This is a genomic window from Pseudomonas sp. NPDC079086 (assembly GCF_044542155.1).
Classification (GTDB): domain Bacteria; phylum Pseudomonadota; class Gammaproteobacteria; order Pseudomonadales; family Pseudomonadaceae; genus Aquipseudomonas.
This window is the reverse complement of record NZ_JBITTY010000002.1, coordinates 1-115,343: the sequence shown is the minus strand read 5'-3', so window position 1 is coordinate 115,343 and position 115,343 is coordinate 1. Positions and strand designations below refer to the sequence as shown.

General features: G+C 57.7%; 93 protein-coding genes, 1 other RNA gene and 4 pseudogenes (1 of these 98 running past the window's edge). 52 read left to right on the top strand and 46 right to left on the bottom strand.

Annotation, left to right across the window (positions count from 1 at the left end):
- The 5 genes from prpF to ACIGEK_RS10025 all read right to left on the bottom strand — a co-directional run.
- Nucleotides 1-949: the 5' portion of a 2-methylaconitate cis-trans isomerase PrpF gene (gene prpF / locus ACIGEK_RS10045; RefSeq protein ID WP_397493201.1), read on the bottom strand. 239 nt of this gene lie to the left of the window's left edge; the window shows 949 of its 1,188 coding nt (coding positions 1-949); it begins with the start codon at nt 947-949; the stop codon falls past the left edge of the window.
- 46 nt (nt 950-995) lie between these two features.
- Nucleotides 996-3,605, bottom strand: a complete 2,610-nt coding sequence (acnD, locus tag ACIGEK_RS10040) for a Fe/S-dependent 2-methylisocitrate dehydratase AcnD (RefSeq protein WP_397493987.1) — start codon at nt 3,603-3,605, stop codon at nt 996-998.
- Nucleotides 3,606-3,616: 11 nt separating this feature from the next.
- Complete coding sequence (gene prpC, locus ACIGEK_RS10035) at nt 3,617-4,780, bottom strand: 2-methylcitrate synthase (RefSeq protein WP_397493200.1); 1,164 nt, start codon at nt 4,778-4,780, stop codon at nt 3,617-3,619.
- 69 nt (nt 4,781-4,849) lie between these two features.
- Nucleotides 4,850-5,734, bottom strand: a complete 885-nt coding sequence (gene prpB, locus ACIGEK_RS10030) for a methylisocitrate lyase (protein ID WP_397493199.1) — start codon at nt 5,732-5,734, stop codon at nt 4,850-4,852.
- Nucleotides 5,731-6,468 carry a GntR family transcriptional regulator gene (locus ACIGEK_RS10025; protein WP_397493198.1) on the bottom strand — a complete coding sequence of 246 codons (738 nt, stop codon included), beginning with the start codon at nt 6,466-6,468 and terminating at the stop codon, nt 5,731-5,733. Before ACIGEK_RS10025 ends, prpB begins: the two co-directional genes overlap by 4 nt.
- A gap of 302 nt (nt 6,469-6,770) precedes the next feature.
- On the opposite strand from ACIGEK_RS10025, the gene ACIGEK_RS10020 reads away from it, so the two are divergent.
- From ACIGEK_RS10020 to ACIGEK_RS10010, 3 genes are read left to right on the top strand one after another with little or no spacing between them, the layout of a single operon-like run.
- Nucleotides 6,771-7,307 (top strand): ATP-dependent zinc protease, encoded by a 537-nt coding sequence (locus ACIGEK_RS10020; RefSeq protein ID WP_397493197.1) that lies wholly within the window; start codon nt 6,771-6,773, stop codon nt 7,305-7,307.
- 5 nt (nt 7,308-7,312) lie between these two features.
- Entirely contained in the window at nt 7,313-8,839 is a 1,527-nt protein-coding gene (locus ACIGEK_RS10015) for an inactive transglutaminase family protein (protein ID WP_397493196.1), read from the top strand.
- 4 nt (nt 8,840-8,843) lie between these two features.
- Nucleotides 8,844-9,824 (top strand): alpha-L-glutamate ligase-like protein, encoded by a 981-nt coding sequence (locus tag ACIGEK_RS10010; protein WP_397493195.1) that lies wholly within the window; start codon nt 8,844-8,846, stop codon nt 9,822-9,824.
- A 69-nt stretch (nt 9,825-9,893) separates the two neighbouring features.
- Here the strand turns inward: ACIGEK_RS10010 and ACIGEK_RS10005 are convergent, their stop codons facing one another.
- From ACIGEK_RS10005 to ACIGEK_RS09975, 7 genes are all read right to left on the bottom strand, one after another.
- Nucleotides 9,894-11,042: a MalM family protein gene (locus ACIGEK_RS10005; protein ID WP_397493194.1), complete on the bottom strand. Its 1,149-nt coding sequence runs from the start codon at nt 11,040-11,042 to the stop codon at nt 9,894-9,896.
- A 9-nt stretch (nt 11,043-11,051) separates the two neighbouring features.
- A complete protein-coding gene (locus ACIGEK_RS10000) occupies nt 11,052-12,644 on the bottom strand; it encodes an outer membrane protein transport protein (protein WP_397493193.1) in 1,593 nt (530 codons plus the stop codon).
- 18 nt (nt 12,645-12,662) lie between these two features.
- Nucleotides 12,663-13,670, bottom strand: coding sequence for a transporter (locus tag ACIGEK_RS09995; RefSeq protein ID WP_397493192.1), 1,008 nt, complete (start codon nt 13,668-13,670; stop codon nt 12,663-12,665).
- A gap of 38 nt (nt 13,671-13,708) precedes the next feature.
- A complete protein-coding gene (locus ACIGEK_RS09990; RefSeq protein WP_397493191.1) occupies nt 13,709-14,470 on the bottom strand; it encodes a C39 family peptidase in 762 nt (253 codons plus the stop codon).
- An 88-nt stretch (nt 14,471-14,558) separates the two neighbouring features.
- Nucleotides 14,559-14,993, bottom strand: a complete 435-nt coding sequence (locus ACIGEK_RS09985; protein WP_397493190.1) for a DUF6160 family protein — start codon at nt 14,991-14,993, stop codon at nt 14,559-14,561.
- Nucleotides 14,994-15,237: 244 nt separating this feature from the next.
- The gene (locus tag ACIGEK_RS09980; protein WP_397493189.1) at nt 15,238-17,961 is read right to left on the bottom strand and encodes a LuxR C-terminal-related transcriptional regulator; all 2,724 of its coding nucleotides are present in this window, start codon (nt 17,959-17,961) and stop codon (nt 15,238-15,240) included.
- On the bottom strand, nt 17,958-20,672 hold the full coding sequence (locus ACIGEK_RS09975; protein ID WP_397493188.1) for a LuxR C-terminal-related transcriptional regulator: 2,715 nt from the start codon (nt 20,670-20,672) through the stop codon (nt 17,958-17,960). The genes ACIGEK_RS09980 and ACIGEK_RS09975 overlap by 4 nt, the downstream gene beginning before the upstream one ends.
- Before the next feature lie 163 nt (nt 20,673-20,835).
- Here ACIGEK_RS09975 and pabB point away from each other — a divergent pair, with 163 nt between their 5' ends.
- Nucleotides 20,836-22,185, top strand: a complete 1,350-nt coding sequence (gene pabB, locus ACIGEK_RS09970) for an aminodeoxychorismate synthase component I (RefSeq protein ID WP_397493187.1) — start codon at nt 20,836-20,838, stop codon at nt 22,183-22,185.
- 54 nt (nt 22,186-22,239) lie between these two features.
- Here pabB and thrH read toward each other — a convergent pair whose 3' ends face one another.
- A complete protein-coding gene (gene thrH / locus ACIGEK_RS09965) occupies nt 22,240-22,857 on the bottom strand; it encodes a bifunctional phosphoserine phosphatase/homoserine phosphotransferase ThrH (protein WP_397493186.1) in 618 nt (205 codons plus the stop codon).
- A 189-nt stretch (nt 22,858-23,046) separates the two neighbouring features.
- Between thrH and ACIGEK_RS09960 the strand changes: the two genes are divergently transcribed.
- Nucleotides 23,047-23,781: a phosphoadenylyl-sulfate reductase gene (locus tag ACIGEK_RS09960; protein WP_397493185.1), complete on the top strand. Its 735-nt coding sequence runs from the start codon at nt 23,047-23,049 to the stop codon at nt 23,779-23,781.
- A gap of 68 nt (nt 23,782-23,849) precedes the next feature.
- Here ACIGEK_RS09960 and ACIGEK_RS09955 read toward each other — a convergent pair whose 3' ends face one another.
- Nucleotides 23,850-24,131: a GNAT family N-acetyltransferase gene (locus ACIGEK_RS09955; protein WP_397493184.1), complete on the bottom strand. Its 282-nt coding sequence runs from the start codon at nt 24,129-24,131 to the stop codon at nt 23,850-23,852.
- 514 nt (nt 24,132-24,645) lie between these two features.
- Between ACIGEK_RS09955 and oprI the strand changes: the two genes are divergently transcribed.
- Nucleotides 24,646-24,897, top strand: a complete 252-nt coding sequence (gene oprI, locus ACIGEK_RS09950; RefSeq protein ID WP_090242095.1) for an outer membrane lipoprotei OprI — start codon at nt 24,646-24,648, stop codon at nt 24,895-24,897.
- 138 nt (nt 24,898-25,035) lie between these two features.
- Here oprI and ACIGEK_RS09945 read toward each other — a convergent pair whose 3' ends face one another.
- From ACIGEK_RS09945 to ACIGEK_RS09935, 3 genes and pseudogenes are all read right to left on the bottom strand, one after another.
- Complete coding sequence (locus tag ACIGEK_RS09945; RefSeq protein WP_397493183.1) at nt 25,036-25,989, bottom strand: L,D-transpeptidase family protein; 954 nt, start codon at nt 25,987-25,989, stop codon at nt 25,036-25,038.
- A 75-nt stretch (nt 25,990-26,064) separates the two neighbouring features.
- The gene (locus ACIGEK_RS09940) at nt 26,065-26,346 is read right to left on the bottom strand and encodes a hypothetical protein (RefSeq protein ID WP_397493182.1); all 282 of its coding nucleotides are present in this window, start codon (nt 26,344-26,346) and stop codon (nt 26,065-26,067) included.
- 58 nt (nt 26,347-26,404) lie between these two features.
- Nucleotides 26,405-26,692: pseudogene (locus tag ACIGEK_RS09935) on the bottom strand (arylesterase); the annotation flags it as partial.
- 46 nt (nt 26,693-26,738) lie between these two features.
- On the opposite strand from ACIGEK_RS09935, the gene ACIGEK_RS09930 reads away from it, so the two are divergent.
- Nucleotides 26,739-28,220: a site-specific integrase gene (locus ACIGEK_RS09930; protein WP_397493181.1), complete on the top strand. Its 1,482-nt coding sequence runs from the start codon at nt 26,739-26,741 to the stop codon at nt 28,218-28,220.
- Nucleotides 28,217-28,504 carry a hypothetical protein gene (locus tag ACIGEK_RS09925; RefSeq protein ID WP_397493180.1) on the top strand — a complete coding sequence of 96 codons (288 nt, stop codon included), beginning with the start codon at nt 28,217-28,219 and terminating at the stop codon, nt 28,502-28,504. Before ACIGEK_RS09930 ends, ACIGEK_RS09925 begins: the two co-directional genes overlap by 4 nt.
- Before the next feature lie 114 nt (nt 28,505-28,618).
- On the opposite strand, the gene ACIGEK_RS09920 is transcribed toward ACIGEK_RS09925, so the two are convergent.
- A complete protein-coding gene (locus tag ACIGEK_RS09920; protein ID WP_397493179.1) occupies nt 28,619-28,888 on the bottom strand; it encodes a hypothetical protein in 270 nt (89 codons plus the stop codon).
- Between the two features lie 576 nt (nt 28,889-29,464).
- On the opposite strand from ACIGEK_RS09920, the gene ACIGEK_RS09915 reads away from it, so the two are divergent.
- The 5 genes from ACIGEK_RS09915 (at nt 29,465) to ACIGEK_RS09895 (ending at nt 37,060) form a co-directional block, all read left to right on the top strand.
- Nucleotides 29,465-29,944: a hypothetical protein gene (locus ACIGEK_RS09915; protein WP_397493178.1), complete on the top strand. Its 480-nt coding sequence runs from the start codon at nt 29,465-29,467 to the stop codon at nt 29,942-29,944.
- 31 nt (nt 29,945-29,975) lie between these two features.
- Nucleotides 29,976-30,716: a hypothetical protein gene (locus ACIGEK_RS09910; protein WP_397493177.1), complete on the top strand. Its 741-nt coding sequence runs from the start codon at nt 29,976-29,978 to the stop codon at nt 30,714-30,716.
- 55 nt (nt 30,717-30,771) lie between these two features.
- Nucleotides 30,772-34,827, top strand: coding sequence for a transglycosylase SLT domain-containing protein (locus ACIGEK_RS09905; RefSeq protein ID WP_397493176.1), 4,056 nt, complete (start codon nt 30,772-30,774; stop codon nt 34,825-34,827).
- 296 nt (nt 34,828-35,123) lie between these two features.
- Nucleotides 35,124-36,239, top strand: coding sequence for a HEPN-associated N-terminal domain-containing protein (locus ACIGEK_RS09900; RefSeq protein ID WP_397493175.1), 1,116 nt, complete (start codon nt 35,124-35,126; stop codon nt 36,237-36,239).
- A gap of 299 nt (nt 36,240-36,538) precedes the next feature.
- Nucleotides 36,539-37,060, top strand: coding sequence for a Rha family transcriptional regulator (locus tag ACIGEK_RS09895; protein WP_397493174.1), 522 nt, complete (start codon nt 36,539-36,541; stop codon nt 37,058-37,060).
- Between the two features lie 58 nt (nt 37,061-37,118).
- Here ACIGEK_RS09895 and ACIGEK_RS09890 read toward each other — a convergent pair whose 3' ends face one another.
- Both ACIGEK_RS09890 and ACIGEK_RS09885 read right to left on the bottom strand, forming a co-directional pair.
- A complete protein-coding gene (locus ACIGEK_RS09890; RefSeq protein ID WP_397493173.1) occupies nt 37,119-39,356 on the bottom strand; it encodes an AAA family ATPase in 2,238 nt (745 codons plus the stop codon).
- Between the two features lie 506 nt (nt 39,357-39,862).
- On the bottom strand, nt 39,863-40,468 hold the full coding sequence (locus ACIGEK_RS09885) for an arylesterase (protein ID WP_397493172.1): 606 nt from the start codon (nt 40,466-40,468) through the stop codon (nt 39,863-39,865).
- Between the two features lie 10 nt (nt 40,469-40,478).
- Between ACIGEK_RS09885 and ACIGEK_RS09880 the strand changes: the two genes are divergently transcribed.
- The 4 genes from ACIGEK_RS09880 (at nt 40,479) to mnmC (ending at nt 46,237) form a co-directional block, all read left to right on the top strand.
- Nucleotides 40,479-41,162 (top strand): ABC transporter ATP-binding protein, encoded by a 684-nt coding sequence (locus ACIGEK_RS09880; protein WP_397493171.1) that lies wholly within the window; start codon nt 40,479-40,481, stop codon nt 41,160-41,162.
- Nucleotides 41,162-43,660, top strand: a complete 2,499-nt coding sequence (locus tag ACIGEK_RS09875; protein ID WP_397493170.1) for an ABC transporter permease — start codon at nt 41,162-41,164, stop codon at nt 43,658-43,660. Before ACIGEK_RS09880 ends, ACIGEK_RS09875 begins: the two co-directional genes overlap by 1 nt.
- Before the next feature lie 88 nt (nt 43,661-43,748).
- A complete protein-coding gene (gene greB, locus ACIGEK_RS09870) occupies nt 43,749-44,246 on the top strand; it encodes a transcription elongation factor GreB (RefSeq protein ID WP_397493169.1) in 498 nt (165 codons plus the stop codon).
- A gap of 11 nt (nt 44,247-44,257) precedes the next feature.
- A complete protein-coding gene (mnmC, locus tag ACIGEK_RS09865; protein WP_397493168.1) occupies nt 44,258-46,237 on the top strand; it encodes a bifunctional tRNA (5-methylaminomethyl-2-thiouridine)(34)-methyltransferase MnmD/FAD-dependent 5-carboxymethylaminomethyl-2-thiouridine(34) oxidoreductase MnmC in 1,980 nt (659 codons plus the stop codon).
- 24 nt (nt 46,238-46,261) lie between these two features.
- Here mnmC and rlmKL read toward each other — a convergent pair whose 3' ends face one another.
- Complete coding sequence (gene rlmKL / locus ACIGEK_RS09860) at nt 46,262-48,535, bottom strand: bifunctional 23S rRNA (guanine(2069)-N(7))-methyltransferase RlmK/23S rRNA (guanine(2445)-N(2))-methyltransferase RlmL (protein WP_397493167.1); 2,274 nt, start codon at nt 48,533-48,535, stop codon at nt 46,262-46,264.
- 426 nt (nt 48,536-48,961) lie between these two features.
- Here rlmKL and rmf point away from each other — a divergent pair, with 426 nt between their 5' ends.
- The gene (gene rmf / locus ACIGEK_RS09855) at nt 48,962-49,177 is read left to right on the top strand and encodes a ribosome modulation factor (protein ID WP_090255928.1); all 216 of its coding nucleotides are present in this window, start codon (nt 48,962-48,964) and stop codon (nt 49,175-49,177) included.
- 161 nt (nt 49,178-49,338) lie between these two features.
- On the opposite strand, the gene ACIGEK_RS09850 is transcribed toward rmf, so the two are convergent.
- Together ACIGEK_RS09850 and ACIGEK_RS09845 are read right to left on the bottom strand one after the other, a co-directional pair.
- Nucleotides 49,339-50,367 (bottom strand): quinone-dependent dihydroorotate dehydrogenase, encoded by a 1,029-nt coding sequence (locus tag ACIGEK_RS09850; protein WP_397493166.1) that lies wholly within the window; start codon nt 50,365-50,367, stop codon nt 49,339-49,341.
- Nucleotides 50,368-50,447: 80 nt separating this feature from the next.
- Nucleotides 50,448-50,669, bottom strand: a complete 222-nt coding sequence (locus tag ACIGEK_RS09845) for a DUF2835 domain-containing protein (RefSeq protein ID WP_397493165.1) — start codon at nt 50,667-50,669, stop codon at nt 50,448-50,450.
- A gap of 225 nt (nt 50,670-50,894) precedes the next feature.
- On the opposite strand from ACIGEK_RS09845, the gene ACIGEK_RS09840 reads away from it, so the two are divergent.
- Complete coding sequence (locus ACIGEK_RS09840; protein WP_397493164.1) at nt 50,895-51,767, top strand: DUF6685 family protein; 873 nt, start codon at nt 50,895-50,897, stop codon at nt 51,765-51,767.
- Between the two features lie 103 nt (nt 51,768-51,870).
- On the opposite strand, the gene ACIGEK_RS09835 is transcribed toward ACIGEK_RS09840, so the two are convergent.
- A complete protein-coding gene (locus ACIGEK_RS09835) occupies nt 51,871-62,388 on the bottom strand; it encodes a retention module-containing protein (RefSeq protein WP_397493163.1) in 10,518 nt (3,505 codons plus the stop codon).
- Between the two features lie 437 nt (nt 62,389-62,825).
- Between ACIGEK_RS09835 and ACIGEK_RS09830 the strand changes: the two genes are divergently transcribed.
- Genes ACIGEK_RS09830 through ACIGEK_RS09820 form a run of 3 tightly spaced genes read left to right on the top strand, consistent with a single transcriptional unit; the run spans nt 62,826 to nt 67,731 of the window.
- The gene (locus ACIGEK_RS09830; RefSeq protein WP_397493162.1) at nt 62,826-64,181 is read left to right on the top strand and encodes a TolC family outer membrane protein; all 1,356 of its coding nucleotides are present in this window, start codon (nt 62,826-62,828) and stop codon (nt 64,179-64,181) included.
- Between the two features lie 32 nt (nt 64,182-64,213).
- Nucleotides 64,214-66,364, top strand: a complete 2,151-nt coding sequence (locus ACIGEK_RS09825; RefSeq protein ID WP_397493986.1) for a type I secretion system permease/ATPase — start codon at nt 64,214-64,216, stop codon at nt 66,362-66,364.
- Nucleotides 66,365-66,372: 8 nt separating this feature from the next.
- The gene (locus ACIGEK_RS09820) at nt 66,373-67,731 is read left to right on the top strand and encodes an HlyD family type I secretion periplasmic adaptor subunit (RefSeq protein WP_397493161.1); all 1,359 of its coding nucleotides are present in this window, start codon (nt 66,373-66,375) and stop codon (nt 67,729-67,731) included.
- A 26-nt stretch (nt 67,732-67,757) separates the two neighbouring features.
- Here ACIGEK_RS09820 and ACIGEK_RS09815 read toward each other — a convergent pair whose 3' ends face one another.
- From ACIGEK_RS09815 to aceK, 6 genes and pseudogenes are all read right to left on the bottom strand, one after another.
- Nucleotides 67,758-68,372: a tRNA-uridine aminocarboxypropyltransferase gene (locus ACIGEK_RS09815; RefSeq protein WP_397493160.1), complete on the bottom strand. Its 615-nt coding sequence runs from the start codon at nt 68,370-68,372 to the stop codon at nt 67,758-67,760.
- Between the two features lie 95 nt (nt 68,373-68,467).
- Nucleotides 68,468-69,442: pseudogene (locus ACIGEK_RS09810) on the bottom strand (methyl-accepting chemotaxis protein); the annotation flags it as partial.
- 309 nt (nt 69,443-69,751) lie between these two features.
- Nucleotides 69,752-70,033: pseudogene (locus ACIGEK_RS09805) on the bottom strand (PAS domain-containing protein); the annotation flags it as partial.
- A 184-nt stretch (nt 70,034-70,217) separates the two neighbouring features.
- Nucleotides 70,218-70,349, bottom strand: a complete 132-nt coding sequence (locus ACIGEK_RS09800; protein WP_397493159.1) for a PA1414 family protein — start codon at nt 70,347-70,349, stop codon at nt 70,218-70,220.
- A gap of 99 nt (nt 70,350-70,448) precedes the next feature.
- Complete coding sequence (locus ACIGEK_RS09795; protein ID WP_397493158.1) at nt 70,449-72,488, bottom strand: TonB-dependent receptor family protein; 2,040 nt, start codon at nt 72,486-72,488, stop codon at nt 70,449-70,451.
- A gap of 5 nt (nt 72,489-72,493) precedes the next feature.
- Nucleotides 72,494-74,224: a bifunctional isocitrate dehydrogenase kinase/phosphatase gene (aceK, locus tag ACIGEK_RS09790; protein ID WP_397493157.1), complete on the bottom strand. Its 1,731-nt coding sequence runs from the start codon at nt 74,222-74,224 to the stop codon at nt 72,494-72,496.
- Nucleotides 74,225-74,425: 201 nt separating this feature from the next.
- On the opposite strand from aceK, the gene ACIGEK_RS09785 reads away from it, so the two are divergent.
- Nucleotides 74,426-75,322: a DMT family transporter gene (locus tag ACIGEK_RS09785; protein WP_397493156.1), complete on the top strand. Its 897-nt coding sequence runs from the start codon at nt 74,426-74,428 to the stop codon at nt 75,320-75,322.
- A 65-nt stretch (nt 75,323-75,387) separates the two neighbouring features.
- Here ACIGEK_RS09785 and ACIGEK_RS09780 read toward each other — a convergent pair whose 3' ends face one another.
- The gene (locus tag ACIGEK_RS09780; protein WP_090256153.1) at nt 75,388-75,690 is read right to left on the bottom strand and encodes a DUF1883 domain-containing protein; all 303 of its coding nucleotides are present in this window, start codon (nt 75,688-75,690) and stop codon (nt 75,388-75,390) included.
- 155 nt (nt 75,691-75,845) lie between these two features.
- On the opposite strand from ACIGEK_RS09780, the gene ACIGEK_RS09775 reads away from it, so the two are divergent.
- Nucleotides 75,846-76,877 (top strand): RNA methyltransferase, encoded by a 1,032-nt coding sequence (locus ACIGEK_RS09775; RefSeq protein WP_397493155.1) that lies wholly within the window; start codon nt 75,846-75,848, stop codon nt 76,875-76,877.
- Between the two features lie 102 nt (nt 76,878-76,979).
- Here ACIGEK_RS09775 and nfuA read toward each other — a convergent pair whose 3' ends face one another.
- A complete protein-coding gene (gene nfuA, locus ACIGEK_RS09770; RefSeq protein ID WP_090256151.1) occupies nt 76,980-77,564 on the bottom strand; it encodes a Fe-S biogenesis protein NfuA in 585 nt (194 codons plus the stop codon).
- A gap of 109 nt (nt 77,565-77,673) precedes the next feature.
- Nucleotides 77,674-78,354, bottom strand: a complete 681-nt coding sequence (locus tag ACIGEK_RS09765; RefSeq protein ID WP_397493154.1) for an alpha/beta family hydrolase — start codon at nt 78,352-78,354, stop codon at nt 77,674-77,676.
- Between the two features lie 105 nt (nt 78,355-78,459).
- Between ACIGEK_RS09765 and ccoN (ACIGEK_RS09760) the strand changes: the two genes are divergently transcribed.
- The 14 genes from ccoN (ACIGEK_RS09760) (at nt 78,460) to hemN (ending at nt 92,293) form a co-directional block, all read left to right on the top strand.
- Nucleotides 78,460-79,899, top strand: a complete 1,440-nt coding sequence (gene ccoN / locus ACIGEK_RS09760; protein ID WP_397493153.1) for a cytochrome-c oxidase, cbb3-type subunit I — start codon at nt 78,460-78,462, stop codon at nt 79,897-79,899.
- The gene (gene ccoO / locus ACIGEK_RS09755; RefSeq protein WP_397493152.1) at nt 79,899-80,507 is read left to right on the top strand and encodes a cytochrome-c oxidase, cbb3-type subunit II; all 609 of its coding nucleotides are present in this window, start codon (nt 79,899-79,901) and stop codon (nt 80,505-80,507) included. Before ccoN (ACIGEK_RS09760) ends, ccoO (ACIGEK_RS09755) begins: the two co-directional genes overlap by 1 nt.
- A 4-nt stretch (nt 80,508-80,511) precedes the next feature.
- Complete coding sequence (locus tag ACIGEK_RS09750; protein ID WP_397493151.1) at nt 80,512-80,697, top strand: cbb3-type cytochrome oxidase subunit 3; 186 nt, start codon at nt 80,512-80,514, stop codon at nt 80,695-80,697.
- Nucleotides 80,694-81,632: a cytochrome-c oxidase, cbb3-type subunit III gene (ccoP, locus tag ACIGEK_RS09745; RefSeq protein ID WP_397493150.1), complete on the top strand. Its 939-nt coding sequence runs from the start codon at nt 80,694-80,696 to the stop codon at nt 81,630-81,632. The genes ACIGEK_RS09750 and ccoP (ACIGEK_RS09745) overlap by 4 nt, the downstream gene beginning before the upstream one ends.
- A 379-nt stretch (nt 81,633-82,011) precedes the next feature.
- Nucleotides 82,012-83,454 (top strand): cytochrome-c oxidase, cbb3-type subunit I, encoded by a 1,443-nt coding sequence (gene ccoN / locus ACIGEK_RS09740; protein ID WP_397493149.1) that lies wholly within the window; start codon nt 82,012-82,014, stop codon nt 83,452-83,454.
- Nucleotides 83,454-84,062 carry a cytochrome-c oxidase, cbb3-type subunit II gene (gene ccoO / locus ACIGEK_RS09735; protein ID WP_397493148.1) on the top strand — a complete coding sequence of 203 codons (609 nt, stop codon included), beginning with the start codon at nt 83,454-83,456 and terminating at the stop codon, nt 84,060-84,062. The genes ccoN (ACIGEK_RS09740) and ccoO (ACIGEK_RS09735) overlap by 1 nt, the downstream gene beginning before the upstream one ends.
- Nucleotides 84,063-84,068: 6 nt before the next feature.
- On the top strand, nt 84,069-84,254 hold the full coding sequence (locus tag ACIGEK_RS09730; RefSeq protein ID WP_339414380.1) for a cbb3-type cytochrome c oxidase subunit 3: 186 nt from the start codon (nt 84,069-84,071) through the stop codon (nt 84,252-84,254).
- The gene (ccoP, locus tag ACIGEK_RS09725) at nt 84,251-85,240 is read left to right on the top strand and encodes a cytochrome-c oxidase, cbb3-type subunit III (protein ID WP_397493147.1); all 990 of its coding nucleotides are present in this window, start codon (nt 84,251-84,253) and stop codon (nt 85,238-85,240) included. The genes ACIGEK_RS09730 and ccoP (ACIGEK_RS09725) overlap by 4 nt, the downstream gene beginning before the upstream one ends.
- Before the next feature lie 136 nt (nt 85,241-85,376).
- Complete coding sequence (ccoG, locus tag ACIGEK_RS09720) at nt 85,377-86,789, top strand: cytochrome c oxidase accessory protein CcoG (protein ID WP_397493146.1); 1,413 nt, start codon at nt 85,377-85,379, stop codon at nt 86,787-86,789.
- A gap of 12 nt (nt 86,790-86,801) precedes the next feature.
- Complete coding sequence (locus ACIGEK_RS09715; protein WP_397493145.1) at nt 86,802-87,326, top strand: FixH family protein; 525 nt, start codon at nt 86,802-86,804, stop codon at nt 87,324-87,326.
- Between the two features lie 8 nt (nt 87,327-87,334).
- A complete protein-coding gene (locus tag ACIGEK_RS09710; RefSeq protein WP_397493144.1) occupies nt 87,335-89,743 on the top strand; it encodes a heavy metal translocating P-type ATPase in 2,409 nt (802 codons plus the stop codon).
- 38 nt (nt 89,744-89,781) lie between these two features.
- On the top strand, nt 89,782-90,000 hold the full coding sequence (ccoS, locus tag ACIGEK_RS09705; protein WP_397493143.1) for a cbb3-type cytochrome oxidase assembly protein CcoS: 219 nt from the start codon (nt 89,782-89,784) through the stop codon (nt 89,998-90,000).
- Nucleotides 89,993-90,676, top strand: coding sequence for a sulfite exporter TauE/SafE family protein (locus ACIGEK_RS09700; RefSeq protein ID WP_397493142.1), 684 nt, complete (start codon nt 89,993-89,995; stop codon nt 90,674-90,676). Before ccoS ends, ACIGEK_RS09700 begins: the two co-directional genes overlap by 8 nt.
- A gap of 234 nt (nt 90,677-90,910) precedes the next feature.
- On the top strand, nt 90,911-92,293 hold the full coding sequence (gene hemN, locus ACIGEK_RS09695; protein ID WP_397493141.1) for an oxygen-independent coproporphyrinogen III oxidase: 1,383 nt from the start codon (nt 90,911-90,913) through the stop codon (nt 92,291-92,293).
- 27 nt (nt 92,294-92,320) lie between these two features.
- Here hemN and ACIGEK_RS09690 read toward each other — a convergent pair whose 3' ends face one another.
- Nucleotides 92,321-92,785, bottom strand: coding sequence for a DUF1931 family protein (locus ACIGEK_RS09690; protein WP_397493140.1), 465 nt, complete (start codon nt 92,783-92,785; stop codon nt 92,321-92,323).
- Nucleotides 92,786-92,938: 153 nt separating this feature from the next.
- Here ACIGEK_RS09690 and fnr point away from each other — a divergent pair, with 153 nt between their 5' ends.
- The 4 genes from fnr (at nt 92,939) to ACIGEK_RS09670 (ending at nt 96,292) form a co-directional block, all read left to right on the top strand.
- Nucleotides 92,939-93,673, top strand: coding sequence for a fumarate/nitrate reduction transcriptional regulator Fnr (fnr, locus tag ACIGEK_RS09685; protein ID WP_090256133.1), 735 nt, complete (start codon nt 92,939-92,941; stop codon nt 93,671-93,673).
- A gap of 28 nt (nt 93,674-93,701) precedes the next feature.
- Nucleotides 93,702-94,250, top strand: coding sequence for an adenine phosphoribosyltransferase (locus ACIGEK_RS09680; protein WP_339527052.1), 549 nt, complete (start codon nt 93,702-93,704; stop codon nt 94,248-94,250).
- 97 nt (nt 94,251-94,347) lie between these two features.
- Nucleotides 94,348-95,163 (top strand): ion transporter, encoded by an 816-nt coding sequence (locus ACIGEK_RS09675; protein ID WP_397493139.1) that lies wholly within the window; start codon nt 94,348-94,350, stop codon nt 95,161-95,163.
- Between the two features lie 301 nt (nt 95,164-95,464).
- Nucleotides 95,465-96,292, top strand: coding sequence for a metal-dependent hydrolase (locus ACIGEK_RS09670; protein WP_397493138.1), 828 nt, complete (start codon nt 95,465-95,467; stop codon nt 96,290-96,292).
- A gap of 28 nt (nt 96,293-96,320) precedes the next feature.
- Here ACIGEK_RS09670 and ACIGEK_RS09665 read toward each other — a convergent pair whose 3' ends face one another.
- The gene (locus ACIGEK_RS09665) at nt 96,321-97,886 is read right to left on the bottom strand and encodes a cation:proton antiporter (protein WP_397493137.1); all 1,566 of its coding nucleotides are present in this window, start codon (nt 97,884-97,886) and stop codon (nt 96,321-96,323) included.
- Nucleotides 97,887-97,985: 99 nt separating this feature from the next.
- Complete coding sequence (locus ACIGEK_RS09660) at nt 97,986-98,708, bottom strand: TetR family transcriptional regulator (protein ID WP_397493136.1); 723 nt, start codon at nt 98,706-98,708, stop codon at nt 97,986-97,988.
- Nucleotides 98,709-98,823: 115 nt separating this feature from the next.
- On the opposite strand from ACIGEK_RS09660, the gene ACIGEK_RS09655 reads away from it, so the two are divergent.
- The 5 genes from ACIGEK_RS09655 to ACIGEK_RS09635 all read left to right on the top strand — a co-directional run bounded on the left by ACIGEK_RS09655 (nt 98,824) and on the right by ACIGEK_RS09635 (nt 103,948).
- A complete protein-coding gene (locus ACIGEK_RS09655; RefSeq protein ID WP_397493135.1) occupies nt 98,824-100,377 on the top strand; it encodes a flavin-containing monooxygenase in 1,554 nt (517 codons plus the stop codon).
- A complete protein-coding gene (locus tag ACIGEK_RS09650) occupies nt 100,374-101,258 on the top strand; it encodes an SDR family NAD(P)-dependent oxidoreductase (protein ID WP_397493134.1) in 885 nt (294 codons plus the stop codon). Before ACIGEK_RS09655 ends, ACIGEK_RS09650 begins: the two co-directional genes overlap by 4 nt.
- 229 nt (nt 101,259-101,487) lie before the next feature.
- Nucleotides 101,488-101,937 carry a MarR family transcriptional regulator gene (locus tag ACIGEK_RS09645; protein WP_339412950.1) on the top strand — a complete coding sequence of 150 codons (450 nt, stop codon included), beginning with the start codon at nt 101,488-101,490 and terminating at the stop codon, nt 101,935-101,937.
- A gap of 513 nt (nt 101,938-102,450) precedes the next feature.
- Nucleotides 102,451-102,879, top strand: coding sequence for an organic hydroperoxide resistance protein (locus tag ACIGEK_RS09640; protein ID WP_397493133.1), 429 nt, complete (start codon nt 102,451-102,453; stop codon nt 102,877-102,879).
- 52 nt (nt 102,880-102,931) lie between these two features.
- Complete coding sequence (locus ACIGEK_RS09635; RefSeq protein WP_397493132.1) at nt 102,932-103,948, top strand: alpha/beta hydrolase; 1,017 nt, start codon at nt 102,932-102,934, stop codon at nt 103,946-103,948.
- A gap of 55 nt (nt 103,949-104,003) precedes the next feature.
- Here the strand turns inward: ACIGEK_RS09635 and ACIGEK_RS09630 are convergent, their stop codons facing one another.
- Both ACIGEK_RS09630 and ACIGEK_RS09625 read right to left on the bottom strand, forming a co-directional pair.
- Complete coding sequence (locus ACIGEK_RS09630) at nt 104,004-104,282, bottom strand: antibiotic biosynthesis monooxygenase family protein (protein ID WP_397493131.1); 279 nt, start codon at nt 104,280-104,282, stop codon at nt 104,004-104,006.
- A 28-nt stretch (nt 104,283-104,310) separates the two neighbouring features.
- Complete coding sequence (locus ACIGEK_RS09625) at nt 104,311-105,045, bottom strand: SDR family oxidoreductase (protein WP_397493130.1); 735 nt, start codon at nt 105,043-105,045, stop codon at nt 104,311-104,313.
- Nucleotides 105,046-105,342: 297 nt separating this feature from the next.
- On the opposite strand from ACIGEK_RS09625, the gene ACIGEK_RS09620 reads away from it, so the two are divergent.
- Nucleotides 105,343-106,269, top strand: a complete 927-nt coding sequence (locus ACIGEK_RS09620) for an AraC family transcriptional regulator N-terminal domain-containing protein (protein WP_397493129.1) — start codon at nt 105,343-105,345, stop codon at nt 106,267-106,269.
- A 327-nt stretch (nt 106,270-106,596) separates the two neighbouring features.
- Nucleotides 106,597-106,809, top strand: coding sequence for a cold-shock protein (locus ACIGEK_RS09615; protein ID WP_069516724.1), 213 nt, complete (start codon nt 106,597-106,599; stop codon nt 106,807-106,809).
- Between the two features lie 74 nt (nt 106,810-106,883).
- Here the strand turns inward: ACIGEK_RS09615 and ACIGEK_RS09610 are convergent, their stop codons facing one another.
- The 4 genes from ACIGEK_RS09610 to dnaX all read right to left on the bottom strand — a co-directional run bounded on the left by ACIGEK_RS09610 (nt 106,884) and on the right by dnaX (nt 111,322).
- Nucleotides 106,884-108,032 carry an acyl-CoA dehydrogenase family protein gene (locus tag ACIGEK_RS09610; protein WP_397493128.1) on the bottom strand — a complete coding sequence of 383 codons (1,149 nt, stop codon included), beginning with the start codon at nt 108,030-108,032 and terminating at the stop codon, nt 106,884-106,886.
- A 107-nt stretch (nt 108,033-108,139) separates the two neighbouring features.
- On the bottom strand, nt 108,140-108,739 hold the full coding sequence (gene recR / locus ACIGEK_RS09605; RefSeq protein WP_289238368.1) for a recombination mediator RecR: 600 nt from the start codon (nt 108,737-108,739) through the stop codon (nt 108,140-108,142).
- 144 nt (nt 108,740-108,883) lie between these two features.
- Complete coding sequence (locus ACIGEK_RS09600; protein WP_090385942.1) at nt 108,884-109,210, bottom strand: YbaB/EbfC family nucleoid-associated protein; 327 nt, start codon at nt 109,208-109,210, stop codon at nt 108,884-108,886.
- Between the two features lie 18 nt (nt 109,211-109,228).
- Nucleotides 109,229-111,322, bottom strand: coding sequence for a DNA polymerase III subunit gamma/tau (gene dnaX / locus ACIGEK_RS09595; protein ID WP_397493127.1), 2,094 nt, complete (start codon nt 111,320-111,322; stop codon nt 109,229-109,231).
- A gap of 461 nt (nt 111,323-111,783) precedes the next feature.
- On the opposite strand from dnaX, the gene ACIGEK_RS09590 reads away from it, so the two are divergent.
- Nucleotides 111,784-112,005 carry a hypothetical protein gene (locus ACIGEK_RS09590; protein ID WP_090256116.1) on the top strand — a complete coding sequence of 74 codons (222 nt, stop codon included), beginning with the start codon at nt 111,784-111,786 and terminating at the stop codon, nt 112,003-112,005.
- Between the two features lie 70 nt (nt 112,006-112,075).
- On the top strand, nt 112,076-112,363 hold the full coding sequence (locus ACIGEK_RS09585) for a DUF3509 domain-containing protein (protein WP_397493126.1): 288 nt from the start codon (nt 112,076-112,078) through the stop codon (nt 112,361-112,363).
- A gap of 167 nt (nt 112,364-112,530) precedes the next feature.
- On the opposite strand, the gene ACIGEK_RS09580 is transcribed toward ACIGEK_RS09585, so the two are convergent.
- The 4 genes and pseudogenes from ACIGEK_RS09580 to ACIGEK_RS09565 all read right to left on the bottom strand — a co-directional run.
- Entirely contained in the window at nt 112,531-112,785 is a 255-nt protein-coding gene (locus ACIGEK_RS09580; RefSeq protein WP_397493125.1) for a DUF6538 domain-containing protein, read from the bottom strand.
- 80 nt (nt 112,786-112,865) lie between these two features.
- An RNA gene (gene ffs / locus ACIGEK_RS09575) (signal recognition particle sRNA small type) lies at nt 112,866-112,962 on the bottom strand.
- Between the two features lie 100 nt (nt 112,963-113,062).
- Nucleotides 113,063-113,842, bottom strand: a complete 780-nt coding sequence (locus ACIGEK_RS09570; RefSeq protein ID WP_397493985.1) for a methyl-accepting chemotaxis protein — start codon at nt 113,840-113,842, stop codon at nt 113,063-113,065.
- 78 nt (nt 113,843-113,920) lie between these two features.
- Nucleotides 113,921-114,697, bottom strand: a pseudogene (locus ACIGEK_RS09565) (MCP four helix bundle domain-containing protein); the annotation flags it as partial.
- 167 nt (nt 114,698-114,864) lie between these two features.
- Here ACIGEK_RS09565 and ACIGEK_RS09560 point away from each other — a divergent pair.
- Nucleotides 114,865-115,143: an HU family DNA-binding protein gene (locus ACIGEK_RS09560; protein WP_397493124.1), complete on the top strand. Its 279-nt coding sequence runs from the start codon at nt 114,865-114,867 to the stop codon at nt 115,141-115,143.
- The last annotated feature ends 200 nt before the right edge of the window (nt 115,144-115,343 follow it).

The following is a 115,343-nucleotide window of genomic DNA, read 5'->3' as shown; positions in this document are numbered from 1 at the left end:
TCATGGCGTGGTGCAGCTTGCCCATGGACAGCGCGCGCACCAGCAGATCGACTTCATCCGCCTGCACCGTCTTGCCGCTGGACGAGACGTAGTCCTTGGGCTTGGCCACAAAGGCGATTTTCGGCGTGTGCTGCCGGGTAGCCGCCTCATCCGCCGTTTTAATCAGCCCCATGCGCAAGGCGCCGGCCACACGAATCTTCTCGAACCGCGCCAGCTGCTCAGGGTCGCCGTTGATCTGCTCGCGCAGCTCGGTACCGCTATAACCGATGTCTTCGGCATTAACGAACACCGTCGGAATACCAGCAGTGATCATGGTCGCCTTGAAAGTACCGACACCCGGCACTTCCAAATCATCAACCAGATTACCGGTGGGAAACATCGAACCACCCTCCTCGCCGTCATCGGACGGATCGAGAAACTCCAGCACGATCTCGGCGGCTGGAAAGGTCACCCCATCGAGTTCGAAGTCGCCAGTTTCCTGCACCTGACCATTGCTAACGGGCACATGGGCGATGATGGTTTTCTGGATATTCGCCTGCCAGATACGCACCACGCACACGCCGTTTTCCGGAATGCGCGCAGGGTCGAGCAAACCTGCATGAATAGCAAAAGCCCCAGCACCGGTAGATAGGTTGCCGCAGTTACCGCTCCAATCGACGAAAGCCTTGTCGATCGACACCTGGCCATAGAGGTAGTCGACATCGTGATCCGGCTGGCTGCTTTTCGACAGAATCACGCATTTGGAAGTCGAGGATGTGGCGCCGCCCATGCCATCGATCTGCGCGGCATAAGGGTCGGGGCTGCCGATTACCCGCATAAATAGCTTGTCGCGCGCCGCGCCCGGCACCTGGCAGCTTGGCGGCAGGTCCTGCAGGCGGAAGAACACGCCCTTGCTGGTGCCGCCACGCATATAGGTGGCGGCAATCTTGATCTGGGCTGGATAAGCCATAACGCGCTCCTGAAAAAGACCGGGGCGTTATCGCCCCGGTGGTGGATCAGCCCTGGGTCGACTCGAGGAAGTCCTGGGCAAAGCGCTGCAATACGCCGCCCGCGTTGTAGACGTTGACTTCGGCAGCGGTATCCAGACGGCAGATCACCGGCACTTTGACCATGTCGCCGTTGCGACGATTGACCACCAAGGTCAGCTCGCAGCGCGGCGACAAATCACCCTGGATATCATAGGTTTCAGTGCCGTCGAGGCCGAGGGTCAGGCGGGTCGTGTCCGGCTTGAACTCGACCGGCAGCACGCCCATGCCCACCAGGTTGGTCCGGTGGATGCGCTCGAAGCCTTCAGCAACGATCACTTCCACACCCGCCAAGCGCACGCCCTTGGCCGCCCAGTCCCGCGAGCTGCCCTGACCGTAGTCAGCACCAGCAACGATTATCAGGTTCTGCTTACGGTTCATGTAGGTTTCGATCGCTTCCCACATGCGCATAACCTTGCCTTCCGGCTCGACGCGCGCCAGCGAACCTTTTTTCACTACGCCATCAACCACGGCCATTTCATTGACCAGTTCTTTGTTGGCGAACGTAGCGCGCTGCGCAGTCAGGTGGTCGCCGCGGTGGGTGGCGTAGGAGTTAAAGTCCTCCTCCGGCAGGCCCATCTTGTGCAGGTACTCACCGGCGGCCGAGTTCATCTGAATCGCGTTGGACGGCGACAGATGGTCGGTGGTGATGTTGTCCGGCAGGATGGCCAGCGGCAGCATGCCCTTGAGCGTGCGCTCACCGGCCAGGGCGCCTTCCCAGTAAGGCGGACGACGGATGTAGGTAGACATCGGGCGCCAGTCGTAAAGCGGGCTTTCCGCTTCCTCGATAGTGCCCAGATCGAACATCGGGATGTATATCTGCTTGAACTGCTCCGGCTTCACCGAGGCAGCAACGATAGCGTCAATTTCCTCGTCGCTCGGCCACAGGTCCTTCAGGGTGATCGGGTTGCCCGCTTTATCGGTACCCAGCACGTCCTGCTCGATGTCAAAACGCACGGTGCCGGCGATGGCGTAGGCCACGACCAGAGGCGGAGAAGCGAGGAAGGCTTGCTTGGCGTAGGGATGGATACGACCGTCAAAGTTGCGATTACCGGACAATACGGCAGTGGCGTACAGGTCGCGGTCGATGATTTCCTGCTGGATTACCGGGTCCAGAGCGCCGGACATGCCATTACAGGTGGTGCAGGCATAGCCGACGATGCCGAAGCCGAGCTTTTCCAGTTCGTTCAGCAGACCGGCGTCTTCCAGGTACAGCTTGGCGACCTTGGAGCCCGGGGCGAAGGACGTCTTGACCCACGGTTTGCGCAGCAGACCCAGTTGATTGGCCTTCTTCGCCAACAGACCGGCAGCCACCACGTTGCGTGGGTTGGACGTATTGGTGCAGCTGGTGATGGCGGCGATGATCACGGCGCCGTCAGGCATCAGACCTTCGCTTTCTTCAACTTTTCCAGCCGCCAGCTTGGCTTCATCGGCAATCCCACGCTCGTGCAGTGCCGAGGTCGGCAAGCGGCGATGCGGGTTGCTCGGGCCCGCCATGTTGCGCACAACGGTGGACAGATCGAAACTCAGCACCCGCTCGTACTCGGCGCTGACCAGGGCATCGGCCCACAGACCGGTGGTCTTGGCGTAGTTCTCGACCAGCTCAATCTGCTCGGGTTCGCGACCGGTGAGCTTGAGGTAGTCGATGGTTTGCTGGTCGATGTAGAACATCGAAGCGGTGGCGCCGTATTCCGGGCACATGTTGGAAATGGTCGCACGGTCGCCGATGGTCAGGCTATCCGCACCCGCGCCGAAGAACTCGACCCAAGCACCGACCACGCGCTCCTTGCGCAAGAACTCGGTAATGGCCAGGACGATGTCGGTGGCGGTAATGCCAGGCTGGCGCTTACCCGTAAGCTCGACACCGACAATGTCTGGCAGGCGCATCATCGACGGCAGGCCGAGCATCACGGTTTCAGCTTCCAGACCACCGACGCCGATGGCGATTACGCCCAGGGCATCGACGTGCGGGGTGTGCGAGTCGGTACCCACGCAGGTATCCGGGAAGGCCACGCCGCCACGGGCCTGGATCACCGGGCTCATTTTCTCCAGGTTGATCTGGTGCATGATGCCGTTGCCGGCCGGGATCACGTCGACGTTCTTGAACGCGGTCTTGGTCCACTCGATAAAGTGGAAGCGGTCCTCGTTACGACGGTCTTCGATGGCGCGGTTCTTGGCGAAGGCATCCGGGTCAAAGCCCGCAGCCTCCACTGCCAGGGAGTGGTCGACGATAAGCTGGGTCGGCACTACCGGGTTGACCTTGGACGGATCACCACCCTTCTCGGCGATGGCATCACGCAAGCCGGCCAGATCGACCAGGGCGGTCTGACCGAGGATGTCGTGGCAGACCACGCGCGCCGGATACCAGGGAAAATCGAGGTCCTGCTTGCGCTCGATCAGCTGCTTGAGCGAATCGGTAAGCGCGACCGGCTCACAGCGGCGCACCAGCTGCTCAGCCAGCACGCGGGAGGTATAGGGCAGCTTGGCGTAGGCACCCGGCGCGATGGCATCGACTGCCTCACGGGTGTCGAAGTAGTCCAGCGCGCTGCCGGGCAGTGACTTACGGTACTGGCTATTCATGCTGTTCATGGTCATGGACGATCCTTGAGCGGCACAAATTTCAGGTCTTCAGGGCCTGTGTAGTTCGCGCTCGGGCGGATGATCTTTCCGTCGATGCGCTGCTCGATGACATGACTGGACCAGCCGGATGTGCGAGCAATGACGAACAACGGAGTGAACATGGCGGTCGGCACCCCCATCACGTGGTAGCTGACGGCGCTGAACCAATCGAGGTTGGGGAACATCTTCTTGATTTCCCACATGGTTGATTCCAGGCGCTCGGCAATGTCGTACATTTTCATATTGCCCTGCTCCGCCGACAGCTCGCGGGCCACGTCCTTGATCACCTTGTTGCGCGGATCACTCACGGTGTAGACCGGATGACCAAAGCCAATCACCACTTCCTTCTTTTCTACACGAGCACGGATATCGGCTTCGGCCTCATCAGGGCTGTCATAGCGCTTTTGAATTTCAAACGCCACTTCGTTAGCCCCGCCATGCTTGGGCCCGCGCAACGCGCCAATGCCGCCAGCGATACAGGAATACATATCCGAGCCGGTACCGGCGATCACCCGCGAGGTGAAGGTGGAGGCATTGAATTCATGCTCGGCATACAGATTGAGCGAGGTGTGCATGGCGCGCACCCAAGACTCACGTGGCGTCTTACCGTGCAGCAGGTGGAGGAAGTGCCCACCGATGGAGTCATCGTCGGTTTCCACCTCGATGCGCTTGCCGTTATGACTGAAGTGATACCAGTACAACAACGCCGAACCCAGCGAGGCCATTAGCTTGTCAGCGATATCGCGGGCGCCAGGATGGTTGTGATCGTCCTTCTCCGGCGACACACAACCGAGCACCGACACCGCGGTGCGCATCACGTCCATCGGGTGCGCCGACGGCGGCAGTTGTTCGAGCGAGACCTTGAGCGCTGCCGGAATACCACGTAGCGCTTTAAGCTTAACCTTGTAGGCAGCCAGCTCGGCAACATTGGGCAGCTTGCCATGCACCAGCAGGTGGGCGATTTCTTCGAAATCGCAGCGGTTGGCAAAATCGAGCACGTCATAACCGCGGTAGTGCAGGTCGTTGCCAGTACGGCCGACCGTGCACAACGCGGTGTTGCCGGCGGCAGTGCCGCTCAGGGCCACGGATTTTTTCGGCTTGAAGCCTGGGGTGGTGGTTTCTGGGGTCGCACTCATCGCTTATCTCTCCTCATCCGATCCGGTCGGTTGTTCTTTTTAAGCAGGTGGCTACTGCCTGCGCTCCGCTTATTTTTTGGCGGCAAACAGCGCGTCGAGGCTCTGCTCGAAGGCGTGGTAATTGATGCGCTCATACAGCTCCATGCGGGTTTGCATGGTGTCGACCACATTCTTCTGTGTGCCGTCGCGGCGCACGGCCATATAGACGTTCTCGGCCGCCTTATTCATAGCGCGGAAGGCCGACAGCGGGTACAACACCAGGCCGACATCCACCGAGGCCAGCTCTTCGGTTGTATACAGCGGCGTGGCACCGAATTCGGTGATATTGGCCAGTATTGGCGCTTTCACCCGATCGGCGAAGGTCTTGTACATCGCCAGCTCGGTGATGGCTTCCGGGAAGATCATGTCAGCGCCGGCCTCAACACAGGCTGCAGCGCGGTCCAGAGCCGAGTTCAGCCCCTCAACGGCCAGGGCATCGGTACGCGCCATGATCACAAAGCTGTCATCGGTGCGCGCATCGACGGCCGCTTTGATGCGGTCGACCATCTCCTGCTGGGTCACGATTTCTTTATTAGGGCGATGGCCGCAGCGCTTGGCGCCAACCTGATCTTCGATATGAATCGCCGCCGCGCCGAACTTGATCATCGACTTGACCGTACGGGCGACGTTGAATGCCGAAGCCCCGAAACCGGTGTCGACATCCACCAGCAACGGCAGGTCGCACACGTCGGTGATGCGGCGAACATCAGTGAGAACATCATCCAAGCCGGTGATGCCCAGATCAGGCAAGCCGAGCGAACCCGCCGCTACACCGCCACCAGACAGGTAGATCGCCTTGAAACCAGCGCGCTTGGCCAGCAATGCATGGTTGGCGTTGATCGCACCAATGACTTGCAGCGGGTGCTCTTCGGCCACCGCATCACGGAAACGCTGGCCTGGACTCTTCAAGCTCATGACTCACCTCGGGTTTTGGCTGTCTTGGGATGTGCGCCCTGCCCCATGCTTATGGCGTAGTGGCGCTCGATATTGCGTTTGGAGGCACCGATATGACGGCGCATCAACAGCTCGGCCAGCTCACCGTCACGGTCGGCAATGGCATCGAGAATGCGGTGGTGTTCAGCGAACGCCTGGTGCGGACGGTTCGGCGTGGCGGAGAACTGCAGGCGATACATGCGCACCAGCTGATACAGCTCGCCGCAGAGCATCTGGGTCAAGGTCTTGTTGCCGCTGCCCTGGATGATCCGGTAATGAAAGTCGAAATCACCTTCCTGCTGGTAGTAGCCGACACCGGCCTTGAAGGCGGCGTCCTGCTCATGCAAATCGAGCACCGCACGCAGCTCATCAATTTCCGCCTGGGTCATGCGTTCGGCAGCTAGGCGGCAAGCCATACCTTCCAGGGACTCACGAATCTCATAGAGTTCGATCAATTCGGCATGACTGAGCGACACCACCCGCGCGCCGATATGTGGCACGCGTACCAGCAAGCGCTGGCCTTCCAGGCGGTGAATCGCCTCACGCAGCGGGCCACGGCTGATGCCGTAGGTGCGCGCCAGTTCAGGCTCTGAAATCTTGCTACCGGGGGCGATTTCACCCTTGACGATAGCCGCCTGAATGCGCCGAAAAACCTGTTCGGAAAGGGTTTCAGAGTCTTCCTGAGCGGACTCGAGCGGCTCAATTACATCAAGCATATTGTCAACACTAAACAAAAATGATGCCTGAAAATTACGCCTAGAGCAGGTTAGTGTCAAACAAACACAGCAAATTGTTGACAGTGCGCAAACCTACTTTAGTCACCTGCAGCCGCGACCTTACTTGCATAAACGCCTATAAGCGCCTGTCCTGACTGAAAAAGCCCATGGTAGAATGCCGCCCGCTTCACGCTTGCAGAGGAATTTCTGACTGCCTGCTAGACTCCAAGCCCAGGTGCACCAACTGCGACACGCGCTAACGGCTTTTGCTCGACCCATCATCAACACCATACCCAGGACTTATGACACTAAAGCCCTCCATCCTTTTGCTATGCCTGCTACTTGCTCCCGGCCTGAGTTTCGCCGCGGAGAAGACAGTCTATGGGCTTAATGAATACGTCCGACTATTCGACCTCGACCTGAAACTTGCCGCCAAGCTCGACACCGGCGCCAAAACCGCTTCACTCAGCGCTCGCGACATCAAACGATTCAAGCGCGACGGTGATACCTGGGTGCGTTTCTACCTGGCCATCGACGAAGCACACAGCAGCCCGATCGAACGCCCACTGGCACGCATCAGCAAGATCAAACGGCGCGCGGGCGACTATGATCCAGAGGAAGAAAAAACCTATACAGCACGCCCGGTAATCGAAATGGATATCTGCATGGGCAGCGCCCTACGCACAATTGAAGTGAACTTGACCGACCGCAGTGCTTTCCAATACCCGTTGTTGATAGGCTCCGAAGCACTCAAACGCTTTTCGGCGCTGGTCGATCCGAGTCTTAAATACGCAGCAGGCAAACCTGCTTGTGCCCCTGTCGCAAACCTTGGCGAGTAACTCCCATGCGCTCTCTTACCCTCCATCTGAAAGTCCTAGTCATACTCCTGGTGAGTCTGGGCATTCTGATCACGGCTTATCAGATCTTCATCCTCGGCATTCCGATGACCGAAGACGAAACTGATGACCTGTGGAATATCGACGCCAAAGTCGAGTTCCAGGCCAGCCCGCGTGAGCCGGTCAAGCTGCAGATGTTCGTGCCACCGCTGGCACAGGATTACGTCAGCCTGAACGAGAGCTTTATCTCGAATAACTACGGCGTGAGCATCAACCGTGCTGACGGCAACCGTAAAGTCACTTGGTCCGCACGTCGCGCCAGTGGCAAGCAGACCCTCTACTATCGCCTGGTACTGACCAAGCGCTACAGCGGCGAGCAAACCAAGGCCAAAGGCCCGATCTTCCGTGACAGCATCCCGGTTGAGGGCGCCGAAAAGATTGCAGCCGAAGCGCTGCTCGCACCGATTCGCCAGCATTCTGCGGACGTCGAAACGTTCATCAGCGAGACCATCAAACGCGTTAACAACGTCAATGACGACAACGTCAAGCTGCTGCTGGGTGGCGACGCCTCCACCCCGAACAAAGCCAAAGTTATCGAGCTGCTGCTGTCCATTGCCCACGTACCAATGGAGCGTGTGCACACCATTCGCCTTGCTGCAGATATCCAGCAGAACCCGGAGCTCTGGCTGCGCAGCTTCAACGGCGAAAGTTGGTTGTATTTCAACCCGGAAAGCGGCGAACAAGGTTTGCCGGTTGATCGCCTGGTCTGGTGGACCGGTGATGACAGCCTGGTCACCCTTGAAGGTGGCAAGCAGGCGCAAGTCAGCTTCAGCCTGAATAACAGCGAAATGAACGCTATTCGCCTGGCTAAACTGACCGACGAGAACACCGACGCCGACTTCCTCGAATACACCTTGTATGGCCTGCCACTGCAAACCCAGCAGACCTTTATGATCATGGTCATGATCCCAATCGGCGTATTGGTGATCCTGATCCTGCGTAACCTCGGCGGCCTGCAAACACTCGGCACATTCACCCCGGTACTGATCGCCCTGGCGTTCCGCGAGATGCAGCTGGGCTACGGCATTATGTTCTTCACGATCATCACTGCACTGGGCCTTTCGCTACGCTCCTACCTTGAACACCTGAAACTGCAGATGCTGCCGCGCCTATCAGTCGTACTGACCTTCGTTGTCGTGCTGATCGCCGCAATCAGCCTGTTTAGCCACAAACTTGGGCTTGAACGCGGCCTATCGGTAGCACTGTTCCCAATGGTGATTCTGACCATGACCATCGAGCGCCTGTCCATCACCTGGGAAGAGCGCGGTGGTGGCCATGCCTTCAAGGTTGCTCTTGGCACGCTGTTCGCCGCCACCCTGGCGCACTTGCTGATGAGCGTGAAGGAGCTCAACTACTTCATCTTCACTTTCCCTGCAGTGCTGATGATCATGGTCGGCTTTATGTTGGCGATGGGTCGCTACCGTGGCTACCGCCTGACCGAACTGTTCCGCTTCAAAGCCTTCCTCAAGGACTAATGCCATGTTCGGTCTGATCAAGACGTGGAAATCCCTTGAAGCCAAAGGCATCATGGGCATCAACCGACGCAACGCGGACTACGTGCTGAAGTACAACAAACGACACCTGTACCCGATCGTCGATGACAAGATCATCACCAAGCTACGCGCCATCGAAGCGGGTATCGATGTACCTGAGATGTATGGCGTTATCGATACCGAGAAAGGCATCGACAAGCTGCGTGAGATTATCGGTGATCGTCCAGACTTCGTAGTCAAGCCAGCGCAAGGTGCTGGCGGTGACGGCATTCTGGTGATCGCTGATCGCTTCGAAGATAAGTACAAGACCGTCTCGGGCAAGATCATTAGTCACGAGGAGATCGAGCATCAAATCTCCAGCATCCTTACAGGCCTCTACTCCCTCGGCGGCCACCGTGACCGCGCACTGATTGAATACCGCGTCACTCCTGACCAGATTTTCAAAAGCATCAGCTACGAAGGCGTGCCCGACATCCGCATCATCGTGCTGATGGGCTACCCAGTTATGGCCATGCTGCGTTTGCCAACCCGCCAGTCCGGCGGTAAGGCCAACCTGCACCAAGGCGCTATCGGCGTGGGGGTTGACCTGGCAACCGGGCTAACCCTGCGCGGCACCTGGCTGAACAACAAAATCAGCAAACACCCGGACACCACCAATGCGGTGGACGGCGTGCAACTACCAAACTGGGACGGCTTTATGAAGCTGGCAGCAGGCTGCTACGAGCTGTGCGGTCTGGGTTATATCGGCGTAGACATGGTCTTGGACCAGGACAAGGGCCCACTGATTCTCGAACTCAACGCCCGCCCCGGCCTGAATATCCAGATCGCCAACGACTGTGGCCTCACCCACCGCGCTCATGCAGTGGAAGCCCGCATAGCCGAACTGGCAAAGAAAGGCATCGTCGAAACCGCCGAAGAACGCACGCGTTTCTCGCAAGAGCTGTTTGGTCACGTCTCGACTGCGTAGAGCAGATTGTTCCAACGACTAAAAATCCCGGTTACGTCCGGGATTTTTTATGGCTGTCTGATTAAGTTGCTAACGCACAATCGCCAGTTCAAATGCACCTTCGTCGCTGTGGACATGGCTCTGCATGCCTGCTTCATCGACTGCCAGCGCCTGCAAGGGGCGCTTGAACGGTTTGTTATCGAGGGTTTGCAGGCTGCGATCTTCATCCGTGGTTAACAACAGCACGTAGTGCTCACCGGCGGCGGCTCGCACGGGGACAGTGCCTTCGATAAAGGCATAGCGGTACCAGGTTTCCGCGTGTAGCTGGTACACCGCATCACTGACCAGGCGCGTTGGCTGCTTGGCCTGATCAAGGAACAGCAAGGAGGGATAAGCCACCTGTTTGTTGGCGAAGCTGCGAATTCGCAAACCGAAGTCATACTGCGAGCGTGGCAGCTTCAAGGCAGCGTAATAGCTCTTGCCCATGGGGAAATCCAGGCTGGGGGAAAAGCGGTTTAACTCTTCATAACGCGGCTCATCAGCGCTAAGGGGAGTGAAGTCTTCTTCAGTCAACTGCCCGCAGCAACGCTCAACCAACGCCTGATAGCGCCCTTCGCTCTTTACCTCGGTTCCAGCCAGCAACGCTTGCATTGCGGCAGTCGGTTGTCCGTCCAAACCAGGAAGGCTCTGAGGCTTGGCCTCGAAGGTCACTTCCCTACCCTGAGTCAGCGGCACATTGTGCAAGGTGGGTGTCGGTGCTTTGGCCCCCTTGGGCGGCACCTTGGAGTTGCGCATGCGCCCCTGCTCATCGACCCAGGTGAAGTAGCGACCATCCTGCTCGTCACGGGCAAAATCGCGACCTTCCAGCACATCCGAACTGATGTACGCACTGGAGCGCTCACCCGTCCCCAGAAGAACCTCATTGCCGCCCGTTTGCACCTGCTGGCCGGCATAGAAGCTGTTTTGCAGATTACCGCTGGCATCTACCCAGGTGAAATAGCGCCGCTTGCTCTCACCGCTGCTCTTGCTACCAGGCCAGACGGCCTCCTCCCCATCATTCAAACGCGCCTGATCGCTGCGCTGGATATTGTCAGCCGCCGCATGCTGATGGGCTATATAGCGCTTGTCGACAAAGCTGTTATGCACCCGCCCTTGGTCGTCTACCCAGGTCAGGTAGCGGCCACTTGCGCTGGCCTGCGTAGCAGCCAAACAACCTATCAGTATCAGCACAATGCGCATGACAGAACCTTAGAACGTGGTGCGGTAGGTTAACGCCAGCACATAGGCTTTAACGCTGGTTTTAACATCCAGGTCGGCATAGGGGTTGTACACCATGCTGTCGATGGATGAGCAGTTGATGTTGCAACTGGAACGCGCGGGGATGTCCTGCTTGCTGACCAAGTAGTTGAAGCCTAGGTCAATCACGGTGTCCTTATCCCACTGGTAACCCAGCCCAAGACCATAGAGTTTGGCATCGCCCAAAGGCGCCAGCACATCGGCCTTGTTGCCGGGAATGGCTGACGGCCGTGGTTCATAGCCCATACGCAGGCTAAGGCGATCATTGACCTGGTACTCGACACCTATGGCCCAACTCCAGACAGACTCATAACCACGATCAAGAATAATGCTGGTCGACGTGGCGTTCTCCGGGGAGAACAGGCTGGCAATAGTCAGAATATCCAACTGGCGGTCGAACTCCAGTTCGAACTTGTCCCAGGCGGCATAGTCGGTCCACTTCACATCTAGGTTGATCTGCCAGCGGTCATGCGGTTTGAACTTGATACCAGTGGCAAAGTGCGCCGGATAGGTCATGTTCAAGGAGACGTTACCCTGCTCCTTATCGAACAACCCATCGGGTGTAAGGGTGTTGAATACGGCCCCGATAAATGAGCTGTCGAGCCCCTGCCAGAAGCCCTGCCAGTTCTCCGAGTAGTCCACCACATAGCGCCCTTTCAAGCGCATTTTGGCCTCGCTCTGATACACCGCGCCCAGGGCAAACCAATCATTCGGCTCCCAGAGGAAACCAACGTTCCAGGTGGGCGAAAGGGTCTGCTGCATATCGATATCGATATTGGCGATGTCGGTGAAAGGCCCCAGTTCACCGCCACAGATATTCAGGAATATTTCGAACGGGTTGCCATCCACAAGACATAAGGCGTCCTGAGCCACCCCGACAAAGCCAGTGAGGATACCTGGCGCACGGAAATCCTGATTCAGTGCCATGGCCTGATGGGAAAAGCCGATGGACAACCCCACCGATAACTCATCGTTGACTTGATACGCCACTGAGGGCGAGAAGTAAGTCAGACGCTGGATTACCAACTCCTTCCCCTGGTAGCGCCCAGGGTCATCATCGCCACGGGCAAAGCCCAGCGCCTGCGGCGTATACATATTGGTGGCGAAAGTCAGCTTGGAGCCAGGCGGCGTAATTGAAAGCCCAGCCAGCGGCGCAAACAGCATCGGCAACTCGGTGGCGCCCCCCACACCGGGCAGATACATCATGGCCGCCCCGGCGCGGCTGGAGGAGTTGGCGACCGGGTCGTTGTTGAGACCAAGAAAGTTGCTTCCATAACCTTCAGGCGCATCAAAGTCGGCACGAATATCCATCATCCCGGTGATGAATTTGACCGTCGTTTGCCGCCCTTTGAGCTTGGTCAAGGCTGCGGGGTTGTAATGCACTGAGTCGATACCGACAAAGTCAGCCGTAACCGCGTTGCCAAGCGCCATAGCCTTAGGGCTACCAATTGTCAGGTTCTGTGCCAGCTGTGCCTGGGCAAGCCCACAACAGAGCGAAGTTGCCCAAAAAATCGTCTGCGCAAGCAGCGAAATTCGCATATTCATAAGAAGATTCGCTCGCGTCTATTGGGCCTTCAGGCCTTTGATATCCAAAGGCATGGAGATGCCCAACAGCACATCCGGCGAATCCTCGGTCATACCAAAACCGGCATTTACGTTAACGATTCGATCAGGCGATGTACGCAAACCCAGCGAGAAGTTCATCACCGCACTGGTCTGCCCGCGACCCTCGGCTTCGCCGTCAGCAAAGGTGAAGGTGGGCTTTAGCGAATGCGACATCTGATAAGAGGTCGCCAGCGACACGTCATAGGACAGTGCATAGGCAAAGCCCATGCTTAGGGAAAATGACGAACCGGGATCGACCTCTTCGAGTAAGCGACCGCCGCGTACCTGGCCAATGCCGGTGATTGGCATGTTGTAGGTGTAACCAACAGAGCCAAACAGCACGACCGGGTCGATCACATAGGACATATTCGCGCCAACGCCCAGGCTGTAGGTACCGCTGCCTGTAGACAGGTCGCTCTGGGAATTGATGTCGTAGGGGCTATTGCCCGTAGGCAAACCTAGGGTCGCGTAAAGAGTGGTTACCGGCTTACCGCGCAAAGATGTCCACGGCTGCCAACGCAGACTGGCGGAGATATCACCAAGACTGTAGGCATTCAAATCACGTTCGGTGTCGTACTTGGCGATCATGGGCAGACGAACGCTGAAGGTCAGGTTGTCCCATACGCCATAGTCAAAGGTGAACGAGTTGGTGAAGGTATGCTGCGCCTCGCTCTGGCCAATCACACTGAAAACATTGTTGCCGGTACGTACGGTTTCAATAACCGTATCGCGCAGCAGCGAGTAATCGAAACCATAGGTCAGGGTTCGCTCGCCTTTTTTCAATAAGGTGTAGCTTTTTTCCGCAGCCTGAAACACTTCTTCCAACGCCTTGGCGCTATCGGCGTCGTCTTCCTGCTTGCTCAAGGCTTCACGTGCCTGATCGACCGAGCTCGGCTCGTCGGCAAACACCGCTGAACTGGCAGCCCCTGCCAGTATGGCCAGCCATACATAATGCAAAACTCTCATGGCGCAGCCCCCAAATATTTATTGTTATGCCGGGCGTTTTACTTGCGTCGGATATAGCGAATATCGCCGCCGGAACCCAGCTCTGTGGCTTGGTTTTCGGTAAATTTGGTCATTTCTGGGAACTCACGAAATGCCAGCAAGCTGATGGTGCGATCATCAATGATGCGCAAATCTTGCTCGTTCAAGGCCATGGCATTCGGCGGTTCAGTGCCGTTTGGGAAAATCACGAATAGCACGTTCTGATCCCAGATCTCCTCAAAGCGCGTACGGGTAAAACTGATATTGCCGAGTGCCGGATCCGCCACAAACACGTGGTCGTTGTAGACATCGCGCACCACCACAAAGTGTTTGAAGCCGGCATATTCGATCGGCACGATGGCCGGATGCTCAAGCGCGTCGAGATCGGGGAAAGTCGCGCGAAAGCCACCACTTTTGTAACCCAGCGCCGTGACAAACCGCTTCATGTCGAGCAGGGAAAAACCGCGCCGTTCGACGATCTTGTCGGCCTCGCCAAACTGCAGCAATCCCTCCATTACCTGGCGTTCTTGCAGGTTGCGACCGAGAAAATAATCCAGCAGTGAGGTCAAAGCAGCCGAGCCACAGCTGTAGTCATAAGCCTGACGAATCACATTGCGAAACTGCAACTGGCTCATCGGCTCAAGCGTCACCGTCTCTCGCAAAGGCCCGTTTGGCAGCAAGTACTGATTGATATGCACAGTGCCCGGTGCTGGCGGCTTGGTATCCACCGCCTCTGTAAAGCCCCACACGCCGATCAGGCTGCCCAGCAGAATCTCGATCATCAGCCAACCGCACTCCTATCCGGCAAGAGAAAAGTCCTACCGGCCGAAGCCGGTAAGACTTTTCATCACACGGAACAACTAAGCGAACTTAGTGGCCCCAGACTTTAACAGTGGTGCCGGCCATGTTCATGTCGTTAACAGCCAGGGAACCGATGCTTGCAGCGCTTGTGTCACCAATCTTGATTGCACCAACGCTCAGTTGACCAGTGATGGTCGGCAGGCTGATTTGCAGTTGCTGGGTGCCGCTGCCGTTAGTGACCACGTCAACCATGACCGGAGCGTTATCGTCGATGTTGAAGCCAGTGAAGGAAACGGTTTCCATGCGCAGCGAACCGCCGTTAGCGTCGCCGTCGGTGTAGACCAGGCTACCGATAGTGCCGTTGAAGCTACCGGAGATGCTGATGCCATCCTGACCGGTTACGGTTGCCAGAGCAGTGTCATCCATGGCTTTGAGCTCAGCCTGAGCCATGAAAGGAACAGCCAGAACAGCGGTGGCCAGGGCCAGTTGCTTGAGGGTTTTCATTGTTATTGTCTCCACAGTTCACTAATGGGTTGTCCCCGGCAGGCTGCTCTGGACTCCTGTCCGTCTCAGCTAAAGCGGCGTGCGCCGCTCACCAGGTCTGGCACTGCTTCCCTATTCGCGCCAGGCTTGGAATCGTGAAGCACCATGCTTCTCGTCCTGACGTTAAAACTACTGGTGCATGACCTGGCTGCCAGCCCATCCAAGGGATGGAGCGCCCATCTGGCGCAAATCAGGCAACCACATCTCAAGCCTCGCTCAACACCCCCAGGCTCTTGCCCTTCAATACCGCTTGTGTACGGCTGCGCACGCCCAGCTTGGCGAACAGGTTGTGCAGGTGCCATTTGATCGTGGCCTCAGACAAATGCACCGCCTGGGCGATGTCGCGGTTCGACAAACCAGCCGCGACAAAGCGCAGTATTTCTCGCTCACGATGACTAACATCTTGATTTTCATCGAAAGTTTCTAAATCGATAGACAGCCGGCGGCATTGTTCACGCAGTTGCTCGGCCAGCCCTTGCCAGGCGCTGGCGCGCTTGGGTTCGGCGCTGTGCCAGGCGTCCCAGAGCGGCAGCAGCCAAAGTGCGTCATCCAGAAACATGCGCCGGTAACCGCTTGCCCAGGCGTCTTCGACCGTGGTCTTGAGCAAGGCAAAGGCCTTGTCGCTGTTACCTTTGCGCCAGTACGCCACGGAAAGTAACAAGGAAAGACGCAGGCGCCGATCACGCTGATGCTCAGCCGTTTGTTTGGCCAGGCAGGATTCAAGCACCGCTTGCGCCTTGTCGGCGCGGCGTTCGGACAACGCCAGGCGCGCCTCAGACAGTACCTGCACGGTTTCCGCATCGGCATAACGACCCGGCGGCAATACAGCCAGATGACGCTGCAGCTGCAGACAGGTGCGCTCGGCCTCATTGGGCTTACGCAGCCACAGCAGAAACTGCACCTTGCAGCTCATGCCCAGGGCGTAAACCCGCTCATAACCTGGACCGTGCAAACCGGCCAGCCATTCATCCAACTCCGCCAGGGCCGACTCGCCCTCGCCGGCAAAGAAACGCGCCTTGGCCATCACCAGCTTGCCGCGACTGATCAACTCAATCGGTGTGGCCACATCGCGCCAGGTAGTCGCCAGCGGCAACTCGGCGAGAATCGCTGCATGCCGATCCTGCTCATACAGTAGATCGGCATAGGCCAGTGCCAGCGGCCCCCCAACCCGACTGCGCCGACCGAACACTTGCTCGACCCTTGCCCGGGCACTTTCCGCCAATATCCGTCCGCGCTCGGGCTGGCCCATCTCCTTGCAGATCAGCGCCTCAATCAGGCTGACCACCGCATGCAGGTACTCACTGTCAGCCTGCTCCAGGTTGTCGCGCGCCACCGCAATCGATTTGGCGGCATCACCGAACTCACCCAGCAGCGCGTAGGCCGCGGCTTGAATGCAAGACATGCTCGCGCGGAAAATCGGCTGGTTATCCGGCACCAGGGCGAGCCAGTGACGCGCCACCTTCAGCGCGCCCTCAAGCTTGTCCTGATACAGCAACACCAGCGCCTTGAGCACCTGGGCTACCGCCAGCAACACCGCCAGGCCAAAGTGCATCGGTTTGCCACGTCCCTGCATCAGGCGCGTACTGACTTCCTCGATCAGCGCTTCGGCTTCGGCGTACTTCTGCTCGAAGGCCAGCTGCCAGGCGTAGAAAATCTGGAACACCGGGTGCTCGCGAATCACCTCCGATGGCACATCCTTGAGGATCGCCAGAATGCCGTAGACCTGATTGCCGGCAATCAGCGTCGCGCCCTGGCGTTCCAGCAGCTCGGCGGCAAAGGCGTAATCGCGTGCGCGCAGGGCATATTTGACCGATTTATCCGTCAGCTCATGGCTTTCACACCAGCGGGCTGCGGCGTGCAACAGGTGAGTTGGGTCCCCCGCACGGCTCAGGCGGCCCTGCAGGAACTCGGCAAACAGGTGGTGATAGCGAAACCACTCGCCCTGCTCGTCCAGCGCAATAATGAACAGCTGAGCGGTCTGCAAACGTTTGAGCATCTGCGCGCCGTCTGTGCGGCCGGTCAGGGCGTTGCACAACTCGGCATTGAATTCATCGAGCACCGAGGTCTGATCGAGAAATAGCTGCTGATCCTGCGGCAGATGATCCAGCACATCCTCAGCCAGATAGTCGGCGATATTACGTTCGGTGCCGGACAACCCAGTAAGAAAGGCGGTGCGCTCTGAATGCCGCGCCAACGCCAGCGCCACCAGATGCAATGCAGTGATCCAGCCCTCGGTACGCCGCTGCAGCAAATCCAGCTCGGCGCTGCTCAGCTGCAATTGCTTGAGTTCGTGGAAGTAGGCTTCGGTTTCGCTACGGGTAAGACGCAGTTCGTCTGCCTTGATCCACAGCGCCCAGGGCGAAATGACCGATTGCTCATCAAGAAAGCGCGGTTTATAGCGGGTGCTGCCGATCATCCGCACATTGGCCGGCACCTGTTTGACGAAGTAATTAACCAGCGGCCCCAGGTCGACATGCCGTACGCGGTGGAAGTCATCAAAGATCAGGTACAGGTCACCCTGGACCCTTTTCAAGTCACCGATAAAGGAATCCAGCAGCAATTCATTAGGCACACTCAGGTCATCACGCAGCAGGCGCGCGGTACTCGCGCCAAAGCCCGGCAGTTGCGCCTCAATCGCGGCGATCAGGTAGTGCAGCAAGCGTTGCGGTTCGCTGTCGGCTTCGTCACAGGACAACCAGGCGACTCGCGCCCCCGTCTCCAGCAAACGCAGGCGGAACTGGCTAAGCACCGTGCTCTTGCCGAAACCGGCCGGTGCACTGAGTAGAATCAGGCGCTGCTCGCGGGCCTTGAACAACCGGTCAAGCAACGCTTCACGGGCCAGCAAAGGTCGACCGGCAGATTCAGCAGGAAACAGCTTGGTGCGCAGTAACGGCAACTTGCCTGGGTGGGGTTTCGATTGGCTATTCATTGATCAAGAAGACTCAGTTCGCGCGCGCGGCGGATGGCTTGTGTGCGGTTACGCACCTTGAGCTTTTCGTAAATGTTATGCAGGTGCCACTTGACCGTACCGAGGGCCAATGACAGTTGCTGGCCGATCTCATCATTCGACATGCCTTGAGCCGCCAGGCAGACCACCTCGCGCTCGCGCTCGGTCAGCCCCTCCTCAAGCACTTCCAGCGACTGCCGCGCGCTGTTGCCCGGCCAGATGGCCAGCAACCCGCGAATAAAGCCCTGCAGCGCCGGCTGACGTTCGGCAGCTTCCAGTTGCTGCAATAACAGGCGAATAGCTTCGCCTTCCTCGACAAACAGGCTGCGCACACCTTCGCGCTCGGCACCGATCAAGCATTGCACCAACAGGCTTTGCGCACGCTCCTGATAGCCCAGACGTTGGTAACTGAGCGCCGCCAGCAGATCGAGCCGCAGGCGCTGCAGACCATGCCAGTTATCCAGCAGCATGCCGCGCAGCTGGGTAATTTCATGCAGCGCTTCGCTGTAATGGCCCCGCGCCTGCTGCAGACGAATCCGGGTCAGACCGCGCACCCACAGCACCGGGTTGAAGCGCATATGCTGGTAATGCTCGGCCAGTTTGTTCCAGTCCACGGTCTTGAGGCGTTGCTCGGCGCGCTTGAGACGGTCAGCTGCAGGCTCCTGAAGAATCTGCACCACCTCATCGGCCACCGCCTGGGCGTAGAAACGCCAAGACTGGTTGCGCGCGGCGAGGTTCTGCATCAACACCAGGCTGGCATAGGCTTCCTTGGGGTTGTCCTGCATGCGCTGTACATGGGCCATACACAGCATCCCCTGGGCGTAGAGATCGATAGGGTTGATGACGTCAACCGTGGCCAGTGCCCAACGCAAACGTTCCTCGATGCCTTCCAGGCGGCCCTGGTTATAGGCGACCAGGGCTTCGGTGATGGTCGGCAATGCCAGGGCCCGCGAGCGGTCGGAGAACCAGGGAATAACCCGCGCGCGTAACTGAGCGAACAGCAACTCGGCCTGACGGATCTGCCCCTGCTCCAAACTCAGCAGCACCTCGACGTTGGCCAACTGCATATCTAGGTAGCGCCCTTCAAGGAAGTGATTGCGCTGCTGCGCCAGTGCCAGCAAACGTTTGGCCTGATCCGGCTGACCGATCATCACGTTGGCTAGCGCCCCGACGATCAGCATCGCCACTTCGAGAAATGCAGTGTGCTGGCCCAGTTGCACTTCAACCCGCCGCGCCAGAGCAATGCAGGTCTGTAAATCGTCCTTCTGCAGGGCAATGACTGACTTGATCGCCAGGGTCGCCAATAGCTTGTCGCTCAATGGCGCGCCGGGCTTGGCCTCGGTCCAGCGCTCAAGCAACTCATCAAGCATGCGATTGGCTTCCACCAGGCCCAGCTCGGCCGCGCGGGTCCAGACATCGGCGAGTACCAGCACGGGAAAGCGCTCGGCAATCTCGTCCGGTACGTGCTGACGCCATTTGTAGATCAGGTTGAGCTGGCCACGATTGATCAGCTCCAGGCCGCAGCCGTCGACCAACGCCGCGAGCATTTCAGGGTCTTCGGCGAGGCACGCATGCTCAATGGCCAAGTTCTGCATATGGTGGTTGGTGAACCACAGGCTGGCGTTGAAATGCAGCTGCTTGAAACGCTCCGGGTCGCGCTCTTTCAGGCGACCGCGCAGGAATTCGGCAAACAGGTTGTGAAAGCGATACCACTGACGCTCGCGATCCAGAGGCAGAAGGAACAGCTGCATGGCTTCCAGCTCTTCCAGCAACAGCTGACCGTCCTGCCGCCCAGTCAAGGCATTTGCCAGGTCACCACTGAGCTGCTGAGCCACGCCCAGAGCCAACAACAGTTCCTGCTTGTCGGCCGGCAACTGCTCGAACACGCCGCGCAGTAGGTACGCGCCCACCGCTGCCTGATCAGTGCCCATATCGGCAATCTGTGCGGCAGCCTGAGGCTGATGGCGTAACCACAGGCTGGCCAGGTGCACACCCACCATCCAGCCTTCGGTCTGGCTGTAAAGCGCGGAAAACGCCACAGCATCCAGTTGCAGGCCGCAACGTTGCAGATAATCGCGAGTTTCCGCCTTGCTCAGGCGCAACTCCTGCTCGCCGATTTCGACTAGCAGATCCTTGGCACGCAGAGTGGCCAGGTTCAGCGCCGGTTGCGAGCGGCTGCCGATGGCCAGGGTAAACGCTTCGGGGGCAAATTTGATCAAACGGTTGAGTGCGCCGAGCAGCTCTGCATCCTGAATCAGGTGCAGATCATCAAGCACCAGCAGCAGCGGGCTTTCCAGCTGCGACAGGTCAACCAGCAGGCTTTCCATCACCGCAGAAACCGGCACCCGCATGGTGTTTTGCAGGTAAGCCAGCGCTTCTGCGCCAAAACCCGGCAACAGGCGGGAAAGCGCTTCGATCAGCTGCAACAGAAAACGCGACGGTTCATCGTCGCCAGGGCCGAGCGACAGCCAGGCCACCGCCTGACCACTTTGCTCGCGGGCATGGGCCAATGCAACCAGCGCACTGGTTTTGCCAAAACCGGCCGGGGCTGCCAATAGCAGCACCCGCGCATGCTGATTGGCGCTCAGGGCAGACTCAAGCTGCGGCCTGACCAGGTAATCCGTGGAGGCCTGGGGTGGCATCAGTTTGGCGCGCAAAAGGCTGCCTACGGCAGGATCCATTACTTCATCCATGGCCTTGATCCCGTAGTAATTATTGTTTTATGAGTCACATCGAACATCCGGGGACCTTTGCATACTAATGAGCGGCAGCATCCCGAGTAAACCCACGCGCAAGCTCTAGGATGAATGTTGGCGACGTTCTACAATCGGCATCCGCGCACCTTGAAAGTGTCATATGCCTACTTGCCTTGTACAGGCTCTGCCCTACCTCGCAGACCCTTCGCATTACTTCAGCAGCGTCATGCATGCTCCCGGCGCCGTGCTGCTAGATGCGGGACGGCCGACCGCACAGCGTGGACGCTATGACCTTATCAGCGCCTGGCCATTGGCAGAGCTGGCGCCGACGCCTGACGAAACGGCCAACGCTTTCCTGCAACGCCTGCGCCAGAGCCTTGCAGACCTAGGTGAGTGCCTCCCGCCGGCAAATAATCCGCTCCCGTTCGTCGGTGGGTTGATTGGCTATCTGAGTTACGACTTCGGCCGCAGGCTGGAACAACTGCCAGACCAGGCCATTGACGATCTCGATCTAGCCGACGCTCGCTTTGGTCTGTATGCCTGGGCCCTGATCACCGATCACCAGCAACAGCGCTGTCAGCTGATGTTTCACCCAAGCCTGCCCCAGGCCGAACGCCAACGCCTAAGTGCACTGTTCGCCACACCAGCAGCGTCCGCGCCGCAACCGTTCAGGCTGCTGGGGCGTTTTCAGTCCGACATTAGCGAAGCCGAATACCAGCAGTGCTTTGCGCGTATTCAGGCCTATATCCAGGCCGGCGACTGCTATCAGGTGAACTTTGCCCAACGCTTTCGCGCGGGCTATCAGGGTTCGCCGTGGACCGCCTACCAGGCCTTGCGCGCCGCCTGCCCAACGCCATTTTCGGGATATCAAACGCTGCCAGGCGGCGGTGCCATCATCAGTCTGTCGCCAGAGCGCTTCTTACGCACCAGCGAAGGCCAGGTGGAAACCCGGCCGATCAAGGGCACCCGCCCACGGCATGCCGACCCGCAACAGGATCAAGCACAGGCCGCCGCCCTGCTCAGCAGCCAGAAGGACCGTGCGGAAAACCTGATGATTGTCGACCTGCTGCGCAATGACCTAGGCCGTAGCTGCCGAGTGGGTTCGGTGCGGGTACCGGAACTCTTCGCCCTGGAAAGCTACCCCAACGTGCATCACCTGGTCAGTGCCGTAACCGGCGAACTGGCGCCGGACAAGGATGCGCTGGACCTGATCGCCGGCAGCTTCCCTGGCGGCTCGATAACCGGGGCACCAAAGATTCGCGCCATGCAGATCATCGACGAGTTGGAACCGACCCGCCGCGCACTGTATTGCGGCTCACTGCTGTATCTCGATGTGCGCGGCGAAATGGACAGCTCAATCGCAATCCGCAGCCTGCTGGCCAAAGACGGGCAGATCAGCTGCTGGGGCGGCGGCGGCATCGTCGCCGACTCCAACGGCCAGGCCGAATACCAGGAGTCGATTACCAAGGTCAAAGTACTGCTGGAGACCCTGGAACAGTTTTGCGACTGAAAACGAACCCGCACAAAAAAGCCCGCAAATGCGGGCTTTTCAATAGAGAGCTGATTACAGGCTCAGCTCGCGATTGGACGCCTTGAGGAACTCGCGCTTGAGGTCTTCATAGGTGTGTACTGCAGGGAACTGCGGGAATTCGCGAATCACGTTGTCAGGCGCATGGAACAGGATGCCGGCGTGGGCTTCGCTGAGCATGGTGGTGTCGTTATACGAGTCACCCGCCGCGATCACGCGATAGTAGAGGCTCTTGAAGGCGATGACCGACTGACGCTTGGGATCCTTCTGGCGCAGTTGGTAATCCACTACCCGATCCGTTTCATCAGTGATCAGCTTGTGGCACAGCAACGTAGGGAAACCCAGCTGGCGCATCAGCGGTTGGGAGAACTCGTAGAAGGTATCCGAGAGAATCACTACCTGAAAGCGCTCACGCAGCCAGTCGACAAACTCCACCGCGCCTTCCAGAGGCTTGAGCGTGGCGATCACTTCCTGAATGTCGGACAGTTTCAAGCCGTGCTCATCCAGGATGCGCAGGCGCTGCTTCATCAGCACGTCATAGTCCGGAATATCCCGGGTGGTCGCTTTCAGCGATTCGATGCCAGTTTTTTCCGCGAAGGCAATCCAGATTTCCGGGACCAACACGCCTTCCAGGTCGAGACACGCGATTTCCACAGGACACTCCTAGCTTGGATTTATTTGAGAAGGCGGCACTCTAGCGGCTACCCCAAGGCTCTGCAATGCAGAGCCTTATACCCAAATAACAGCCCCACTACGGCACTTGGTTATTTAGTCGCATAACTGGCTTTTGCTACCATCGCCACACAAGACGCGCGACGTCACCATAACTAGGAATTCAAGCCGATGAGCCACCCCTTCGATGCAGCCGAGCTGGCGGCAAGCTACGCCAACAAGTCGCCCCAGGACATTCTCAAACTCGCCTTCGAACACTTTGGCGATGAACTGTGGCTGTCCTTTAGCGGCGCGGAAGATGTGGTGCTGGTAGACATGGCCTGGAAACTCAACAAAAACGTCAAGGTCTTCAGCCTCGACACCGGCCGCCTGCACCCGGAAACCTACCGGTTTATCGATCAGGTACGCGAGCACTACGGCATCAGCATCGACATACTTTCGCCAGAGGCCGCCGCACTGGAGCCCTTCGTCAAAGAAAAAGGCCTGTACAGCTTTTACAAGGATGGCCACGGTGAATGCTGCGGCATCCGCAAGACCGCCCCGCTACGCCGTAAACTCGCCACGGTAAAGGCCTGGGCCACCGGTCAGCGCCGTGACCAGAGCCCGGGCACACGCAGCCAAGTTGCCGTGGTGGAAATCGACGGTGCCTTTTCTACTGCCGACAACACCCTGTACAAGTTCAATCCGCTGGCGCAGATGAGCAGCGAAGATGTTTGGGCCTATATCCGCATGCTTGAACTGCCCTACAACACCTTGCATGAACGAGGCTTTATCAGCATCGGTTGCGAGCCCTGCACCCGCCCGGTGCTGCCAAATCAGCACGAACGTGAGGGCCGCTGGTGGTGGGAAGAAGCCACACAGAAAGAATGCGGCCTGCACGCCGGCAATCTAATCGCCAAGATCTGATAGCGAAGACGTAAAGGCAGATATAAAAAAGGCCAGTCATTCACTGGCCTTTTTCTTGTGCGGATTACTCAGCTTTTATCCGCGTGGCGCTGGCGGCGCAGCATATAACGCTCTACGTAGGAACACGAAGGAATCACTGTATAGCCCAGCCGCTCGGCATACTGCAGTGCATGCTCGGTCAACGCTGCCGCGATCCCGCGCCCACGCAACGAGTTGGGTACGAAGGTACGATAGATATCCAGGGTTTGCTTCCCAAGATCCATATAAGCCAGGTATGCCCGATCACCATCCACTGTGGTCTCGAATTGATGGCCTGCCAGGTCATGGTGAATGGACAACGCCTCGCTCATCGCAACTCCTCTGTTAACTCGCGCAACCCGCTCTCGCTGCTGCAGCCATCGGGTCACAGCATCTTGTACCTATTAAGTTGTAGGCAATTATCCCGAGCTTATCAGGCCAAAACCTGCGAGGTCACGTTAATCAATAACTTAGATCGCATATCTAGGTAGTGCGACACTGGCGCAAGCCAGCATTGCATGCTGCCAGCCATGCACAAAGCCTTGCTCCATTCGTTCATTCATGTTCGAAAACTACCGGTATCATTTTCCAGCAACGCCCCACAGTCGCGCAGCTAAAAGTGAAATGAAGCACTGCGCAAGAAACTGCCAAACGCTCTAGAACTGATTGTTTTTTAACCAAAACATGCCTGATAAATGGCCAGCTATGCATTAAGCAGAAAAAAACTCTGGCGGCTTGCCTTGCCTCCGTTTACTTACTACAAGTTACAGGTAGTATGTACGCCGGCTAATTTCCTACAATTAGGAAATTGCTTTTATGGAAAAACTCCACCTCAAGGGGAACACGATGAACAACGTTCTGAAATTCTCTGCTCTGGCATTGGCCGCAGTTCTGGCTACCGGTTGCAGCAGCATGTCCAAAGAAACTGAAGCTCGTCTGACTGCAACTGAAGATGCAGCTGCTCGCGCTCAAGCCCGTGCCGACGAAGCCTACCGCAAGGCTGATGACGCTATGGCTGCTGCTCAGAAGGCTCAGCAAACTGCTGACGAAGCCAATGAGCGCGCTCTGCGTATGCTGGAAAAAGCCAGCCGCAAGTAATAGCTCACAAGGCTATGACAAGCCGACCCAGTTTTCTGGGTCGGCTTTTTTATTGCCTAGAGGAAATGCTCACTCTTCAACAGACAATAAAAAACCCGTCAGCGCTTACGCATAACGGGCTCTTAAAACAATCTGATGTCAGATAGCAGGCTCAGTCGCCACCATGGCCTGATCAGGCTGAGCAATCTCAACCGGTAAACCATCTTCAGCAGCAACGACTTCACGCAACATTTCCCAGTCTAGGCGCAGATCGGCGAACTGATCATTTTTAAGCAGCGCATTGATCACCGCTGTGTGCTTTTCAACAACCGAGGCCTCTCCAGTTTCATCCAGAGGGGCGTGCGCTTCCAAGTAAACCTTGCCACCGCTACGGCCAAACTTATAAGGCTCATTAATGATGCGTACTGGTGTCCCCACTGACACCATAGACGCCAGCTTCAGCACATTGTGGTTGAGCATACGGAAGCAGCCGTGGCTGACTCGCATGCCAATACCGAATTTCTTGTTCGAGCCGTGAATCAGGTAGCCCGGCACCGACAAACCTAACTTGTATGGGCCAAGCGGATTATTAGGGCCTGGCGGCACATAAGCCGGCAACGGATCGCCGTCTGCAGCATGTTCTTCACGAATCGACTTAGGCGGGGTCCAGCCTGGGTTCGGTGTTTTGGCCGTGATGCGTGCATTGGCAACCGGCGAACTCCAGCCCTCGCGACCAATACCCAGTGGATAGGTGTAAACCACGTTACGACCTTTCGGGTAGTAGTAGAGGCGATATTCAGCGAGGTTGATCACGATGCCTTCACGTGGACCAGCCGGCAGGATGTAGCGCGTTGGCAGAATGATCTCGTTGCCCGCGCCCGGAAGCCAAGGATCAACACCAGGATTGGCCACAACCATTTCCAGGTAACCCAGATCATTGACCACCCCAAGATCGGCAAAGGTGTCTTCATACTTGGCCTGGATCACCTGCACTTCGCCAACGATATCCTCGCCAGGAGGCGGTAGAGGAAACTCAAGAGCATTGGCAGACGCTACCGCAAATACAGCGGCAAGCGGCAGGCAGCGGGTGACGGCAAGGGCACGCGACAACATCCGGGAATTCCTGACGAAAATGGTTGGTAAAAGTAGGAGGCGATTGTACACCGATTGATCAGCCGCTTGGATAGCTCAACGCCCCGGCAATTCTGGACGCTCACCGCGTTTCTGCGCTTCCAGTGTTGCCCGACACGCCGGACACAAGCGCTTGTCACGCAGCATCGTCTTATCCAGGTCGCGCCACACTGGCTGCGCAGGCAACAAACCACCGCATAATGTACGGTCGGCAAACTGACCCAATTCAAGCTGGCGCGCCAACAGGTGCACGCGTACTTCTCGGCAGGCGAACAGGTCGAGCTGCTCGTCAGGTTCGATCAGTTGGTAGGCATGCAAGGACCAGGCAGGACGCGGCATTGAGGGCTCCAGTGCGGGGCCGCCACATTAGCCGAAAGGCACGTTACAGAAAAGCCTGTCAGAGCAAAGGTTTCAGGGTCGGCCAGACGTTTTCCAGCAGCTTAGGTTGCGCCTCGGCAGTTGGGTGAATGCCATCGCTCTGCATCAGCGAAGGCACGCCGCCAACGCCCTCCAACACGAATGGCACCAGGGCCGAACCTGTCTCACTGGCAACCTTGGGGAACACTGCGGCGAAGGCTGTGGTGTAACGCACCCCATAATTAGGTGGCAGTTGCATGCCCAAGATCAGCACCTTGGCACCCTTTTGCTGCGATGCTTGCACCATGGCCGCAAGGTTTTGTTGCAATCACTCTTGAAGGACAGGAACCCCATAAATTCAAGGGTTCCAGACGATGACCACTCAGCAGCATGCCAAAAGAGTTAGAAATCTGTTAGAAAACGCCCCGCCCAAACTGGCCACCCAACTGGCTAAGCCTTGGCACTACAGACGCAATGGGCGCTATTACCTCCGCTTCCGCCCCAAAGGCCGACCGTTCGTCACCTTCACCCTATCTCTTCGCACTACAGACCGGACCACTGCAATGGAACTCTCGAAGGACATCCTCCGGGCTCTCGGCGTCTTTCACCTCGATAAGCCTCAAGCAACCTGGGAGGAACTGAAGGCGCAGCTCATCGTGATCGCAGAGGAATGCCTGTCGATGGCACACGGTGATGACTCGCTGGTGGCCTACCGCATGATCTATGACGAGGTAAGGTCCGCACTTGCTCAAGGAAGCGCTAAGGCATCCCTGAATGTGGATCAGCAGCGTGCAGTAGGTGTCGGCCAGCAGATACTCAAGGCAGCACAAGCTCGCCTAAGTGGTCAGCCGGATGAACTTGTCGGAATCATTGATCAACTCAATGAAAGAGGCACCAGTGATAGTCATACCCTTTCTTCCCCGTCCCTATCTGTAGGTGCCCCCAAGGACCCACTTAGCTGGGACTCGCTGTCTGACCTCTACATGGCCGAGCGCGGTATTAACCTCAAGGACAACACCCGGAAATCCATGCTGACTAACTTCAAGGTCATCAGTGAAGCCTTCGTGGCCATCGGTGTGTCTGACCTGAGGAAGCACACACGGGAAGACCTAACGGCTCTTCGAGCAAAGCTCCTTGAGGGTCGTGCCGAGTCCACCGTAAACAACTTGATTCAGAAGCTGACCACAGTGCTGAGCTGGGCAGTCGATAACGACAAGCTGGCCAAGGCATACGCATCGAAGCTGAAGATCACCAAGGACGCAGAGAGCAAGCGGGAAGCGTTCACACGGCCCCAGGCGATTACCCTAATGGAATACACCGGGACGCTGCCGACTGACTCCTGGGAGCGCTGGGCGCTGTCCTTAGCGGTCATCACAGGGGCCCGAGTCGGAGAGATTGCCTACCTGACCAAGGCCGACATAAAACAGGTCGATGGGCTCTGGTGTATCGACATCAACGAAAACGACCCCGGTAAGTCGATCAAGAACAAACACAGCGCCCGTATGGTCCCGCTTGTAGATGGTGCCCTTGGGTTCGACCTTGGAGCATTCCTTCAGGCTATCGAGGCTAACGCCCTGCCCTCTGCTCATGGCATTGCCCCTTGGAAAGCCAGCAAGGTGCTTAACCTACGCATCCAGAAGGCCCTTGGGACTGTCGCTGGCGGCGACCAGACACTTCACTCCCTGAGGCACCACTTCGCCTCATCCATGCAAGCCGCTGGGGTTCCGGTAGCTTTCGCACAGGCGGTCACCGGGCACTCCTCGGGGACGATCACCTATGGCACCTATGGGTCAGGCATTCCGATTCAGAAGGCATACGAAGCGATTCAGCAGGCTCTCATGGGGGCATCCCAATGAATTCCCGAAAGAGCAGCGCGGTCCATCCTATTGTGAATCTCAAGGGCCTACCGACCCGCGAGGAACTGGCACAAGCAAGAGCACTACTTGACGCCTATGAGCGGGAACTGAGGGACCAAGAAGATCAAGCGCTGATGAACAGCATCGAAGCAGCACGGCAGGCTTGCCTAAAAAAGGCTAAACGCTACCCACCCAAGCAGGCCGAGCACTTAAATATGGCTGGGAAATACGCAAAGGCCCTCAGCATCCTGGCGACTCCAGCAGCCCAATTTGTAGTCGCATGACATCTCAAGTGTCTCGACAACAGCTCGAGTAAACCGCTAAGAGCGCATACCTAAGGGGCGGACCTTCACATAGAGCCGCCCCTGAGGCTTACCCTACTCAAGGCTTTACGGTGCTCAGTAGTGATTCCAGATGCGAGCATCTTTTTCATTTTCCCGAAGACGGCCCATCAGCTCTTCGTAATGATCCTGCGAGATGTGCCCTGCCTGTCGAGCAGCTTGAATCTTCGCAGTTTCGTCAGCGAGCCGGCGCAATGCCCTGCCGAGCTGTACATCCTTACGCTTGCGGACAATCGAGGGGCGTTTATCCCACCAGCTCTCTTTGAGAATGCAGGCGAAGACTGCCAGAAGTATTAGCGCCGTTACCGTGTCGGGAGTGGAAAGCATCCTTGTCCTCATCCTTGTGTTATGCAGGCCGCGATTGCACGCAATGTTCCCAATTACTCTGCAACCTACTGCATCGAAAGGCGCACGGGAAGATAACGACCGACACCGCAAGTGGTATATCGAGGCGCGGCAGTTCGGTGTTGACGCCGGCTGGCGAAGTCAATAGGATGCCGGCCCGCAACACGCTCTCGGCCTAATGTAAGCAGCACCCCTCACGCAACACCCAACGTAATGCAACGTAATGTAAAGCGCCCGAGCCTAAGGATTCATACCATAGGAGCTTTGCCATGCCCGCTGTATCGTTGGTCACCCGCAGTCCATTCGTGACGATCATCTCGTACCCATTTAGAAGTCTACTTCAGGCTGGAATGGGTCACTCGCTCTCGTATTTCCCGTCGACTTCTCCTGCTACGTGTTCGTCTCAGGCGAGCTGAAATATTCCAGGCGCTTTATCACGTCCCGAGCTACCTCGGTGTGGGCTCGTGCCTGTCCGCACTGATACACCAGAACCCCTCACTAAAAGGCCACGCCTGGGCTTACTCGCCACATCCCCACCACTTCCACTTAGGAGAAACCATGACCGCACTTATCCACATGAACCACATCAACGCTGTGAACCATGCACTGGGCTTGTTAAGCGAACTGCGCCAAGTACTCGACTTTATCCGCGCTTCAACTGAACGCGAAGAACTTGCGGCTTCGGCACAAAACATCAAGGGACCTATGGCAGCACTGCGCGAAGAGCTGGAAGACACCATTTCTTATCGTTCAGGGCAGAACTTGGTAGACCTTGCCGAGAATTTGGAGCGCACCCACGGCCAACCGGGGGTTACTGACAACGAGGCAATTTTCTCAATAAACGAGCTTCGCTATCAGGCATCTGGAGAGCCCCGCCTGCTCGAGAGAACCTATCGCGTACTGCATCAGGCATGGGAGGCATCCATCTTTCCCGAGCAGTTCAAACGACACTTGGAGGAGACGGGCTTAGCGACCTCTTTCGGCTGGCAAGTCGCGGAGGTGCTTATCGCAAACTTCTCCGAGGCCAAGGCGCGCTAACCCGTTCTACGACAACCCAAGAGCAGACGCAGTGAAAGTCATAACAAGAACTTTCGGAGGCAAACCGCTGGTGATCCTGATTGGCCATGAGGACTTCGATTTGGTCTTCATCGTCAATCAAGTCGCAGAGGTATGCCACATAGACAGCCCCATGGCAGCCATCGCGCTAACCACAGAGGCCACAGGTGGATTCGGATTTTTCCAGCTGCGAGAAGTGCTGCATGCAGTTGAAAACCCGGAGCAGCTTGGCTCTTGGGGAGTTGAGCACATGGCTGGTGACACATGGCTGGCATCGACTGGTGCCGCCTACCGAATGCTTCTTCGCTACGACTCCCCTCTTGAGGATTTTTTCAAAAGATGGCTGATCGACGATGTTTTTCAGGAAATACAGAAGACACCTGACGCCCTTGAGCCCATAGACACCTACCCCGACGAGTTGACGCGATTACGCACCACTGTTCGGAGTCTTGAAAGACGGCTTACTGCGTCCCTGACAAGGGAACGCCGCCTTCAACACGGGGTAGAGATGTTGGATAGAAAACTGACCAGTACGACCGGAGAGCTTTTAGCGCTTCGTAAGGGCTTTCCAATCATAGCCACGCCTGAAAGTTCATCCCCATCGCTATTGGATCGTGCTCAGTCTGAGTTTGACGACCTTTCCTACGCCTGGAGGCGATCATTGCGGGGGGACGTAAGTGCGCTGGTAGGAGCGCAGTTGGATGAGCGCCTATATCGCTTACGCCTCGCCCACGACGAGAAACGCCGTAGCTAATCAGGGCGCTGCAAAAACCCTCACTGAAAGACACAACGTCCTCAGGAGGTGATCAATGCAACAGCCCAACGACTACGCCAAGGTCAAAGCCGAAGGGGGTCCTTACGACTCCCTGATTCAGACCGCAGCGGCAAACCACGGGGTCTCCTACGACCTCCTGCACAAGCAGCTCTTCAAGGAATCCTCGTTCAACCCCAACGCGAAGAGCCCAACGGGCCCTCGTGGTATCGGGCAGTTCACTAAGGCCACCGGGCTTGCCTACGGCCTGGAACGGGATGAGGACTTCTACAACCCAGAGAAATCCATCGACGCAGCCGCTCGGCACATGCGTGACAACATCAAGATTGCTGGCGGTGACGAACTCAAGGCCCTTCTTCTGTACAACCAAGGCGGGGGCCGAGTGGGCCGAAAGCAGCTCGAAGCGTATGACCGTGGGGACTTCTCCGGGGTCTCCTCAGAGGGCCTGGGCTACCTACAGTCCCTGATGGATGTCACCAACACCGGCAAGAAGGCTGAGCTGGATGCCTTCGTAAAGCCAGACGGCGGGTTTGAGGCTCCCGCTGGTATTGAAGCAACACCTAAGGCTGTCCCAGGGAACGTACCGGACACCTTCGCCTCCTTCGATTTGGCCGGTCAGGACGTAGCACCGAAGGCGACACCGTTTGCCCAGGAGCTTTACGAAACCACCGGGAAGACCAGCGATGAAGACCAAGGGTTCTTCGAGGGGGCTGGTAACAACGCCTCCGTGGAACTCAAGACCTCAGTGCTCGGCATGATGATTCGCGCAGTGAACGAGGCCCCACCCGAAGCTGACTTTATGCAGACCTACACGGTCGTTCAGGACCTGTTCAACGATCCGTTCGACCTGGGCCGCCTGAGTGACTGGCAGGATGAGGACTACGACAAGCTGCGTTCCTCGGGCCTGGACCCTCAGTATTACGATGTGGTCCTCCGTGGCTATCGCCGCAACTTCGATCAGAACCTGGCTCTCGCTATGGAGAACCAGAAGATGGCCGAAAGTACCCAGGGTGATCGCATGGGGGCTGCCCTTGTGGGCGGCCTCGGGGCTGCCCTGGGCGATCCTTATTCCCTCGTGAATCCCGCTAAGGGTGCAGCGGGGAACCTTGGGGCTCGCCTGTTGGGTGGCGCGGTTGCCGGTGGTGCCATCGGTGGCCTATCGGAACACAACACTGCCAAGGTGTCTGGGCGTGAGGAACACCTGGGAATGGCCATCGCTGGAGGTGCTGCCTTCGGCGGTACGCTCAATGGTCTCCTCGGGGCTCGTCCTGATAGCCGGGCATCGTGGGACCTGCCGGATGACGACTTGGCCCCCGTAGATGCCCTTGAGTTCGCACCGATTGATTTCATGGCCCCGCACGACCTCCAGTCCCTTCTATATGGCACAACCCAACGCCTACAAAGCCGCGAACAAGCGCGCCTGAAGGGCCTGGATGAAGACCCCGCAGCAATGCCCTTTCGTGAAGGTGAAGAGGTCAAGCGAAGCGCCTCCGGGGATTATCTGGATGTCCCCTGGGACCCGGACGCAACTCGCACCCTGGACGGTTCCATCCACAGCGGCGGGAGTCCGATCAACCCGAAAACAATCGAGGAGTTCACTGAGCTGCATAAGGGTGACGACCGAGCGGCATGGGGCGTTCACCTCGGAGACATCACGGAAATCGGCCTACGCCTTGGCTCATCGGAGAACCCTGAAAGGCGCTCTCTGGCAGCGGACCTCTTCAGGTCCTCAACAGGCTATCAGGATGGCTCCAATGGGAAGTTCGGAGCGACTGTTTCTGACATCTCGGAGCGACTGCGCAGCCAGGACAACGTGGTCCACAACAAGCTGGCCGAGAGTTTCGATGAGGCCCTGAAGGACCCCTTCTGGCGTGGCCAGCGGATTTCCAAGGGTGCTAAGCATGAGCTGATCAGTCGGCGCGTAGTGGAAGCCCTGGAGTCCCAGCAGCCCTCCAAGTTGTCCCCACCGGAGATGAAGCTACTGGAAGAACTGCGCACCCACATGAACCAAAAGTGGGACTACATCAGCAACCCAGCGCAGTTCGGAGACCTCCGGGCGAAGGCCCTACTGGAGGACACCCGGCACTTTTCCACGTACTTCCCTCAACGCTACAGCTCAGCGGCGAAGGCTCAGGCAATCCAGCGGTTCGGAGGAGAAGAAGGCTTGCAGCAGGCTATCGCTCACTCGTGGATGGCTTCCTATATGTCCCGACCTCATGTTCGCCAACGGGTGGACAAGATGATTCAGGAAGGCTTCGACAAGGCCAACAAGGGGAACCCAAAGGCCAAGCCGATGACCCCGGAGCAACTTCGGGAGGCCGTTGAGAAGTACGCAAACGACAAGGCTTATGGCATCAGCAACTCCAACCGTTTCACGGCCAACTCGCTTGTAGAGGAGCACCTGAAGGATGGTGCTGGCCTGGAGAACAACGACTACCTCGAAGCTCGGAACCTGTTCGACTCCGATATGCAGGTCCAAGCGCCTGACGGTGGGATGTTCTCTGTGAACGACCTGAGGGACTTCAACCTCCTCCGGGTGGTCCCGCAGTATGACCGCAGGGTGAACGGTGACATCGCCATTATGGGAGGCACCGGGAAGACCACGCAGGAGCTGAAGAACCTCGTTAAAGGGATGCGCCAGAAGGCAGGCCCAGGCAAGGACACCCTGGAGACTGACGCTCTACTCGATGCGATCAAGATGTTCACCGGGCGCGCGCGTAGAGACCCTGATGGTGTCTGGGCGACCTTCGCTCGGTCCCTGAACGATGTCGGCTTTATGACGAAGAACGCCTACATGGGCGCTCAGAACATCACTGAGGCCGCTTCGTTGATCGTTAAGGGCCACCAGCGGATGCTCCTGAAGGGCGCCCCATTGCTCAAGCAGTGGACCACGGCTAAGGCCAAGCTGGCCCCTGAGGACATCAAGCAGATGCACGGCTTGCTGTTCGGTAAGGAACTGGACGATCTCATCCGGCCAGAGCGCCAGGACATCGTGGATAACCTTCGCCAGAACAGCAGCGAGATAGGCGCTCAGGTCGCAGGGAGCGTTAAGTACGCCACCCAGGAACTCTCAGCCCGTTCACCGTTCACTTGGTTGCTCAGGGAATCCGGCAACTACCTCATGGATGCTGGCCGCCAGGGTGCCCTCGTGGACCTCATCGACCACACGTTGAACGGCAAGGTGACTGACCTGTTCAGCCCTGAGCGTCTGCGCTCTGCCTCGGTGACCCCTGAGCAATTCAAGGGGATTCAGGACCTGATCAAGGCCCACTTCAAGCAGGACCGCAAGTCTGGCAAGTGGCGCATTCAGAACCCCGAAGGGCTGGCCTCGGATGTCCGCTCTATGGACCTCTACCGGCTTGGGGATCGTGTAGCTGATGAATCCATGTTGCGTCCCCACAAGATGTCCTTTGCGCCCTCCAAGCAGCACGGGGCGGGCTGGGCGATGGCCCTTCAGTTCAAGATGTTTGTCCTGAGGAGTCTCAATGGCCGCATGGCCCGTGGCTGGATGGAGGCGACCCGCAATGGACAAGTCCTCGATCAGACAATGCAAGTGCTTGTCTCGGTGGGTTTGGCCACAGCGTTCTATGCCGCAAGTGCCCACATGAAAGCCCTGGGACTGCCTGAGCGAGCCCGTGAGAAGTATCTGGAGAAGGCCCTGAGCCCAAGCATGATGGCCTATGCGGCGATCTCAAGGAGTTCCCATGTAGGTGCTCCGCTGGGCGTGGCGAACTTCATCAGCGCACCTCTGGGGTTCGATCAGGCGGCCATGTTGCGGACCTCTATTCTCCCGCGAGAAAAGCGAGAGCAGCAGGCAGGCCGAGCGATCAAGTACAACCCGCTCCAGTCCGACCTCGTTAGCGGTTTCGTTGGGGGTGTAGCAGAACAAATCCCAGCAGCTAACGTGGCAGCCCATGGGGTCCAAGCTGGCTACTCCGCGATCAACCTGATGGGAGATCAACCCCGAGCCGACAAGCAGGGCCACATGACGGGGCTGTGGAATGCCCTGCGGCAGTTCGTACCAAATGACCCGCTGAGTCAAAGCCTGATGCAACGTTTGGCTGAAGACCAGGGCGTAGACCGGGCTCGTTAAAAACCCTCACTTATAGGGGGGGGCCCTTAGGATACTTCTTAAAGTTCCTCTTCCTGCTTTCTCTTGGTGGCTCAGTGAGATGGTCGGTTCCTTCGTGGGCTGATCATCTTCATTGACCACTCCCCTCGACCATTCCTGGATAAGTTCACGCAACAAGCAACAGCATCAGTACCCGTTGAGCGACTACCTCCGAGACCCGAGGTTTGTCAGTGGGACTTCCAATTAGATGTCTTTGGACTCGTTCGGTAGTCAGTACCAAGATAGTCTGCTGCGCAACAACACCAAGGAGTAATCGCATGGACAGAGTCTGCACACGCTGCATTGGTGACAACGACCTGAAGCAGTGGATTCGCAAACAGAGAGGCCCCCGAGGTTGTAACTACTGCAACACATCCCATGCCCCAACAGTCGAGTTGTCCGACCTCTGCGAATACATCGAGTCATGCATTCGCCAATACTGGGGCGAAGCTGTCGAACAGTTGCCATACGTAAGCCGAGAAGGTGGCTATCAAGGACGTACATGGGACACCTACGAGGTCATCTTCGATGAGATGTGCCTTGATCTGCCATTGGACTCACATGGCAGCCTCAGCTGGGCAATCGCCGAAGGTGTTGGCGATGAGGTCTGGTGCGATTACGACTGGCTCTCTCTTGACCCAGATGTCGCCATGATTTCCGGCTGGACTAAGTTCTGCAATGTGGTCAAACACAAGCGCCGTTTTTTCTTCCAAGAACAGGAATGCGACACTGAGGATCGCGACTCTTACTCACCCCTGGCGATCCTACATGCCATCGCCATTTATTCTGAGCGGCACCACCTCATTAAGACCATCACCCCTGGCACCAGGCTCTATCGGGCTCGGGATGATCTTGAACACCCCAGATACCCTGCCAAAGAGTTTGGTCCCCCTCCCTACGATTTCTGCCAGAACAATCGGATGAACCCAGCGGGAGTTCCAATGTTCTACGCTTCGTTTAATCGTAGCGCCGCAGTCAAGGAAGTTAAGAAGACAAGCGCAGCCCTTGGCCGATTCACCACAACACACCCTTTGCGTGTTCTTGACCTCACGCAGTTACCGCCAGAGCCGGGATACTTCGCTGATACAGGGCGCGACTCGGCGATGCAACTCAGCTTCCTTAATCACTTTGCCGAAAAGATCATGCAGCCGGTTGCCAGAGACAACTTGGTTCACGTCGAGTACGTGCCATCACAGATTGTGACCGAGTACCTTAGGGACTACCCATTTAAGAGCGGAAGTATCGACGGGGTTCTTTACGGCAGCGTTGCCTCACCGGGGCATAAGAACATCGTCCTGTTCATCGACACCTTGAACGCCATAGCCCCCTCGGCCCCACCAAAGCATTTTCCACCACTCCGATTTTATGGGGCCATCATGCACTCGCTGCCTTAAGCCTTAACAGCCGGTGTAATCGTCGAGCGCCCATTAAAAACCCTCACTTATAGGGGGGGGTCCCTTAGGATACTTCTTAAACTTCCTCTTCCTGCTTTCTCTTGGTGGCTCAGTGAGATGGCCGGTTCCTTCGTGGGCTGTTCATCTTCATTGACCACTCCCCTCACCCATCGCTGGGTACTCCATCAACACAGTCTTTCCGATTGCTCCTCGTGCCGACTGCCAGTCCCATTGTCGTGGGTCTGTGTGCTGGCCGTTGGGAGCGAACTCGGGGATCAATCGAAAGGAAAAACGACAATATGAATATTGAACAAATCAAGACCACCGACCATGTGACGACTCTCAACGGTCTGCCAGGGATGTCCTCGCTGGAGATCGCAGAGATCACCGGCAAGAAGCATGGTCACGTCCTTCGGGACATACGAACGATGCTCGGGGCACTGGGTCTGCCCAACCAGTCCAAATCTGGATCGGTTCAATTTGTCGAGGCTCAATATCGAGATGCTAAAGGCCAGTCTCAACCTCTGACCATTCTGGATAAAGAGCTGACATTTACCCTGCTGTCTCGCTATTCGTTCGAGCTATCCAATCTGATAGTGAAGCGCTGGCTTGTACTGGAAGGCACAGGCTTTGCCCGTGTCTCTGTTCAAGAGGCCGTGGTTCTCCTCGTCGAGCGCGAAAAGGACAATCGAGCCCCGGCGCTCAATAGCATGAAGAGAGGGCGCACATTGAGCCCTGCGGCGCAGGATCGCCAACGGATAAACCGTAGGTTCAACGCTCAGGCCGCCAAGGCTCACAAGCAAGGCCGTGAGTGGCACTAACTATGACTTATACATAGGCGCACGGCACTGAATAACCGCATTTTAATCTTAGAGCCACTTAAGCAATAGCTTCCGCATCTTCTTCACGTTCAGCAAGCCCCATCTGTACGTTGTAGTGTTCCAAAAATCCAGCATTATCAAAAACAGCTTTCAACTTATCTAAATAGTATGAAACATCATACTGCCCGTAATCCATAAAATTAATATGACCACGATGAGACCCGCGATTCAAATACCGACTTAGAGGAACAAAACTCCCATCCTCATTACAAGCCGCCTCAAGCGCCTCTTCAAAATCTTTCTGACGCCTTGTAAACCAAAAGAAATGCTCCAATATACAACGCATGGTATTAGGAACCACCATAGCTCTCGCATTGCCATCGCGCGCGTCTTTCAAAATTTGCCACATGGCGTCATAGTCATTAATCAGCTCATTAGGATCAAGCGGAATCACTGCTGTATATTTCTTCTTAACAACTCGAAAGAGATCACACTTCCTACTGATCTTATGAAGCTCACCCTTAACCTGTTTCAGCAATTCATGCAAAAAGAAAAGATTATGGGTCATCACAATCACCTGCCTGACCTTTATCGCCTCCTGAGGAGGAGCTATCAATTCACGATAAATAATCGTAGCAATATCATAAACATAATTATGAGACATACTTGAAATCGGATCATCAATAACTGCAACCGTTTTATCTACGGCCACAACAGACTCTTTTACATGCGAACCACTGAGCAATTCCATATAATATAAAAATGAAATTAATGTTTTTTCACCCTCGCTCAGTGATGATGCAATATCAATAGGAACACCCGGACGAGCCATACAGTACAGATTACTCTCGTCAGTTTTTTTCGCTATGGAAAAGCTGTCAATCCCGGCGACCTTCAACCGTACATTTATAGCTTCAACAGCCTGTTCCGTGCCCTCGTTATGCTGGCGAAGCTCAAGAAGCCGCGCGGCCATGGCTCCTGCATCCTTGCTCTTCTGGTCATAGAGCCTTTTAAGCTCAAGACAAGATGTACTGATTGGCAAGATTGCCGCGTCATAAGCTTTAATGATTTCAGTACAATTTCTGCGCAAGTTTTTCCAAAAAGCAGCTTTAATTAATTCTTTCTCAGCATCTTTATGTGAAATACGCTGATTAAAAACATCAATATCTTTGTTCAACAACCCCAGAGCCGTCTGGATTTTTTCGCCAAGGTCCTTCGTAGACTCTAATTCGACAGCATCTTTAGGGTTCTCAATCTTTGAATTAATCTTCGCCCTATTCCCAAATAAAACCGTATTCAACTGGGCGCAAGCAATTTCCAACTCTGGATAGCCCGACACAAGAGGCTCTGCAAGAATACTCGAGACCGAATTACCAATAGACTCTTCCAAACGGGAAAACTCATTTCGCAGAACATCTAAAGCAGATAGCTTCTCACTATAATCACCATCAAAAAGCTTCGATATTTCCTGTTTAAAATCATGTGGAAGTGACTGCTGACAAAAAGGACATTCCGAACCGTCGGCAAACTTTCGCCCAACCCCGACCCAATCTTGGTTCCCTAAGCGATCAATCAACTCTGCTAATCTACTATCACTTGAACCCACAATATTCTGAGCCCAAATAAGATCACCTTCAATGCGCGACAGGCCATCCAAACTTAACGATAGTCGTGGCTTACTTATGGCATCCCCTGACAAGGCACCCAAACGACTTTCCAGTTCAGCCAGACCATCAAGCTCTTCATCAGGATCGAATACAACACTACGTATCTGACTAAAAAAACCTGGCTTGTCACGCCCCCAACCAGTTAAGAACGATTTGAACGCGCCGTCTTTATGCGCCGTATGTGCTTTCCATACACCATCCTGCGCGATGTCAAGCTGGCGTTTCTCTTGAGCGGAAAGAGACGCCTGCTGCTCCGCAAGTAGTTCTAACTCAGCCTCAAGCTTTTCGTATTCAGGCTGAATCAGTTGAGACTCACGGAGAGCGACCGTATCGACCTCGCCTAAAGTAAAAATACCCGGCATGCCGTCAGGGTTACCCAGAACCTTGTCAGAAAAAGCTTGGTTAAAAACAAGATAACGAAACGGGCCAATCCCTGTAGAGGTAACGGCGCATTGAGCAACCGAGTCGTCACCCTCACCTTTTAGATGGATGACCTCACCTATAGCCGACTTTCCTGCCCCATTGAGGCCATAAAAGAAAGCTGCGCGCTTCTTGGTGTCCAGAGCGACAGTGACAGGGTCCGTGGGATGGAAACTTTTGTAATTGCGAATTGAAAAACTGCTGATCATTTTACGTCCCTTTGCCACACGTCCTTAAGCCGCATCTCCGCAAGGGAGAAACGGAGCAAATGGGCCCTGATGGAAACGATGGTGATTTTAGACATCGCAAATCCAGCCCAGAAACTCATATCAATGAGCCATCTTTGGGACCAAATCTAACAGGTGTGGGCAATTTCGCCACTCAGTGCAGCCAAATGTATCCAAAGGGATTAAGTGGGATAAATGCGAAGGGAATAATAAGCAATCCAGCACGAGCAGAAGGTAGGGAGAACGGAACAGAGTGAACAGAATCACCTATGAAGGTTTCAATAATTTGGGCCAAAAATCTGAGCACCCTTACCAATAGGAAACCCAGCCAGATTACCCCCTTGCCCACCCTCAACGGCATGCCCGGAACACCCGCCCCAGAGCCATTGAGTGTTAGAAAGATGTTCAACGTCTGTTAGAAAAACCTGTTGACGCACTCAGGGAGGCACCCGCTAAGATGCCACCTCCTGACCTTCATTAGGACAGCATCAGAGCAAAGGTTTCAGGGTCGGCCAGACGTTTTCCAGCAGCTTGGGTTGCGCCTCGGCAGTTGGGTGAATGCCATCGCTCTGCATCAGCGAGGGCACGCCGCCTACGCCTTCCAGCATGAAGGGCACCAAGGCCGAATCTGTATCACTGGCAACCGTGGGGAAAACTGCAGCGAACGCTGTGGTGTAACGCACGCCGTAATTGGGTGGTAGATGCATGCCCAAGATCAGCACCTTGGCCCCCTTTTGCTGCGATGCTTGCACCATGGCCGCAAGGTTTTGTTGCAATTGCGCAGGTGGCTGCCCACGCAGGCCATCGTTGCCTCCCAGCTCGATAATCACCAGCTCCGGATGATGTTCTGCAAGTAGTGCAGGCAGCCGCGCGGCGCCGCCTGCGCTGGTGTCGCCACTGATCGAGGCATTGACCACACGATGGTCAAAACCCTGCTCGATCAAGCGTTTTTCCAGCAAAGCGACCCAACCCTGGCGGGTATCCAGGCCAAAAGCCGCGCTGATACTATCGCCGACGACCAGTACGGTATCCGCGAACGCCGCAGGCCCCCACAGCAGCAGGCTCAGGGCAGTACCGATCAACCACTTACGCATTGGATTCTCCATGAGCTCAAGTATTCTCACCGCGCGAAACCTTAGCAAAGTGGTCCCCAGCACGGAAGGCGAGCTAACCATACTCCATGATCTGTCTCTGGAGCTGGTCTCTGGTGATAGCCTGGCGATTGTCGGCAGCTCCGGCTCGGGCAAATCCACCCTGCTCGGCTTACTCGCCGGGCTCGATCTGCCCAGCAGTGGCAGCGTTGTATTGGCGGGTAATGACCTGGCCAGCCTCGATGAAGATCAACGCGCGCGCATTCGCGCTGAACACGTCGGCTTCGTCTTTCAATCCTTTCAGTTACTCGACAGTTTGAATGCCCTAGAAAACGTCATGCTGCCACTGGAGCTTGAAGGCCATGCCGATGCCCGCCAGCGTGCCCACATCTTGCTCGACCGCGTAGGCCTGGGCCAGCGCCTGACCCACTACCCACGCCAGCTCTCGGGCGGTGAACAGCAACGCGTAGCAATCGCTCGCGCCTTTGCCGCCGAACCTGCAGTGCTGTTTGCCGACGAGCCCACCGGCAACCTCGACAGCCATACCGGTGAGCGCATCAGCGATCTGTTGTTCGAGCTGAACAAGGAGCGCGGCGCAACCCTGGTACTGGTCACCCATGACGAGCGCCTGGCACACCGCTGCCAACGCCTGATCCGTCTGGAAGGTGGCCATCTGGTCGACCACGTGGAACCCTGATGAACCATCTGCCGTTTACCCGCCTGCTGTCCCTGGCCAGCCGCCAACTGTTGCGCGATGCCCGCGCAGGCGAGCTGCGTGTGCTGTTCTTCGCCCTGCTGATTGCAGTCGCCGCCAGCACGGCCATCGGTTACTTCAGCGCGCGCCTGAATGATGGCATGCTGCTGCGCGCTACCGAATTCCTCGCCGCCGACCTACGCCTGACGGGCAGTTCGCCCAGCGCACCCGAGCAGATCAGCACTGGTAAACAACTGGGGCTGGAGCATGCTCAGCTGGTCGAGTTCTCCAGCGTGGTCGCCAGCGATGCCGGCATTCAGCTGGCCAGCATCAAGGCGGCAGACAACGCATACCCACTGCGTGGCGAACTGAAGAGCGCCGCCGCGCTGTATGACGTCGAACAAACTGGCGCAGGCCCAAAGCCTGGTGAAGCCTGGGCCGAAGCCCGACTGTTCGTCGCGCTCGACCTCAAGCCCGGTGACAGCGTCGAAGTCGGCGCGAAAACCCTGCGCCTGACCCGCGTATTGACCTTTCTTCCGGATGAAGCTGGCGACTTTTATAGCCTGACCCCTCATCTGCTGATGCACTTGGATGACCTGGCCGCCACCGGCGTAGTGCAACCTGGCAGCCGCGTGCGTTATCAGGAGCTGTGGCGCGGCGACGCGGACGCGTTAGCGCAGTATCGCCAAGGCATTACCCTCGCGCCCAATCAGCGCCTAGAAGATGCCAAAGATGGTAATCGTCAGGTTGGCAGCGCCTTGGGCCGCGCTGAGCGCTATCTCAACCTCGCCAGCCTGGCCGCTGTGCTGCTGGCCGGGGTAGCGGTTGCGCTATCGGCCGCCCGCTTTGCCGCTCGCCGTTTCGACGCCAGCGCGTTACTGCGCTGCTTGGGGCTGTCTCGTAATCAGGCTCTCGGCCTGTTCAGCCTGCAACTGGCGCTACTAGGAATTACCGCCAGCCTGATTGGCGCCCTGCTGGGCTGGCTGGCGCAGCTCGCCCTGTTCAACTTGCTGCAGGACCTGCTTCCAGCGCAGATTCCACCTGGCGGACTGTGGCCCGCACTGGCCGGTATGGCTACGGGACTGGTCGCCCTTGCAGGCTTCGCCCTACCGCCGCTGGCTGCACTGGGCCGCGTACCGCCGTTGCGAGTTCTGCGCCGCGACTTGCTTCCGGTGCCGGCCAGCTCCTGGCTGGTATATGGCGCCGCCTTGCTGGCGCTGGGCTTAATCATGTGGCGCTTGAGCCTCGACCTTCAGCTGACCTTCGCCCTGCTCGGCGGCGGCCTGGTCACCGCGTTGCTGCTCGGCGGCCTGTTGCTGCTCGGCCTGCAGAGCCTGCGCCGCATGCTCGCCAGCGCTTCACTACCCTGGCGGCTGGGGCTAGGCCAATTGCTGCGTCATCCGCTTGCTGCAGCCGGACAATCACTGGCTTTCGGCCTGATTATTCTGGCCATGGCCTTGATCGCCTTGCTACGTGGCGAGCTACTCGACACCTGGCAGGATCAGTTGCCCGAAAACGCGCCTAACCACTTTGCGCTGAATATCCTGCCAGCGGACAAGGACGCCTTCGCTACTCGCCTCAAGGAACTATCACCGCACCCCGCGCCACTGTTCCCCGTGGTGCCCGGGCGACTGGTGATGATCAATGGCGAGCCCGTGCGGCAGATCGTAAGTAAGGAATCCCAGGGTGAACGTGCAATTCGCCGTGACCTGAGTCTGACCTGGGCTGCGGACTTGCCAGCGGATAACAACCTCGTCGCCGGTAGCTGGTGGACTGATGCCAATACCAGCGAATTACCGGGTGTGTCGGTGGAGTCTGAGCTGGCCGAAAGCCTGCAACTGAAACTTGGCGACCGTTTGAGCTTCAGCGTCGGCGGTCTTAACCGCGATGCGGTGGTCAGCAGCCTGCGTGAAGTCGACTGGAATAACTTCCAGCCCAACTTCTACATGATCTTCCAACCTGGCACCCTGCAGGACCTACCGGTCACCTACCTGACCAGCTTCTACCTGCCGCCGCAGTACGAAAAGCAACTGGTTGAACTGTCGCGCGCCTTCCCGGCCGTGACATTGCTACAGGTCGAAGCGCTGCTGGCGCAACTGCGCAGCATCCTTGCCCAGGTCACCCTGGCCATCGAGTTCGTCCTGCTGTTCGTCTTGGCGGCGGGGCTTGCCGTGCTGTTCGCGGGACTGCAGTCCACGCTGGATGAGCGCATCCGCCAGGGCGCCCTGCTGCGCGCGCTGGGCGCCGAACGCAAGCTGCTGATCAAGGCGCGTCGTGCCGAGTTCGGCCTGCTTGGCGCATCAAGCGGGCTGCTGGCGGCCTTTGGCTGTGAGCTGATCAGCTTCCTGCTCTATCGCTTCGCCTTCGACCTCACCTGGCAGCCGCACCCCTGGTTGCTGCTGCTACCGTTGATTGGTGCGTTACTGGTGGGCCGCGCAGGTATTCTCGGCACCCGCCGTGCCTTAAATATCAGCCCGCTGACGGTGCTACGCGAGGGCTGATAGACTCGCGCACCACTTTTCTCAGCCGTCTGAGAGCCTGTTTTTAACGCAGCAGGGCCGACGCGCAGCAGACGTTAAATAGGTTCTTATGAGTCGCTACCGCCCACCCCGCTCTGCCGGCACGCCCTTGATCACCCCCGAGGGCGAGGCCCGTATGCGCGCAGAGCTGCATGAACTGTGGCATGTGCGCCGCCCGCAAGTCACCCAGTCGGTCAGTGAAGCCGCCGCCCAGGGCGACCGCTCGGAGAACGCCGAGTACACCTACGGCAAGAAGATGCTGCGTGAGATCGATAGTCGTGTACGTTTTTTGACCAAACGCTTAGAAAGTCTCAAAGTCGTCAGTGCCCGCCCAACCGACCCGGACAAGGTCTACTTCGGCGCGTGGGTAACCGTGGAAGATGAAGACGGTGTTGAATCGCGCTACCGCATCATCGGTCCGGACGAACTGGACCTGAAAAACAACCTGATCAGCATCGACTCCCCCTTGGCCCGCGCCCTTATCGGCAAAAGCCTAGACGCCGAAGTGCGGGTGCAAACCCCAACCGGCGAGAAGACCTGGTACATCGTCGCCATCGACTACCCGTGACTGAGCCGAACATGCAACCCGCCCCTGACGCACCAAACCAGCAAGCCCGCCTTGAATGGGATGAGCAGGGCCAACCCCTGTCCAGCCAATTTGCCGACGTGTACTTCTCCAACGAGAACGCTCTGGCCGAAACCCGCTACGTGTTTCTTGCCAACAACCAGCTGCCGGAACGCTTCGCCGCACTGACGGCCGATCAACAGCTGGTCATTGGCGAAACCGGCTTCGGTACCGGGCTGAATTTTCTCTGCGCCTGGCAGCTGTTTGAGCAACACGCCGTGGCGAGTGCGCGCCTGCACTTTGTCAGCGTGGAAAAATTCCCGCTAAACAAGGCCGATCTGCAACGTGCACTGGCCTTATGGCCAGAGCTTGAGGCTTACGCAGAGCAGTTACTGGCGCAGTACGTGGCGCTGCACCCGGGCTTTCAACGCTTAGTATTTGCCAATGGCCGCATCATTCTCACCCTGCTGATCGGCGATGCACTGGAGTTATTCGGGCAGCTAGACGGCCAGATCGACGCCTGGTTTCTAGACGGCTTCGCCCCGGCGAAAAACCCAGACATGTGGACGCCGGAGCTATTTGCCGAACTGGCCAGACTGTCCCACGCACATACCACACTAGGCACCTTTACCAGCACAGGCTATGTACGCCGCCGGCTCAACGATGCCGGCTTCAAGATGAAGCGCGTGCCGGGCCTGGGGAAAAAATGGGAAGTGCTTAAAGGCGCTTTTATCGGCACGCAAGTAACAGCTGAAAAGCCCTGGTTTACCCGCCCGCTACAACCGGTTGGCGAGCGCAGCGCACTGGTGATTGGCGCCGGCCTGGCCGGTTGCGCCACTGCCGCCAGCCTGGCCGCACGCGGCTGGCAGGTCACTTTGCTGGAACGGCACGGCGCCATCGCCCAGGAAGCCTCGGGCAATCCGCAAGGCGTGCTCTACCTCAAGCTCTCGGCCCATCACACCAGCCTTTCGCGCCTGATCGTCAGCGGCTACGGCCATAGCCGCCGGCTACTGGAACAGCTGCAGAAAGGCACTGACTGGGATAACTGCGGCGTACTGCAACTGGCCTTCGACGCCAAGGAAGCGCAGCGCCAGACACAGCTTGCGGCCGCCTTCCCTGCCGATCTGCTGACGAACTTGAATAGAAGCGCTGCCGAAGCCAAAGCTGGCATCCCCCTGCCTGCGGGTGGTTTGTTCTATCCCGAGGCAGGCTGGGTGCATCCGCCAGCGCTGTGTGCACTGCTTAGTCAGCAGCCAAATATCCAGCTGCAACTGCATCAAGAAGCTCTAGAACTGCGCCGTGATGGTGACAGCTGGCGAGCCTGGAATGGCGAGCAGTTGCTGGCCAGCGCCAGTGTGGTGGTGCTGGCCAGTGCCGCCGAGATCAAGGGTTTTAGTCAGAGCGCAGGCCTTCCGCTAAAACGCATCCGCGGACAAATCAGCCGCCTGCCAGCCACAGCCGCCAGTCGCGCATTAAGTACGGTGGTATGCGCTGAAGGCTATGTCGCCCCGATACGCCAGGATGAACATACCCTGGGGGCGAGCTTTGATTTCAACAGCAACGACCTGACGCTAAACAGCGCCGATCACGCAAGCAATATGCAGTTGCTGGAAGAAATTTCGCCCGAGCTTTCCCGCGCGCTGAATACTCCAGAAATCGACCCCGAACAACTGCAAGGCCGCGCCGCATTTCGCTGTACCAGCCCGGACTACCTGCCGATTGTCGGCCCGTTAGCTGACGCCGCCGCTTTTGCCGAGGCCTATGCGGTGCTGAGCAAGGATGCCCGCCAGGTCCCGGAAACCCCCTGCCCCTGGCTAGATGGTCTTTACATCAATAGCGGGCATGGCTCGCGCGGGCTGATCACCGCACCGCTGTCCGGTGAGCTTATTGCCGCCTGGCTCAACAACGAACCACTGCCAGTACCTGCCGATGTAGCACAGGCCTGCCACCCCAACCGCTTCGCCTTGCGCGCAGTGATCCGCAATAAGATCTAACACGCAGGCAGGCGCGCAAGCTCATCAGCCGCGCAGGCTAATCCGCCAGGCGCGGTGAATTTTCGGGTTGCGGGCAAAGTCCTGATCGAGGGTCGAGGCGCTGATTTCCTCAACCTGATAACGCGCCGCCAGGCTCTCATCGAGCTCAAACTTGCGGAAGTTGTTGGAGAAATACAGCACGCCACTCGGTGCTAGACGCGCCATGGCCAGGTCGAGCATCTGCACGTGGTCACGCTGGATGTCGAAGATGCCTTCCATGCGCTTGGAGTTGGAGAAGGTCGGCGGATCGATAAAGATCAGCTCGTACTCGCCACGGTCCTCAGCCAACCAGGTCATCACATCGGCCTGTTCCAGCTTGTTCTTGTCCGAATAGCCATTGAGCGACAAGTTGCGTCGCGCCCAGTCGAGGTAAGTCTTCGACAGGTCGACGCTGGTGGTGGTGCGCGCGCCGCCCTTGGCCGCATGCACGGTTGCAGTGGCGGTATAGCAGAACAGGTTGAGGAAGCGCTTGCCGGCGGCCTCTTTCTGAATACGCAGACGCAGCGGACGATGGTCAAGAAACAGCCCGGTATCCAGGTAATCGGTGAGGTTGACCAGCAGCTTTACGCCGCCCTCGCTGACTTCCATAAACTGGCCCTGAGTCGCCTGACGCTGGTACTGCTTGGTACCGCTCTGGCGCTCGCGACGCTTGATTACCACTTTGCTCTTATCGACGCCCAGCGCCTGCGGAATCGCGGCGATGGCATCAAACATGCGGGCCTTGGCTTTCTCCGGATCAATGGACTTGGGCGCGGCATATTCCTGCACATGCACCCAATCACCATACAGATCCACTGCCATGGAATATTCCGGCATATCGGCGTCGTACAGGCGGTAGCACTGCACGTCTTCCTTGCGCACCCACTTGCCCAGCTGTTTGAGGTTCTTCTGTAGGCGGTTGGCAAACATTTGCCCGCCCTCACTCAAGCGTGCCAGCTCGACCACCGGAGCAGGTGCAGGAGCTGGCTTAATCGGATTACCGTTCTTGTTGTACTGACGCTCTAGCGGCTCAAGCGGGGATTTGTCCGCCTCGGCCTGTTCGCGCTCGCGTTCACGCTGCTCGGGCGTGCGGCGCTCGCCGGTAACAAACTGCTCGGGCAGAACCTTGATCAGCAGCAGCTTGCACGGCAGCGCGCCGTTCCAGAAGGCGTACTGCTTGTGGCTGCGGATACCCATGCGCTTGCCCAGGTCCGGCGCGCCGGTAAATACCGCCGCCTCCCAGCCCATGCAGGCTTGACGCAGGCGTTCGCCGAGATTCTGGTAGAGGTACAGCAGGCTCGCTTCATCGCCCAGACGCTCGCCGTAAGGCGGGTTACAGATCACCAGGCCTTTCTGGTTCTGATCCGGACGTGGCTCGAAGGTCGCTACTTCGCCCTGATAGACCTTGATCCAATCGCTCATGCCAGCGCGCTCGATGTTATTACGCGCCGGCTGAATCAGCCGTGGGTCGGCTTCATAGCCGCGAATCCACAGCGGAGGTTTGGCCATACCTGCTGCTGCACGCTCTTCGGCTTCGGCATGCACTTTCTTCCACAAAGCCGGCACGTGGCCCAGCCATTTGCTGAAGCCCCATTGCTCACGGGTCATATTCGGCGCGATGTCGGCGGCGATCATTGCCGCCTCGACCAAGAATGTACCGACACCGCACATCGGGTCAGCCAGTGCGCCACCTTCGGCTGCAATACGTGGCCAACCGGCGCGAATCAATACCGCAGCGGCGAGGTTTTCCTTCAGCGGCGCAGCGCCCTGCTGCAGGCGATAACCGCGCTGGTGCAGGCTATGGCCGGACAGGTCGAGGGAAAGAATCGCCTCGCCGCGATCCAGGCGCAGATGAATGCGCAGATCCGGGTTGAGCTTGTCGACTGATGGCCGCGTACCGTCTTTCAAGCGCAGCTTGTCGACGATGGCATCCTTGACCTTCAACGCGCCGAAATGGGTGTTGTCGATGCCCGAGCCATTACCGCTGAATTCCACGGCCAAACTGCCGGTGGATTCCAGATGCTCGAACCAGTCAACCTCCAGCACACCCTCGTAGAGACTCTGCGCGTCTTGCACGCTGTAGCGCTTGAGCACCAACAGCACGCGGTTGGCCAGACGCGACCACAGACAAAGGCGATAGGCAGTTTCCATGTCGGCCATGCCACGAATGGCCGAGGTGTGCTCACGCGCATCTTCAAGGCCGAGGCTGCTGGCTTCTTCGAGCAGCAAGCCTTCAAGGCCCTTGGGGCAAGTGAGGAAGAGTTCGTAACGATCCGACATGGGAGTTTCCAGTGCCTAAGGCAATCAACGGCGCGCAGACAAATCAGCACGGCCAAAATAAGTGACAAAGCGTCGCAGCGCGACCCTTCGTCGGAATAAACAATAATCTCAATCGCAATTCATTCGCGATAGCAAAACACCAGCACACCCTGCACAGACGCCCACAGCATAGGTGCTACAGCGATAAATACCGGCACCTACCACAACGCCTTATGGCCTGACCCTCAAAAAGGTTACGGCCTTATGACGAAACGGTCATTCACAGGCACCCGCGCTTTGGTTAGAAATCATCTCAGGCCAACATCGCAACGATGCTTGGCAAGGAGGCTCGCGACGCCGGCAGCGGACTCCGTAGGCAGAACGTTTCTGCCTGACCTTGCTACAAGGTCTAAGGGACATAACAGTCAACATTGAGGGCTTCACCCTATGAGAAGACTTAAGCGTGATCCATTAGAAAGAGCTTTTTTGCGCGGCTATCAATACGGCATCAGTGGTAAATCCCGCGAACTCTGCCCCTTCACCCTCCCCTCTGTTCGCCAAGCTTGGTTAAACGGCTGGCGCGAAGGCCGCGGTGACAATTGGGACGGCATGACCGGCACCGCCGGCATCCATCGACTCAACGAACTTCACGCTGTCGGCTGATTCAGGAACCTACCGACTCACCATGCGCGCTCCATCCGAGCGGCGGGCGCGAGCCCAGGGGCTCCTTTAGGGAGCCCTTTTTATTGCCTGCCATCCATGGCTACACCCTCGGGTCCATCGCTGCGCGACGTTAAAAATGGCTCCCAGCTATTTTTTATTGCCTACGATTTGCTCGGCAGCGCCGCAATGGCATCGACCGCTTCGCGAATCAATGCAGGTCCCTTGTAGATAAACCCGGAATAAATCTGTACCAGGCTGGCGCCGGCGGCGATCTTCTCAGCCGCATGCTTGCCTTCGGTAATGCCGCCTACGGCGATGATCGGCAAACGGCCTTTCAGCTCGCCCGCCAGCACCTGAACGATGTGCGTGCTCTTCTCACGCACCGGCGCACCGGACAATCCGCCCGCCTCATCAGCACACTCCAGACCATGAACACCTTCGCGGCCCAGCGTGGTGTTGGTGGCAATCACCGCATCCATGCCGGCTTCAACCAGCGCATTGGCAACTTCGATGGTTTCCTCATCGCTCATATCCGGCGCGATCTTGATCGCCAGCGGCACACGCTTACCGTACTGCGCGGCCAGATTTTCCTGACGCTTACGCAGGGCTTCGAGCAATTGCTTGAGCGAGTCGCCAAACTGCAGGCTGCGCAACCCTGGGGTGTTCGGCGAGCTGACGTTTACGGTGACGTAGCTGGCGTGCTGATAGACCTTATCCAGGCACAGCAGGTAATCATCCACTGCGTTCTCGACCGGGGTATCGAAGTTCTTGCCGATGTTGATGCCCAGCACGCCTTTGAATTTGGCCGCCTGCACGCGAGCCAGCAGGTGATCAACGCCATGGTTATTGAAACCCATGCGATTGATGATCGCCTCGGCTTCAGGCAGGCGGAACAGCCGAGGCTTGGGGTTGCCCGGCTGCGGACGCGGCGTCACGGTGCCAATTTCCACAAAACCGAAGCCCAGCTGAGCAAAACCATCGATGGCGTCGCCGTTCTTGTCCAAACCGGCAGCCAACCCAACCGGGTTAGGAAACTCCAGCCCCATCACCTTGACCGGCAGCACGGCCGGGTTCTTGGTCAGTAAACCGTTCAGCCCCAGACGACCGCCGGCACCGATCAAATCGATGGACAGTTCATGAGAGGCTTCAGGGGAAAGTTTGAACAGCAGCTCGCGGGCCAGGGTATACATGGGCAGGCTTAGCTCGATAAAGTTACAAAGGCCGCGATTATAGCCGGCTGCGCGCCTGATAGGCGAGGCGCACGGCGCTATCAGCTCAAGCGGCGCAAGCTGAGCAACTCACCGGCCGCACTGAACTCAAGCGCGAAGGAACCATAGACACCTTCATGAGTCAGAAATGGCCGAAAATGGTGAGCCGGCACGCTGACACTCCGCCCATCGCGACTTTGCACTAATATCCGGTTGGCACGCCCTTGATAAACCACACGCAAGCGCTCGGCCGATAACGCAATATCAAACACCAGACTGGGCATGGAGGCACCTTTGCAACTGACTGCATCAATCTTGCCATACGCGGCGCATATGCCCGGCAAAAAATGGCTGGGAGCCATTTTTAACGTCGCGCAACGACGGCCCGAAGGGTGGCCACCAGGGATGGCAGGCCATAAAAAACCTGCCGGCACAGCCGATAAAGCCTGTGCAGGGCCGCGCGGGCTCTGCCAAACTGGCAATGGTGATTTTGGAGTTCGTACCTGGCCATGAGTCTGTCTGAGCAGCCTTCCACCCTCAGCTCACGCCTCGGTGCCTTAGCGCAACGGCTAGGCCTTATTGGCCGTGGGCAACGCCAGATACTCGAGCGCGCGAGCCAGCTTCGCCTGCCCTTCAGCCCTTTGCCGCAACTGCGTGAAAGCATCTGCTGGCAAGACGGTCCTCAGCTACACCGCCTGATAGACCTGCCGCGCAGCGCACTCTCCGGCCCAGTCCAGGAAGACAAGGCGCAAGCCCACGCCATGCTGGTGCGGGTGGTCGACGCGCAAGAGCAGCAGCTGACTTCGTTCGATCTGCGCATGATTGACGGCCTTTCGACCTGCAACCCTCAACAGGCAAGCCACACCAGCTTCGAGGTATTCGCCGCCAGCGAGCCCTGCCGCCAGGTACGCATCATCAGCTACAAGGATTTCGTCAAAGCTATCAGCCTGGCGTTGCCGCGCTTTCTCGCGGGCGAACGCATCATCCTACGTCAAGCCAGCTGGCGTGGCGAGCGCGTATTCTGGGCCGGCGAGCATCACAGCGAAGCCTTTGCCTGTGCCATTGCCTACGCCCGCAGGCGCGAGTTGGAGGTCAACCTACCAGCGGAACTCAGCCATTACCGCTTGAGCGAACAAGGCCTCTGCAACCTGCAGCAGCACTACCACGTGCTTGGCATGCCCAATGCTGCCTGGAGCGACCCGGCGTTTATGGCGCTGTTGTTGGATAACGGCCTGCCCTATGCGCGCTTATCCTTGTTGGGCGGCCCAAGCTCACCTGAATTTCTCCTGCTACCCAAGCATTCAACCGAGGCTACAGCCTTGGGTGAAGGCCTTCGTTTAGCGGGTGCGCCAGATGTGGTGGCATATCTGCAAAAGCTGTAATCGCAACATAGCCGCCATCCAAGTGAGCGTTAAATAAACCAAGTAAGAAAAAGCCCGCAATCTGGTTAGGATTGCGGGCTTTAGATTGGCTATCAATCTAGCATCACACTACCTGCAAGGCGTTATCTCCCAACAACCCGTTGATGACTGTGGCTGTATCAGCACCTCCAGAAATGATGCCACCACCACCAGGAGTCACTCCGTACTCGACAGCTACATTAAAGCCAGTCAACTCAATGGTTGTGGTTGCAGCTCCGCCTGCCGTAGGGCTAACCGCAATAATGGTGCTGTTATCGACCACCGAGAAGCTAAGGAAATCATCTAGCGATCCGGCATTGTAAGACTCATCAATAAGCAACTGGGTGAGATCCAACTTGTCTCCCTCATCAGGTTTGAAATCGAGCACCTTGTCTGCCCCCGTGGTATCAGTCGATAGCCAGCGGAAAGTATCCGCACCCGCCCCACCGGAGAGGATATCGTTGCCCAATCCACCGATGAGGATGTCATTACCATCGCCACCAGACAGCACATCGTTGCCAGCCAAACCACTGAGCGTGTCGTTGCCACCAAGGCCGAAGAGGTAATCAACTCCAGCGGTACCAACCAGATTATCTACGCCGGCAGTACCATCCACCGACAGCGAATCAGGAACCAACATAGCGCTCAACACGCTACTTACACTGTCCCCGTCACCATCAATACCTACGATATTGTGAGAAAGGCTAATGGGCTGTCCGGTGCTTGCCTGCTCATATTCGAACAAGCCTAATTTGAAGGTTTGACCGCTACCACCACTGATCTGCACGGCGCTGAAGTTATTGGTGGAGCTGACTTCGTACCACCACCCTTCCTCCATCCCGGTCACACGAATCGAATTCCCCAAATCAGTGAGGCCAACCTCGCTGGTTTTGTCCACCTCTACACCGCCCTCAATGGCGTAAACGCGGATATTGCTGGTAGACAGGTTACGAGTGGTTTCACCTGAAGCATCGCCGATAAAGTTGTAGTCATTGTCGGCCAACAGCACTGCGATCACGAATGTTGCGGTCCCTGCTCCGCTAGGGCTAACCCATGCAACTTTCTGGGCAAAGCGATTGGTGGTGTTGTGGCTGGTGTAGGTGAAGCCGGTACCATTGGCACCTCCTGTTGCCAGGCCGTTGACCAGATCGATACGCAACTGCTCACCATTCTTGATGCTGTTGCCATCGCTAATGCCAATTTCGGTGCTGTTGGAATTGATGCTTTGCCCCGAGGTGCTCGACAACAAAGCATCGAACGTTGTCCCGCCCATGTCGATCAGCCCTTTGAAGGCTGAGTTACCACCACCAACACCGGTCAGATTCGTGGCGGAAACCTCTGAGCCGTTGGCAATCGGTCCATAGGTGGTCAGCGTGTAGCTATCGGTCGAGGCATCCATATCAATGCGATAACCGAGAGTTCCATTAGCGCTGGTCTTAGCTTCGATAATGGACTGGTCACTGCCATAGAACAGGTACAACTGTTGACCGTTGAGGCTCAACAGATTACCGCTTGTATCACGAGCAGCAGCACCCTGAACGATAGAGAAGTTCACCTCATCTGGGCCATCAGCACCCGCCGAAGCCTCGAAACGCAGATCGGCGATGATGGAGCGGGTTTCACTGACCTGATCAACCAGCAGCGCCGTAACCGGGGTGAATGCAATCGGCACATCGTCTTCAACCTGGATCAACAGATCGCCGGCGATCGGCAAGGGATTAACACCATTGCTAGCCTTGATGGCATTAGTCAGGTTGAGCGTAAGGATTTCGTTGTCGTTAGTGCCTGCACTAGGGTGGTCCAGCGGACCCAGCAGCGTGAAAGTATAAGTGCCATCGGTCAGCACTTTGAGGGTGAATACATCGGTAATGCCAGCTTTGGCGGTAAGCGTGTCTCCGGAGAAACTGTAAGTAACCGCTACACCGCCTGAGGTTATCGTCGGCATAATCGCTGGCGACGTGTTCAAGTTGAACTGCCCACTATTGGTACCCACCAGCAAATCAACCAGACTGCCGGTGGCAACTGTATTGACACTGTCACCATCGGTGATGCCGCCAGGTAGCTCGTCCTCGTCCACCCGCCCAATAACCGGAGAAGCATCTTCAATATTGACGGTCAGAGAAGCACTAGATGGGTCGCCATCCTTGTCGACGATGGTGTAGCCAAAACTTTCGCTGGTGTCGGCGAGCACATTCTGCGGGGCGGTATAACTCCAAGCCCCTGAGGCAAAGTTAAAGCTAAGTTTGCCCGTAAGCCCTGTAGAAACATCAGTCAGCTGATTTCCGGCAATGGTGCCGCCACTGCTGACATTTATCGTGCCAGCACCGTTCCAGGTATACGTCACGCCATTGATGACAATGGACTGAACATACCCAGGACCATCAGCACCGAATGCATCATCGTCGCCACCGCCTACAGCGTTGTCACTACCCAGCAGCACATTGCCACTTACCACCCCACCACTGATCTGGTCTAGCAGGGTATCAATCAAACCATCGAAGTTAGCGACCAGAATCGGCGAACCACTGCCGTCGACGTCTACATCCTGCAACCGGTCCGCATTGATACCGTCACCGACGCCAATGGTGGTTACATTGATGCCGTTGTTATCGACAAAATTATTCCATGCAGTCGCTGTAGTTGTGGTCAGTGAGGTATTTCCTGGGCCAGTTTGCTGGTTTGGATTACCGTCGCTGATAAAGAACACCTGATTGCTCCAGCCGGAAATTGGGCTGTAGGCCGCCATGGTTTCCTCAATGGCATCAGTAAAGTCGGTCTGCCCATTGAACGGCCGATTGGCAATGATGCTGTCAATCAGGGCATTGAAAGACTCTAGGGTAGTGGCCGACGGATAAGACAAAGAGGTCGACGAGAACGCCACAACAGTAACTTTCACATCCCCCTCTGTACCTGCATAAAGCGCCTGCCCTGCCGCTTTTACAGCGTTCATCATGGTGCTGAATTCGCTGTTACTGATACTGCCGCTGGAGTCGAGAACAAAGGCCACGTTGAAATCCGAACCACTGGCTTCGGCAACATGAGCAGTGTCATTTTTGGCCTGCGGCGTGTCGTCATCGACATTGACTGACAGTGTGCCAGTTGCCTTGTCGCCGTCCTTGTCGGTTACCTGATAGCTCAGAGTGAAGGCCTGGTTGTTTTCCAAATCGGCATTGGCATGCTGGATCGGTGCGTTCTGAGTGACGTTGTAAACACCGGTAGCGGTGTTCAGCGTCAACGTCAGCACGGTGGTTCCGCCCTGTTTGACCAGCAGTTGCGAACCATCCGGGCTTGCCTGATAGGTGAAGCCGCCCGGTGCTCCCGAGTCCAGCCATTTCACCGTACCGGCACCGTCGGCACCAAAGTTGTGATTCAAGGTGCCTCCGGCGTTCACCGAATCGGCATCATCGGTACCAGCTGGCCCACCAGCTATGCCACCCGCCAGAGCGTCATCGTCCAATTGCACAGGCGCATTGGCACTGACGGTCGGCACATCGTCCTCGATCTGCACCAGGAAGCTGCCTGCCAGTGACACAGGATCGACCCCATTACTGGCCTGCAGAATACTGGCGAAGTCCATCACCAGCAGTTCGTCGTCATCGCCGTTGCCTAGCGAATGATCCAGTGGCTTGAGCAGGGTAAAGGTGTAATCGCCGTCACTTTCCACTTGTAAAGTGAATACGGTAACCGCACCCGCCTTGGCGCTCAGGGTATCGCCGACCACGCTATACACCAGAGGCGTACCGCCAGATGAAGCGCCAGCTAAACCGCTGGTATTGCCGGACAAACTGAACTGTACGCCGGTAGACGGCCCGACCACCAAACTGCTGAGGCTACCTGTTGCGATGGTGGTTTCTCCATCGCTATCGGTGATACCTCCAGGCAGTTCATCTTCATCAACCTTAGCGATGACAGGACTGATGTCATCCACGTATACCGTGAGCGTTGCTTGAGACGGATCACCATCGTTATCAATGATGACGTAGTTGAAGGTCTCGACCTGGTCGCCACCGCCACTACTTGGAGCCCGATAAGTCCATGCTCCGGTGGCGAAGTTGAAGTCCAATTTACCGCCATGGGTGGTAGGGATGTCGCTTAGTACCTGGTCGCCATCGAGTACACCATCCCAGGTGTAGGTGGTGCCATTGATCTCGATGGACATAATCCGGCCTGGGCCGTCAGCGCCATAGCCATCATCGTCACCAGTGCCACCGTTATCGACACCGTCGCTACCATGCAGCACATTGCCATTGACCAGACCGCCAACCACGTTATCCAGCAGCGTATCGACTAGGTCGTCAAAGTCATCTGCTCGCAGCGGGTCGTTGTTCGGCCCGGCATCCATATCAACGTCTTCTAGGCGCTGATCAATGATGCCGTTGCCTACACCTACTGTAGTGACAGTGATCCCGTTAGTGTCGACAAAGGTATTCCAGGCCGCCGCAGTTGCGTCAGTCAGCGAGTGACCTCCTGTGCCTGTCTGCTCGTTGGGGTTGCCATCGCTGATAAACACAACCTGATTGTTCCAGCCTGGCTGTGGCGCATAGGAAACCATGGTCTGCTGGATCGCATCGGTGAAGTCAGTAGTACTGTCTAGAGGCCGAACCCCACCTGGCTCCAACGGGTTGAGGGAGTTCACCAAATTAGTGAACGCAGTGATGTCGCTGGTTACCGGGTAGCCGATCGAATCGTTCGAAAAAGCCACAATCTGAATCTGCACTGCACCGGCGGCATTATTGAACAGCGTCTGCCCGGCTGTGCGTACAGCATCGAGCATCAGATTTAGCTCGGCATTATCAATGCTGCCGCTAAAATCGAGGACGAACACCATGTTGATGTTCTGGGTCTGACCAGTGCTGACATAGGCCACGTCGTCCTGTGCCTCAGGGGTATCGTCATCAACATTGATGGCCAAGGTCCCGTCGGCTGTATCTCCATCTTTATCGGTAACCCGATAATTGAGAATGAAGGCCTGATTGTTTTCCTGATCAGCATCAGCATGCAGGATTGGCGCGTTCTGAGTAACAGTGTAAGCACCGCTCGCACTGTTCAATGTCACTGTCAGAACAAGGGTTGCGCCCTGACTGATCAATAGAGAACCGCCAGGCCCTGACGCGTATGTGAAGTCTGCCGGTGCACCACTGGTAAGCCACTGCACATTACCGGCACCGTCTGCACCAAAGTTCAGCCCCAGGTTACCGCTGATTTCCACAGCATCGTCGTTATCACCTATGCCGCCCGGAATGCCATTGGCAAGGGCATCGTCGTCAAGCTGTACCAGAGCATTGGGTAGCACACTTGGGCCGTCATCTTTGAAGCTAATGACCGTACCAATATCAAGGCTGGCACTGGCCTGGTCGCCATCACCATCAGTCACGACGGCATTCAAGCTGACATGTCCCGCGCCAAGGAACTTGGCCTCATCTGGGTCACCGGTCGGGTGAACAATCGCGCGAATCTGATCCAGAGTGACAGTGCCTGCCGAATCAACACTTAAGGTAAATACCAACTGGTTCGTGCCAGAGGTGCGGCCTTCAATGACCCCTGCATTCAAGCTAAGGAGCACTGCCTCGTTGGTTTCGGTATCGACCAAGCCTGAGTTTGCCCCTTGTACGCTCAGGTTATAGGTCAGGCTTTGCTGACCATCAGCGCCTGGCTGTACATTGAACACCCCGCTGAAGTTAGCCGTGGCATCAATATGGAAGGCCGATTCATCGACCTGCAATGCTGAGCCCCAGGTGACATTGGTGCTGACATCGTTGTAGTCGTAATCCGATGTGAGTGTTTTGTCCTCCCAGTTCTGATTGCCAGCGCTGCCGGTGTCCTGCAAATGCGAGCCACCAGGGTTCAGGCTGGCATCACTGAACAGCACATTGGCGCCGTCGGCGCCTACTAGTGGCACACCACCCAGCTGCGCCTGCCACTGGCCGGCGACAAATTCAAAGGTCACTACCGAGCCATTAGCCAGAGCGGCATTGGCTCCGCCGTTAGGGATGATAAAGAAGCCGGTATTGGCAGGGTCCAAGCCACTGAGATCACCCACATCACCAACGGACTGGGCATGCACATTGGCCCAGATCACTTTACCGTCTACTGGTGAACCATCTGGCGCCTTGTTGTAGTAGCCATACGCGTTGCCAAAACCGGCATCGGTACCCTGGAAGGTGACAAAGGATGTCACGCCAATATTCCCGGCCTGAATGGTCGGAGTATCGTCATCAATCGTCACGACCAATGAGCCCGTGGCCGCGTCGTTATCACCATCAGTTACCGTGTAACCGATGTTCAGGGTGATATCGTCTTCGGTGCCACTAACCGGGTGCATCAACGGTTGCAACAGGTTGATGGTGTAGGCACCGCTGGCAGGGTCCGTGAGTACCACCGTCAGCAAAGCACCACGACCAGAACTGATGGTCAAGGTATTGGAAAGCGCATCCCAATGGGATGTCACAGCCTCCGACCCCAAGCTCAGCGGGCCGCTAAGCGCGATGGATTTGAGACCGTCTGCCCCGGCATCAAATGCCAAATTACCACTGGTGCTGGTAGCAGCGCCTGCAACATCGCCCGGGCCGCCATTGATACCGCCAGAGAGGCCTTCGTCATCCAAAACTAGCGCTGCAGTTACCTGCCCGGCAGTCGGCGCATCATCTTCAAAGCGAATCACATGACCGATATCAACGTTGTCGACTGCCACATCACCATCGCCGTCGGTAATCGTCAGCACCGCTTTGACTTTGCCACTGAGGCTCAGCGACTCGTCTGCGTTACTGCCATCCGGATGTTGAAGGGAGATGTACTGCGCAACACTCAGCGTGCCGTCACTGCCAATGGCTACGGCAAATGCTGCCTTGCCATTATCGGTACCGCCATCGACACGGCCGACGACCAGATCGCCCTCGACATGCAGACGGATAGTGAAGCCGTCGGTAGTTTTCAGCCCTGAGTCCATACCACTGCTGCCCTGCAAGGCCAGGCTCAGAACTGTTGTTGCGCCCTCTTCATCTTGCCCAACACTGCTACCCGCAACACTGACGACCGCACCACTGCTTTGCGCGTAGCCTACCGGATCAAGATCGTTACCCGGTGTACCGACCGCAGCGAAGAGTGCTGACAGATCGGCCACGTCATTGTCATTGGCATCCCCCGGAATGAGTGGAGTTGCGACTGCATTTTGCAGCCCTGAAGACTCATCGTGAGTAACCCCAGCATTTCTCACCAAACTGATGTTCGCGGTGGGGCCGTCATCCTCAAAGCGGATCACGCTGCCAATATCGACCTTATCGACCGCCACATCGCCGTCGCCATCGGTGACAGTCACAACCGCCTGAATTTTGCCTGCAAGATTGACTGCCTCATCGTAGCTACTACCGCCAATTGGGTGCTCTAACGAAACATACTGGGCCAAGCTCAGCGAGCCGTCGGTACCGATAGCAATTGCAAATGCAGCTTTGCCGGCATCTGCCCCGCCCACAATGCGGCCAACTATCAATGCACCTTCAAGATGCAGGGTGATGCTGTGACCATCGGTGGTACGCAAGCCAGAATCATCACCATTGCCGTTTTTTACAGCCAGGCTGAGCTGGGTAGTTGCACCCTCTTCGTCCTCGCCATAGCTGCTGCCCAGAGTGGTCACTACAGGAGTTGCGCTCTTGGCAAAACCAGTTGGGCTGATGTCCGCCCCCTTGTTGGCAACGCCATCAAATACCGATAAGTACGCCACATCATTATCGGTAATATCGCCCAGAGCCCAGGTATGCCAGAAATTCTGCAAACCGGACGTCTCGTCATGGGTCACATCAGCCCACGGACCTTTAAGGTGGATGCACGCGGTGGGGCCGTCGTCCTCGAAGCGGATCGAGCTGCCGATATTGACCTTGTCGACCGCAACATCGCCATCACCATCAGTCACAGTCAGCACAGCCTGTACCTTGCCAGCCAGGCTTACTGCCTCGTCATAGCTGCTACCACCAACCGGATGTTCCAGCGACACATACTGCGCCACGCTGACCGTGCCATCTGAACCAATAGCAACGGCAAATGCCGCCTTGCCGGCATCCGGCCCGCCAACGATGCGACCTACAACCAAGTTGTTTTCCACATAAAGCTTTATGGCGAATCCAGCGGTAGTTGTGAGGCCCGAGTCAGCCCCATTGCCGCCCACGACGGCCAGGCTCAGCTTCGAGGTAGCGCCTTCCTGGTCCTGTCCGTAACTGCTGCCTGCTGTAGTGACCAACGGCCCATTACTTTGTGCATAGCCTTTCGGGGAAAGGTCTCCTCCCCTGTTGGCAACGCTGTTGAACAGGCTGGAAATACCGTTGATGTCATTATCATTGGCATCTTCGGGAGAGGCAGGTGTTGCGCTGGAATTCTGCAGACCATGCGACTCGTCATGCACGACACTCACGCCCTGCACGGCGTTGATATTGGCAACTGGGCCATCATCTTCAAAACCAATCACATGGCCAATGCTGACTTTGTCCACCGCAACATCGCCGTCACCGTCAGTGATCGTGACCACTGCTTTGACCTTACCGGCCAGGGTGACAGCTTCATCGTAACTACTGCCACCGACAGGATGTTCCAGCGACATGTACTGAACAATACTGATTGAGCCATCACCACCAATTGCCACGGCAAAGGCCGCCTGGCCAGCAAAATCACCAGTCGCGACACGGCCTACAACCAGGCCGTTTTCGAGGTAAAGATTGATCGACGTGCCATCAGTAGTTTTTAGGCCGGAGTCGCTTCCTTGGGCACCAGTCAACTCCAAACTGAGCACGGTACTTCCCATGCCATCGGACCCATAGCTGCTACCGAACGTCCCGACTATAGGCGTTAGGCTCCGGGCAAATCCGGCAGGGTCAATGTCAGTGCCCTTGTCGGCAATATCATTAAAAGCTGACGCTGAGCTGACATCGTTATCCCAGTCGCCGGGTTTCCACCAAGATGTTAGGAAGTTCTGTAGGCCTGCGCTTTCATCATGGACTACCTGCGCCCATGGGCCTTTGAGGTAGATGCAGGCCTCTGGACCATCATCCTCAAAGCCAATGCGTGAACCCAGTTCAACAGACTCAGAGGTTGCCGAATCCCCGTCATTGTCATAAATCTTGACAGTCACCCCGACTAAACCTTCGCCAATAACGGCCATGCTGTCGTGGTTATTACCGTCATTGCCATGATCAACAGCAGCATATTGGGTGACAGAAACAGCTCCAGTACTTGAATTGATGCTGATCCGGAATACCACCAGGCCGCCGTCGGCAATCCCAAGAATGTCTCCCGCATCGGCGCCACTTCCTCCGACAAACGAGAGCAAGATAGGGCCGCCCGCGGTGGCTGTAAGGCCCGAGTCGGCTCCACTTTCTGACAGGGTTAGCGAGAATGCTCTGGCTTCGAGGTTCTCACCATCGGCACCGGGATCAACAGCCAGTGAGAAAATACTTTCCAAATTGAAGCTGGCGTAGCCAATAACGCCTGCTTCGCTACCGGCATAACTGGTTTCATCGTTATTTTGGGCTTGGCCTGACTCATCCTTAGTTGAGCCTCCAGTGCCAACTGACTCGTCAACCACCAGCAACCCACTCTGCTCGGAAATATCAAACCGCAGGATGCTGGGGCCATCGTCATATACGGCAATCGTCAACGGAACAGTTGGCGACACATCGCCATCGCCATCGAACACACGAACAAAGAACGGGTCGAGCAACTGATCATCAGCCCCAACCGCATCGGGGTTGGAATGATTGAGCGTGTTGTCGGCTAGGGTGTATGTCCAGTTGCCGGCAGCATCAAACACCAACTGCCCATAAACGCCCTGAACCACACCACCGCCCTGTACGTTGATCCACACCCCATCCTTATCTAGCACCTGGATAGCCGAGATACCGTCAGGTGAGTTGATGATCAAGGAACCGGAGACATTCTCCGCGTTGCTGCCGGGATTCGAACCTGCCTGGCCATCAAGATTGGTTACCGCATCGGGATTGAGCGCCGCTTCCTCGACGATGCCTGGGCCCGTAACAACAGAGCCTTCCTGATCGAAGTAGATGATTTCAATTACGGGCGAAGAATCCGGCACACCATCAGCAGCCACCGGCTCAGGATCTGGAAACTCTGGCCCGGTGTTCAGGCCTTCAGTTGGGAAACCAATGATCGGATCAAGCGCGCCGCCGGTTTCACCTAGCAGTACAAACGAGTGGCCGCCGCCCACACCACCAGCACCACCTGCGCCCCCTGCACCTGGGCCAGCTGCGGTTGCTTCGCCCTCAAGCGTCGGGTCAACGCCGGCCTCAATGGCGGCCTGCAATTTTTCAACATCAGTCAAGTCACCATCACTCGGCGCTGCTGGAGGCGTTTCAGCGGTGGGTACTTGTTGGTTAGAACTGTCTGCGAGCATTTGCTCGTTGAGATTCAGGCTGCTGTCGCGACCTAGAGTGAGTTGCTGTCCATTTTCCATGGCAACCGCAATGGCCCCAGCGGCGCCAGTAACGATTTGTTCCCCTGCAAAAACTCGATCGCCTTCACTGAGCGGCCGACGCGTTCCGTCGCCAGCTACTGCATAGACTTCGCCGATAACTTGGCTGACGACACCAATTAAAGTAGCCATGATTCCATCCTCACTACAACTGCCGACCACCGCCGACACGTATGCCAAAAAAGGTCGGAATACCTTTCAAGGAGAGAACAAAACCACTGGCTGATTACAACGACGTCACACTCAAAAACAAAAACGACAAAAAACTGTCACCCTGACCCACGTCGCCCACCACACCAGAAAGATCCCGCCCCTATTTGCATCTGACCATCTGCTTTAACCACGCACGCCACTCAAGAGCACAAAATGCACGGCTTCTAGATGAAAACAATGTGCTGCTTTTCTCAGACTGCATAAGATTTTTTTCTTATAGGGCTTGTAACAATTTTTTCTTAGCTACTCTTAAAAGTGTTCTTAGCTGTGATGTTACAAGCTGAGAGTAATCCACAAGACAGATAAGCCATTTTTTTGGCGACAGGATTTAGAAAACTTTAAAGGAGAGTTATCAGATGCGCGCACTCAACCCTTTATGGAGCAGTATCGTGCTGGCAGCGGTCTGCACCCAAGCACAAGGCATCACCTTGTCGGAGGCGATCCAGAGCACCCTGGACAACCACCCGGAGGTCCATGCTGGGGCCAACAGCCGCCTCTCATCGGATGAAGACGTCAAAATTGCTAAAGGTGGTTATCTGCCAACCGTCGACCTGCTCGTGGGCTACGGCCGAGAAAACACTGACAGCCCCAGCACACGGGCGCTGGGCAACCACAACACCGACACCCTCAATTACGGCACCTCCGAGTTGCGCCTACGGCAGATGATCTTTGATGGCTTTAATACACCCAACGAAGTGGCGCGTACCAAAGCTGTGGTGAACTCGCGGGCTTATCGCTTGCTCGGCACGTCGGAAAGCCTGGCTCTGCGTACTGTAGAGGTGTACCTGGACTTGCTGATGCGCCGTGAAATGGTTGAGCTTGCGCGCAACAACTTCCAGGCCCATCAGCGTATTAATGATCAAATCAGTCTACGCAGCCAGCAAGGGGTTGGCAGTACGGCGGATCTTGATCAATCCGAGGCGCGTTTTGCGCTGGCAGAGAACAACCTCTACACCGAACAGGTAAACCTGGCAGACGCCGAAGCCAACTTCTTCAGTGCCGTTGGTCGTATGCCCGACGAGCTGGCCTCCCCAGCCTCACTGAAAGGGTCATTACCGGAAAATCTGACCGACGCTCGGCAGGCGGTAATGGATAACAACCCCTTCCTGAAATCCGCACAGTCCGATGTGCAAGCGGCCGAAAAACAATACGAGGTCGCCAAGTCGACCTTCTACCCACGCGTAGACCTTGAGCTGGCCACCAATGCCGACAACAACACCCAGGGCGATGAAGGTCACAACAACGGTTGGCGTGCAGCCGTGGTGATGAACTACAACCTGTTCAACGGCATGCGTGACAAGGCGCGCCTGCAGTCGACTGCCCACCAGATCAATGAGTCGATGGACATCCGCAACAACGCCCTGCGCGTACTCAACGAGAACCTCTCCCTGGCCTGGAACGCCATGGAGAACGCCCGACTGCAAACCCCCAAAGCGCGAGATTATGCGGACTACACCGCACGCGTTCGCGAAGCCTATCAGCAGCAATTCAGCCTGGGACAACGCACCCTGCTCGACCTGCTGGACAGTGAAAACGAGCTATTTACCGCTAACCGCCGTTACAGCGAAGTGCGCTATAGCGAAGAGTTCTCTATGTACCGGGTAGCCGCAGCGATGGGTGACTTGTTGCGTCAGCAACAAGTGGTAGTACCGGCAGAAGCTGTAGCCCTCACTGAAGTGAAGAGCGAGGCCCGTCTGCCGGCAATGAAATAGAACCGGCATAAGGAGTAGTAACCTTGACCACCATGGAACGGCCGGGGTCGTCCAGCGATCCGCGTTTAAATCACGATGATCCGCTGCTTGATGGCTTGTTGATTCTTTGCAAACTCCACGGCTGCTCAGCCAGCCGTGGCAGCTTGAGTGCAGGCCTACCGCTGCCAGAGCAGCGTCTGACCGCCGAGCTGTTACCCCGTGCAGCAGCACGGGCAGGCTTGCAAGGGCGGTTGTTGCAACGTGATCTGACCAGCATCTCAACCCTTAATCTTCCTGTACTGCTGCTGTTAAAAAACGGCCGTAGCGCAGTCCTGCGGCAGTGGGGGCCGAAAAACCAAGCACAGATTTTGCCCTGCGAGGCGGATGGTGGAGAGCAATGGGTTAATCGCGAACAGTTGGCCGCGGAATACAGCGGCCAGGCTTTTTTCGCCCGCCCACGGCACGAATTAGAAGAAGCACGAAACCCACTGGTACCGCGGATCGAGGCATGGTTCCGTGACACCCTCAAGCTGTCTCGCTGGCTTTACACCGACGCCATTCTGGCCAGCCTGTTGATCAACCTGCTCGGCCTGATGGTTCCGCTGTTTGTGATGCAGACCTACGACCGTGTCGTCCCCAACCAGGCGACTTCGACGCTTTGGGTGCTGACTATCGGTTTATTAATCGGCATGGGCTTTGAATTACTCCTGAAGATTCTGCGCTCGCACCTGCTTGATACCGCTGGTAAGAAAACCGATGTGGTGCTCTCGGCGACCCTGTTTGAGCGAATTACCGGCATGTCGATGAAGGCCCGCCCCGCCACCATCGGCGGCTTTGCTCAGAGCATTCATGACTTCCAGGGGCTGCGTGAGTTTCTCACAGCGGTAACCCTGACCAGCCTGATTGACCTGCCTTTCTCGTTCTTGATGATTACGGTGATCTGGCTGGTTGGTGGATGGCTGGTGGTCATCCCTCTGCTCGCGTTTCCGATCACTGCATTGTTCGCCTTTATCATCCAGGCACGCCTGCGCGACACCGTGGAAAAGAGCCTGCAATTGGCCTCGCAACGCCAAGCACTTTTGATCGAAACCCTTGGTGGCCTGGAAACCCTTAAAGCGTGTAGCGCGGAAAGTGAGCGTCAGCATCAGTGGGAGAAAACTCATGGTGCCCTCACCCGCCTGGACATCCACGCACGTTCGCTGGCGGCCATCGCCACCAATGGCACCTTGTTTTTGCAGCAGTTTGCCGGCATGTCAACCATTGTCTGCGGGGTGTACATCATCATTGCCGGCAAGCTCAGCGTGGGCGCTCTGGTGGCCTGCTATATGCTCGGCAGCCGAATTCTGGCGCCACTGGGACAGATAGCCGGGCTTATCACCCGCTATCAGCAGGCCCGCCTGACCATGACTAGCACAGATGCGCTGATGGCCCTGCCCCAGGAGCGTGAATCGAAACAGCGTCCACTGGATCGCACCCAACTGCATGGCGCGCTGGATGTACGCGACGTCACGTTCAGCTACCCCGGGCAAAGCACACCCGCCTTAGCCGGCATTAGCTTACGCATGACTGCCGGCGAGCGTATCGGCATCATCGGCCGCAGCGGCTCCGGCAAAAGCACGCTGGCCCGCCTGGTAATGGCCTTTTACAGCCCGGATAAGGGACAAATTCTGCTCGACAACCTCGACTTGCGGCAGCTCGACGTGGCCGATTTGCGTCATCAGATTGGTTACGTTGCCCACGACTTACCGCTTCTGGCTGGCAGCCTACGCGACAACCTGACGCTGGGCGCACGCTATGTCAGCGATGCGCGCATGCTCGAAGTGGCGGAACTTACTGGCGTCGTCGACCTGGCACGGCAACATCCGCAGGGTTTTGACCGCCCGGTAGGCGAGCGTGGGCAGCTGCTGTCTGGTGGTCAACGGCAAGCCGTACTACTGGCCCGCGCCCTACTTTTAGACCCACCTATTTTGCTGCTGGATGAGCCCACCAGCGCCATGGACAACACCAGCGAGGAAATCCTGCGCAACCGTCTGCAGACATGGGCACAGGGTAAAACCATGCTGTTGATCACCCACCGCGCCTCAATGCTCAGCCTAGTAGACCGTCTCGTGGTGTTGGATAACGGCCATATTGTTGCGGACGGTCCGAAAGAAGCAGTGATTGAAGCGCTACGCAAAGGTCGAGTTGGCCCTGCTGCGGTATAGGAACGTTCATGCAAATAAGCACCTCGATTCGCGATTACTTCGCCGGCATGCGCCAGCGCAAGCAGGACACCGAATTTATGCCGGAGGTCGACGGCGCCATCCTCGAAGACTCACCCTGGTTTACCCGCATCACCGTCTGGGTTGTCAGTACGTGCCTGATCGTGGCATTGATCTGGGCCAACTTTGCCGTACTGGAGGAAGTCACTACCGGTGAAGGCAAAGCCATCCCCTCCAGCAAGATCCAGGTCATCCAAAACCTGGAAGGCGGCATCGTCAGCGAGATATTTGTGCGCGAAGGCCAGATCGTCGAGAAAGGCGCCGTGCTGCTACGCCTGGATGACACCCGCTTTCTCTCCAACCGTGGCGAAGCCGAAGCTGACCGACTAGCCCTAGTTGCACGGGTTGAACGATTAACCGCAGAAGCCGAAGGCCGTCCTATAAGCATGCCGGCCGATATCCTGCGCTTGGCCCCACAATTGGCTGAGGATGAACTGGCGCTCTATCAGTCTCGGCAAAATCGCCTGCAAAGTGAGCAGCGCACTCTCGGCGAACAACTGCAGCAAAAAACCCAAGAGCTGGCCGAGTTTCGCGCCAAATCCCAACAATACCGCTCAAGCATGGGCCTGCTGCAACAGGAGCTGAATATGTCGCAGCCCTTGGTCGCAACCGGGGCCATTTCCCAAGTAGAAATCCTCCGCCTACGCCGCAGCTTAGTGGAGATACGTGGCTCGCTGGACGCTACCAACCTGGCGATTCCCCGAGCCGAATCGGCAATGGATGAAATCAAAAGTAAGATCGAAGAGTCCGAGTTAAGCTTTCGCTCCGACGCATTTAAGGAACTCAATGAAATCCGCACCGAACTGAAGAAACTAACCGCCACCAGCGTGGCCATCGATGACCGCGTCAGCCGAACAACCGTGGTCTCCCCCGTGCGCGGGGTGATCAAGCAACTCAAGGTCAACACGATTGGCGGCGTGGTCCAGCCCGGCAATGACATGCTGGAAATTGTGCCGCTCGATGACAGCCTGCTGATCGAGGCCAAGGTACGCCCACAGGATGTCGCCTTTCTGCACCCTGGGCAGAAGGCCATGGTCAAATTCACCGCCTACGACTACACCATCTACGGCGGACTGAAGGCCAACCTTGAACTGATCAGCGCTGACACCATCACCGACGAAGAAGGCAACAGCTTTTACCTAATCCAGGTACGAACCGATAAAAGCCATTTGGGCAGCGAGGAACACCCACTGCTGATCATCCCCGGCATGGTTGCCACCGTGGACATCATCACTGGCGAAAAAAGCGTTCTCGACTACCTACTCAAACCGGTGCTGAAAGCTCGCTCGGAAGCCATGCGTGAGCGCTGAAATACCTTATCTAAGTAACTGACGAGTCAGGATGATGCATCCGACTTACCATGGTTGCGTTGGAAGGTCTGCTCCCCCATCGCCTTGATTTGCCCCTCAATCAGCACCTCAAAGGGTTTAAGCAGCACATCGAAACAGGCAGGTGCCTCGACTGTATTAAGCGCGGTAACAATCGCTTCGATGGTTGATAACGCACCGGGCATCGGTGCTTTGCGCAAACGGTAACGCGACTGCAAGCCTGCTGGCAGCACAACCCTGGGCAAGGCCGCCAACAACGGATTCAGGTGCAACATCTTGCGCGCCTTACGCCAAGTGCCGTCGGGCACCACCAGTAGCAGCGGCAGCTCGCTGTGCTGCTCGGCAAACGCCAGCAATGCTTGTGCCTGCTCGCCAGGAAATAACAAACACGCGCGATATCCCGGCTGCTGTAACAGCGCAGTAAGCGACTCGAAGACCTCCCCCACCAACAGTTCAGCATTACTCAAACCCAAAGCCGCCAGGCGTGCGGTATTCAGCGCATGCCTGACCTCGCTCGGGTGCTGCAAAATCAGCACCCGAGTACGGCTGGCAAGACAGGGGATAAGCGCACATAAGCAGCGCTCGATTGGGCGGGTACAACGTGGGCATTGCGGGCGTGGCATCGAGTTCTCCTCAGCCGCGCAGTTTGCCATAACAGATAGAAAATCGGCCCACCTCAGACTGAGGTGAGCCGATAAGCATGCACGCGAACCATCACTTAGCGGTTAAAGCGCTCCGCCAGACTGTGCAGATAGTCGGCCATGTCTTCCAGTTCCTGACCAATTGTCGCGCCCTGATGCGCCTGTTCAGCACTGCGGTCGGAGAGCTGGGCAATCTGAGTAATCTGCCGACTGATATCTTCGGCCACATGGCTTTGTTCTTCGGAAGCCGAGGCCATCTGCTGGCTCATGCCGGTGATGCGGCTGACGGCTTCGCTGATGCCATCCAGCGCGGTGCGCACAGACTCCACGCTTTCGACACTCTGCTTGGAAATTGCCTCGCCCTTGCCCGCCGTCACCACTGCACGTTCAGCGCCGGCACGTAGCGAGGAAATGATCTGGTGGATCTGCTCAGTTGACTCACGTGTGCGTGAAGCCAACGAGCGCACCTCATCAGCCACCACCGCAAAGCCTCGCCCCTGCTCGCCGGCGCGCGCCGCTTCGATGGCGGCGTTGAGCGCAAGCAGGTTGGTCTGCTCGGCAATCGAGGTAATCACATCCGCCACGCTGCCGATTGACTGAGTGGAGTTAGCCAAGTCATTGACCGCCTGACCAATATCGACCACTGCCTTGGCCATGTGATGCATGGAGTCGAGGCTGCCACTCGCCAGTTCTAAGCCCTGCTTGGCCAAACGGTCAGCCTCCTCCGCTGCGTGCGAAGTACTTTGTACGTTGTGTGTCACTTCCTGAATGGTGGCAGCCATTTCATTGATGGCAGTGGCCGACTGATCCGTTTCACTGCGCTGCTGATCGAGCATTTTTGCCCCCGAGCGTGAAAGATCGGCTGATCGCGCAGCATGCTTTTTGACGTTATTGCCGGCATCTTCAATACGGGTGAGCGCGGTTTGCAAGCGCGCTTCTTCACTGATCATCGCCATATCCAGCAAAGCCTGAGCACCACGACTGTCGGTATAAGTCAGGGCAACCAGGGCACTGGTAAACGCCTTGGGATGTTCCGCAAGCGTCTGTCTGATCAAGCTGCGCTTGGAATACAACTGGTAAGAACCTAGGCCAAACATTGCCGCGAAAATAAAGCCCCACAACCAAGGGCCGCTCAGCACAAAGTGCACGCCAAGAATGAGCAGACCGGCCAGAATCAGTGGCCATGACTGAATAATATCCAGCGTCCATAACTCCAGTTTGGGTACCGGAGATTTACCCTCACGCAGTCGTGCATAGAGTTTTTCAGCACGGCGTTTCTGCGCCTCATCAGGTAAGGAACGTACCGACTCATAGCCAGCCACCCGGCCATTTTCATAGATCGGCGTGACATAGGCGCTGACCCAATAGTAATCGCCGTTTTTTGAGCGATTCTTGACGATCCCCATCCAGGGTTTGCCCTGCTTGATGGTTTCCCACATGTGGCCGAATACACCTGGAGGCATATCAGGGTGGCGCACCAGATTGTGCGGCTGACCGACCAGCTCTTCGCGAGTAAAGCCGCTGATTTCGACAAAAGCGTCGTTGCAGTAGGTGATATTGCTGTTCAGGTCGGTGGTGGAAATCAGCCGTTCATTTGCGGGGAAGGTTCTTTCCCGCTGAGTCACTGGGAGGTTCTGGCGCATTGAGGCTATCCCTGTCTGAGCTATTTACATAACTTCAGGTGTAGGTCTAGCACAGCAGTGCCAACACGCTAGCAAATGCTTGTTTTAATGCACGCAGTAATGATCTGGGCCAATTAGAAGGTGCAGCAGCCACAGCCAGACATTATCTGACCGTAGCCGAGCGCATGAATAAGGGCGGGAGAACCTAGCGTCGAGGGGGAACCGCTTTGGAGTCAGGCGAATTGCTGCGTACAGGAATGGGCTGCAGCTTGGGCCGCTCATACAGGCCAAGGGCAACCAACAGATCAAGCAAGGCGTTCTGCAACTTGGCGCTCATAAAGTAGCCTCCAACCAAGGACATCGAATAGGTGCTTGGACACCTTTTTTCAGCCTAGTTCAGGCTGCTTGAAACTGCTGCCCACTTCGTCGCCGCAGGCTAAAACAGCACACGTAAGCCTGCATACAGAGTACGTCCAGGCCCTGGCTCGAAGTAACGAGCATTGCCGTCGTTGATGCGCAGGTTGTCGAAATACTCACGCCCAAGCAGGTTATCGACGCCCAGGTAAGGCTCCAAGCTTTGCTCACCCACCTGAAAACGCTTGCCGAACCGTAGATTGAACACGGCATGACCGGGGGCCGACTGGCTATTGGCATCGTTGGTATACACACGTGCCTGAGCCGTTACACCGAGGCGCACATAAGCACCTTGATGCTCATAGGCCAGTTCGTTAAACAGGGTTTGCCGTGGAATACCCGGTATGCGCTTACCGGAGAAGTCGTCCGCTGTCGTTTGATAATTTTCAAAACGGTAGCGGTTGTATGCATAAGCCACAGACCAGCGCCAGGCATCGGCAAACTGCCAATCCACGCTCAATTCCAGACCATCTCGGCGCGACTCACCGGCATTGCGGTAAAAATTACGCCCAGGCTGAGCTGCCAGGCTAAAGCCCACCATCTCATCCTCCAGCTCAATCCGGTACACCGATAGCGCGTAACGCAGCGAAGGCCACTCACCTTTGATCCCAAGCTCACGGCTGAACGCCTGGGCAGGTTGCAACGCGCTATTGAAGCCGCCCCCTTGTGGGTTGCCCAGCTCGCTGATAGTTGGCGTTTCAAAGGAGCTGGCCAGCCGCGCATATAACGACTGCTGCGGGGTAAAGCGATAACTCAGACCAGTGCTGTAGTTCCAGTCCTTCAGACTGCGCGAACCTGAATCATCGCGACTATCGGCCAGATAGAAGTCATCCACCGCCAGCCTTACCTGGTCGTAACGCAGCCCGAGTGTGGCCTGCCACCGCTCGCTCAGATCAAGCTGATCTTCGATAAACAGTCCCTGGCTCAGCGCCGACTCATCCTGCTGCTGACGTAACTGTCCGCGCTCGCCAAGCAGGTTGTCATAACGCCGACGATCATCACGCTGCGCCTCAAGATCAAAGCCGGTGGTAATTTTATGGGGCAGACCGATTAGTTCGCGGTGATGGCTGTACTGCCCGCCAAGTCCGCCAAAGTAACGCTCGAAAGTCGTCTGCCCACTGGTGGTAAACCCCAGCCGATTACCAAACTCGCGATGTCCCAGGTAACTGCGCAGTTGGTACTCATCGGCACCGGCTGCGTAACCGTCCCAGACCAGGCCCAGGCGCTGCTGACGAATATATTCATCGGCATCAAAACGCAGGTTGTTCGGTGCCGCCTGGCGGCGATCCGCCTTAACCTCGGCAGCCGTAAGGCCGCCAGGGTCTTCTGCGCGGTTATCGATGGCATTGAAGTTCAGACGCAAGCGTCCAGTCGGTGCATACCAACGCAGCTTGCCGGTGAGACTGTTGGTCTGCGCATGGCTGTGTTGGCGATAACCCTCTAGAACGGTGCTGTTAAATGCCAGCAAACCACCCAGATTACCGTCGCTGCCGCCGATCTCGCCGCGCATGCGCTGGTAACCCAGGCCGGCCGCACTCAGGTCCAATTGCATGGAGGGCAACGCCGGCGGTTCACGGGTTTCAAGCGCCAGCACGCCGCCAGCGGCATTGCCATACAGCACCGAAGCCGGCCCGCGCAGCACTTCCATGCGTTCGATCAGGCCCAGGTCGAGGCCGTCAAGTTCGGTCTGGCCATCTGGCATGGTCAAGGGCACGCCATCGACCAACACGCGAATGCCGCGCACACCGAAATTGCCGCGCGCGCCAAAGCCGCGAATCGCCGGGCGCAGGCCCTGAGCCAGGTTGTAACGGTTCAGGCTGAAAACGCCCGGCACACGCGCCAGCATGGCATCCAGCGCGAGGTTCTGTTCACCCGGCGCAGCACCTGCGTCGATCACCGTCACCGCAGCCGGCGTACTCAACCAGCGTGTGGTGCTGCGTGGCGAAGTGATCAGCAGCGGCGCCAGTTCGACAACTGCCTCGTCAGGCTCGGCAGCCTTAACAATCGCGCTATCTACCAACAACCAGACACCGGCGGCAATAGCGCAGAACGACAGGCGCACGCCGTTCAATACTCCCTATCGGCCTGATCCTTGCGCCGATAGGGAAAGACATCGATGACCTTGCCGGCCCTGATCGCCTCCTGCAGGCTTTTCCAGTAATCGGCGTCATACAGCTCACCATGCAGCTCATTGAACAACTTGCGCTGCTGCATATCGGCAAACAGGAATGGCGGAAACTCTTCCGGGAACACATCCAGCGGCGCCACCGAGTACCAGGGCTCGGACGACATTTCATCTTCTGGATAGCGCGCCTGAGGAATACGGCGGAAATTTGCCTCGGTCAGAAAGCAGATCTCGTCGTAGTCGTAGAACACCACGCGGCCGTGACGAGTGACGCCGAAGTTCTTCAGCAGCATGTCACCAGGGAAGATATTCGCCGCTGCCAGCTGCTTGATGGCAAGGCCATAGTCATCCAGGGCTTCGCGTACCTGCGCGGCGCTGGCACTTTCTACATACAGATTGAGCGGGGTCATGCGCCGCTCGGTCCAACAGTGGCGCACCAGCACGGTGTCGCCCTTGACCTCGACGGTAGACGGCGCGACTTCCAGCAACTCGGCCAGGCATTCCGGGTCGAACTTGCTCAGCGGGAAGCGGAAATCGGCGAACTCCTGGGTATCGGCCATGCGCCCTACCCGGTCGACGGTTTTCACCAACCGGTACTTTTCGATCACCGTGTTCCGATCGACGTTCTTCGACGGCGAGAAGCGGTCCTTGATGATCTTGAACACAGTGTTGAAACCCGGCAGGGTAAACACGCTCATCACCATGCCGCGCACGCCGGGAGCCATGACAAACTTGTCATCGGTGGTCGCCAGGTGGTTGATCAGCGAGCGGTAGAACTCCGACTTGCCGTGCTTGTAGAAACCGATCGAGGTGTACAGCTCGGCAATATGTTTGCCCGGCAGGATGCGTTTGAGGAAGCCGACAAACTCCGCCGGGTAGCCGACCCGCACCATGAAATAGGAACGGGTGAAGGAGAAGATGATCGACACCTCCGCCTCGTCGGTGATCAGTGCATCGATCTGAATGCCCTGGCCTTCGCGGTGCAGCAGCGGAATCACCAGCGGCCATTGCTCATCACGGGTATAGATGCGCCCTACCAGGTACGCGCCCTTGTTGCGGTACAAGCGCGAGGCAAACAACTCAATGCGCAAGTCAGGGTCCTTGCACACCCAATCCGGCAGGTTGGCGTACAACTGCTTGAGCAGGCGCGCCAGGTCGCGCTCCAGGTTCTCATAGCCGACTTCGAAACTGAAATCCTCGAAAACCTGGCGCAGCGCCTGTTCGACATTGCCTTTGGGCTCGTACAGGCGGGTTTGCGGCGCACGTTCATTGACCCGCAGCGCCGGGCGCGTGGTGTGAATAAACATGCAGCCATCATTGATCTGATCGTGGCTGAACAGCCCGCAGAAAATTGAGTTGAACCAGGTTTCCGCCAATTCATCGTCGTAACGTAGGTCGATCAGGGCGATATAAGCCGACTTGACCAGCGGCCATTGCGCCACATCCAGCAGTACCTCTGCGCTGTAAGCCTGTCCCAGGCTTGCGCTGACTGCGCTGACGCACTCTTCATAGAGGGCGATACGCGCCGCTGATGCCTGTTGGATTTCCTGCCACTGCGCCTGCTCGAAACGCACCCGCGCACCGTTGGTAATCTGCCGAAACTGCTCGCGGTAATCGTCGAAGCCTTCGAGGATAAGCGCGGCAATCGCGCTGGCCGGCCATTGCTGTGGCATAAACGAACCCCTGCAGATGAAAAGCGGACAATCCACCGAGCTTATCCAGTGCCCGCGCCAAGTAAAAGCCGACAAGTCCTGGATACGCATTTATCTACCACGAAATATTGCCAATCAGCGGCTTTCGAAGCGCATTTCGAATTGCCTTGGCTCCCGCGCCCAGCAACACTGCTCGTCTTTCTCGCCGTCGTGGAGTTTGTTGTGCGTCTTGTCGACCTGATCCGTCTGCTATCACTTGCTGCAATATGGGGTGCTAGCTTTTTATTCATGCGCATCGTTGCGCCGGTGCTGGGCAGCATGCCCACTGCTTTTTTCCGCGCCAGCTTGGGCATGCTTGGCCTGCTGGCGATTCTGCTGCTGATGCGCGTGCGCTGGGACTTCCGCGGCAAACTCAAACACTGCCTGATGCTCGGGGTGATCAACGCCGGCCTGCCATCGGCCATGTATTGCATGGCCGCGCTGGTGTTGCCGGCGGGCTACTCGGCCATTCTGAATGCCACCACACCAATGATGGGGGTACTGATCGGCATGCTGTTCTTTGCCGAAGCCATGACCCTGAGCAAAGCCGCCGGCGTGGCCATCGGCCTGTTTGGCGTGGCAGTGCTGACCCGTACTGGCCCGGTGGAATTCGACCTGCCACTGCTTTGGGGCGCTGCCGCCTGCCTGGTGGCCACCGTTTGCTATGGTTTTGCCGGCTTTCTCACCCGACGCTGGATTGGAATGCAAGGCGGCCTGGATAACCGTCTGACCGCTTTCGCCAGTCTGTGCGGTGCCAGCCTGTTCCTGCTGCCATTGTTCGGTGGCGCCTTGGTCATTCAACCGCCAGCCAGCTGGGGCGGGCTCGACGTCTGGCTGTCCCTGGCAGGGCTGGGCTTTATTTGCACCGCCTTCGCTTACGTGCTGTATTTCCGCCTTATCAGCGACATCGGTCCAATCAAGGCCAGCACCACGACCTTCCTCATCCCGCCATTCGGCGTGCTCTGGGGCGCCCTGCTGCTGGACGAACCGCTGTCCTGGGCTTACCTCTACGGCGGCGTTTTGATCGCCATCGCCCTGTGGCTGGTGGTGCGCCCGAGCGCCGCGGCCAAGCCAGCCTGATTCGCGCCTGCAACAAAAAGCCCGCTATCTAAGCGGGCTTTGGAGGGATCAAGATCAACCAGCTCTCAGCTCAGGCGCGAAGTCGATTTGCGCACGATCTTGATCGAATGTTTGAGCGTCGGTTTGCGTGTGACGCTGATAGCTTTGCGCGAAACCGTGTCGATGGTGATATTCCAGAATCCGCTGCTGGGCACGGTGATCTTGGCCGGGAAGGTGTCGAACGCACCGCCGTGGTAGGTGTGCCGGCCACCATTCTTGAAGCTGCGGAAGTTGGCATCGCTCATCAGGCGAATATTGCAGGTCTGCGAGCACTCGATCACGACGACGTCGTCTTCGTTGAGGTGTTCGCGCTGGTGTATAAATTTCATCTACCGCTCCGCACAGCTGGGTCAGGCCAATCAGGTCGCTAGTATGAGTGCCCGACGCGGCTTGAGCAAAGGCTAAGCAGTTTTGCCGCGCACCCGACGCCTGCCCGCCTCGACACATACCACCGCAACCTGGCCGGTGGTAGCATGCGCGCCCCATGCATATTCACGACTTTCACCAACGCCTCACCGATCTCGGTGCCAAGCCCATGCACATCGGGCGGATTACCCGTGCCTGGCTGCGTGGCATGCCGCTGGATACCGGTACGCGTAATCAGAAAACCGAAAACTTCCTGCCGCTGGCGGTGCGCAATGCCCTGCCCGAGATAAGTCGCGAGCTTGATGGCCTAGCGCGCCTCAGCGCCGAACACCCGGCGACGGACGGCTCGGCGCGCCTGCTGGTGGAGTTGGCTGACAAGCAAATGGTGGAAAGCGTGCTACTGCCGCGCGATGGGCTGTGCGTGTCCAGCCAGGTCGGTTGCGCGGTGGGCTGCGTGTTCTGCATGACCGGCAAGAGCGGCCTGCTGCGCCAGCTGAGCACCGCCGAAATTGTTGCCCAGGTGGCGCTGGCACGGCGCTTTCGAGCGGTGAAGAAAGTGGTCTTCATGGGCATGGGCGAGCCGGCGCATAACCTGGACAACGTGCTCGAAGCGATCAACCTGCTCGGCACCGAGGGCGGCATCGGCCAGCGCAACCTGGTGTTCTCCACCGTCGGCGATCCACGGGTGTTCGAGCGTTTGCCGCAGCAACAGGTCAAGCCAGCCCTGGCTCTGTCGCTGCACAGCACCGATGCCGAGCTGCGCCAGGAGCTGCTACCGCGTGCGCCGCGTATCGATCCTGAAGAACTGGTGAAGCTGGGCGAAACCTATGCACGGCAGATCGATTACCCGATCCAGTATCAGTGGACACTGCTCAAGGGCATCAACGACAGCCAGGAGGAAATGGACGGCATTCTGCGCCTGCTCAAGGGCAAGTACGCGATCATGAATCTGATCCCCTACAACAGCCTGGAAGCTGACGAGTTCCAGCGCCCCGATGGCGACCGGATTGTGCAGATCGTGCGTTACCTGCACAGCCGCGGTGTGCTGACCAAGGTGCGCAACTCGGCGGGTCAGGACATTGATGGCGGCTGCGGGCAACTGCGCGCAAGGGCGACCCAGGTGCTTGATCGGCGCAAAAGCCGTGCTTGAGTGATTACTGCATTGTTGCCGTCGCGGCTAAATCCCACGCCAATGCAGTAAGCGCCATAAAAAATGCCCGCAGAGCGCGGGCATTTTTATTTGGCTACCGACTTAGTAGTAGGCATTTTCCTTGATGCTGTGGTCGGTCACGTCACGCACGCCTTTGAGCTCGGGAATACGCTCAAGCAGGGTTTTCTCGATGCCTTCCTTCAGGGTCAAGTCGACCTGACCGCAACCCTGGCAACCGCCGCCAAACTTCAACACGGCAATGCCATCTTCGACCACGTCGATCAGGCTGACTTCGCCGCCATGGCTGGCCAAGCCGGGGTTGATCTCGGTCTGCAGGTAGTAGCTGATACGCTCGTTGATAGGGCTGTCTTCGTTGACCATTGGCACTTTGGCGTTTGGCGCCTTGATGGTCAGCTGGCCGCCCATACGGTCGGTGGCGTAGTCAACCACGGCGTCTTCCAGAAACGGCTCGCTGACGGCATCGATCCAGGCGGTGAAGCTGGCCAGGCCCAGTGCGGTGTCTTCGGCCTTCTGCTCGCCCGGCTTACAGTAGGCAATGCAGGTTTCGGCGTACTGGGTGCCTGGCTGAGTGATAAATACGCGGATGCCGATGCCCGGGGTGTTCTGCTTGCTCAGCAGGTCAGCCAGATAATCGTGGGCAGCGTCGGTAATGGTAATGGTGCTCATGGCAACTCCTCGCAAACATGCGCGCAGTGTACGCCACTCGCCAGCGCCGGCAAAGTCCTAGTGTTTTAGTAGGAATAGCACTTATTCACCAAACACCAGCCCTCACCGGCTATGCGCAGAGAAACTGCGCAATCGCATCGGCTGCCGTTTGCATGTGCTGTTGATGAGTAAAACCTGAGCTTTTCAGTGGTTTGAGGTCATGATCACCCGCTGCCAGCCAGTGCAGCTTGATCGACTCAGCTAGCGCATAGCCCGCCACTGCCTGCCGGTCACCCAGGGCATCGCGCTCACCTTGGATAATCAGCGTCGGCGTGCGCAGCTCTGCCAGGTGCGCGACACGTGGCTTTTCCGGTTTGCCGACGGCGTAGAAGGGATAACCCAGACACACCAGCGCATCGGCGCCTAGTTCATCAGCCAACAAGCTGGCCATGCGCCCACCCATGGACTTGCCGCCAATCGCCAGCGGCCCTGCGACCTGTTGGCGCACCTGGCTGTACACCTCACGCCATTGTTCGAGCAGTTTGGCCTGGGGATTGGGGGGGCGTTTCTTGCCGTCCAGACGACGCGCTGCCATGTAGGCAAACTCGAAGCGCAGTACAGCAATCCCACGCGCAGCAAGGCTTTGCGCCATGTTCTGCATGAACTCACTGTCCATCGGTGCACCAGCACCGTGGGCCAGAACCAGGGTGGCATGCGTCTCGCCAAGCGGACGATCCCACAGCCATGCACTCTCACCCTGCCCCTGCACGTATTGATCCCCGTCAATACCCGTGACTTGCCCTTTGCTCATGCTTGCCTCGCTTAAAGAATCCGCTGGACTGCGACGCAGATCGTACAAGCCCGCAGCCGCTGATTTTCGATGATCTGCCTATAAACCGTGGATGGAAGCCCAGACATGAACACAGCAACCAGTTCCGCCTACAACTACAGGGTGGTTCGCCAATTTGCCATCATGACGGTGGTGTGGGGCATTGTCGGGATGGGGCTCGGCGTATTTATCGCCGCGCAACTGGCCTGGCCCGAACTCAACTTCAACTTGCCGTGGACCAGCTTCGGCCGCCTGCGCCCGCTGCATACCAACGCGGTGATCTTCGCCTTCGGTGGCTGTGCACTGTTTGCCACCAGCTACTACGCGGTGCAGCGCACTTCGCAGACTACCTTGTTCGCGCCCAAGCTGGCGGCCTTCACCTTCTGGGGCTGGCAACTGGTAATCGTCCTGGCGGCCATCAGTTTGCCGATGGGCTGGACCAGCTCCAAGGAATACGCCGAGCTGGAATGGCCGATCGACATTCTGATCACCATTGTCTGGGTCAGCTACGCCGTTGTGTTCTTCGGCACGGTGATCAAGCGTAACGTCAGCCACATCTATGTCGGCAACTGGTTCTTCGGTGGTTTTATCCTCACCGTCGCGTTGCTGCACCTGGTTAACAACCTAGAAGTGCCGGTCACCCTGACCAAGTCCTACTCGGCCTATGCCGGGGCCACGGACGCGATGATCCAGTGGTGGTACGGGCACAACGCCGTGGGCTTTTTCCTCACCGCGGGCTTTCTGGGGATGATGTATTACTTCGTGCCCAAGCAGGCCGGTCGCCCGGTGTATTCCTACCGGTTGTCCATCGTGCACTTCTGGGCGCTGATTGCCGTGTATATCTGGGCCGGTCCGCACCACCTGCACTACACCGCGCTGCCGGACTGGGCGCAGAGCCTGGGCATGGTGATGTCGCTGATTCTGCTGGCGCCAAGCTGGGGCGGCATGATCAACGGCATGATGACCCTCTCCGGAGCCTGGCATAAGCTGCGTACCGACCCGATTCTGCGCTTCCTCGTTGTATCGCTGGCGTTCTACGGCATGTCGACCTTCGAAGGTCCGATGATGGCGATCAAAACCGTCAATGCTCTATCCCACTACACCGACTGGACCATCGGCCACGTACATGCCGGCGCGCTGGGCTGGGTCGCCATGGTGTCGATCGGCTCGCTGTACCACATGCTGCCAAAAGTCTTTGGTCGCGACGAAATGCACAGCATTGCTTTGATTAACGTGCACTTCTGGTTCGCCACCATTGGCACCGTGCTTTACATCGCCTCGATGTGGGTCAACGGCATCGCCCAGGGCCTTATGTGGCGCGCTGTCAACGAAGACGGCACCCTCACCTACTCCTTCGTCGAAGCACTGGAAGCCAGCCACCCCGGCTTTGTGGTGCGGGTGATCGGCGGTGCGATCTTCTTTGCCGGCATGCTGGTAATGGCCTGGAACGTTTGGCAGACCGTGCGTCATACCAAGGCAGCAGAGATGGATGCCGCCGCACAGTTTTCGCTTGAGGGAGCTCACTGATGAGACACGAAATACTCGAGAAGAACATCGGCCTGATGGCTCTGATGATGGTCCTGGCCGTGAGCATCGGCGGCCTGACACAGATCGTTCCGCTGTTCTTCCAGGACGTCACCAATGAACCGGTGGCCGGCCTCAAGCCCTACACCGCGCTGCAACTGGAAGGTCGTGATGTGTACATCCGCGAGGGCTGCGTCGGCTGCCATTCACAGATGATCCGCCCGTTCCGTGCCGAAACCGAGCGCTACGGCCACTATTCGGTAGCCGGTGAAAGTGTCTACGACCACCCCTTCCTCTGGGGCTCCAAACGCACCGGGCCAGATCTGGCTCGCGTCGGCGGTCGTTACTCGGATGAATGGCACCGTGCACACCTGTACAACCCACGCAACGTAGTGCCGGAGTCAAAGATGCCTGCCTATCCATGGCTGGTGGAAAACACCCTGGACGGCCAGAACACCGCCGCGAAGATGAAGGCCCTGCGCTTTGTAGGTGTGCCGTACAGCGAAGAGGACATCGCCGGCGCGTCCACTGCCGTCAAAGGCAAGAGCGAGATGGACGCCATGGTCGCCTACCTGCAAGTGCTCGGCATTGCCGTGAAGAACAAGAGGTAGAGCCATGTCATTCGAATTTATTGATACAGGCACCCTGCGTGGCATCGGCACGGCACTGGTTCTGCTGTCGTTTATCTGCGTCACCCTGTGGGCCTATAGCGGCAAGCGCCGCACGGCCTTCGATGAGGCGGCCCTACTGCCTTTTGCCGATGAATCCAAGCTGGCTGCACCAAGGAGCAAGACCCCATGAGCACGTTCTGGAGCTGGTACATCACAGTGCTGACCGTCGGCACCCTGCTCGCCCTGTTCTGGCTGATTTTCGCCACCCGCAAAAGCGAAGTTCATAAAAATCCGACCGAGCAGACCATGGGTCATGCCTTCGACGGTATCGAGGAATATGACAACCCGCTGCCCAAGTGGTGGTTCATGCTGTTTATCGGCACCATCGTCTTTTCGATTGGCTACCTGGTGCTCTACCCGGGTCTGGGCAACTGGAAAGGCGTGCTGCCGGGCTATGAAGGCGGCTGGACCCAGGTCAAGCAATGGCAGCGTGAAGTCGACAAGGCTGACGAGCTGTACGGACCCATCTTCGCCAAATATGCTGCCATGCCCCTGGAAGAAGTGGCCAAAGACGAGCAGGCACTGAAAATGGGCGGCCGTATGTTTGCCACCTATTGCTCGGTCTGCCACGGCTCCGACGCCAAGGGCGCAGTGGGCTTCCCTAACCTCACCGACAGCCACTGGCGCTGGGGCGGCGAGCCAGCCGTCATCAAGACCACCATCCTCAATGGCCGTATGGGCGCCATGCCAGCGTGGGCACCCGTGATTGGCGAGGACGGCGTACAGCAGGTCGCAGCCTATGTACGTAGTTCGCTGGCCGGTCTGCCGCTGCCAGCTGACAAAAACCTCAGCCTTGAGAAAGGTGCTGCGATTTTTGCTGCCAACTGCCAGGCCTGCCACGGTGCAGAAGGCAAAGGCATGGCCATGCTCGGTGCGCCGGACCTGACCAGCCCAGCTGGCTGGATCTACGGCAGCAGCCTGGTGCAGTTGCAGCAGACCATTCGCCACGGCCGCAACGGCCAAATGCCCGCGCAAGAGCAGTATCTGGGTAACGACAAGGTGCATCTGCTGGCCGCTTACGTACTGAGCCTGAGCCAGCAACAACAGAACGCAACGGCACAGTAATCGCTAAAACCGCAGCACCCGGCTGGCGACCCCAGATCGCCAGCCACTCAACCAAGCCTCTCCCGCGCCCGGACAGCCGCCCGAGCCATGCGACCCAAAGTCGCACCCTTCCGACCAAGTGCACGCGCAACGTTTGACTTGAGCTAATCTTGTCGACAGTCGCCACCTGTCATAACTCCAAGGCGATTCCTATCTTTCGCGCTACGCCTGTAAGGCATTTATTGCTTGCGGCAATGTCTGGCACAAGTTGCCATGCATGCTTGCCATAAGCCCTGAAAGCCTTATCGTGCCGGCTTGTGTCGTTGCAATGAGCACCTGCTTTCTCCATACTTGCCGCCGATTTTTGCCCCTAAAAAATCCATTAACCGTGGAACCCATAATGAGCACAGCAATCAGTCCGACTGCTTATAACTACAAGGTGGTTCGCCAGTTCGCCGTAATGACGGTGATTTGGGGAGTCATTGGCATGAGCCTGGGTGTTTTCATCGCCGCACAGCTGGTGTGGCCTGAACTCAACCTGGGTATGGAATGGACGAGCTTCGGCCGTCTGCGTCCGCTGCACACCAACGCGGTGATCTTCGCCTTTGGCGGCTGCGCGCTGATGGCAACCTCGTTCTATGTGGTGCAACGCACCAGCCAGGTACGCCTGATCTCAGATGGTCTTGCCGCATTCGTATTCTGGGGCTGGCAAGCCGTGATCGTCGCTGCGGTGATCACCCTGCCAATGGGTTTCACCGGTTCCAAGGAATACGCCGAGCTGGAGTGGCCAATCGATATCCTTCTGGGCATCGTCTGGGTCGCCTATGCGGTGGTGTTCTTCGGCACTATCGTCAAGCGTCAAACCAAGCACATCTATGTCGGCAACTGGTTCTACGGTGCCTTCATTCTGGTTACCGCGATGCTGCACATCGTCAACAGCGCGGCCGTTCCGGTCAGCCTGTTCAAATCCTACTCGGCTTACGCCGGTGCGACTGACGCGATGATCCAGTGGTGGTACGGCCACAACGCCGTGGGCTTCTTCCTGACCACCGGTTTCCTGGGGATGATGTACTACTTCGTTCCTAAGCAGGCCGAGCGTCCGATCTACTCGTATCGCCTGTCCATCGTGCACTTCTGGGCGCTGATCACCCTGTACATCTGGGCTGGCCCGCACCATCTGCACTACACCGCACTGCCGGATTGGGCACAGTCCCTGGGTATGGCGATGTCAATCATCCTGCTGGCACCAAGCTGGGGCGGCATGATCAACGGCATGATGAGCCTGTCGGGCGCCTGGCATAAGCTGCGCACCGACCCAATCCTGCGCTTCCTGGTCGTATCCCTGGCGTTCTACGGCATGTCGACCTTCGAAGGCCCGATGATGGCAATCAAGACCGTCAACGCGCTGTCTCACTACACTGACTGGACCATCGGCCACGTACATGCCGGCGCTCTCGGCTGGGTAGCGATGATCTCCATCGGCGCGCTGTACCACCTGCTGCCGAAAGTCTTCGGTCGCCCACAGATGCACAGCGTTGGCCTAATCAACGCGCACTTCTGGCTGGCCACCATCGGTACCGTGTTGTACATCGCCTCGATGTGGGTCAACGGCATCACCCAGGGCCTGATGTGGCGTGCAGTCAACGAAGACGGCACCCTCACCTACTCCTTCGTTGAAGCGCTGGAAGCCAGCCACCCAGGCTACGTGGTGCGCATGATTGGTGGCGCCTTCTTCGTCACCGGCATGCTGCTGATGGCGTACAACACCTACCGCACCGTGCGTGCCGCCAAGGCTTCGGAATACGAAGCGGCTGCACAGATTCCTGCCGGAGTAGCGCACTGATGAAACACGAAATCCTTGAGAAGAATATTGGCCTGATGGCGCTGCTGATGGTTCTGGCCGTCAGCATCGGCGGCCTGACTCAAATCGTTCCGCTGTTTTTCCAGGACGTTACCAACGAGCCGGTGGAAGGCCTCAAGCCTTACACCGCGCTGCAACTGGAAGGCCGCGATGTCTACATCGCCAACGGCTGTGTCGGCTGCCACTCGCAGATGATCCGTCCGTTCCGTGCTGAAACCGAACGCTATGGCCACTACTCGGTTGCCGGTGAAAGCGTTTGGGACCATCCGTTCCTGTGGGGTTCCAAGCGTACCGGTCCGGACCTTGCTCGGGTTGGCGGTCGTTACTCGGATGAATGGCATCGTGCGCACCTGTACAACCCGCGCAACGTAGTCCCTGAGTCGAAGATGCCGGCATACCCTTGGCTGGTCGAGCACAAACTCGACGGCAAGGACACCGCCAAGAAGATGGAAGTCATGCGTGGTTTTGGCATCCCTTACACCGATGAAGACATCGCTGGGGCCAAGGACGCAGTAAAAGGCAAGACCGAAATGGACGCACTGGTTGCGTACCTGCAGGTTCTCGGCACATCCATCAAGAACAAACGGTAACGCACTATGGATATCGGGATGATTCGCGGCATAGGCACAGCAGTGGTGTTCATCGCTTTTATTAGCGTGGTGCTCTGGGCCTACAGCAGCAAGCGTAAATCCAGCTTCGACGAGGCCGCTAACCTGCCCTTCGCCGACGATCCCAAACCCAATGAGCGTGACGAGCAATCTTCCAGGAGCAATAACCAATGACCACGTTCTGGAGTTGGTACGTAACCATTCTGTCTCTGGGCACCATCTTTGCCCTGACCTGGCTGATCTTCGGCACCCGCAAGGGCCAGCGCGAAGAAACCACCGAAGAAACCGTCGGCCATTCCTTCGACGGTATCGAAGAGTTCGACAACCCGCTGCCCAAGTGGTGGTTCATGCTGTTTATCAGCACCATCATCTTTGCCCTCGGCTACCTGGCGCTCTACCCGGGCCTGGGTAACTGGAAGGGGCTGCTACCGGGCTATGACTACCTCGATACCGAGGCAAAAACGCCCTTCGCCACCAATATCCAAATTGCCGGTGATGTAGAGCGCAATGCAGGCTGGACGGGTGTGCACCAGTGGGAAAAGGAAATGGCCAAGGCTGAAGGCCAATATGGCCCGATCTTCGCCAAGTACGCAGCCATGCCGATTGAACAAGTGGCCCAGGACGAGAAAGCGCTGAAAATGGGCGGTCGCCTATTTGCTTCCAACTGCTCGGTCTGCCACGGTTCTGACGCCAAGGGTGCCTATGGTTTCCCGAACCTGACCGACAACGATTGGCTGTATGGCGGCGAGCCAGAAACCATCAAGACCACCATCATGGGCGGCCGTCAGGCAGCTATGCCAGCGTGGAAAGACAGCATCGGCGAAGAAGGCATCCGCAACGTTGCCGGCTACATCCGTAGCTTGTCCGGTTTGAAAAACCCTGAAGGTATCGCGGTTGATCTTGCCGCAGGTCAAAACATCTTCGCGACCAATTGTGCAGTCTGTCATGGCGCTGAAGCTAAGGGCCAACAGGCCATGGGCGCACCCAACCTGACTGACAAAATCTGGCTCTACGGCTCCAGTTTCGCTCAGGTACAACAAACTCTGCGCTATGGCCGTAACGGCAAGATGCCAGCCCAGGCTGATTTCCTGGGCAACGATAAGGTGCATCTGCTGGCGGCTTACGTGTACAGCCTGTCGCACGCAAAAACCGAGAAGTAATTCTCCTGCCCGGCAGGCGCGACCGCAGGTCGCACCTGTTGGGCAATCGTCAGGCGTACCATAGCGCAAGAGCCCGTATGACCCCGGCCGGCACGTATCGACCAGGGCAGCCAATCAACCGCCGTGGTACGAACTGATGAGCGCACAGATTCCAGTTAAAGACGTCACCCCTGCCCCGGCCAAGGTCGAAGTTGTTGACCTGTACGCCAACCGCGAAAAAATCTACACCCGCTCCTTCACCGGCATTTTCCGCAACTTGCGTATGCTCGGTGGCGCAGCCCTCTTCCTGTTGTACTTCGGCACCGTATGGTTGACCTGGAATGGCCGTCAGGCCGTCTGGTGGAACCTGCCGGAGCGCAAGTTCTACATTTTCGGCTCCACCTACTGGCCGCAGGATTTCGTTCTGCTCTCGGCACTGCTGATCATCGCAGCCTTCGGCCTGTTCTTTATCACCGTGTTCGCTGGCCGCGTGTGGTGCGGTTACACCTGCCCACAAAGTGTGTTCACCTGGGTGTTTATGTGGGCGGAAAAGGTCACCGAAGGTGATCGCAACCAGCGCATGAAGCTCGACAAGGCACCGATGACCACGCAGAAATTTCTGCGCAAGCTGGCCAAGCACGGCATCTGGGTCGGCGTATCGCTGGTCACCGCGATTACCTTTGTCGGCTACTTCACCCCGATTCGCGAACTGATCCCCGAGCTATTCACCCTGCAAGCAGGCGGCTGGGCGCTATTCTGGGTCGGCTTCTTTACCCTCGCCACCTACGGCAACGCCGGCTACCTGCGTGAGCAGGTGTGCATCTACATGTGCCCCTACGCGCGCTTCCAGAGCGTGATGTTCGACCAGGACACCCTGATCGTGTCCTATGACCCGCGTCGCGGCGAACACCGCGGCCCGCGCAAGCGCGATGCCGACTACAAGGCTGAAGGCCTGGGTGACTGCATCGACTGCAAAATGTGCGTGCACGTCTGCCCCACCGGCATCGACATACGCGACGGCCTGCAGATCGAGTGCATCGGCTGCGCCGCCTGCATCGACGCCTGCGACAGCATCATGGACAAGATGAATTACCCGAAAGGGCTGATCAGCTACACAACCGAACACAACCTCTCCGGGCAGAAGACCCACCTGGTACGACCACGCCTGATTGGTTACGCCGTAGCTCTGGTCGCGATGTTCTGCGTATTTGCCTGGGCAGTTGCCGACCGCTCGCTGGTGGAACTGGATGTGCTCAAGGACCGCGTACTCTACCGGGAGAACGAAGAAGGCAGGATCGAGAACGTCTACACCCTGAAAATCATGAACAAGGCCCAGCATGCTGTGACCTATGAGATCGAAGCTGACGGCCTTGATGACCTGGTTTATGAAGGCAAGCGCGTGATCAAAGCCGATGCAGGCGAAGTTCTATCGCTGCCCGTAGAGCTGTCCATCGAGCCGGAAAAACTCCCTTCGAGCGCCAATGAAATTAGCTTCCGCCTACACGCGGTGGATGACCCAAGCATCAAAACCGACGCCGCCAGCCGCTTTATCGGCCCCAGCGTGCGCTGATTAGAGAAGACCATGATTGAGCCCATAGCTGAAAAGAACGCCGAGATCATCAAGCCCTGGTACAAGCAATTCTGGCCCTGGTTCCTGATTGGCCTGCTGGCCTATTCAGTGGTCCAGGGGCTAACCCTGCTGACCATCGCCACGAAGAACCCGCCGGGGCTGATCTCCGATGATTATTACGACGTCGGCAAAGGCATCAACCAGTCCCTGGAGCGGGAAAACCACGCCATCCGCCTCAAGCTGCACGCCAGCCTGCTGCTCAACGATGACAACGGCACCGCCACCCTGCAGCTGGGCGGCAACAGCCGTCCGCAGCAGCTGGTGCTCAACCTGATCTCGCCGACTCAGCCGGAGCGCGACCGTCGGGTGATTCTGCAGCCGCAGGCTGATGGCAGTTACAGCGGGCAGATGATCGATGCCGTCGAAGGTCGCCGCTTTGTCGAGCTAATCGGCCAGGAAGGCGGCAAGGACTGGCGCCTGTTTGAAGAAGAAAACGTGCAGAGCGGACAGAACATCCTTCTCGGGGATGCTCAGTAAGCGCACCGATGGCCAGCCCGACTCCCTGCTATCACTGTGCTCTGCCGGTTCCTGCCGGCAGCCGTTTCCAGGCCCAGATACTGGGCGCAACCCGCGAGATGTGCTGCCCGGGCTGTCAGGCAGTGGCCGAAGCCATCGTCAGCGGCGGCCTGGAGCACTACTACAAGCACCGCAGCGAAAGCGCCACTAACCCGCAGAGCCTGCCCCAGGCGCTGCCCGATGAGCTGACGCTGTATGACCGCAGCGATGTGCAGCAACCCTTTGTCGAGCATGACGGCGAACTCAGCGAAACCTGTCTACTGATCGAAGGCATCAGCTGCGCAGCCTGTGGCTGGCTGATCGAGAAACACCTGCGGACCCTGCCCGGCGTCAGCGAGGCGCACCTCAACCTGTCCAATCACCGCCTGCAAGTGCGCTGGGCCGACAGCCAACTGCCACTTAGTAGCCTGCTCAAGGCCCTGCGCAAGATCGGCTACGCCGCCCACCCCTGGCAGGCTGATGCCGCAGCCGAACAGCTACAACGCGAGAACCGCCGCGCCATGCGCGAGCTGGGCGTGGCCGGCATGCTGTGGATGCAGGTGATGATGGCGACCATGGCCACCTGGCCGGAATTCAATATCGACCTCAGCCCAGAGCTGGACAAGATTCTGCGCTGGGTCAGCCTGTTTCTCACCACGCCGATTGTCTTTTACTGCTGTGGCCAGTTCTTCCGTGGCGCACTGCGCGACCTGCGCACCCGCCACCTGACCATGGATGTATCGGTATCCCTGGCGATTGGCGGCGCCTACATCGCCGGTATCTGGTCGACGGTGACCGGCCAGGGCGAGTTGTATTTCGATGCAGTGGGCATGTTTGCCCTGTTTCTCCTGGCCGGCCGCTACCTGGAGCGCCGCGCCCGCGAGCGCACGGCCGCCGCCACGGCGCAACTGGTCAACCTGCTGCCAGCCTCCTGCCTACGCCTGGATGCGGACGGCCAGAGCCAACGAATTCTACTCAGCGAACTGCGTATCGGCGATCAGGTGCTGGTGCCGCCTGGTGCGCTGCTGCCGGCTGACGGTCGAATTGTTCAGGGCCAGTCGAGCGTCGATGAATCACTGCTAACCGGCGAGTACCTGCCGCAGCCGCGTAGCGTCGACGATGCCGTCACCGCCGGCACGCTGAATGTCGAAGGCCCGTTGCAGGTTGAAGTGCAGGCCCTCGGTGATGCCACGCGGCTGTCGGCCATCGTTCGCCTGCTGGAGCGCGCGCAGAACGATAAACCGCGTCTGGCAGTATTGGCCGATCAGGTCGCACAGTGGTTCCTGCTGATCGTACTGGTGACAGCCGCTATCGTCGGTATGATCTGGTGGCAACTCGACCCCTCGCGTGCATTCTGGATCGTCTTGGCCCTGCTGGTCGCCACTTGTCCTTGCGCGTTGGCCCTGGCCACCCCCACAGCCCTGACTGCGGCGACCGGCTCGCTGCACAAGCTGGGCATGCTGCTGACCCGTGGCCACGTACTCGAAGGCCTGAACCAAATCGACACCCTGGTGCTGGACAAAACCGGCACCCTCACCGAAGGTCGCCTGACCCTTAGTGCCATCCACCCGCTGCGCGAGCTGGATGCCGACGCCTGCCTGGCCCTGGCCGCCGCCCTGGAAAATCGTTCCGAACACCCGATTGCCCGCGCCTTCGGCCAAGCCCCGGAAGCCGCAGAAGCGGTCGACAGCCATCCGGGCTTGGGCCTACAAGGGCGCGTTGGCGGCCGAATACTGCGCATCGGCGAGGCCAACTTTGTCTGCACACTTAGCACTCAACCCACCCCTGCGATTAGCGGTGAACACGGCCAATGGCTGCTGCTGGGAGATGAACAGGGCCCGCTGGCTTGGTTCGTACTGGATGACCGCCTGCGCGACGACGCGCCGCAACTGATCGAGATGGCCAAAGCCAAAGGCTGGCAGATCATGCTGCTGTCCGGCGACAGCTCGCCCATGGTCGGCGAAGTGGCACGCCAGCTGGGCATTGACGATGCCCGTGGCGGCCTTACCCCGGATGCCAAACTGGACGTACTGAAACAGCTGCACAGCCATGGCCGCCGCGTGTTGATGCTGGGTGATGGGGTCAATGATGTACCCGTCCTGGCCGCCGCCGATATCAGCGTGGCCATGGGCAGCGCCACGGATCTGGCGAAAACCAGTGCCGATGCCGTGCTGCTGTCCAACCGCCTGAGTAGCCTGGTTCAGGCTCTACACATGGCGCAACGAACCCGCCGCATCATCATCGAGAACCTCGCCTGGGCCAGCCTGTACAATGGCCTGGTGCTGCCTTTCGCCGCTATCGGCTGGATCACACCCATCTGGGCAGCGCTGGGTATGTCGGTCAGTTCGCTGCTGGTGGTGGTTAACGCTCTGCGTCTGACGCGCCTGCCCAAGCTGTAGGTGCGCGTCGCCCAACCCTATCGCCGCACGGAGATCCAATGCCCGCCCTCTATATCCTGATCCCGGTCGCCATCGCCTTGGTAGCTTTTGCCATCTGGCTGTTCTTCTGGGCGGTGGACAGCGGTCAGTACGACGACCTCGACGGCCCGGCCCACAGCATCCTGTTCGACGACGAAGACCCCAAGCACCAGGCTGCGGTCAGCCAGGTGCAACAGGAGGAGCAATCCAAGGAAGCAGGAGACAAGCCCGGTGCTTGAGCTGCTGCCGCTATTGGTTTCGGCACTGATTCTCGGCCTGCTCGGTGGCGGCCATTGCCTGGGCATGTGCGGCGGTCTGATGGGCGCCCTGACCCTGGCCATCCCACCCGAGCGACGCGCCCAGCGTTTTCAGCTGCTGCTTGCCTATAACCTGGGGCGCATCTTCAGCTACAGCCTGGCCGGCCTGCTGCTCGGTTTGGCAGGCTGGGCAGTCGCCAATAGCCCGCTGGTCATGGGTTTACGTGTGATTGCAGCGCTGCTGCTGATTGCCATGGGCCTGTACCTGGCTGGTTGGTGGAGCGGTCTGACCCGCATCGAAGCCCTCGGCCGAGGCCTGTGGCGGTATATCCAGCCGCTGACCCGACGCTTTATGCCGGTCACCAGCCTGCCCCGTGCTCTGGTACTCGGCAGTCTGTGGGGCTGGCTGCCCTGCGGCCTGGTCTACAGCACTCTGCTGTGGGCCGCGAGCCAGGGCAATGCGTTGAGCAGCGCAGCACTGATGTTTGCCTTCGGCCTCGGTACCCTGCCGGTGCTGCTGGCCACCGGCATGGCCGCCGAGCGCCTGACCGCCCTGCTGCGCAAGCAAGGCGTGCGCATGGCCGGTGGGATTCTGGTGATTCTCTTCGGCCTGTGGACAATGCCCGGCCCGCACCAGCACTGGCTGATGGGTCACTAGCAGGCCGCTGAAAATGTAGGCGAGGTCGCCAGCGCAAGGCAAAAACAGGTACAAAAGCGGAGTTTACAAGCTGTAAATGAGCATTTTTAACCTGTTTTTAACGCTGCGGTGGCAACGCAGGTCGTTTTTCAACGGCCTGCTAAGCGATAAGAGGCCGCTTGATACAGGTCAAAACACCTCAGGCGCAGCGCTCTTAGACTCCCCGGTATTGAAAGCCAAACCGGGAATACCCGCATGCTCAATGCCATCCAGTGGGACAGCACTCTGATCCGCCGCTACGACCAAGCCGGCCCGCGCTACACCTCCTACCCAACCGCCGTGCAGTTTCATGAGCGCGTGAGTCAGTTCGACCTGCTGCATGCCCTACGCGACAGCCGCAAAGCCCTGAAGCCACTGTCGCTGTATGTGCACATCCCGTTCTGCGCACACATCTGCTACTACTGCGCCTGCAACAAGGTGATCACCAAGGATCGCGGCCGCGCCCAGCCCTATCTGGAAAAGCTCGAACGCGAAATCGAGATCATCAGCCGCCACCTCGACCCGCAGCAGAAAGTCGAGCAACTGCACTTCGGCGGCGGCACCCCGACCTTTCTCAGCCACGATGAACTGCGCCACCTGATGGGTCACCTGCGCCAGCACTTCAACCTGCTGGATGACGATACGGGCGACTACAGCATCGAGATCGACCCGCGCGAAGCCGATTGGTCGACCATGGGCCTGCTCCGCGAGCTGGGTTTCAACCGTGTCAGCCTGGGCGTACAGGACCTCGACCCGGCCGTGCAACGGGCGGTCAATCGCCTGCAGACCCTGGAAGAAACCCGCGCCATCGTCGAAGCCGCGCGCACCCTGCAGTTTCGCTCGATAAACATCGACCTGATCTACGGCCTGCCGCTGCAAACCCCAGAACGTTTCGCCCGCACCGTGGCCGAAGTGATTGCCCTGCAACCGGATCGCCTGTCGTTGTTCAACTACGCCCACCTGCCAGAGCGCTTTATGCCGCAGCGGCGGATCAACACCAGCGACCTGCCCAGCCCAGGCGACAAGCTGGCCATGCTGCAGGCCAGCATTGAGCAACTGAGCGCCGCCGGTTACCGCTATATCGGCATGGATCACTTCGCCCTGCCCGACGACGAACTGGCCAGCGCCCAGGAAGATGGCAGCCTGCAACGCAACTTCCAGGGCTACACCACCCACGGCCACTGCGACCTGATCGGCCTAGGGGTGTCATCGATCAGCCAGATTGGCGATCTCTACTGTCAGAACAACAGCGACCTGAGCAAATACCAGGACAGCCTCGGCCACAGCGAACTGGCCACCCTGCGCGGTCTGCACTGTGACGCAGACGACCGTTTGCGCCGTGCCGTGATTCAGCAGTTGATCTGTCATTTCCAGCTGCGCTTTGCCGATATCGAACAGGTCTACGCCATCGATTTTCGCAGTTACTTTGCTGAGATCTGGCCACAACTGCAGCAGATGGCCAGTGATGGATTGATCGAATTGAATGCACAGGGTATCGAAGTGAGGCCTGCGGGGCGCCTGCTGGTGCGCTCGCTGTGCATGCTGTTTGATCGCTACCTCAGCGAACTAAACCAGCAACGCTTTTCCCGGGTGATCTAGCAGCCTGCGGACCGTAAAAACCGGGGTTTATTTCATCACCAGGCTGGCCACTTCCTGCATCTGCTGATCGCTCAGGTCCTGCTCACGCAGGGTCTTGATCAGCGTCGCGTTGGCGCTGCTCAACGCGCCCTGCAGAGAGGCCAGCTCGCCCTGTAGCGTCTCGATCTTTATGCGTTTGGCCTCGGGGTCTAAGCTCTGGTCCTGCATGACCTCTTGCAGCTCGGCTTTCTTCGCCTCGACCTGCGCCTTGAGCTCGCGGATTCTCTTGAGCAGATCCTTGACCACGTCCGGCAGGCTGCTCTCATCAATATCGCGGTTCTTTTGCGCCGCAGCAGAACGCGCCTTTCCCAGCTCTGACAGGCTTACCCGCAGACTGTCACGAAACGCCTGCTGATCCGCCTCGCTGCTCTCTACAACGCCTTCGGCCACAGCGCTCTTGCGCTCCAGCGCCAGGTTCATGCGGGTGCTCAATTGGGTCGATTCCAGTCGCATACGAATGCTCCTTGCAGATATTCAAAGCCGCATGGCTTATCGGCCGCACAGGGTAAAACTTGAACATTCGATCAGACTTGCGTCTTAGTGGCCCTACCTTGCGCCCTGCTGTAACCTTACGGCTATTGTGTGTTTACCCTAGGATCGCCAGCGATGTCCGAAAGCATCAAGTTGCATACCCCACACCAAGCCCATTGCAAGGACTGCAGCCTGGCGAGCTTGTGTCTGCCGCTGTCCCTGAACCTGGAAGACATGGACGCGCTCGACGAAATCGTCAAACGCGGCCGCCCGCTGAAAAAAGGTGAATTTCTATTCCGCCAGGGCGATGCCTTCAATTCGGTGTTCGCGGTGCGTTCCGGCGCGCTGAAAACCTTCAGCCTGAGCGATAGTGGTGATGAGCAGATCACCGGCTTCCATCTGCCCAGCGAACTGGTCGGCCTGTCCGGCATGGACAGTGATGCGTACCCGGTGTCAGCCATGGCTCTGGAAACTACCTCAGTGTGCGAAATCCCCTTCGAGCGCCTTGATGAGCTGTCGGTGCAACTACCGCAACTGCGCCGCCAATTGATGCGCATCATGAGTCGGGAAATCCGCGACGATCAGCAGATGATGCTGCTGCTCTCGAAGAAAACCGCCGACGAACGCATCGCTACCTTCCTGGTCAATCTCTCGGCGCGCTTCCGCGCACGCGGCTTCTCGGCCAATCAGTTCCGCCTGGCCATGTCGCGCAACGAAATTGGTAACTATTTGGGCCTTGCGGTGGAGACCGTATCGCGGGTATTTACCCGCTTCCAACAGAACAAGCTGCTCGAAGCCGAAGGTAAGGAAGTGCATATCCTCGATCCCATCGAGCTGTGCGCCTTGGCCGGCGGCAACCTTGAGGGCTGATAGACCCGCACAGCGCAGGACCTAGCCAATGATCTTCGACGAATTCAGCATCAAAACCCTGATCCGCCCGGTGGTGGACTTCCCCAAGCCGGGGGTGATCTTTCGCGATATCACCCCGCTGTTCCAGTCGCCACGTGCCCTGCGCATGGTTGCCGACAGTTTTATCCAGCGTTACGTCGAAGCCGATTTCAGCCACATCGGCGCTATGGATGCGCGTGGTTTTCTGATCGGTTCAATCATCGCCTATGAACTGAACAAGCCGCTGATTCTGTTCCGCAAGCAAGGCAAACTGCCCGCCGACGTGCTCAGCGAGAGCTACCAGACCGAGTACGGCGAAGCCAAACTGGAAGTGCACGCCGACAGCCTCTGCGAAGGCGACAAGGTGCTGATTTTCGATGACCTGATCGCCACTGGCGGCACCCTGTTAGCCGCCGCACAACTGGTACGGCGCATGGGCGCGAGCATCATCGAAGCCGCCGCGATCATTGATCTGCCCGAATTGGGTGGCTCGCAGAAGCTGCAGGACAGCGGCATTCCCACCTTCGCCCTGACCAGCTTCGCCCTCACCGACCAATAAATACGCCTCAAGGCCCTGACGGCAGCACTGCATGTCCGGGCCAGGTTGACCTTCGCGAATTCACTCGCCCACCGTTTACGCAAGTACCCCACAGACCATGAATGAAATACCCATGAACCCGACGTCCAGCTATTGGCGTCTGCGCCTCGGCGCGCTGATGGAAAGCAAAGCTATCACCCGCCTGGTGACCACCCTGATCGTGCTCAACGCGGCGATTCTCGGCATCCAGACCTACCCCGGCCTGATGGCCGACTGGGGCAAGCTGCTGCTGATGCTGGATCAACTGATTCTTGCAGTGTTTATCCTGGAGCTAGCGCTGCGCTTTATCGCCCGCGGCCTGGGCCTGCTGCGTGATCCCTGGGCAGTATTCGACTGCCTGGTAGTGGGCGTGGCCCTGGTGCCGTCCAGCGGACCATTCGCGGTGCTGCGTGCACTGCGAGTTTTGCGCGTGCTGCGGCTGATTTCGATCAACCCGAACATGCGCCGGGTGGTCGAAGCGCTGCTGTCCTCGTTGCCGGGCATGGGCAGTATCGCCATGTTGCTGGGTTTGGTGTTCTACGTGGCGGCGGTGATGGCCACTCAGCTGTTCGGCGCGGCCTTCCCCGAGTGGTTCGGCAGCCTTGGTGCCAGCCTCTATACCCTGTTCCAGGTGATGACGCTGGAAAGTTGGTCGATGGGCATCGTGCGCCCGGTGATGGAAACCTTCCCGCTGGCGTGGCTGTATTTCCTGCCGTTTATCCTGATTGCCACCTTTATGATGCTCAACCTGTTTATCGCCGTGGTGGTCAATGCCATGCAAACCACCCATGAACAGGAAGCCAAGCTGGCCCCGCCTTCGCCCACCGAGCAATTGCTGCTCGATGAACTGCGCGCCCTGCGTGCGGAAGTCGCCGAGCTGCACCAGCAGCGCTGACGCCACGGCTGCCAGCCCTCAGTAGTGCATTGCGCCGCCCTGACGCGATGCGCTACTGGCAAAGATCGCACTCCCGCCACGACCAACCCCACTCGCGGCCCTGACGGGCCTGAGCTTGACGAACTGTCCGACAACTATCCATAAGTTGGCGCAAATCCGGCCGCCCTGGCCAGGAATGACCTCGCGCCTGAAACGCCCTCGGCTAAAGATAAATCACGGCCCAAGACAGCCCAGCCTGTCGACCCAAGCCCCATAACAAGAGCGGTCGCGAACGCGACCAAGATGCCGAGGAGTCGCCCTTATGACAGCCAAAACCAGCACCCCAACCGCCAGCTTTCCCGTGCGTCGCATGGACTTCAGCTTCGATGAAGGCCAGAAGTTCTGGTTTGCCGGCGACCCCTTTATGAGCCACTTCATGAACAACCTGTCGTCGCTGTTCCCCTATGGCGAAAAGTTCTTCGTCGACAGCGTGCGCGCCGTACGTGAACAGGTCAGCGAGCCGCAGCTGAAGAAGGACATCAGCGCGTTTATCGGCCAGGAAGCCATGCACTCCAAGGAGCACGCGGCCTATAACGACTACGCCGCCGAGCACAATATCGACCTGGAACTGCTGGAACTGCGCATCAAGGTGCTGCTGGAGTGGGTCACCAAGATCACCACCAAGAAGCAGCGTCTGGCCGCCACCTGTGCCCTGGAGCACTTCACCGCAACCATGGCCGAGCAACTGCTGCAGCGCGAAGACCTGACCACGCAGATGAACGACCCCAAGCTCTATCAGCTGTGGATGTGGCATGCGATTGAAGAGAACGAGCACAAAGCGGTCTGCTACGACGTGTACCAGAAGGTCTACGGCGGCTATTTCACCCGCATCGGCATGATGGCGATTTCCACCGTGATCTTCTTCGGCGTGATCGGCTGGTTCCAGCTGCACCTGCTGCGCAAGGACGGCCAGCTGTTCAACTGGCGCAGCTGGGGCAAGGGTTTGAAGATGCTGTTCGGCCCACGCAATGGTTTTCTGACCAAGCTGATTCCATCGTACCTGGACTACTACCGCCCCGGCTTCCACCCCTTCGACCACGACAGCAAGGCGCTAGAGCTGCGCTGGCGCCAGCGTCTGGGTTTCAACTAAGCACAGCGTGCCTGCCGAGGGTAACTGCTCAATCCGCAGCGACCTCGGCCCGGCTCTCCAGAGTGCGCAACACATGCTCGGCCAACCCCGCGCCTGCCTCGCTCATGGTCAGATAGGTACGATCGGCACCCGCTTGCTGGATACGCATGGCGATATCCTCATACAGCGCATGGGATACCACCAGGCCATTAAAACCTCGCTCGCGCAGCTTCTGCGTGGCAATCACCTTGGCCTCCTCATCGTTAAGCGAGAGGATCACTGCATCGACATTGGGCATCTGCAGGTGCTGCCAGAACATCGGGTCCTCACCGTCGGCGAACAACACACGGCGCCCCACTTTGTTGCTCTGCTCGATCACCACCGGGTCGGAATCCAGCCCCACCACCTGATAGCCCTTCTCCTGCAAATAGTCATAGGCCGCACGCCCGGTACGTCCCATGCCCATCACCAGCACCTGGGAGAAACCGAGCGAAACCGGCTGCTCATCGGGGTGACGAATGTTCCGTTCAAGGGCGATCAGGCGCTTGGCCAGACGTTCGTATAACGGGTGAACAACGCGGTTAAGCGGCGCGGAAATCACAAATGACAACGCTACGGTAATCGCCAGGGGAATCATCCACTGAGGTAACACCACGCTGGCCATGATCAGGCCGAACTCGCTGTAATTGGTCAGGGTTACGCTGCTGAGAAAGGCACTGCGTGCGCGCAAGCGGAACAACAGGAAGAGAAAGAAGAACAGCACGCCCTTGAGCGGCAGCAGCACCGCCATGATCAGGGCGAACTTCAAGGCAGCGGCATCCGGCAGGCCACCAATGCCAATTTGCAGAAAGAAACCGACCAGAAAGATTTCCTTGATGCCCCACAACGAATTGGCCAACTCCGTAGCCCGTTTGTGCTTGGCCAGCATGGCGCCGAAAGCCAACGCGCCCAACTCGGAACTCAAACCCAGTTGCTCGAAGCCGTAACCGCCCAGCACCAGCGCCAGCAACAGGCCGAGCAGCACCATCAGCTCCTCATGACCGCTGGCATCAAGCAGGCGAAACAACAACGGCCGCATTAGCGGCAGCCCAAACAACAGCAACGCCCAGGCCGAGGGCACCTTACCGCTGGCCAGGCTCATCACCACCAAGGCGATCAAGTCCTGGATGATCAATACACCAATCGCCACCCGACCATGGAAGGCGCGCAGTTCGCGCTTGCCCTCCAGCACCTTGGCCGCCAGCACAGTGCTGGAAAACGACAGCGCCATGGCCAGCAGCAGGCCCTGCTGCCAGGGCAGCTCCAGCAGCAATAGAATCGCGGGGAGGAAGATCAGGCTGGAAATGGCGAAATGCAGCAAGCCGCCACCGATCACCTCACGCCGCACCAAGTTACTGACTTTCAGCTTGAGGCCCACGGTAAAAAGCAACAGCAGTACGCCCAGGTGCGCGATGTGATCCAGCGCCGCACTGTCACGCGGGCCAACCCCGATGTAGTCACCAAAACCGGCCAAGGCAAAACCAGCGCCCAAATAGCCCACCAACGGCGGCAGACCAACGCCCCGCGCCATCAGCCCCATGACAAAGGCAAAGGCAATCCAGGTGGCTTCGATCATAGGGGGTCCTTAATGGGCCAAGCGTTAGAGTCGTGATGCCGATCTAGCATAACGCCAGCAGATGGCGCTGCCGTTGATTTGCCTCAGTTGCTGCCGCGCTTACTGCACAGGCAATTTTAGCTGCCCCAACCCCTGTAGCACGCTGGCCCCAGTAAACAACATAACGATCTGCTCTTCAGCCAACGCACAAATCGCCGCTTGCCGTTCGGGCTGGCCGATATAGTCCAGCGACAGCTGGAACAGGTTGCGACTGATCAGGTTTGATACCTGTAGCACCACTGCAGGGCTGACCACATCCGGCAACAGCTTGAAGGCCATGATGTCTGCTGCCATGTCCGCACCAAACTCATCCATCACCTCCTGCAGGGCCGTCCGCAACACCGCTGAGGCGCCGTGCAGCTCGCGCACTCCGATAATAAAGGCCTCAGGGTTCTGCGCGACGAAATCAAAGAACAGCTGCACAGTTTCATGGCATACCCGCCGACCGCGCTGCAGATCGATACCAAATAGCATCGAAGAGCTTGCCTGCGTCGATTGCACGGCCCGCTCGGCGGCCTCACGGCGCAGGTCGCGCAGCGGTTGACGCAGTTGGGTAGAGATTTGCCGGATCACGGTCAGGCCCAGGTCATCCACATCCTTAAAGTGTCGGTAGAAGGTATTGGGGTTCAGCCCAGCCTCACGCGCCAACTCGCGCAGGCCGAGATTGCTCAGGCTGCGGCTGGTTGAGGTGAGACGTAACGCGGCCTCCAGTAACAGGGTCTTGCCTGGGGCCTCGGTGGCTTTTTCCGCAGCGGGTGGCTGCTCGCCGACGGCTGTTTGCATGACGAACCCTACCTAAAAGTTGGCTTGTGAGAATGGCGCTTGCTGGCGAGTATACATTTGTCTACTTTGGTATACAGCTGTATACGCCAGCAATAAACATAACAGGAGCTTGGCCATGAATGCACCCGTCTCACCCCTTTCTGCCACTCGCCACTGCAAAGTGGCCATTATCGGCACGGGCTTCTCCGGCCTAGGCATGGCCATCCGCCTGAAGCAGGCCGGTGAACATGACTTTCTGCTGTTCGAGAAAGAAGCCGGCGTCGGCGGCACCTGGCGGGTCAACAACTACCCGGGCTGCGGCTGTGACGTGCAATCGCACCTGTATTCCTTTTCGTTTGAGCAGAACCCCAATTGGACGCGCATGTTCGCCAAGCAACCGGAGATCCAGGGCTATCTGGAAGGCTGCTGGAACAAGTACCGCCTGCAGAACCACACCCAGCTAAACACCGAGATCACCCGCCTGGCTTGGGATGAGCAGCAGGAGCTGTGGCAGATCAGTGACAGTGCCGGTAACAGCTACACCGCACAATTTGTGGTGTCCGGCATGGGCGCACTGTCCACCCCATCGATTCCGGCACTCAAGGGTCTGGGCGATTTCACCGGCAAGATCTTCCACTCACAGCAGTGGGACCACAGCTATGACCTGACCGGCAAGCGTATTGCGGTGATCGGTACCGGCGCGTCGTCGATCCAGTTTGTGCCGCAGATTCAGAAGCAGGTCAGCCAGCTTGACCTCTATCAGCGCACCGCACCGTGGATCATGCCCAAGCCGGACCGCGCCATCAGCGAGCGCGAACGCAACCGTTTCAAACGCTTCCCGCTGCTGCAGAAACTCTGGCGCGGCACCATCTACGCCCTGTTGGAAAGCCGGGTGATCGGCTTTGCCATGCTGCCCAAGGTGATGACCCTCGCGCAGAAAGTTGGCAAGTGGTACATCAATAAACAGATCAAGGATCCAGTTCTGCGCGCCAAGGTCACTCCGGATTACCTGATGGGCTGCAAGCGCGTGCTGATCTCCAACGATTACTTCCCGGCGCTGACTCAGCCCAACGTTGACCTGATCACCGACGGCATCGAGGAAATCCGCAGCGGCAGCATCCGCACCGTAGACGGTAAAGAGCGCGGGATCGATGCGATCATCTTCGGCACCGGCTTCACCCCAAGCGACCCACTGCCACGTGGCGTGGTGTTTGGTCGTGGTGGCGTTGACTTGCTCGACACCTGGCCGCAAGGCCCGCAGGCCTACAAAGGCACCCTCACCGCCGGCTTCCCCAACCTGTTCTTCCTGATGGGGCCAAACACCGGCCTTGGGCATAACTCGATGGTCTATATGATCGAGTCGCAGATCCATTACGTACTCGGCGCGCTCAAGCTGGTGGGTGAGCAAGACTTGCAAAGCCTGGAAGTCAAACAGGACGTACAAGATACCTTCAACGGCAAGCTGCAAGGCAGCCTGGATAACACCGTATGGAATGCCGGCGGCTGCATGAGCTGGTACCTGCATCCCGTTAGTGGGCGCAACTGCACAGTTTGGCCCGGCTTCACCTGGCGCTTCCGCCTGCTGACGCGCAACTTTGACCCAGCGGCCTATCATTTCAGCCGCAAGCACGCGGCACACCCGGCGCAGAACAGCGCTATCCAGTTGACTGCCCAGGAGGCCAGCGCATGAAGTCGTTTGAAAACAAGGTAGCCGCCATCACCGGCGCAGGTTCCGGCATCGGCCGCGCCCTGGCCTTCGGTCTGGCCCGTCAGGGTTGCCAGCTGGCGCTCTCCGATGTGAATGCCGAGGGCCTGGCGGAAACCGCTGCCCAGGCGCGCAAGCTCGGTGTGCAGGTCAGCGAAACCCTGGTCAACGTCGCCGACCGTGAGGCCGTACATGCCTGGGCAGACCAGGTGGTAGCCGAATTCGGCCGGGTCAACGCGATCTTCAACAATGCCGGCGTGGCCCAGGGCGGCACCGTGGAAGGCAATGACTACGCCGACTACGAGTGGATCATGAACATCAATTTCTGGGGCGTGATCAACGGCACCAAGGCCTTCCTGCCGCATATCAAAGCCAGCGGCCAGGGCCATATCGTCAACGTCTCCAGCGTGTTCGGCCTGTTCGCTCAACCGGGCATGAGCGCCTACAACGCCAGCAAGTTCGCCGTGCGCGGCTTTACCGAATCCTTGCGCCAGGAGCTGGACATGGCCAATTGCGGTGTGTCGGCCAGCTGCGTGCACCCAGGCGGGATCAAGACCAACATCGCCAAAACCGCACGAATGCACGCCAGCCTGAGCAGCGTCACGGGCCAGGATGCCGACAAGGCGCGTGAACAGTTCAACGACCAGTTGCTGCGCACCACGCCGGAAAAAGCCGCTCAGGTGATCATCAACGGCGCATTGGCAAACAAGCGGCGCATCCTGATCGGCCCCGATGCCTATGCCCTGGATGGCATGCAGCGCCTGTTTCCAGCGTTCTATCAGCGCCTTGTGACTGCATCAATGCGCCTGGCTGCTCGTTTTGCACCGAAAGGCTCAAGCAAGAAAACCCAGGCTGCCGTGGAGTAATCGGCTAGCGCCCAAGCCCCAGCGCCGCAGGTGTCTGGGGCTTTTTTATGCCTGCCATCCCTGGCAGCCACCCTTCGGGCCGTCGCTATGCAACGTTAGAAATGGCTCCCGGCCATTTTTTATGCCTGACATTCGCCAGCCGAAGATGAACGCACTGCGCATTCAATTGGCATAACAGTAGTTAGCGCGATAAATTGTCGCCAACTGTCCTATGCCGCTGGAGAACGCCATGACCACGCAAGACCCTTGCGCCGAACTGCTGCTCGATAACCAGCTGTGCTTTGCCCTGTATTCGACCTCGCTGCTGCTGACCAAGGTCTACAAGCCGCTGTTACAGGAGCTAGGGCTGACCTACCCACAGTACCTGGCGATGATGGTGCTCTGGGAAGGCGACGGCATCACCGTGGGCGACATCAGCAGCCGTCTGCTGACCGACCCTGGCTCCGTCACTCCGCTGCTCAAACGCCTGGAAGCCGAAGGCTTGCTCAAGCGCACCCGCAGCAGTGTCGACGAACGCGTGGTTGAACTGTTCCTCACCGACAAAGGCCGCGACCTGCGCGAACAGGCCAAGCGCATTCCCAGCTGCATCCTTACCGCCACCCAGCAATCCGCTGCGGAACTCGGCGCCCTGAAAGCTGAGCTGGTCGCCCTGCGCAGCAGCCTGCAACAAGCCGTTTAGGGACCTAGGCGACAGACCTGTCGCTCGCCCCAGCGGGGTCGTCGCACAAACCGCGTCACGCTCCTCGTCACCTCCCAGTTCCGTACAACAATTTCACCCGCCACCACTCTCGTAAACATCACGCAACAGCCCGCCAATCCTCGCTTATGCCCGAACAAATCAGCGCTTATCGCTAAATGCTCAAAAATATAGCTTGCGCGCTAAATTAATGCGCACTAGAGTTCGCCCCATGGAACTGATTAGCGCACAAAACATTAGCGCGAAAAGACCACGAAGACATGCAGTTGTCTTCATCCAACCCAACAACCCTGACATTCATGGAGCACCGTTATGAAAACCCTGATCGCTTTCACCGCCCTGCTCGCTCTTTCCGCCCCGGTTCTGGCTGACGACAGCCAGGCAGATGGCAAAGGCCTTTACCCAAGCTGGCTGATCAACCACGAAGGTTGATCGCCACCTGACACAGCAACGCTTTAAACAAACCATCCCAAACAGCTCCAGAGGATTACCACCATGTCGATTCAAACCATTGCTTACCGTGCCTATGCAGAAGCCACCGGCGGCCGTGATGGCCGTGCCATCTCCTCCGACGGCGTACTCGACGTCGCCCTGACCACCCCGAAAGAACTCGGCGGTGCTGGCGGCGCGGGCTCTAACCCCGAGCAGCTGTTCGCTGCCGGCTACTCAGCCTGCTTTATCGGCGCGATGAAATTCGTTGCCGGCCGCGACAAGCTGGCGATGCCAGCAGGCGCCTCAATTGAAGGTGTAGTAGGCATCGGCGCGATCCCCAACGGTTTCGGCATCGAAGTCGAGCTGCGCATCAGCTTGCCAGGCATGGACCGCGAGCAAGCGCAGACCCTGATCGACCGTGCACACATCGTCTGCCCTTACTCCAACGCCACCCGCGGCAATATCGACGTCACCCTGACGCTGCTCGACTAACCCACCACTCATCCGGCCGCTGCCAGCCAGCGGCCCACCCAGGAGGCTGCACATGAACATCAAACACAGTTTGTCGATCGCCGTACTCGCCCTTGCCGTCAACAGCGCGTTTGCCGCTGGTAGCCCCGGGGTGGAACGCAATACCCAAGGTTTCCTCAATGCCCTCGCAGCTGGCGGTGGCAAGCCCCTCGAAAAACTGAGCCCGAAAGATGCCCGCGCCGTATTGGTCGGCGCACAGGCCGGGGTCAAGATCGATGTATCGGGCATTAAAGTGGCCGACAAGACCATCGAGGTCGATGGCCAGACGATCCAGCTCAAAGTCGTGCGCCCGGCGGATGCCCAGGGCACGCTGCCGGTCTTCATGTTCTTCCACGGTGGCGGCTGGGTGCTGGGCGATTACCCGACCCACGAACGCCTGATCCATGATCTGGTGGTAGGCTCTGGCGCGGCAGCGGTGTATGTCGATTACACCCCATCACCGGAAGCCAAGTACCCGACCGCGATCAACCAGGCCTACGCCGCAACCCAATGGGTGGCGCAGAACGGCGCGCAGATTGGTGTCGACGGCAAGCGTCTGGCAGTGGCCGGCAACAGTGTGGGCGGCAACATGGCCGCGGTGGTCAGCCTGATGGCCAAGGACAAAGGCACCCCGGCGATCAAGTTCCAGCTGCTGATGTGGCCGGTAACCGACGCCAACTTCAACAACGCCTCCTATAACCAGTTCGCCGACGGCCACTTCCTCAGCAAAAGCCTGATGCAATGGTTCTGGGACAACTACACCACTGATCCAAAACAGCGCGCCGAAATCTACGCCTCACCGCTGCAGGCACCGGTGGAGCAATTGAACGGCTTGCCGCCGGCCCTGGTGCAAACCGCCGAGTTCGACGTACTGCGTGATGAAGGCGAGGCATACGCACGCAAGCTGGACGCGGCTGGGGTCAACGTCACCTCCGTGCGCTACAACGGCATGATCCATGACTTCGGCCTGCTCAACGTGATCAGCCAGATACCCGGTACGCAAAGCGCCATGCAGCAAGCTGCAGCAGCGCTGAAAGCCAACCTCAAGTAACCCGCGTCACAACAAAACGCCCCGACGCGCTTAGCGTGCCGGGGCGTTCTGCTGTTCAAACGGCCTGGCATTGCAGGCTACGCAGCAGGCCTTGCTGCAAAGCCTGATCGAGCGTCTGCTGCAACAGCGGCGTGGCGAAGAACGCCTGCATCGCCGCAGCCGATTGCCAGCGACTTTCCAGCATCCACTGCGCCGCATCATCTGGCACCTGCCGCACCTCTATACCCAGACAACCCGCCATGGCTGGAACTGACCCACGCAGGTCATCCAGACACAACCCCAATTGCTCAGTACGCCCACGCGCTGCGTGCAACACAGCGGTATGACTAAACATCGCTAACCCCTCCAGATGGACGACTTTATTAAGCGCTGGCGGTAGGCCGCACGATTAGCTCGCTAACATCAACATCCGCTGGTTGCTCGACGGCATAGGCAACAGCGCGAGCAATCGCATCCGGGGTAATGGCAACTTTTCGATAAGCCTTCATTGCCTCACGGCTTGGCGCATCTGAAATGCTCTCGGCCAGTTCCGACTCAACCACGCCCGGCGACACCTGGGTGACGCGAATATCTCCGCCCACTTCCTGGCGCAAACCTTCAGAGATGGCGCGAACGGCGTATTTGGTCGCGCAATACACCGCAGCAGTCGGAACCACGCGGTAGGCTCCAATGGAGGCAATATTGACGATCTGTCCACTGCGTTGACGCTGCATCACCGGCAACGCAGCAGCGATACCGTGCAGAACGCCGCGAATATTCACGTCGATCATACGGTTCCACTCATCCACCTTCAGCACATCCAGGCGCGACAGCGGCATGACTCCAGCGTTGTTGACCAACACATCAACGCGGCCGTACTGCGCGAGAGCCGCGTCGACAAACGCTTGGGTATCGGTCTGACTGGTCACGTCCAGGCTACGGTAATCCGCGTTACCGCCTGCTTCGCGGATTTCGCCAACCAACTGCTCCAGGCGCTCGGTACGACGAGCGCCTAACAGCAGTTGTGCGCCCTTCTCGGCCAGCAAGCGCGCACAGGCCTCGCCGATACCACTGCTGGCGCCGGTGATCAGAATGACTTTGTCTTGGATATTCAACATGGCCGAATCCTCTGCGGGTAAGCGGTAAGGGCTACCGCGACAGCAACAGATTCAGCGAGATGACGTTCTTAGGGTTAGACGATTACTGGCGAATTATTGCCTAAACCTGCAACTATCAAATTAGGAACAGCTCACTAGACGCAATCCACAAACAGCCCAGCATTACGCTGAAAGCCCATGAATATTAGCTACTTGCCTATTACTAGCGAATTATTGCCTGATCCTGCAACGCATTCTGAGCAGCGCTGACTTGCCTGAAAAACCGGGATAATCTGCAAGCCAGCAGCAGGAGCCTCCATGACATCATCTATCAGCCCCTTCGTCCTCGACGACAACCTGGCGCTGCGCCAAGCCGAACTGGCCGCGCTGATCCAACGTCAGTGCCCGGCTGATGGCCTGCATAACAGCGCCATTGCCGGCCTCGACCTGGCCTGCGCGACACAGCCCAGCCTGCCCGTACCGACGCTGTACCGACCGTGCCTGTGCATCATTGCCCAGGGCCGCAAGGATGTGCGCCTAGGTGATGAGCAGTACACCTATGACCCGCTCAACTATTTGGTGGCATCCGTCACTCTGCCGGTTACCGGCCAGGTGATCGGCGCAACCCCCGAGCAGCCCTACCTGAGCCTGCGCTTGGAGATTGATCCAGCGCTGATCACCAGCCTGATCGCCGACATAGGCCCGATTGGCGTGCCCAATCCCGGGCCACGTCGAGCGCTTTACCTCGATCGCCTCGATACTCAGTTGCTCGACGCTGTGCTGCGACTGCTGCGCCTGTTGGAAACCCCGCGCGATATCGCCATGCTTGCGCCGCTGGCCCAGCGCGAGATTTTCTACCGCCTGCTACACAGTCCGCAGGGCCATCGCCTGCACGAAATCGCCATCGCTGACAGCCAGGGCCAGCGCATCAACCGAGCCATCGAATGGTTGAATCTGCATTTCGATCAACCCCTGCGCATCGAGGACTTGGCCCGCGAGGCCAACCTCAGCACCTCAACCCTGCATCACCGCTTCAAAGCCGTCACCGCTCTCAGTCCGCTGCAGTACCAGAAGCAGCTACATCTGCAGGAAGCGCGGCGCCTGATGCTCTGCGAAGGGCTGGAAGCGGCTTCAGCCAGTTACCGCGTCGGCTATGAAAGCCCGTCGCAGTTCAGCCGCGAATACAGCCGCCTGTTCGGCGCGCCACCGCTGCGCGACCTGGCCCGCCTGCGCAGTTCGGCATAAAACGGTGAAAGCAGACTGAAAACGCCCCGACACTTTTCGAAAGCAACAGGGCGTTCTACTTGGGTCAAATTACCGATCAGCAAGCAAAACTGGCCAGAATCCGTGACCGGCAACAGCAATTAACAGATGTTTAATCGCCCTGCAGCCCATACAAATAGGGCCTTGGCGGATTATCAGCAGAGAAAATTATGAATAATTAACGTTAAACCCAACACTTCCCGTAAAAACGGCCTATTATGGCTGAGCTGACTTGTAGTTATCAGCAAAACCGCATAGGTGCTATGAGCACTCTGGCACCGCACTTCGTATCGATTTAAGAGACACACCATGGCAAATCGCGAAACTGGCACCGTCAAATGGTTCAACGATGAGAAAGGCTTCGGCTTCATTACCCCGACTAACGGCGGCGATGACCTCTTCGTTCACTTTAAAGCCATCCAAAGCGACGGTTTCAAAAGCCTGAAAGAAGGCCAGACTGTAACCTACGTGGCCGCTCGCGGTCAGAAAGGTATGCAAGCTGAAGAGGTACAGGTGGCTTAAGCCCCTGTCCTGCTTTAAAACAAACCCCGCGCTCGCGGGGTTTGTTTTATCTGGCGTTTGTAAAACCTGCCTTTCTATAAGCCCATCTGCTTGCTGATGATCTCGTTCATGATTTCACGCGAGCCACCACCAATCGACAGAATGCGGTTATCACGGTACAGCCGCTCCACCAGGCTCTCACGCATATAACCCATGCCGCCCATGATCTGCACGGCGTCGTAGGTCAGTCGATCGGCAATATCAGTGGCGAAGTTCTTGGCCATGGATATTTCCTTGATCACGCTTTTACCCGCAGCCATCTTCGCCGCTTGCCGATAGGTAAAGTCGCGCGACACTTCAAGCTGGGTCGCCATCTCCGCCAGACGATGTTTGAGCACCTGGAACTTGCCGATAGGCTTGCCAAACGCTTCGCGCTCTTTGGCCCATTTCAGCGCTTCCTCAAGCGCCAACTGCGCCGTCATATTGGCCATGATCGCCAGCGACAAACGCTCACTCTGGAAATTTGCCATGATGCAGGCAAAGCCCATGTTCTCAACACCGATCAGATTGCCTACAGGCACTCTGCAGTCGTCGAAGAACAGCTCCGCCGTATCCGACGCCCACCAGCCCATCTTCTTCAGCTTGCGCCCTACGGTGAAACCAGGTGTACCCTTCTCCACCAGCAACAGACTGACACCACCAAAACCATCGCCACCGGTACGCACAGCAACCGTGTAGTAATCGGCACGTACACCGCTGGTGATAAAAGTTTTGCTGCCGCTAACGCGATAGAAGTCGCCGTCTAGCACTGCGCGAGTTTTCAGATTGGCCACATCAGAGCCACCGGAAGGCTCGGTCACCGCCAGCGCCATGATCTTCTCACCCGCCAACACCTGCGGCACGATGCGCTCGCGCAACTCCGGCTTGGCCCACTTCACCACGGGCGGCAAACCAATATCCAGCGAGCCGAGCCCGGCCACCAGGCCACCAGAACCTGAGCGCATCAACTCCTCGCTGGCCGCGACCTTGGCAAACACATCACCTTCATGACTGCCGCCAAAAACTTCCGGGTAACCAATCCCGAGAATCCCCGCAGCACCAGCCTTGAGATAGAGTTCGCGAGGAAACTCTTCAGCCTCCTCCCAATCATTGATATGCGGCAGAATTTCACGTTCGACAAAACGCCTGACCGAATCACGTACCAACTGATGCGATTCGTCGAAATATTCCTGAAGGGCAGACATGAGGTATTCCCACTGAGGTTTCAGGGAAATTACCAAGCGCTTGCTTGGTTTACAAGAAGAGGATTACGCCATGCGCAAGGGCGATCAAGCCGCTTGAACTCATAAGCCTAGAGCTGGATAGGTCGACGCCCTGCAATCGAGTGCGCCAAGGTGCCACCATCAACTAACTCCAGCTCACCGCCCAGCGGCATGCCATGGGCAATGCGCGAGGCAATCAGGCCTTTGCCTGCTAGCAGCTGAGCGATGTAATGCGCGGTTGCCTCGCCTTCCACCGTCGGGTTAGTGGCCAAAATCACCTCGGTAAAACTGCCTGCAGCGATACGCGCTAACAACTCGGGAATGCCAATCGCTTCCGGGCCCAAGCCATCGAGCGGCGACAAATGCCCCTTGAGCACAAAGTAGCGACCGCGAAACCCGGTATGCTCGACCGCATACACATCCATAGGCCCTTCGACCACGCACAAAAGGCTGTCATCGCGTCGCGGATCCAGACACAGCTGACACACCTCGTCCTCGCTTAGGCTGCGGCACTGCTTACAGTGGCCAACCCCTTCCATCGCCTGCGTCAGCGCCTGGGCCAGGCGTAAGGCGCCGGAGCGATCACGCTCAAGCATCTGCAATGCCATACGCTGAGCAGTCTTCTGTCCAACGCCGGGAAGAATGCGCAAAGAATCGATCAGGTGGCGGATCAGTGGACTGAAACTCATTGGAGAAATACTCGACGGCTACAACTCTTACCAACAAAACCCTATCGGGCTATTGAGCCCTGACAGAGCAAGGCACAGTCGGCGTGGGCTGAGGATACCCACACCGACTCCCAGCGCTGCAATGCAGCGCCGGCGGATGACCGCTTAGAAGGGCATTTTGAAGCCTGGTGGCAACTGCATACCGGCAGTCATACCGGACATCTTGTCCTGGCTGTTCTGCTCAACCTTACGCACGGCATCGTTTACCGCTGCTGCGATAAGGTCTTCAAGGATCTCCTTGTCTTCCTGCATCAGACTGTCGTCCAAGCTGACACGCTTGACGTCGTGACGCCCAGTCATGACCACGCTGACCAGCCCAGCACCGGATTGACCGGTTACTTCGGCGTTCGCCAGCTCTTCCTGCATCTTCTGCATTTTTTCCTGCATCTGCTGAGCCTGCTTCATCAGGCCGGCCATGCCACCTTTCATCATGGTGTAAGTCCTCGGTAATTAGGGGTTAACTGGAGTATCCAGGGGCTCAATGCTGTCCGCGCGGATAACCGCGGCGAACTGCTGAATCATTTGTTGAATAACCGGGTCCTGATGGATTGAGGCTTCGGCCTCACGCTGGCGATTGGCCCGCTTATGCGCCGCTGCCTGCGCCGGTGTTTCCTGCTCAGGTTTGCACAACTCGATCAACACCTTGAGCTTGCGCCCGTGGAACTGATTGAGCGCATCATTCAGGCGTCGCTGCTGGGTTGAGTTGAACAGCGCTGAATGCGCAGGATCCAGGTGCAGCAACCAATTATCACCCTCAGCACTTATTAGGGTGCAGTTAGCCCCGATGCTGGCGGTCATTCCGGACAAGCCGAGCTTCGGGAACAGCTCCAGCCAATCTGCCGCCAGCCCGGTCGCCGGTTGCGCCGCCGGCAAGACTTCAGGCTCGGCAGATGCGGCACGCTCTACTGCATCAAAGTCGTAATCAAACGCTTCGGCGTCCATTTCGACATAGTCGTAGTCACTCAGTGGCGGCTCATCGTCATCCACATCAGCTAGAGGCACAGACTCGGTCGACTGCAATTCAAGCGCTGCTGGCTGCACTGCCTCAGTAATCGCTTCGGGAGCAATAGGCGCGACTGGTTCAGCCGCTTCAGCAACGGGCGCTCGAACCTGCTCTTCCCAGGGCAGATCAACTACAGCAGCGACTGCAGGTGCAGGTGCAGGTGCAGGTGCAGGTGCAGGTGCAATTTCGACCGGAGAAGACTGCACCGCAACCGATTCCATAATTTTAGGTTCTGCCTGTACTTGCGGAGTTACGGCAGCCGGTATTTCAGGCACTACTACAGGCGCGACAGGGGTCGCCTCTGCAACAGGTGCAGGCTGCGCCACAGGGGAAGACACTACAGGAACACTAACCGGTGCAACGATAGCCGCACCGGCCACTGGGTTCGTCGCGGGATCAGCAGTGGCCTGGCTAATCCCCAGCGGCTTTAGCGCCACCCTCGGCGCATCGTGGGTATCCGCCGGGCGGAATGCCAACATACGCAACAGCACCATCTCGAAGCCGCTGCGTGGGTCGGGCGACAACGGCAAATCGCGTCGCCCAATCAAACCCATCTGATAATAAAATTGCACGTCTTCGCTAGGCAGAACCCGAGCCAGTTCAAGCACCCGTTCACGATCACCCTGGCCGTTATCCACCGCCTCGGGCAGCGCCTGGGCAATGGCTACTCGGTGCAGCACATTAAGCATCTCGGACAACACGCCATTCCAATCCGGTCCCTGCTCAGCCAGATGCCGTACAGCCTCAATCAAACCGCGCGCATCACCCTCCAGCAGGGCATGCAACACTCCATAGACCTGGCCATGGTCGAGCGTACCGAGCATGGCGCGCACATCGGCGGCCAGCACCTTACCCTCACCAAAAGCAATTGCCTGATCGGTTAAACTCATCGCGTCGCGCATCGAGCCATCGGCCGCGCGGCCGAGCAACCAGAGCGCATCATTTTCAAACGGGATATTTTCCGCTGCCAGAACATGCGTGAGGTGGTCAACCACCCGTTCCGGCGGCATGTTCTTCAGCGAGAACTGCAGGCAGCGCGACAACACCGTGACCGGCAGCTTCTGCGGATCCGTAGTCGCCAGGAGGAATTTGACGTGGGGCGGAGGCTCTTCCAGAGTCTTCAGCAGCGCATTGAAGGAGCTGGTTGAGAGCATGTGTACTTCGTCGATCAGGTAGACCTTGAAGCGCCCACGGCTCGGTGAATACTGCACGTTGTCGAGCAACTCGCGGGTATCTTCAACCTTGGTTCGGCTGGCAGCATCGACTTCGATCAGGTCGATAAAGCGGCCTTCATCAATCTCTTTGCAAATCGAACAGACACCGCAAGGCGTCGAGCTGATACCCGTCTCGCAATTCAGGCACTTGGCAATAATCCGCGCAATCGTGGTTTTACCCACACCACGGGTACCCGTGAACAAATAGGCATGGTGCAGTCGCTGGCTATCGAGCGCATTGATCAGCGCCTTGAGCACATGAGTCTGGCCTACCATTTCGTTGAACGAGCGCGGACGCCACTTGCGTGCAAGAACCTGATAACTCATCGAAACCCGTCACGAGAGGAAAGCAAAAGTGGGGCTAATCCTAACGGAGCATGGGGCAAATTGCATCTGATGCGCAGCCCACTATGGCCAGCCTGCAGCATTGCTTGCAAATTAACTGGCGAAAAATTAACCAGACGGGTATCATCCGCCCCGTTCGTACCACGCTGTAAGTCAATCAGGCCTTTTGGCCCCCTCGATGGTTTCCAGGTAAGAGCGCATCACCTACGGGTAATGCCGCACAGCTCTAACCCATATCCCAACCTGCTGACTGATCTGGCCGTCCCGCGCAAGCGCTGACTCAAGCCCGCCTCCGACGTACCGACCCGCACACCGTAACCATCATGGGAACTTGTGCGCGCAGTCCAGCTCCTATCTGCACATGCAATCGACACATTAAGTCGACAGCCTGGAGCTTTATTTAGCGCAATGACGCGCCCGCTGTTTTAGGAAACACCCAAAAAATGAACACTCAACACCAAATTCAGGATGCCATTCGCACCCTCTCCAGTGCATTTGCACCGTTTGACTGCCGCATCCTGGCTGCTCGCAAAGGCAGCTTCAGCTTCACTATCGTTAACGATGCCGGCATCGCCAAGCACAGCCAGCGCCTGTACCCAGGCCAGTACAGTGGTGCACACCTTGAGCAGGTTATCGAGCGCGCCCGACAGTCACTGACTGCCTGATGAATGGGATCTGCGAACCATCGAGCATCTTCGAGGTCTGAAGCTATCAACCTCAGGATGGAGCATGGTCATGGACAACATTAACCGCGAACTCGTTGAACAGCTGTTTGCCCCGCTGCGCGCTACTTTCAGCCAGCCCCGCCCCGACGGCGGGGTTGTTCTCTCGCTGCTGGATGCTAGCGACGCAACCGCGTACAGCCGCGTACTCAGCGCATCTCAACGCACTGACCCGCAAGCCTTCGCCCAAAGCTTGGAAGATATCCGCCTGGAACTTGCCATGCGCTCCGGCAGCATCCCAGCGGATATGCGTAAAGCATTGAAGGAACAGGACAGCGTGCTTAGCTACCACACAAGCTAAGAATGCTCAGCGCCCTGCAGGCAAGGAACCTGAGACTAGGTCGCTATTCGCACGTATACGGACAACTGAGGTGCCTCAGGCAGCGACACCAATGGACCCGCAGCCAATACTCCATTGTGACATTGCTACTGAGGCACCCAGACGCCAGGCGCCAAGCTAGCGAGTCTTCACGCCGCTGACTCCCACACACCTCGCAAGCGGCCAACTGACGGCCTGATACCTTGAAACGCCTCGCTGAAAAGCCGCTGAACCTGCAGCAATAGCTCACGCCCACGTATCAGGGCTTCGCGTCTGCAGCGGGCCTGAAGAAAACGACGTATATCCCTGCGATGAAACAACAGGCGAATGACGTCAGGCGCCACGATTCGGAAGTAATAGACCGAGCGGCGAGATAACAGGAGATAGGTTGGGACGGCCGACACGGTTGTATCACTCCTTGTACCACCGCGTGGCTTGGAGTGAAGAACCTTTATAAATCAACCAGATACAAGACTGGAGGCAACCCCACCAGCCACACCCCGGCACACAATGTCCCCGCTGTGGCTGCTTCCTTCCGGATCTGACCAGGTTCACAGGTAATCGTTGCGGGGGGACCGGCAGGGCCACCATAACGCAGCTCGCCAGAAGCGAGCCGCGCCATTGTACCGGCTTAAACCGAAGTTACAACCGCTTCAAACACTTAGCCCATCGAAACGCACATTAGACATGAAACCGACCAACCAGCTTGCTCAACCCATGCGACAACTCAGATAGCCGCTGACTGGCTTGAGCACTCTGTTCAGAGGTTTGCGCCGCCTCATTGGACAAGTCACGAATGTCACTGATATTGCGTGCAATCTCTTCGGTCACACTGCTCTGCTCTTCGCAGGCTGTTGCGATCTGCGCGGTCATGTCGTTAATACGCTGCACAGAGTCACTGGTATCAGTAAGCGCCTGATCCACTCCGGCCGCCTGCTCGACACTTTGCCTTGCCTTAGTGCTCCCAGAATGAGTAGCTTTAACCGCATTCTGCACACCGACTTGCAAGCGCTCGATCATCACCTGAATGTCTTTGGTCGACTCCTGCGTACGCGCAGCTAATGCGCGTACCTCATCAGCTACAACCGCAAAACCGCGCCCCTGCTCTCCGGCACGTGCAGCCTCAATAGCAGCATTTAGTGCCAATAAGTTGGTTTGCTCTGCTATACCCCTGATAACAGCCAATACCGCACCAATATTAGATGCCTCTTGCTCAAGGGTCTGAATGGTTGCCGATGCACTTTCGACTTCTTGCGCCAACTGGCGAATCGAGCTGATCGTGGCGCTTACCACCTGCGCACCGTCTCGTGACTGCGCCTCAGCATTACGAGCAGCATCAGCTGCATTTTGCGCATTACGCGCCACCTCATGCACCGCAGAACTCATCTCCGTTGCAGCTGTACTGACCTGATCGACTGCTGCGTGCTCACTGCTAATCAACCGATCATTAGATGCGGCCATTCCCGCCAGGCTTTGCGCAGAACTTTCAACTTCCCCGGTAACTCGCCCGACCTCCTTGATTAACGGCTGCAACTTATCGAGAAAGCGGTTGAACGCGTGACTGAGCTTACCCAACTCATCATTAGACAAAACGTCCAGACGCACTCGCAAATCGCCATCACCATCCGCAATCTGCTCGATACGATTAAGCAGATTATGCAAAGGTCCGGTTACTAGAATTGGAAAGCCAACCACTAGCACAAGGCAAACCCCCAAGCCGATCGCAATAATCACGCCCTGCTGCCAGCTCAAGGTTTCACCCAGCTTAATAGCTGCCACTCCTTCAGCATTAGCTGCCGCATCATCCATCTCACCCAGCTTGTCGATAGCAGTACGCATCGCCTCGAACTGCTCTTCACTGCCGCCAAAACTCAAGACACTGGCTGCCTCGGGATCACTAGTAGCCAACTGCAAGACCTTTTGCGAAGTAGACTTCCACCGCTCAAAACCCGCATCGAATTGCGCGACCAATTGCATCGCTTCGTCACCTGGCCGCATGTCCGCGAATTTATGTACGCGGTCATAAGCCTGCTGCAGGTTTTCTGCATGCGCAGCAGTCAACACTTCAGCATACGCACTCGCCCCCTCATCAAGTAAGCTGCGCTCGGCAACAAAGGCCTGATAAAGATCACGATCGGCATTCAGCAAAAAACTGATGCCAGGCAAAAAGCGATTTGTCAGTTTCGCACTTGAGTCTGCAACTTGGGTGATGCCTCGCATCCCCAAAACTCCCATAGAAACCAACAAAACAGCCAGCAGCAGAATCGGTAGCGCAATTTTCCAACGAAATCCTAAATCAGCGAAGGCACGAAGCATGCTGGCTCTCCAGGACAATGGCCAAAATGGCCAAGTAGCATCAGCATAGACTACCGATGGCAGAGCGGAAGAAAGCTCTTCTCCATACCACGCCCATCTCAATGGCTTGTGGCACACTTGCGGCACGACCCCTATAAGCCCCCATATCCTTAGCAAGGAGCACCACCATGCCGATAACCAAAGACCAACTGATCAGCGATATTGCAGAAGCGATAGACACACCGAAAAGTACCGTACGCGCCGCACTCGAACAGCTGAGTGAAATCGTCAGTGATGCACTGGAAAACAATGACGAAATCACTCTACCGGGTATTGGCAAATTCAAAGTAAACGAACGCCCTGCGCGTATCGGTCGTAACCCCCAAACAGGGCAAGCGTTGCAAATTGCAGCAAAGAAAATTATTAAATACGTACCGGCAAAAGCACTGACCGACGCAATCAACTGATTATTCCAGCGCGCTCTTACGTGCGCGCCTTGACCGTAGAAATCTTCCCAGAGATAAGGCTTGCCTGTGCGCAGCTTGTTTTTGGCGCACAAAGTAAAACCCCCGACCAGTTTCCTGATCGGGGGTTTTGGTATAGGTGCTTGACGATGACCTACTCTCACATGGGGAAACCCCACACTACCATCGGCGATGCATCGTTT

Bases quoted from the DNA above. Each gene is read 5' to 3' on its own strand.
- ACIGEK_RS09995 (WP_397493192.1), bottom strand. From the start codon at position 13,670: ATGAGAGTTTTGCATTATGTATGGCTGGCCATACTGGCAGGGGCTGCC.
- ACIGEK_RS09710 (WP_397493144.1), top strand. From the start codon at position 87,335: ATGGCCAGCCCGACTCCCTGCTATCACTGTGCTCTGCCGGTTCCTGCC.
- ACIGEK_RS09825 (WP_397493986.1), top strand. From the start codon at position 64,214: ATGGAACGGCCGGGGTCGTCCAGCGATCCGCGTTTAAATCACGATGAT.
- ccoO (WP_397493148.1), top strand. From the start codon at position 83,454: ATGAAACACGAAATCCTTGAGAAGAATATTGGCCTGATGGCGCTGCTG.
- pabB (WP_397493187.1), top strand. From the start codon at position 20,836: ATGCCTACTTGCCTTGTACAGGCTCTGCCCTACCTCGCAGACCCTTCG.
- rmf (WP_090255928.1), top strand. From the start codon at position 48,962: ATGAGAAGACTTAAGCGTGATCCATTAGAAAGAGCTTTTTTGCGCGGC.
- hemN (WP_397493141.1), top strand. From the start codon at position 90,911: ATGCTCAATGCCATCCAGTGGGACAGCACTCTGATCCGCCGCTACGAC.
- ACIGEK_RS09815 (WP_397493160.1), bottom strand. From the start codon at position 68,372: ATGCCACGCCCGCAATGCCCACGTTGTACCCGCCCAATCGAGCGCTGC.
- greB (WP_397493169.1), top strand. From the start codon at position 43,749: ATGAGTCGCTACCGCCCACCCCGCTCTGCCGGCACGCCCTTGATCACC.
- ACIGEK_RS09590 (WP_090256116.1), top strand. From the start codon at position 111,784: ATGAACACTCAACACCAAATTCAGGATGCCATTCGCACCCTCTCCAGT.
- ACIGEK_RS09665 (WP_397493137.1), bottom strand. From the start codon at position 97,886: ATGATCGAAGCCACCTGGATTGCCTTTGCCTTTGTCATGGGGCTGATG.
- ACIGEK_RS09625 (WP_397493130.1), bottom strand. From the start codon at position 105,045: ATGTTGAATATCCAAGACAAAGTCATTCTGATCACCGGCGCCAGCAGT.
- ACIGEK_RS09975 (WP_397493188.1), bottom strand. From the start codon at position 20,672: ATGGATGAAGTAATGGATCCTGCCGTAGGCAGCCTTTTGCGCGCCAAA.
- ACIGEK_RS09980 (WP_397493189.1), bottom strand. From the start codon at position 17,961: ATGAATAGCCAATCGAAACCCCACCCAGGCAAGTTGCCGTTACTGCGC.
- ACIGEK_RS09715 (WP_397493145.1), top strand. From the start codon at position 86,802: ATGATTGAGCCCATAGCTGAAAAGAACGCCGAGATCATCAAGCCCTGG.
- ACIGEK_RS09915 (WP_397493178.1), top strand. From the start codon at position 29,465: ATGACCGCACTTATCCACATGAACCACATCAACGCTGTGAACCATGCA.
- ACIGEK_RS09585 (WP_397493126.1), top strand. From the start codon at position 112,076: ATGGACAACATTAACCGCGAACTCGTTGAACAGCTGTTTGCCCCGCTG.
- ACIGEK_RS09670 (WP_397493138.1), top strand. From the start codon at position 95,465: ATGACAGCCAAAACCAGCACCCCAACCGCCAGCTTTCCCGTGCGTCGC.
- ACIGEK_RS09835 (WP_397493163.1), bottom strand. From the start codon at position 62,388: ATGGCTACTTTAATTGGTGTCGTCAGCCAAGTTATCGGCGAAGTCTAT.
- ACIGEK_RS09635 (WP_397493132.1), top strand. From the start codon at position 102,932: ATGAACATCAAACACAGTTTGTCGATCGCCGTACTCGCCCTTGCCGTC.
- fnr (WP_090256133.1), top strand. From the start codon at position 92,939: ATGTCCGAAAGCATCAAGTTGCATACCCCACACCAAGCCCATTGCAAG.
- ACIGEK_RS09650 (WP_397493134.1), top strand. From the start codon at position 100,374: ATGAAGTCGTTTGAAAACAAGGTAGCCGCCATCACCGGCGCAGGTTCC.
- ACIGEK_RS09660 (WP_397493136.1), bottom strand. From the start codon at position 98,708: ATGCAAACAGCCGTCGGCGAGCAGCCACCCGCTGCGGAAAAAGCCACC.
- ACIGEK_RS09645 (WP_339412950.1), top strand. From the start codon at position 101,488: ATGACCACGCAAGACCCTTGCGCCGAACTGCTGCTCGATAACCAGCTG.
- ACIGEK_RS09690 (WP_397493140.1), bottom strand. From the start codon at position 92,785: ATGCGACTGGAATCGACCCAATTGAGCACCCGCATGAACCTGGCGCTG.
- ACIGEK_RS09675 (WP_397493139.1), top strand. From the start codon at position 94,348: ATGAATGAAATACCCATGAACCCGACGTCCAGCTATTGGCGTCTGCGC.
- ACIGEK_RS09570 (WP_397493985.1), bottom strand. From the start codon at position 113,842: ATGGCCGCATCTAATGATCGGTTGATTAGCAGTGAGCACGCAGCAGTC.
- ACIGEK_RS09800 (WP_397493159.1), bottom strand. From the start codon at position 70,349: ATGAGCGCCAAGTTGCAGAACGCCTTGCTTGATCTGTTGGTTGCCCTT.
- ACIGEK_RS09960 (WP_397493185.1), top strand. From the start codon at position 23,047: ATGAGCCACCCCTTCGATGCAGCCGAGCTGGCGGCAAGCTACGCCAAC.
- ACIGEK_RS09920 (WP_397493179.1), bottom strand. From the start codon at position 28,888: ATGCTTTCCACTCCCGACACGGTAACGGCGCTAATACTTCTGGCAGTC.
- nfuA (WP_090256151.1), bottom strand. From the start codon at position 77,564: ATGAGCACCATTACCATTACCGACGCTGCCCACGATTATCTGGCTGAC.
- ACIGEK_RS09940 (WP_397493182.1), bottom strand. From the start codon at position 26,346: ATGCCGCGTCCTGCCTGGTCCTTGCATGCCTACCAACTGATCGAACCT.
- ACIGEK_RS09875 (WP_397493170.1), top strand. From the start codon at position 41,162: ATGAACCATCTGCCGTTTACCCGCCTGCTGTCCCTGGCCAGCCGCCAA.
- ACIGEK_RS09610 (WP_397493128.1), bottom strand. From the start codon at position 108,032: ATGTCTGCCCTTCAGGAATATTTCGACGAATCGCATCAGTTGGTACGT.
- ACIGEK_RS09840 (WP_397493164.1), top strand. From the start codon at position 50,895: ATGAGTCTGTCTGAGCAGCCTTCCACCCTCAGCTCACGCCTCGGTGCC.
- ccoP (WP_397493147.1), top strand. From the start codon at position 84,251: ATGACCACGTTCTGGAGTTGGTACGTAACCATTCTGTCTCTGGGCACC.
- ACIGEK_RS09830 (WP_397493162.1), top strand. From the start codon at position 62,826: ATGCGCGCACTCAACCCTTTATGGAGCAGTATCGTGCTGGCAGCGGTC.
- ACIGEK_RS09880 (WP_397493171.1), top strand. From the start codon at position 40,479: ATGAGCTCAAGTATTCTCACCGCGCGAAACCTTAGCAAAGTGGTCCCC.
- ccoP (WP_397493150.1), top strand. From the start codon at position 80,694: ATGAGCACGTTCTGGAGCTGGTACATCACAGTGCTGACCGTCGGCACC.
- ACIGEK_RS10025 (WP_397493198.1), bottom strand. From the start codon at position 6,468: ATGCTTGATGTAATTGAGCCGCTCGAGTCCGCTCAGGAAGACTCTGAA.
- ACIGEK_RS09560 (WP_397493124.1), top strand. From the start codon at position 114,865: ATGCCGATAACCAAAGACCAACTGATCAGCGATATTGCAGAAGCGATA.
- ACIGEK_RS10005 (WP_397493194.1), bottom strand. From the start codon at position 11,042: ATGCGCATTGTGCTGATACTGATAGGTTGTTTGGCTGCTACGCAGGCC.
- ACIGEK_RS09945 (WP_397493183.1), bottom strand. From the start codon at position 25,989: ATGTTGTCGCGTGCCCTTGCCGTCACCCGCTGCCTGCCGCTTGCCGCT.
- ACIGEK_RS09630 (WP_397493131.1), bottom strand. From the start codon at position 104,282: ATGTTTAGTCATACCGCTGTGTTGCACGCAGCGCGTGGGCGTACTGAG.
- ACIGEK_RS10010 (WP_397493195.1), top strand. From the start codon at position 8,844: ATGTTCGGTCTGATCAAGACGTGGAAATCCCTTGAAGCCAAAGGCATC.
- ACIGEK_RS09615 (WP_069516724.1), top strand. From the start codon at position 106,597: ATGGCAAATCGCGAAACTGGCACCGTCAAATGGTTCAACGATGAGAAA.
- ACIGEK_RS09750 (WP_397493151.1), top strand. From the start codon at position 80,512: ATGTCATTCGAATTTATTGATACAGGCACCCTGCGTGGCATCGGCACG.
- ACIGEK_RS09900 (WP_397493175.1), top strand. From the start codon at position 35,124: ATGGACAGAGTCTGCACACGCTGCATTGGTGACAACGACCTGAAGCAG.
- recR (WP_289238368.1), bottom strand. From the start codon at position 108,739: ATGAGTTTCAGTCCACTGATCCGCCACCTGATCGATTCTTTGCGCATT.
- ACIGEK_RS09985 (WP_397493190.1), bottom strand. From the start codon at position 14,993: ATGAAAACCCTCAAGCAACTGGCCCTGGCCACCGCTGTTCTGGCTGTT.
- ACIGEK_RS09850 (WP_397493166.1), bottom strand. From the start codon at position 50,367: ATGTATACCCTGGCCCGCGAGCTGCTGTTCAAACTTTCCCCTGAAGCC.
- ACIGEK_RS09730 (WP_339414380.1), top strand. From the start codon at position 84,069: ATGGATATCGGGATGATTCGCGGCATAGGCACAGCAGTGGTGTTCATC.
- aceK (WP_397493157.1), bottom strand. From the start codon at position 74,224: ATGCCACAGCAATGGCCGGCCAGCGCGATTGCCGCGCTTATCCTCGAA.
- oprI (WP_090242095.1), top strand. From the start codon at position 24,646: ATGAACAACGTTCTGAAATTCTCTGCTCTGGCATTGGCCGCAGTTCTG.
- ACIGEK_RS09620 (WP_397493129.1), top strand. From the start codon at position 105,343: ATGACATCATCTATCAGCCCCTTCGTCCTCGACGACAACCTGGCGCTG.
- acnD (WP_397493987.1), bottom strand. From the start codon at position 3,605: ATGAATAGCCAGTACCGTAAGTCACTGCCCGGCAGCGCGCTGGACTAC.
- prpC (WP_397493200.1), bottom strand. From the start codon at position 4,780: ATGAGTGCGACCCCAGAAACCACCACCCCAGGCTTCAAGCCGAAAAAA.
- ACIGEK_RS09905 (WP_397493176.1), top strand. From the start codon at position 30,772: ATGCAACAGCCCAACGACTACGCCAAGGTCAAAGCCGAAGGGGGTCCT.
- ACIGEK_RS09890 (WP_397493173.1), bottom strand. From the start codon at position 39,356: ATGATCAGCAGTTTTTCAATTCGCAATTACAAAAGTTTCCATCCCACG.
- ACIGEK_RS09775 (WP_397493155.1), top strand. From the start codon at position 75,846: ATGCATATTCACGACTTTCACCAACGCCTCACCGATCTCGGTGCCAAG.
- ACIGEK_RS09885 (WP_397493172.1), bottom strand. From the start codon at position 40,468: ATGCGTAAGTGGTTGATCGGTACTGCCCTGAGCCTGCTGCTGTGGGGG.
- ccoO (WP_397493152.1), top strand. From the start codon at position 79,899: ATGAGACACGAAATACTCGAGAAGAACATCGGCCTGATGGCTCTGATG.
- ACIGEK_RS09895 (WP_397493174.1), top strand. From the start codon at position 36,539: ATGAATATTGAACAAATCAAGACCACCGACCATGTGACGACTCTCAAC.
- ACIGEK_RS09780 (WP_090256153.1), bottom strand. From the start codon at position 75,690: ATGAAATTTATACACCAGCGCGAACACCTCAACGAAGACGACGTCGTC.
- ccoN (WP_397493153.1), top strand. From the start codon at position 78,460: ATGAACACAGCAACCAGTTCCGCCTACAACTACAGGGTGGTTCGCCAA.
- mnmC (WP_397493168.1), top strand. From the start codon at position 44,258: ATGCAACCCGCCCCTGACGCACCAAACCAGCAAGCCCGCCTTGAATGG.
- ACIGEK_RS10020 (WP_397493197.1), top strand. From the start codon at position 6,771: ATGACACTAAAGCCCTCCATCCTTTTGCTATGCCTGCTACTTGCTCCC.
- prpB (WP_397493199.1), bottom strand. From the start codon at position 5,734: ATGAGCTTGAAGAGTCCAGGCCAGCGTTTCCGTGATGCGGTGGCCGAA.
- ACIGEK_RS09820 (WP_397493161.1), top strand. From the start codon at position 66,373: ATGCAAATAAGCACCTCGATTCGCGATTACTTCGCCGGCATGCGCCAG.
- ACIGEK_RS09955 (WP_397493184.1), bottom strand. From the start codon at position 24,131: ATGAGCGAGGCGTTGTCCATTCACCATGACCTGGCAGGCCATCAATTC.
- rlmKL (WP_397493167.1), bottom strand. From the start codon at position 48,535: ATGTCGGATCGTTACGAACTCTTCCTCACTTGCCCCAAGGGCCTTGAA.
- ccoN (WP_397493149.1), top strand. From the start codon at position 82,012: ATGAGCACAGCAATCAGTCCGACTGCTTATAACTACAAGGTGGTTCGC.
- ACIGEK_RS09640 (WP_397493133.1), top strand. From the start codon at position 102,451: ATGTCGATTCAAACCATTGCTTACCGTGCCTATGCAGAAGCCACCGGC.
- ccoS (WP_397493143.1), top strand. From the start codon at position 89,782: ATGCCCGCCCTCTATATCCTGATCCCGGTCGCCATCGCCTTGGTAGCT.
- ACIGEK_RS09930 (WP_397493181.1), top strand. From the start codon at position 26,739: ATGACCACTCAGCAGCATGCCAAAAGAGTTAGAAATCTGTTAGAAAAC.
- ACIGEK_RS09845 (WP_397493165.1), bottom strand. From the start codon at position 50,669: ATGCCCAGTCTGGTGTTTGATATTGCGTTATCGGCCGAGCGCTTGCGT.
- ccoG (WP_397493146.1), top strand. From the start codon at position 85,377: ATGAGCGCACAGATTCCAGTTAAAGACGTCACCCCTGCCCCGGCCAAG.
- ACIGEK_RS09655 (WP_397493135.1), top strand. From the start codon at position 98,824: ATGAATGCACCCGTCTCACCCCTTTCTGCCACTCGCCACTGCAAAGTG.
- dnaX (WP_397493127.1), bottom strand. From the start codon at position 111,322: ATGAGTTATCAGGTTCTTGCACGCAAGTGGCGTCCGCGCTCGTTCAAC.
- ACIGEK_RS09925 (WP_397493180.1), top strand. From the start codon at position 28,217: ATGAATTCCCGAAAGAGCAGCGCGGTCCATCCTATTGTGAATCTCAAG.
- ACIGEK_RS09990 (WP_397493191.1), bottom strand. From the start codon at position 14,470: ATGATCGAGATTCTGCTGGGCAGCCTGATCGGCGTGTGGGGCTTTACA.
- ACIGEK_RS09765 (WP_397493154.1), bottom strand. From the start codon at position 78,354: ATGAGCAAAGGGCAAGTCACGGGTATTGACGGGGATCAATACGTGCAG.
- ACIGEK_RS09600 (WP_090385942.1), bottom strand. From the start codon at position 109,210: ATGATGAAAGGTGGCATGGCCGGCCTGATGAAGCAGGCTCAGCAGATG.
- ACIGEK_RS09680 (WP_339527052.1), top strand. From the start codon at position 93,702: ATGATCTTCGACGAATTCAGCATCAAAACCCTGATCCGCCCGGTGGTG.
- ACIGEK_RS10015 (WP_397493196.1), top strand. From the start codon at position 7,313: ATGCGCTCTCTTACCCTCCATCTGAAAGTCCTAGTCATACTCCTGGTG.
- ACIGEK_RS10000 (WP_397493193.1), bottom strand. From the start codon at position 12,644: ATGAATATGCGAATTTCGCTGCTTGCGCAGACGATTTTTTGGGCAACT.